The 115343-nt window shown below is 55.5% G+C and carries 102 protein-coding genes (1 of these 102 running past the window's edge); 53 read left to right on the top strand and 49 right to left on the bottom strand.

What is annotated here, in order from left to right:
- Together proS and ABLV75_RS21465 are read left to right on the top strand one after the other, a co-directional pair.
- On the top strand, nucleotides 1–26 hold the 3' end of the coding sequence (gene proS / locus ABLV75_RS21470; RefSeq protein ID WP_004107892.1) for a proline--tRNA ligase. Its footprint begins 1693 nt before the window's first position; only the last 26 of its 1719 coding nucleotides appear in the window; its start codon lies off the left edge, out of view; the stop codon is at nucleotides 24–26.
- Nucleotides 27–77: 51 nt separating this feature from the next.
- Nucleotides 78–899: a YaeF family permuted papain-like enzyme gene (locus ABLV75_RS21465; protein ID WP_004107894.1), complete on the top strand. Its 822-nt coding sequence runs from the start codon at nucleotides 78–80 to the stop codon at nucleotides 897–899.
- Here the strand turns inward: ABLV75_RS21465 and nlpE are convergent, their stop codons facing one another.
- From nlpE to ABLV75_RS21450, 3 genes are read right to left on the bottom strand one after another with little or no spacing between them, the layout of a single operon-like run.
- A complete protein-coding gene (gene nlpE, locus ABLV75_RS21460; protein WP_016807408.1) occupies nucleotides 900–1622 on the bottom strand; it encodes an envelope stress response activation lipoprotein NlpE in 723 nt (240 codons plus the stop codon).
- A 20-nt stretch (nucleotides 1623–1642) separates the two neighbouring features.
- Nucleotides 1643–2056, bottom strand: a complete 414-nt coding sequence (gene arfB / locus ABLV75_RS21455) for an alternative ribosome rescue aminoacyl-tRNA hydrolase ArfB (RefSeq protein ID WP_004107898.1) — start codon at nucleotides 2054–2056, stop codon at nucleotides 1643–1645.
- Nucleotides 2053–2598 (bottom strand): YaeQ family protein, encoded by a 546-nt coding sequence (locus ABLV75_RS21450; RefSeq protein WP_004107900.1) that lies wholly within the window; start codon nucleotides 2596–2598, stop codon nucleotides 2053–2055. Before ABLV75_RS21450 ends, arfB begins: the two co-directional genes overlap by 4 nt.
- A gap of 196 nt (nucleotides 2599–2794) precedes the next feature.
- Here ABLV75_RS21450 and ABLV75_RS21445 point away from each other — a divergent pair, with 196 nt between their 5' ends.
- Both ABLV75_RS21445 and rof read left to right on the top strand, forming a co-directional pair.
- Nucleotides 2795–2995 (top strand): YaeP family protein, encoded by a 201-nt coding sequence (locus tag ABLV75_RS21445; protein WP_004107902.1) that lies wholly within the window; start codon nucleotides 2795–2797, stop codon nucleotides 2993–2995.
- Nucleotides 2982–3242: a Rho-binding antiterminator gene (rof, locus tag ABLV75_RS21440; RefSeq protein ID WP_004107903.1), complete on the top strand. Its 261-nt coding sequence runs from the start codon at nucleotides 2982–2984 to the stop codon at nucleotides 3240–3242. Before ABLV75_RS21445 ends, rof begins: the two co-directional genes overlap by 14 nt.
- A gap of 15 nt (nucleotides 3243–3257) precedes the next feature.
- On the opposite strand, the gene tilS is transcribed toward rof, so the two are convergent.
- From tilS to rpsB, 21 genes are all read right to left on the bottom strand, one after another.
- A complete protein-coding gene (gene tilS / locus ABLV75_RS21435) occupies nucleotides 3258–4565 on the bottom strand; it encodes a tRNA lysidine(34) synthetase TilS (protein ID WP_004107905.1) in 1308 nt (435 codons plus the stop codon).
- 63 nt (nucleotides 4566–4628) lie between these two features.
- On the bottom strand, nucleotides 4629–5018 hold the full coding sequence (locus tag ABLV75_RS21430) for a VOC family protein (protein ID WP_004107908.1): 390 nt from the start codon (nucleotides 5016–5018) through the stop codon (nucleotides 4629–4631).
- Nucleotides 5019–5080: 62 nt separating this feature from the next.
- Nucleotides 5081–7219, bottom strand: a complete 2139-nt coding sequence (locus tag ABLV75_RS21425) for a lysine decarboxylase LdcC (RefSeq protein ID WP_024273750.1) — start codon at nucleotides 7217–7219, stop codon at nucleotides 5081–5083.
- Nucleotides 7220–7295: 76 nt separating this feature from the next.
- On the bottom strand, nucleotides 7296–9086 hold the full coding sequence (locus tag ABLV75_RS21420) for a chitinase (protein ID WP_004107911.1): 1791 nt from the start codon (nucleotides 9084–9086) through the stop codon (nucleotides 7296–7298).
- 189 nt (nucleotides 9087–9275) lie between these two features.
- On the bottom strand, nucleotides 9276–10235 hold the full coding sequence (gene accA, locus ABLV75_RS21415) for an acetyl-CoA carboxylase carboxyl transferase subunit alpha (protein ID WP_004107912.1): 960 nt from the start codon (nucleotides 10233–10235) through the stop codon (nucleotides 9276–9278).
- A gap of 12 nt (nucleotides 10236–10247) precedes the next feature.
- A complete protein-coding gene (gene dnaE, locus ABLV75_RS21410) occupies nucleotides 10248–13730 on the bottom strand; it encodes a DNA polymerase III subunit alpha (protein WP_004107913.1) in 3483 nt (1160 codons plus the stop codon).
- 38 nt (nucleotides 13731–13768) lie between these two features.
- Complete coding sequence (rnhB, locus tag ABLV75_RS21405) at nucleotides 13769–14365, bottom strand: ribonuclease HII (protein WP_004107914.1); 597 nt, start codon at nucleotides 14363–14365, stop codon at nucleotides 13769–13771.
- A complete protein-coding gene (lpxB, locus tag ABLV75_RS21400; RefSeq protein ID WP_004107922.1) occupies nucleotides 14362–15510 on the bottom strand; it encodes a lipid-A-disaccharide synthase in 1149 nt (382 codons plus the stop codon). Before lpxB ends, rnhB begins: the two co-directional genes overlap by 4 nt.
- On the bottom strand, nucleotides 15510–16298 hold the full coding sequence (gene lpxA / locus ABLV75_RS21395; RefSeq protein ID WP_004107924.1) for an acyl-ACP--UDP-N-acetylglucosamine O-acyltransferase: 789 nt from the start codon (nucleotides 16296–16298) through the stop codon (nucleotides 15510–15512). The genes lpxB and lpxA overlap by 1 nt, the downstream gene beginning before the upstream one ends.
- A gap of 3 nt (nucleotides 16299–16301) precedes the next feature.
- Complete coding sequence (gene fabZ, locus ABLV75_RS21390) at nucleotides 16302–16757, bottom strand: 3-hydroxyacyl-ACP dehydratase FabZ (protein WP_004098761.1); 456 nt, start codon at nucleotides 16755–16757, stop codon at nucleotides 16302–16304.
- A 102-nt stretch (nucleotides 16758–16859) separates the two neighbouring features.
- A complete protein-coding gene (gene lpxD, locus ABLV75_RS21385; protein WP_004107927.1) occupies nucleotides 16860–17885 on the bottom strand; it encodes a UDP-3-O-(3-hydroxymyristoyl)glucosamine N-acyltransferase in 1026 nt (341 codons plus the stop codon).
- A 3-nt stretch (nucleotides 17886–17888) separates the two neighbouring features.
- Nucleotides 17889–18374 (bottom strand): molecular chaperone Skp, encoded by a 486-nt coding sequence (gene skp, locus ABLV75_RS21380; RefSeq protein WP_004098757.1) that lies wholly within the window; start codon nucleotides 18372–18374, stop codon nucleotides 17889–17891.
- A 130-nt stretch (nucleotides 18375–18504) separates the two neighbouring features.
- Entirely contained in the window at nucleotides 18505–20943 is a 2439-nt protein-coding gene (bamA, locus tag ABLV75_RS21375; protein WP_004107929.1) for an outer membrane protein assembly factor BamA, read from the bottom strand.
- Between the two features lie 31 nt (nucleotides 20944–20974).
- The gene (rseP, locus tag ABLV75_RS21370) at nucleotides 20975–22327 is read right to left on the bottom strand and encodes a sigma E protease regulator RseP (protein ID WP_004107932.1); all 1353 of its coding nucleotides are present in this window, start codon (nucleotides 22325–22327) and stop codon (nucleotides 20975–20977) included.
- 11 nt (nucleotides 22328–22338) lie between these two features.
- Nucleotides 22339–23196, bottom strand: a complete 858-nt coding sequence (gene cdsA, locus ABLV75_RS21365) for a phosphatidate cytidylyltransferase (protein WP_004107933.1) — start codon at nucleotides 23194–23196, stop codon at nucleotides 22339–22341.
- 12 nt (nucleotides 23197–23208) lie between these two features.
- Nucleotides 23209–23967, bottom strand: coding sequence for a (2E,6E)-farnesyl-diphosphate-specific ditrans,polycis-undecaprenyl-diphosphate synthase (ispU, locus tag ABLV75_RS21360; RefSeq protein ID WP_004107935.1), 759 nt, complete (start codon nucleotides 23965–23967; stop codon nucleotides 23209–23211).
- 242 nt (nucleotides 23968–24209) lie between these two features.
- Nucleotides 24210–25409 (bottom strand): 1-deoxy-D-xylulose-5-phosphate reductoisomerase, encoded by a 1200-nt coding sequence (gene ispC / locus ABLV75_RS21355; protein ID WP_004107937.1) that lies wholly within the window; start codon nucleotides 25407–25409, stop codon nucleotides 24210–24212.
- A gap of 225 nt (nucleotides 25410–25634) precedes the next feature.
- Entirely contained in the window at nucleotides 25635–26192 is a 558-nt protein-coding gene (gene frr / locus ABLV75_RS21350) for a ribosome recycling factor (protein WP_004107940.1), read from the bottom strand.
- Nucleotides 26193–26398: 206 nt separating this feature from the next.
- On the bottom strand, nucleotides 26399–27124 hold the full coding sequence (pyrH, locus tag ABLV75_RS21345) for a UMP kinase (RefSeq protein WP_004098747.1): 726 nt from the start codon (nucleotides 27122–27124) through the stop codon (nucleotides 26399–26401).
- Nucleotides 27125–27270: 146 nt separating this feature from the next.
- On the bottom strand, nucleotides 27271–28122 hold the full coding sequence (gene tsf, locus ABLV75_RS21340; protein ID WP_004098746.1) for a translation elongation factor Ts: 852 nt from the start codon (nucleotides 28120–28122) through the stop codon (nucleotides 27271–27273).
- Between the two features lie 119 nt (nucleotides 28123–28241).
- Nucleotides 28242–28967 (bottom strand): 30S ribosomal protein S2, encoded by a 726-nt coding sequence (gene rpsB, locus ABLV75_RS21335; RefSeq protein WP_003856207.1) that lies wholly within the window; start codon nucleotides 28965–28967, stop codon nucleotides 28242–28244.
- Between the two features lie 323 nt (nucleotides 28968–29290).
- Here rpsB and map point away from each other — a divergent pair, with 323 nt between their 5' ends.
- The 5 genes from map to ABLV75_RS21310 all read left to right on the top strand — a co-directional run bounded on the left by map (nucleotide 29291) and on the right by ABLV75_RS21310 (nucleotide 37386).
- The gene (gene map, locus ABLV75_RS21330) at nucleotides 29291–30085 is read left to right on the top strand and encodes a type I methionyl aminopeptidase (RefSeq protein WP_004107944.1); all 795 of its coding nucleotides are present in this window, start codon (nucleotides 29291–29293) and stop codon (nucleotides 30083–30085) included.
- Between the two features lie 119 nt (nucleotides 30086–30204).
- Entirely contained in the window at nucleotides 30205–32868 is a 2664-nt protein-coding gene (glnD, locus tag ABLV75_RS21325; protein ID WP_004107946.1) for a bifunctional uridylyltransferase/uridylyl-removing protein GlnD, read from the top strand.
- A 33-nt stretch (nucleotides 32869–32901) separates the two neighbouring features.
- Nucleotides 32902–33726: a 2,3,4,5-tetrahydropyridine-2,6-dicarboxylate N-succinyltransferase gene (gene dapD, locus ABLV75_RS21320; RefSeq protein WP_004107948.1), complete on the top strand. Its 825-nt coding sequence runs from the start codon at nucleotides 32902–32904 to the stop codon at nucleotides 33724–33726.
- Between the two features lie 107 nt (nucleotides 33727–33833).
- Entirely contained in the window at nucleotides 33834–34223 is a 390-nt protein-coding gene (locus tag ABLV75_RS21315; RefSeq protein ID WP_004098742.1) for a DUF3461 family protein, read from the top strand.
- A 184-nt stretch (nucleotides 34224–34407) separates the two neighbouring features.
- Nucleotides 34408–37386: a putative mucin/carbohydrate-binding domain-containing protein gene (locus ABLV75_RS21310; protein WP_032704954.1), complete on the top strand. Its 2979-nt coding sequence runs from the start codon at nucleotides 34408–34410 to the stop codon at nucleotides 37384–37386.
- 37 nt (nucleotides 37387–37423) lie between these two features.
- Here the strand turns inward: ABLV75_RS21310 and cdaR are convergent, their stop codons facing one another.
- From cdaR to dgt, 3 genes are all read right to left on the bottom strand, one after another.
- Nucleotides 37424–38581, bottom strand: a complete 1158-nt coding sequence (cdaR, locus tag ABLV75_RS21305; protein WP_004098741.1) for a DNA-binding transcriptional regulator CdaR — start codon at nucleotides 38579–38581, stop codon at nucleotides 37424–37426.
- 190 nt (nucleotides 38582–38771) lie between these two features.
- On the bottom strand, nucleotides 38772–40211 hold the full coding sequence (gene degP, locus ABLV75_RS21300) for a serine endoprotease DegP (protein ID WP_004107952.1): 1440 nt from the start codon (nucleotides 40209–40211) through the stop codon (nucleotides 38772–38774).
- 134 nt (nucleotides 40212–40345) lie between these two features.
- The gene (dgt, locus tag ABLV75_RS21295; RefSeq protein WP_032704955.1) at nucleotides 40346–41860 is read right to left on the bottom strand and encodes a dGTPase; all 1515 of its coding nucleotides are present in this window, start codon (nucleotides 41858–41860) and stop codon (nucleotides 40346–40348) included.
- An 84-nt stretch (nucleotides 41861–41944) separates the two neighbouring features.
- On the opposite strand from dgt, the gene mtnN reads away from it, so the two are divergent.
- From mtnN to ABLV75_RS21280, 3 genes are all read left to right on the top strand, one after another.
- Nucleotides 41945–42643, top strand: coding sequence for a 5'-methylthioadenosine/S-adenosylhomocysteine nucleosidase (mtnN, locus tag ABLV75_RS21290; RefSeq protein WP_004107960.1), 699 nt, complete (start codon nucleotides 41945–41947; stop codon nucleotides 42641–42643).
- On the top strand, nucleotides 42636–43436 hold the full coding sequence (btuF, locus tag ABLV75_RS21285) for a vitamin B12 ABC transporter substrate-binding protein BtuF (protein WP_004107961.1): 801 nt from the start codon (nucleotides 42636–42638) through the stop codon (nucleotides 43434–43436). Before mtnN ends, btuF begins: the two co-directional genes overlap by 8 nt.
- A gap of 180 nt (nucleotides 43437–43616) precedes the next feature.
- Nucleotides 43617–44240, top strand: a complete 624-nt coding sequence (locus ABLV75_RS21280) for a TRIC cation channel family protein (protein ID WP_004107962.1) — start codon at nucleotides 43617–43619, stop codon at nucleotides 44238–44240.
- Between the two features lie 87 nt (nucleotides 44241–44327).
- Here ABLV75_RS21280 and erpA read toward each other — a convergent pair whose 3' ends face one another.
- Together erpA and clcA are read right to left on the bottom strand one after the other, a co-directional pair.
- The gene (gene erpA / locus ABLV75_RS21275) at nucleotides 44328–44672 is read right to left on the bottom strand and encodes an iron-sulfur cluster insertion protein ErpA (RefSeq protein ID WP_004098733.1); all 345 of its coding nucleotides are present in this window, start codon (nucleotides 44670–44672) and stop codon (nucleotides 44328–44330) included.
- An 81-nt stretch (nucleotides 44673–44753) separates the two neighbouring features.
- Entirely contained in the window at nucleotides 44754–46172 is a 1419-nt protein-coding gene (gene clcA / locus ABLV75_RS21270; protein ID WP_032692291.1) for a H(+)/Cl(-) exchange transporter ClcA, read from the bottom strand.
- Nucleotides 46173–46352: 180 nt separating this feature from the next.
- Here clcA and hemL point away from each other — a divergent pair, with 180 nt between their 5' ends.
- Complete coding sequence (gene hemL, locus ABLV75_RS21265; protein ID WP_004107964.1) at nucleotides 46353–47633, top strand: glutamate-1-semialdehyde 2,1-aminomutase; 1281 nt, start codon at nucleotides 46353–46355, stop codon at nucleotides 47631–47633.
- A gap of 211 nt (nucleotides 47634–47844) precedes the next feature.
- Nucleotides 47845–48774: an Rpn family recombination-promoting nuclease/putative transposase gene (locus tag ABLV75_RS21260; RefSeq protein ID WP_004107966.1), complete on the top strand. Its 930-nt coding sequence runs from the start codon at nucleotides 47845–47847 to the stop codon at nucleotides 48772–48774.
- Nucleotides 48775–48834: 60 nt separating this feature from the next.
- On the opposite strand, the gene fhuB is transcribed toward ABLV75_RS21260, so the two are convergent.
- From fhuB to mrcB, 5 genes are all read right to left on the bottom strand, one after another.
- Entirely contained in the window at nucleotides 48835–50817 is a 1983-nt protein-coding gene (fhuB, locus tag ABLV75_RS21255) for a Fe(3+)-hydroxamate ABC transporter permease FhuB (RefSeq protein ID WP_004107968.1), read from the bottom strand.
- Nucleotides 50814–51704 (bottom strand): Fe(3+)-hydroxamate ABC transporter substrate-binding protein FhuD, encoded by an 891-nt coding sequence (gene fhuD, locus ABLV75_RS21250; RefSeq protein WP_004107971.1) that lies wholly within the window; start codon nucleotides 51702–51704, stop codon nucleotides 50814–50816. The genes fhuB and fhuD overlap by 4 nt, the downstream gene beginning before the upstream one ends.
- Nucleotides 51704–52501, bottom strand: coding sequence for a Fe3+-hydroxamate ABC transporter ATP-binding protein FhuC (gene fhuC / locus ABLV75_RS21245; RefSeq protein ID WP_004107972.1), 798 nt, complete (start codon nucleotides 52499–52501; stop codon nucleotides 51704–51706). Before fhuC ends, fhuD begins: the two co-directional genes overlap by 1 nt.
- A gap of 45 nt (nucleotides 52502–52546) precedes the next feature.
- A complete protein-coding gene (fhuA, locus tag ABLV75_RS21240; protein WP_004107973.1) occupies nucleotides 52547–54751 on the bottom strand; it encodes a ferrichrome porin FhuA in 2205 nt (734 codons plus the stop codon).
- A 274-nt stretch (nucleotides 54752–55025) separates the two neighbouring features.
- Complete coding sequence (mrcB, locus tag ABLV75_RS21235; RefSeq protein ID WP_004107974.1) at nucleotides 55026–57578, bottom strand: bifunctional glycosyl transferase/transpeptidase; 2553 nt, start codon at nucleotides 57576–57578, stop codon at nucleotides 55026–55028.
- Nucleotides 57579–58150: 572 nt separating this feature from the next.
- Here mrcB and pulS point away from each other — a divergent pair.
- On the top strand, nucleotides 58151–58528 hold the full coding sequence (gene pulS / locus ABLV75_RS21230; RefSeq protein ID WP_017144953.1) for a GspS family T2SS pilot lipoprotein variant PulS: 378 nt from the start codon (nucleotides 58151–58153) through the stop codon (nucleotides 58526–58528).
- A 29-nt stretch (nucleotides 58529–58557) separates the two neighbouring features.
- Here pulS and gspB read toward each other — a convergent pair whose 3' ends face one another.
- Both gspB and pulA read right to left on the bottom strand, forming a co-directional pair.
- Nucleotides 58558–59082, bottom strand: a complete 525-nt coding sequence (gspB, locus tag ABLV75_RS21225) for a type II secretion system assembly factor GspB (RefSeq protein ID WP_004107977.1) — start codon at nucleotides 59080–59082, stop codon at nucleotides 58558–58560.
- A 71-nt stretch (nucleotides 59083–59153) separates the two neighbouring features.
- Entirely contained in the window at nucleotides 59154–62426 is a 3273-nt protein-coding gene (pulA, locus tag ABLV75_RS21220) for a pullulanase-type alpha-1,6-glucosidase (RefSeq protein ID WP_047720359.1), read from the bottom strand.
- Between the two features lie 352 nt (nucleotides 62427–62778).
- On the opposite strand from pulA, the gene gspC reads away from it, so the two are divergent.
- Genes gspC through ABLV75_RS21155 form a run of 13 tightly spaced genes read left to right on the top strand, consistent with a single transcriptional unit; the run spans nucleotide 62779 to nucleotide 74397 of the window.
- Nucleotides 62779–63618 (top strand): type II secretion system protein GspC, encoded by an 840-nt coding sequence (gene gspC / locus ABLV75_RS21215; RefSeq protein WP_047720360.1) that lies wholly within the window; start codon nucleotides 62779–62781, stop codon nucleotides 63616–63618.
- On the top strand, nucleotides 63619–65601 hold the full coding sequence (pulD, locus tag ABLV75_RS21210) for a GspD family T2SS secretin variant PulD (RefSeq protein ID WP_004107980.1): 1983 nt from the start codon (nucleotides 63619–63621) through the stop codon (nucleotides 65599–65601).
- Nucleotides 65598–67091, top strand: coding sequence for a type II secretion system ATPase GspE (gspE, locus tag ABLV75_RS21205; RefSeq protein ID WP_047720361.1), 1494 nt, complete (start codon nucleotides 65598–65600; stop codon nucleotides 67089–67091). The genes pulD and gspE overlap by 4 nt, the downstream gene beginning before the upstream one ends.
- A 1-nt stretch (nucleotide 67092) precedes the next feature.
- Nucleotides 67093–68295 (top strand): type II secretion system inner membrane protein GspF, encoded by a 1203-nt coding sequence (gene gspF, locus ABLV75_RS21200; RefSeq protein WP_017144958.1) that lies wholly within the window; start codon nucleotides 67093–67095, stop codon nucleotides 68293–68295.
- A 20-nt stretch (nucleotides 68296–68315) separates the two neighbouring features.
- Nucleotides 68316–68738, top strand: coding sequence for a type II secretion system major pseudopilin GspG (gene gspG / locus ABLV75_RS21195; RefSeq protein WP_004110681.1), 423 nt, complete (start codon nucleotides 68316–68318; stop codon nucleotides 68736–68738).
- The gene (gene gspH / locus ABLV75_RS21190) at nucleotides 68738–69250 is read left to right on the top strand and encodes a type II secretion system minor pseudopilin GspH (protein WP_047720362.1); all 513 of its coding nucleotides are present in this window, start codon (nucleotides 68738–68740) and stop codon (nucleotides 69248–69250) included. Before gspG ends, gspH begins: the two co-directional genes overlap by 1 nt.
- Nucleotides 69247–69612 carry a type II secretion system minor pseudopilin GspI gene (gspI, locus tag ABLV75_RS21185; RefSeq protein ID WP_004110668.1) on the top strand — a complete coding sequence of 122 codons (366 nt, stop codon included), beginning with the start codon at nucleotides 69247–69249 and terminating at the stop codon, nucleotides 69610–69612. Before gspH ends, gspI begins: the two co-directional genes overlap by 4 nt.
- On the top strand, nucleotides 69609–70205 hold the full coding sequence (gene gspJ / locus ABLV75_RS21180) for a type II secretion system minor pseudopilin GspJ (protein ID WP_004107987.1): 597 nt from the start codon (nucleotides 69609–69611) through the stop codon (nucleotides 70203–70205). The genes gspI and gspJ overlap by 4 nt, the downstream gene beginning before the upstream one ends.
- On the top strand, nucleotides 70202–71182 hold the full coding sequence (gene gspK, locus ABLV75_RS21175; protein WP_047720363.1) for a type II secretion system minor pseudopilin GspK: 981 nt from the start codon (nucleotides 70202–70204) through the stop codon (nucleotides 71180–71182). Before gspJ ends, gspK begins: the two co-directional genes overlap by 4 nt.
- On the top strand, nucleotides 71175–72371 hold the full coding sequence (gene gspL, locus ABLV75_RS21170) for a type II secretion system protein GspL (RefSeq protein WP_047720364.1): 1197 nt from the start codon (nucleotides 71175–71177) through the stop codon (nucleotides 72369–72371). The genes gspK and gspL overlap by 8 nt, the downstream gene beginning before the upstream one ends.
- The gene (locus ABLV75_RS21165) at nucleotides 72364–72849 is read left to right on the top strand and encodes a type II secretion system protein M (protein WP_016808874.1); all 486 of its coding nucleotides are present in this window, start codon (nucleotides 72364–72366) and stop codon (nucleotides 72847–72849) included. The genes gspL and ABLV75_RS21165 overlap by 8 nt, the downstream gene beginning before the upstream one ends.
- On the top strand, nucleotides 72839–73597 hold the full coding sequence (locus tag ABLV75_RS21160) for a type II secretion system protein N (RefSeq protein WP_047720365.1): 759 nt from the start codon (nucleotides 72839–72841) through the stop codon (nucleotides 73595–73597). Before ABLV75_RS21165 ends, ABLV75_RS21160 begins: the two co-directional genes overlap by 11 nt.
- Before the next feature lie 2 nt (nucleotides 73598–73599).
- Nucleotides 73600–74397: an A24 family peptidase gene (locus ABLV75_RS21155; RefSeq protein WP_047720367.1), complete on the top strand. Its 798-nt coding sequence runs from the start codon at nucleotides 73600–73602 to the stop codon at nucleotides 74395–74397.
- Between the two features lie 96 nt (nucleotides 74398–74493).
- Here ABLV75_RS21155 and hrpB read toward each other — a convergent pair whose 3' ends face one another.
- Nucleotides 74494–76923, bottom strand: coding sequence for an ATP-dependent helicase HrpB (gene hrpB / locus ABLV75_RS21150; protein ID WP_023329256.1), 2430 nt, complete (start codon nucleotides 76921–76923; stop codon nucleotides 74494–74496).
- Between the two features lie 72 nt (nucleotides 76924–76995).
- On the opposite strand from hrpB, the gene thpR reads away from it, so the two are divergent.
- The 16 genes from thpR to ABLV75_RS21070 all read left to right on the top strand — a co-directional run bounded on the left by thpR (nucleotide 76996) and on the right by ABLV75_RS21070 (nucleotide 91231).
- Nucleotides 76996–77532 carry an RNA 2',3'-cyclic phosphodiesterase gene (gene thpR, locus ABLV75_RS21145; RefSeq protein WP_004108002.1) on the top strand — a complete coding sequence of 179 codons (537 nt, stop codon included), beginning with the start codon at nucleotides 76996–76998 and terminating at the stop codon, nucleotides 77530–77532.
- On the top strand, nucleotides 77532–78248 hold the full coding sequence (gene sfsA, locus ABLV75_RS21140) for a DNA/RNA nuclease SfsA (RefSeq protein WP_004108004.1): 717 nt from the start codon (nucleotides 77532–77534) through the stop codon (nucleotides 78246–78248). Before thpR ends, sfsA begins: the two co-directional genes overlap by 1 nt.
- Nucleotides 78249–78412: 164 nt before the next feature.
- Nucleotides 78413–78868, top strand: coding sequence for an RNA polymerase-binding protein DksA (dksA, locus tag ABLV75_RS21135; protein WP_004098689.1), 456 nt, complete (start codon nucleotides 78413–78415; stop codon nucleotides 78866–78868).
- Nucleotides 78869–78928: 60 nt separating this feature from the next.
- Nucleotides 78929–79810 (top strand): tRNA glutamyl-Q(34) synthetase GluQRS, encoded by an 882-nt coding sequence (gene gluQRS / locus ABLV75_RS21130; protein ID WP_004108006.1) that lies wholly within the window; start codon nucleotides 78929–78931, stop codon nucleotides 79808–79810.
- A gap of 51 nt (nucleotides 79811–79861) precedes the next feature.
- Nucleotides 79862–81259, top strand: coding sequence for a polynucleotide adenylyltransferase PcnB (pcnB, locus tag ABLV75_RS21125; RefSeq protein WP_071787138.1), 1398 nt, complete (start codon nucleotides 79862–79864; stop codon nucleotides 81257–81259).
- Nucleotides 81256–81735 (top strand): 2-amino-4-hydroxy-6-hydroxymethyldihydropteridine diphosphokinase, encoded by a 480-nt coding sequence (gene folK, locus ABLV75_RS21120; RefSeq protein ID WP_049591274.1) that lies wholly within the window; start codon nucleotides 81256–81258, stop codon nucleotides 81733–81735. Before pcnB ends, folK begins: the two co-directional genes overlap by 4 nt.
- Before the next feature lie 119 nt (nucleotides 81736–81854).
- On the top strand, nucleotides 81855–82646 hold the full coding sequence (panB, locus tag ABLV75_RS21115; RefSeq protein ID WP_004108012.1) for a 3-methyl-2-oxobutanoate hydroxymethyltransferase: 792 nt from the start codon (nucleotides 81855–81857) through the stop codon (nucleotides 82644–82646).
- A gap of 11 nt (nucleotides 82647–82657) precedes the next feature.
- Entirely contained in the window at nucleotides 82658–83512 is an 855-nt protein-coding gene (gene panC / locus ABLV75_RS21110; RefSeq protein WP_224259402.1) for a pantoate--beta-alanine ligase, read from the top strand.
- Between the two features lie 93 nt (nucleotides 83513–83605).
- Nucleotides 83606–83986 (top strand): aspartate 1-decarboxylase, encoded by a 381-nt coding sequence (gene panD, locus ABLV75_RS21105; RefSeq protein WP_004108014.1) that lies wholly within the window; start codon nucleotides 83606–83608, stop codon nucleotides 83984–83986.
- Between the two features lie 317 nt (nucleotides 83987–84303).
- Nucleotides 84304–84909: a fimbrial protein gene (locus ABLV75_RS21100; protein WP_004108015.1), complete on the top strand. Its 606-nt coding sequence runs from the start codon at nucleotides 84304–84306 to the stop codon at nucleotides 84907–84909.
- Nucleotides 84910–84972: 63 nt separating this feature from the next.
- Nucleotides 84973–85695 (top strand): fimbrial chaperone, encoded by a 723-nt coding sequence (locus tag ABLV75_RS21095; protein ID WP_004110634.1) that lies wholly within the window; start codon nucleotides 84973–84975, stop codon nucleotides 85693–85695.
- A 47-nt stretch (nucleotides 85696–85742) separates the two neighbouring features.
- Nucleotides 85743–88298 carry an outer membrane usher protein gene (locus tag ABLV75_RS21090; RefSeq protein WP_348855137.1) on the top strand — a complete coding sequence of 852 codons (2556 nt, stop codon included), beginning with the start codon at nucleotides 85743–85745 and terminating at the stop codon, nucleotides 88296–88298.
- Between the two features lie 25 nt (nucleotides 88299–88323).
- Nucleotides 88324–88905 carry a fimbrial protein gene (locus ABLV75_RS21085; protein ID WP_004110627.1) on the top strand — a complete coding sequence of 194 codons (582 nt, stop codon included), beginning with the start codon at nucleotides 88324–88326 and terminating at the stop codon, nucleotides 88903–88905.
- Nucleotides 88906–88927: 22 nt separating this feature from the next.
- The gene (locus ABLV75_RS21080) at nucleotides 88928–89485 is read left to right on the top strand and encodes a fimbrial protein (protein ID WP_004108021.1); all 558 of its coding nucleotides are present in this window, start codon (nucleotides 88928–88930) and stop codon (nucleotides 89483–89485) included.
- 71 nt (nucleotides 89486–89556) lie between these two features.
- Complete coding sequence (locus tag ABLV75_RS21075) at nucleotides 89557–90123, top strand: fimbrial-like protein (RefSeq protein WP_016809931.1); 567 nt, start codon at nucleotides 89557–89559, stop codon at nucleotides 90121–90123.
- Between the two features lie 22 nt (nucleotides 90124–90145).
- Nucleotides 90146–91231, top strand: coding sequence for a fimbrial protein (locus ABLV75_RS21070; RefSeq protein ID WP_004108026.1), 1086 nt, complete (start codon nucleotides 90146–90148; stop codon nucleotides 91229–91231).
- A 2-nt stretch (nucleotides 91232–91233) separates the two neighbouring features.
- Here ABLV75_RS21070 and ABLV75_RS21065 read toward each other — a convergent pair whose 3' ends face one another.
- The 4 genes from ABLV75_RS21065 to ABLV75_RS21050 form a co-directional block, all read right to left on the bottom strand.
- On the bottom strand, nucleotides 91234–92487 hold the full coding sequence (locus ABLV75_RS21065; RefSeq protein WP_017144972.1) for a polysaccharide deacetylase family protein: 1254 nt from the start codon (nucleotides 92485–92487) through the stop codon (nucleotides 91234–91236).
- A 57-nt stretch (nucleotides 92488–92544) separates the two neighbouring features.
- A complete protein-coding gene (locus tag ABLV75_RS21060) occupies nucleotides 92545–92985 on the bottom strand; it encodes a PTS sugar transporter subunit IIA (protein ID WP_016809928.1) in 441 nt (146 codons plus the stop codon).
- A 120-nt stretch (nucleotides 92986–93105) separates the two neighbouring features.
- Nucleotides 93106–93876, bottom strand: a complete 771-nt coding sequence (locus ABLV75_RS21055; protein WP_348855136.1) for an ABC transporter permease — start codon at nucleotides 93874–93876, stop codon at nucleotides 93106–93108.
- Nucleotides 93873–94799: an ABC transporter ATP-binding protein gene (locus ABLV75_RS21050; protein ID WP_004108035.1), complete on the bottom strand. Its 927-nt coding sequence runs from the start codon at nucleotides 94797–94799 to the stop codon at nucleotides 93873–93875. Before ABLV75_RS21050 ends, ABLV75_RS21055 begins: the two co-directional genes overlap by 4 nt.
- A 107-nt stretch (nucleotides 94800–94906) precedes the next feature.
- Here ABLV75_RS21050 and can point away from each other — a divergent pair, with 107 nt between their 5' ends.
- On the top strand, nucleotides 94907–95569 hold the full coding sequence (can, locus tag ABLV75_RS21045) for a carbonate dehydratase (protein ID WP_004108036.1): 663 nt from the start codon (nucleotides 94907–94909) through the stop codon (nucleotides 95567–95569).
- Nucleotides 95570–95622: 53 nt separating this feature from the next.
- On the opposite strand, the gene hpt is transcribed toward can, so the two are convergent.
- The gene (gene hpt, locus ABLV75_RS21040; RefSeq protein ID WP_023322073.1) at nucleotides 95623–96159 is read right to left on the bottom strand and encodes a hypoxanthine phosphoribosyltransferase; all 537 of its coding nucleotides are present in this window, start codon (nucleotides 96157–96159) and stop codon (nucleotides 95623–95625) included.
- A 203-nt stretch (nucleotides 96160–96362) separates the two neighbouring features.
- Between hpt and ABLV75_RS21035 the strand changes: the two genes are divergently transcribed.
- Nucleotides 96363–98753, top strand: a complete 2391-nt coding sequence (locus ABLV75_RS21035; protein ID WP_017144973.1) for a glucose/quinate/shikimate family membrane-bound PQQ-dependent dehydrogenase — start codon at nucleotides 96363–96365, stop codon at nucleotides 98751–98753.
- Nucleotides 98754–98845: 92 nt separating this feature from the next.
- On the opposite strand, the gene ABLV75_RS21030 is transcribed toward ABLV75_RS21035, so the two are convergent.
- The gene (locus ABLV75_RS21030) at nucleotides 98846–99370 is read right to left on the bottom strand and encodes a hypothetical protein (RefSeq protein ID WP_017144974.1); all 525 of its coding nucleotides are present in this window, start codon (nucleotides 99368–99370) and stop codon (nucleotides 98846–98848) included.
- 125 nt (nucleotides 99371–99495) lie between these two features.
- Nucleotides 99496–101100, bottom strand: a complete 1605-nt coding sequence (cueO, locus tag ABLV75_RS21025; RefSeq protein ID WP_017144975.1) for a multicopper oxidase CueO — start codon at nucleotides 101098–101100, stop codon at nucleotides 99496–99498.
- Nucleotides 101101–101246: 146 nt separating this feature from the next.
- On the opposite strand from cueO, the gene ABLV75_RS21020 reads away from it, so the two are divergent.
- From ABLV75_RS21020 to speD, 5 genes are all read left to right on the top strand, one after another.
- Complete coding sequence (locus ABLV75_RS21020; protein WP_004872121.1) at nucleotides 101247–101594, top strand: YacC family pilotin-like protein; 348 nt, start codon at nucleotides 101247–101249, stop codon at nucleotides 101592–101594.
- Nucleotides 101595–101851: 257 nt separating this feature from the next.
- Nucleotides 101852–102271, top strand: coding sequence for a hypothetical protein (locus ABLV75_RS21015; RefSeq protein WP_024273732.1), 420 nt, complete (start codon nucleotides 101852–101854; stop codon nucleotides 102269–102271).
- Entirely contained in the window at nucleotides 102268–103962 is a 1695-nt protein-coding gene (locus tag ABLV75_RS21010; protein WP_017144976.1) for an FKBP-type peptidyl-prolyl cis-trans isomerase N-terminal domain-containing protein, read from the top strand. The genes ABLV75_RS21015 and ABLV75_RS21010 overlap by 4 nt, the downstream gene beginning before the upstream one ends.
- A gap of 164 nt (nucleotides 103963–104126) precedes the next feature.
- Nucleotides 104127–104990, top strand: coding sequence for a polyamine aminopropyltransferase (speE, locus tag ABLV75_RS21005; RefSeq protein WP_004108060.1), 864 nt, complete (start codon nucleotides 104127–104129; stop codon nucleotides 104988–104990).
- A gap of 14 nt (nucleotides 104991–105004) precedes the next feature.
- A complete protein-coding gene (gene speD / locus ABLV75_RS21000) occupies nucleotides 105005–105799 on the top strand; it encodes an adenosylmethionine decarboxylase (protein WP_004108061.1) in 795 nt (264 codons plus the stop codon).
- Between the two features lie 31 nt (nucleotides 105800–105830).
- On the opposite strand, the gene yacL is transcribed toward speD, so the two are convergent.
- Together yacL and acnB are read right to left on the bottom strand one after the other, a co-directional pair.
- Complete coding sequence (gene yacL / locus ABLV75_RS20995) at nucleotides 105831–106193, bottom strand: protein YacL (protein WP_004108063.1); 363 nt, start codon at nucleotides 106191–106193, stop codon at nucleotides 105831–105833.
- 175 nt (nucleotides 106194–106368) lie between these two features.
- Nucleotides 106369–108966, bottom strand: coding sequence for a bifunctional aconitate hydratase 2/2-methylisocitrate dehydratase (acnB, locus tag ABLV75_RS20990; protein WP_004108065.1), 2598 nt, complete (start codon nucleotides 108964–108966; stop codon nucleotides 106369–106371).
- Nucleotides 108967–109322: 356 nt separating this feature from the next.
- Between acnB and ABLV75_RS20985 the strand changes: the two genes are divergently transcribed.
- Both ABLV75_RS20985 and ABLV75_RS20980 read left to right on the top strand, forming a co-directional pair.
- Nucleotides 109323–110915, top strand: coding sequence for a DUF3300 domain-containing protein (locus ABLV75_RS20985; protein ID WP_195440221.1), 1593 nt, complete (start codon nucleotides 109323–109325; stop codon nucleotides 110913–110915).
- Between the two features lie 10 nt (nucleotides 110916–110925).
- Complete coding sequence (locus tag ABLV75_RS20980; protein ID WP_004108074.1) at nucleotides 110926–111726, top strand: DUF2950 family protein; 801 nt, start codon at nucleotides 110926–110928, stop codon at nucleotides 111724–111726.
- Nucleotides 111727–111774: 48 nt separating this feature from the next.
- Here the strand turns inward: ABLV75_RS20980 and ABLV75_RS20975 are convergent, their stop codons facing one another.
- From ABLV75_RS20975 to aceF, 3 genes are all read right to left on the bottom strand, one after another.
- A complete protein-coding gene (locus ABLV75_RS20975; RefSeq protein WP_004108075.1) occupies nucleotides 111775–112059 on the bottom strand; it encodes a hypothetical protein in 285 nt (94 codons plus the stop codon).
- Between the two features lie 162 nt (nucleotides 112060–112221).
- On the bottom strand, nucleotides 112222–113646 hold the full coding sequence (gene lpdA / locus ABLV75_RS20970; protein ID WP_004098637.1) for a dihydrolipoyl dehydrogenase: 1425 nt from the start codon (nucleotides 113644–113646) through the stop codon (nucleotides 112222–112224).
- A gap of 207 nt (nucleotides 113647–113853) precedes the next feature.
- Nucleotides 113854–115343 (bottom strand): pyruvate dehydrogenase complex dihydrolipoyllysine-residue acetyltransferase (aceF, locus tag ABLV75_RS20965; RefSeq protein ID WP_348855134.1); only part of this gene is annotated, 1490 nt, incomplete at its 5' end.

The raw sequence follows: 115343 nt of genomic DNA, 5'->3' as shown, positions 1-115343 counted from the left end.
ACCTGGTACAACAAATTAAAGGTTAACGCCAAAAGAGGCTCTGGTTTCAGAGCCTCTTTTTTACAAGGATTGTAATCATGGCTAAACGACGGGCTAATCATGTCCTGCTTTTTCCCGTATCGTTCTTACTTTCTGCCTGCACGGTAGACGTCAGCCGGTCCGTGCCTTCCGCTTCCACTATTAAGCAACCATCGCAGCAATGGGCGATTAAGCTTCAGCGCCAGAGCTCGGTGGCTAATAACACGCTGACTGAAATTAACGCACAAGATCTGCTCCCCGGCGATCTCCTTTTCTCTTCCAGCATTGGCGTGACGTCCCTGGGGATTCGTGCTCTTAGCACATCCTCCGTTAGCCATGTCGCTATCTATATCGGTGATAACCAGGTTGCAGAGGCAACCGGCGCTGGGGTGCAGGTTGTGCCTCTCCGGCAAGCGATGCAGCACAGCGATAAGCTGTTTGCCCTAAGAGCGCCTGACCTCACGCCGCAACAGGCCGCTGGCATTAAAAATTTCGCCTATAAAAACAGAAACAGCGCCTATAACTATCGCGGCATTATTGAATTTGTGCCCTTTATGGTCACCAAACAGCTATGCACCCTGAATCCCTTCTCAAAAGATTTCCGCCAGCAGTGCGTGAACGGTCTGGCCAAAGCCCAACTGAGCGATGCAGCATCCGGGGACAAAAAAATGTGGTTTTGTTCGGAGTTTGTCAGCGATGCCTTCGCGAAGGCCGGACACCCGCTGACCCTGGCTCAACCGGGCTGGATTAGCCCATCAGACTTGCTTCATATGCGTGAGGGGGATGTGGCAAACTTTAAGCCCGAAACACAATTGCAGTATATCGGGCATCTTAAATTGGGAATTTATATCAAGACAAGCCGCCTCGTAGGACTCAATTAATTAACGAGAATTGCAGTCTTCTTTTTGATAAAACTTGCCGGGTGAATCCACCGCCAGAACTTTAACCGGCGCTCCCGAATCCGGATTCGCTTCCAGCGTAAAGTGCCCCTCAACCACCAGCAGCACCGGTCGAGTATCCGTACCGCGCGCAGCGGCATAATCACGCTCGAGCTGAGCATTATTGGCGACAGCCACTCGCTTGCCGGTCGCGCAATCGGTAAAGGTCGCCGCATCCGCCATATAGAAGTACATTCCGCGCATCGCCATTGGCGTGATGGGCAGACTGGCTTTGACTGATTCAAGCGTATAGTTCAGCGTCGACTCGATGGGGTTACCGTCGCGATCGAGCATTTCCAGCTTATCGCCCTTCGCCCGATAATAAGACTTCTCGCCTTTGCTGTCGGTCAGCACCAGCTTATCAGCCGTGCGCGCCCAGGTACCATATGAAGCAAAAGAGGAAGGTTCGCGGCTAACGCCCTGATATCGTTCATTCATCACCCAGGTGCCGTCTTTCTCAAGAAAGAGCGAGGTTTCAATCCCTTCGCAGTCGGCGCACGGCAGCACGCCGCGCCAGCTCTGCTGCATCGGTTTTAGCTCTTCCATCGGCGCCGGCTGTAACGTTTCCATTTCCGTACGATGGTTACAGCCGAACAGGGCAAAGAGCGAACAGGCCGCCACGACTGAAAATACGATTTTCTTCACTGTAAATTCCTTATCATCCATTCCACCGGTTCGCCATATTCTTACTGGCGAACCTTTCCACGCAGCGCTTTAACTGAGGATTTTTGCGCCTTTGAAGCCAGTCGGCGCTCTTTTGAGGCCCTGGTTGGTCGCGTCTCCCGGCGGCTCTTCTGCACGGCGGTTAATTCTTGTATTAGGGCAACCAGACGCGCAATTGCCGCTTCACGATTCATTTCCTGGCTGCGATATTCCTGAGCCTTAATGATAACCACACCCTCGGCAGAAATTAAGTGGTGGCTGGCGGTAAGCAGACGTTCCTTATAATAGTCAGGCAGGCTCGAGGCTTTAATATCAAAGCGCAAATGAATAGCCGTTGAGGACTTATTCACGTGCTGACCGCCCGCGCCCTGCGCGCGTATGCCGGAAAGTGAAATCTCGTCCTCCGCAATCGCGACGCTGCGGCTAATCGTAATCATGCGGGTGTTTGCCAGGCCGTTAAATGAATTTCCAGATTATTCTTAGCGTCAGATAACCAGATAGCGCCGTCCTGGATGGTCGCCTGCAGCGACATGGTCCGATCGGCAAAAGCGCTGAGCTGCGCCAGCTGAGTATCATCCAAATACCACACCGACAGCTTCGAAAACTGAGCCATTTTGTTCTGGTTTTGCTGCCACCAGATTTCTGCCGCCCGACTATTATAGGCGAACAGCGCCACCTGCTGGGCCCGCGAGCAGGCTTTTTTAATTCGCCGCTCGTCCGGTAGCCCCAGTTCAATCCAAAGATCCACGCCCAGATGATCGTTAAGCAGCCAGAGTTCCGCTTCATCGTCGGAAGATAAACCGCGGGTAAACTGCAGACGCTCGTCGGCGTATTTAATCCACGCCAGCAGGCGCAGCATCATGCGCTCCTGGGTTTCCGACGGATGCTGGGCAAGCGTCAAACTGGCATCCAGAAACTGGTTGCGGTCCAGGTCGGCTACGTTCACCGTCGCTTTATAAATCGTCGCTTTCAGCGCCATGACTCTACTCCTGATAAAAATGGCGTACATTGTAGCGAAACTGACGGCAAAAGGCTGTCAGCAATCGACGGATCGCGTCTCATCCTGCTGATATTGCTTAAATGACTATGGTATAGTCACCTTGCTAAACAGAGTTTATCTTCGTAGGCTTAAACTTACATCCCACGGTTAAGTCAGAACGCTGACAGGAGGGCATGTGGAAAAATATTGTGAGTTAATACGCAAGCGGTATGCGGAAATAGCCAGCGGGGACCTTGGGTATATCCCGGATGCGCTAGGTTGCGTGTTGAAAGTATTGAATGAGGTTGCGGCGGATCAGGCCCTTGCTGAGTCAGTCAGGGAAAAGGCCGCATATGCGGCGGCAAACTTACTGGTGAGCGATTATGTCAATGAATGATACTTATCAACCCATCAATTGCGATGATTATGACAACCTCGAACTTGCCTGTCAGCACCATCTGGTCCTGGCGCTGGAGCTCAAAGATGGCGAACAGCTGCAAGCGAAGGCCAACGATCTTATCTCGCGCAAAAATATCGAGTATCTGGTCGTAGAGCTCGCCGGGAACGTCCGCGAACTGCGCCTGGATAAAATCGCCAGCTTCAGCCATCCGCAAATCGGTACGGTAGTCGTTAGCGAGTCCTGAATCAAAACGGGTGGCCTAGCCGCCCGTTTTCCTCCATCTCATCTGTAAGCCTTCACTTTCCTGAACTTTCCCATCGACGGTAATAAACAGACCATCGGCGGCGGCAATAAGCGTTTCGCCATAGAACAGTAGCGGAGTCGTATCGCGCCGCCAGGGCGCAACGCCCAGCTCCTGCCAGATTTTTTTCAGCTTGCGACCACCGTTGCGACCCACGATATGCAGATTACCGCTGGCACGAAAGCGAACAGTAACGGCTTCTCCCTCGCGCGGCCCGCGTAACGGCCCGCCGGACAGTAAACTCAGCTCGCCGAGACCGTCAGGCAACGGCAGCGGGCTGGCAGTATCGCGCCACTCCAGCATTGTCTCACTCTGGCCTGGAATATATCTCACCCAGTACAGACGCTGCTGGTAGCGGCGAACGGTAAACGGACCAAGGCGCAAACAGGGAAACGCATCCTCGCGCGCCATCGCCACTTCACGCCAGATACGCTCCGGCACCTCGCGCGAAGGCATTGGTGCATTGAGCCCAGCCAGCCAGCGGCGCAGCAGCGCGGCCCGCCGAGGTGCGCTCATAGTCGTCAACGGAGCGATAGTTAACGAACTGTCCTCAGCAACCAGCGTTGCCAGCTCGGCGGCCAGCATCTCATCCAGCAGCTGTTCCTGTTCGCCGCACAGGCTGGCGCTGCGCGCCACGGCCTCGGCAAAGTGCGGCCAGCGTGCATGAAGCAGCGGGAGAATCCGCAGGCGGAGAAAGTTGCGATCGTAAGCGTCATCCTGGTTGCTTTCGTCTTCAATCCAGCTGAGCTGACGGGCCATCGCCCACTGATGGAGGGAGTCACGGCTTTCGTGAAGCAGCGGGCGCAGCAGTTTCGTCCCGGCAAAATCGGACTCGCCGGCCATCGCCGAGAGCCCGGTAGGGCCGCTTCCCCGCTTAAGGGCTAACAGGAAGGTTTCGCACTGGTCGTCAAGATGCTGCGCGGTCACCAGCGCTTCGCCGGGCGCCAGCGCCGAACGAAATGCCTGGTAGCGCGCCTGCCGCGCATGAGCCTCAATTCCCAACCCCTCATCGGCGAGCGCGACCCGCTCTACCAGAAGCGGCACCTGCCACTGCTGGCACATTTGCTGGCAGTGCGCCACCCAGTCGTCGGCGTTGGCGCTGAGCCCGTGGTGAATATGTATCGCCCTCAGGCGAACGGTGGGATCCTGCTCGCGCCAGAGCACCAGGCGATACAAAAGCACGCTCGAATCCAGCCCGCCGCTAAAGGCCACTAAAAAATGGCGGTGCGGCTGAAGCGTGTGCGCAATGTCCGGGATCATCATCATGAGAGTACTAACTGAGGTAAGCGTGTTCGGCACGTTACCCGCCAGAACACGCGCTGACAAGAATTACTGCTGATAAATCTCCAGCGGCAGCCCGTCCGGATCGTTAAAAAAGGTGAAACGCTTACCGGTAAAAGGGTCGATACGAACCCCTTCACAAGGCACACCGTGCGCCTCAAGATGAGCCACAGCGGCATCGACATCATCGACGCTAAACGCCAGATGGCGTAACCCGCAGGCTTCGGGGCGACTCGGACGCGAGGGAGGAAACGGGAATGAAAACAGTTCAATGACATATTCACCATTCAGCGCCAGATCGCCTTTCCAGGAATCACGCTCTGCGCGATAAAACTCCCCCTGCAGGGTGAACCCCAGGATGTCGCAGTAAAACGCTTTACTCTTCGCATAATCCGTCGCAATGATAGCGATATGGTGAACCCGTTTTAAACCCAGCATGGTACCACTCCTCCTGTTGAAGCCAACAACGTTACTCGCTCAGTTCATTATTGCGCAAGCGCTTAGTCATTTTTTAAGACTCGAACCCAGTACACCCCATCTTCATCGCGTTTCGCGCCGTGGATATCGGTTTCGAAGCCCGGATAGTGGCGACCAATAGAGCACAGCATGAGCAGGAAATTGAGCACCGCGCGGCTCTCTTCGGCGATCATCTCACCGGGCATCAGCAGCGGCACGCCGGGCGGGTACGGTAGGATCATATTCGCTGAAATACGCCCGACCAGATTTTCCAGTTCGATAGTTTCCACTTCACCTTTGATCTGCCGCTGCCAGGCCTGATGCGGCGTCATTTTCATCTCCGGCAGGACGTCAAAGGCGCTAAGCATCAGCTGCGAGAGCTGGTGCTGGCGAATCAGACGATGAATACCCTGCGCCAGATCCTGAATGCGCATATTGCGGTAAAAATCCGGATCTTCAGCGTACAGATCCGGCAGCATATTTTTCACTCGCAAATTGAGATCGTAAGAGCGTTTGAACTCAGTCAATCCACGCAACAGTCCCATCGCTCGGGTTTTATCTATACCAATACTAAAAAGGAACAGCAGGTTGTACGGGCCCGTTTTCTCGACGACCACGCCGCGCTCATCAAGGAATTTCGCCACCAGCGCCGCCGGTATACCTTCATTATCCATATTACCCTGCTCATCCATGCCGGGCGTCAGAATCGTCACTTTCACCGGATCGAGGTACATATGGTCGCTATCGGCATCCTGAAAACCGTGCCACTGTTCACCGGGCGAAACCGGCCAGCACTGCGCTTCACCAATCTCTTCCGGCTGCCAGATATCAAAGAACCAACCGTCAGACTCCTCGCGTAATCGCTGCACCTCTTTACGAAAATCCAGCGCCCGCTCAATCGAACGCTGGATCAGTCGCCTGCCGGAATTACCCCGCAGCATGGCTGCCGCCGTTTCAATAGAGGCAACGATCGGGTAGCTCGGTGAGGTCGAGGTATGCATCATGAAGGCTTCATTGAAGGTATCTTCATCGTAGCTGCCTTTAATATGAATCAGCGAAGCCTGCGATAGCGCCGCCAGCATTTTGTGCGTCGACTGCGTTTCAAAGATCACTTTGCCCGGGATGCGATCGCCGCTCATCCCGCTTTTCCCCTGATAGATCGGATGGAAATGAGTGTAGGGTACCCAGGCGGAGTCAAAGTGGATTGACGACACGTCGAGGGTCTCTTTGATCCAGGTCGTGTTATACAGCAGCCCGTCATAGGTGGAGTTAGTGATCACCGCATGAACCGGCCACCCGGCGCCGCCGGTGGCGTTGACTTTTTGTTGAATACTATCGCGGGTAAATTCACGCTTGGGTATGCCGCCGAGGATCCCTAGCGCGTTGCGCGTCGGTTTCAGCCATAGCGGCACCACATCGCTCATCATCAGTAAATGGGCCAACGATTTATGGCAGTTGCGATCGATAAGCAGGGTACTGCCCGCCGGGGCAGAATACATACCAACAATTTTATTCGACGTCGAGGTTCCGTTGGTGACCATATAGCTCTGCTCGGCGCCGAAGGCGCGGGCAATATACTCCTCGGCCTCCAGATGCGGGCCGCTATGATCGAGCAGCGACCCCAGCTCCGTCACGGAAATAGAGACGTCGGCCTTTAAGGTATTACCGCCAAAGAAATCATAAAACAGACAACCCACCGGGCTTTTTTGATAGGCCGATCCGCCCATATGTCCAGGCGTACAGAAGGTATATTTTCCCTCCTGTACGTAGTTAAACAGCGCCCGGGTAAACGGCGGGGTGATGTTGTCGAGGTATTCGCGGGTGTATTGACCGATGCGGGTAGCGATCTCTTCCGAAAGCCCCAGCGCATATTCAAAGAACCATAGCGTCATACGCAGGTCCTGACTGCTGACGTCCATCGTCGAATGGGCGTTGATAAAGGCGTACAGCGGCAGATACTCATTTAAACGATTGATATCGCTGCACAGATCCACGCTGTACTCATCCCAATCGAAAATGACTCCGCAGATCCGCGGATTATGCTCAATAAACTGCAAAAGGTCGGCGCTATTTTGCGGCCAGATGGTCTGGAAACCTTGCCGTTGCAGGGCAGCTTCCAGTTCTTTCATCGGTTCGTCTTTATAATAGACGCCGTGGGGACCCATGATCGCAATAATATTCACGCTTTCCTCCAGGAATTGACCTAAGGAAAGCATAATAGCACCCCGCCAGCGCTTAGCGCTGGCGGATTTATCTCTATTACAACGCCTTCCACGCATCGCCCCAGGCAATGCCGGCGCCAGGCTCATAGTAAGTCGGCGCCACGTTGCACCATGCTCCTTCCGGAAGCGGTTTACACTGATACAGCGCGCCGTGGTTATTGACGATATCGCCCTCTTTCCATGTCTGGGTACTGCTCCAGGAAGGATAGCTAATGGTATCGCTATCTTTGCCATCCGTCGTTTCGTCCGCAGCAGCGGCTTTGGCCTTGACGTTCAGAGTGTAAGTTGCCGTACTGGACAACGAACCGTCGCTTACCGTCAGGCTAACCACATACTGGGCATCGCGATCTTTTTCCGGTGCGGTGAAGGTAATTACGGCTTTATCCTGTCCGCTAAGGGTCTGGCCGTCCTGAGACATCCAGGTGTAGCTTAGCTTGTCGCCGTTCGCATCGGTAGAACCTTCCGCGCTCAGAGAAACCCTGGCACCAGCTTCAATTGCGCCAATCGGACCGGCGATGCGAGCCACCGGCGCCACGTTCGTCTCCTGCGCAGGTGTGGTATCGTCGGGCTTGACCGGCGTAATATCCTCGGACTGGCCGCTGTCATCAACGATATTGACGTTGAAGTGGCTCTGCACACACTTCGCATAGTCGCCCTCTTTAAAAGCGGTATACGGCGTCTGATAGCCCACCAACTGACAGGCGTTAGTCTTGCCGTCAGCGGTGTCCGGACTCCATCCCCAATCCTCTTCCCAGTAAATCGGCAATGCGCCCGCGCCACCTTCATCGAACTGCTTCATATTCTTACAGCCGAGAACTTCGTCGTCGGCAATCGGCACTTTGAGGTAGTTTGCGAACTCTTTGTAGTAAGCAATACGGTTAAGAGACTGCGCGTTCTCTTCCGCCCCGCCGCACTCAACGCCGCCGTTGATAATCTGAATGGTTACCCCAAAGCCTTCGACCAGGCCATTTGCTTTATCATGATCGTTTGGAACCCAGGTTCCGTCGATGACGTGCAGCATAGAGGGCTTCGGCGGCTGCGGATAAACGAAGAAAAAGACGGCGCTCGCCAGGTTCATCCAGGTATCCGCCACCAGCTCCGGTTTATCCAGCAGAGGACGAACGTCGCCATCGTACATTGCATCGGAGAACGGACCATAGTTGTAGTTATAGGACAGCTGTTTCGCTCCGCGGCCGAAGTAGCTCAGGTAGTCGCCGTCTTTATCTTTACCGCATGGCCAGGTCTGCCCCTGCCAGATAGAGGGATCGCATTCGCCGTTATAGCCGCCCTTCTGACCTTCAACCCAGCCAACCTCACGCAGATAAACCAGCGCCTGACGCCATTCGGGAATATCACGCCAGCTTTCATGGCCGCCGGTCTCCTGAGCAAAGTGGGCAAACATGGTTGCCAGCGATTTACGGCAGATGGCATCGCTGTCGCGTCCGTCGGTATAGGTTCCGCACACGGCAGGGAATTTACCAATAGCTTTCAGAAAATTAGAGTAGGTATATTCTGCGGCGCGCATCGGGAACAGATATTCCCAATCCTGTTCTGAAAGGATGCTTTCAACACGCTTAACGTTCGCCGGGTTGCTCGCCAGGCCCGGTGCGATTTTCTCCACTTCGCTGTTAGGCAGGGTTTGAATTGATGATTTAACCGACTCCATCAGCGGAAAGTCGGTTAAGGCTTTTTCTTTAGCGGCCAGGTCGCTCGCCTTCATGGTTGTCGCTTCCGTTGCGCCCAGCAGCGGTGCAGCCTGTGCGGCCCCCAGGCTTAACATGATCCCTGCGGCCACGGCGCTTATCGCGACGGTTTTGTGCAATGCCATAGAACTTCTCCTTTATCCTTGTTAACGGCCTGCCGGGTTACAATACCAGGCAGTCGCTACTGTTTTAAGGGAGAGCGGCATCATCGGCTAATCACATTAGCTCTTGTTCTTCTCACGTCATCTCAATAAACAACACATAAAAAAGGGCCGGAAAATCCGACCCTTAGCGTTGAAAAATGAGATCAATAATCAGGCGTAGCCGTAGCTCATCAGGCGTTGGTAGCGGCGGTTCAGCAGTTCTTCCTCACCAAGCACGTCGAGGTCAGCCAGATCGGCCAACAGCTGTTCTTTCAGTGAGGCTGCCATCGCTTCCGGATTACGATGCGCACCGCCCAGCGGTTCAGGAATGATGGAGTCAATGAGCTTCAGCTCTTTCAGACGCGGAGCAACAATTCCCATTGCCTCAGCGGCCAGCGGCGCTTTGTCAGCGCTTTTCCATAGAATGGACGCACAGCCTTCCGGGGAGATAACGGAATAGGTGCTGTACTGCAGCATATTCACTTTATCACCGACGCCAATCGCCAGCGCGCCGCCGGAGCCGCCTTCACCGATAACGGTGCAGATAACCGGCACGCTCAGACGGGACATTTCACGCAGGTTGCGAGCAATCGCTTCAGACTGGCCGCGTTCTTCCGCCCCGACGCCTGGATAAGCACCAGGGGTGTCGATGAAGGTAATGATCGGCATTTTAAAGCGCTCGGCCATTTCCATCAGACGCAGCGCTTTACGATAGCCTTCCGGCGCCGGCATACCGAAGTTGCGGCGAATTTTCTCTTTGGTTTCACGCCCTTTCTGGTGGCCGATAATCATCACCGGACGCCCGTCCAGACGCGCAATCCCGCCAACGATAGCTTTATCATCGGCGTAGGCGCGATCGCCGGCCAGTTCGTCGAATTCGTCGAAAGCCAGGCGGACATAATCCAGGGTGTATGGGCGACGTGGATGGCGGGCCAGTTGGGCAACCTGCCATGCACCAAGATCGGCGAAGATCTTGCGCGTCAGCTCTACGCTCTTTTCACGCAGGCGATGCACTTCTTCATCGATATTAATATCCAGTTTCTCATCCTGACGGCTAACCGCAGTCAGAGAATCGATTTTCGCTTCCAGCTCTGCAATCGGCTGTTCAAAATCAAGGAAATTCAGACTCATAGTATTCCTGTATTAGTCAAACTCCAGTTCCACCTGCTCCGAGCCGATAAGGCCACGCAGATCGTTAAGTAAACGATCGCTCGGAGAGACGCGCCATGTTGCGCCAAAACGCAACCGCGCGCGTGCATCCGCCCTCTGATAATAGAGGTGTACTGGAATAGTTCCCGAACGGTGGGGTTCCAGAGACTGACGGAGTCGGTTTAAAAGCTGGTCATCAATTTGCCTGTCCGTCAGCGAGATAGCAAGCCCGCGAGCATATTTTTCCCGGGCTTCGTCAATGTCCATGACTTCACGAGCGGTCATTTTAAGCCCCCCGCTGAAGTCATCAAAGCTGACCTGTCCGCTGACGATAAGTATGCGGTCTTTTTCCAGCAGCTGCTGGTATTTATCCAGAGCGTCGGTGAATAGCATCACCTCCAGACGCCCGGAACGGTCATCCAGCGTACAGATGCCGATACGATTGCCGCGCTTGGTGACCATGACCCGCGCGGCAATAACGAGCCCCGCCGCCGTGGTCACTTTACCACGATCGGTCGGATGCATGTCTTTGAGTCGTACGCCGCCAACGTAGCGTTCGATCTCTTTCAAATACTGGTTAATCGGGTGCCCGGTCAGGTACAGCCCCAGGGTCTCCCTTTCGCCATCCAGCACCACCTGTTCCGGCCACGGCTGGCAGCTGGCGTAGGACTGCTCGATTTGCTCCGGCTCTTCCGCCAGCACGCCGAACATGTCCGCCTGACCGATAGCTTCGGCTTTCGCGTGCTGATCGGCAGCCTTCAGCGCGTCGCCCAGCGAATTCATTAACGCCGCGCGATGCGGCCCGAGGCGGTCAAAGGCCCCGGACATGATCAGTTTTTCCAGCACCCGACGGTTGAGTTTTTTAATATCTGTACGCGCGCAGAGATCGAACAGTTCGCGGAAATAGCCGCCCTGATTACGGGCTTCAATGATCGCTTCAATCGGACCTTCGCCGACGCCTTTAATCGCGCCGATACCATAAACGATTTCGCCATCGTCGTTAACGTGGAAATGGTACAGGCCGGAGTTAATATCCGGCGGCAGAATCTTCAGCCCCATCCGCCAGCACTCATCCACGAGGCCGACGACTTTTTCGGTGTTATCCATATCCGCGGTCATCACCGCCGCCATAAATTCAGCCGGATAGTGCGCCTTCAGCCACAGCGTCTGATAGGACACTAAAGCATAAGCGGCAGAGTGCGATTTGTTAAAGCCATAACCGGCGAATTTCTCCACCAGGTCAAAGATCTTCATCGCCAGCTCGCCGTCAACGCCATTTTTCTTCGCGCCTTCTTCGAAGACAGAACGCTGCTTGGCCATCTCTTCCGGTTTTTTCTTACCCATCGCACGACGCAGCATATCCGCGCCGCCGAGGGTATAGCCGGAAAGCTCCTGGGCGATCTGCATGACCTGTTCCTGGTACAGGATAATGCCATAGGTTGGCTCCAGTACCGGTTTCAGACATTCATGCTGCCACTGTACGTCCGGATACGATATCTCTTCACGGCCGTGTTTACGGTCGATAAAGTTATCCACCATCCCCGACTGCAGCGGCCCCGGACGGAACAGGGCCACCAGGGCGATCATATCTTCGAAGCAGTCGGGCTGCAGACGCTTAATCAGATCCTTCATGCCGCGCGATTCAAGCTGGAAGACGGCGGTGGTTTCCGAGCGCTGCAGCATATCGAAGCTTTTTTTATCGTCGAGCGGAATAGCGGCGATATCCAGTGGCCCCTCGCCGTTCTTCTCGCGGCGGGCGTTGATCATCTCCAGCGCCCAGTTAATGATGGTGAGCGTACGCAAACCGAGGAAGTCGAACTTTACCAGCCCGGCATATTCGACATCGTTTTTATCAAACTGGGTAACCGGATGCTGGCCCGCTTCATCGCAGTATAGCGGGGCAAAATCGGTAATTTTCGTCGGCGCGATCACCACCCCGCCTGCGTGTTTACCGGCGTTACGGGTGACCCCTTCGAGCTTACGCGCCATGTCGATCAGCGCTTTAACCTCTTCATCCGCCTCGTAAATTTCCGGCAGTTGCGGTTCGGCTTCAAACGCTTTCGCCAGCGTCATCCCCGGGTCTGGCGGCACCAGCTTGGAAATACGATCCACAAAACCGTACGGGTGACCAAGCACGCGGCCAACGTCGCGGATTACCGCCTTCGCCGCCATGGTACCAAAGGTAATAATCTGCGAAACCGCATCGCGACCGTACATGTCCGCAACGTGCTCAATCACCTGGTCGCGTTTCTCCATGCAGAAGTCAACGTCGAAGTCGGGCATGGAGACACGTTCCGGATTAAGGAAACGTTCGAACAGCAGGTCAAATTCCAGCGGGTCGAGGTCAGTAATTTTCAGCGCGTAAGCCACCAGCGACCCGGCACCGGAACCACGTCCTGGCCCCACCGGCACGCCGTTATCCTTCGACCACTGGATAAACTCCATCACGATCAGGAAGTAACCAGGGAACCCCATCTGGTTAATCACCTGCAGCTCAACATCCAGACGCTCATCATATTCAGGACGGCGTTTAATCCGCTCTTCCGGATCGGGGAACAGGAATTCCAGGCGCTCTTCCAGACCCTCTTTGGATTTCTTAACCAGATAATCTTCGGTGGTCATATCCCCGGTCGGGAACTGCGGCAGGAAGTATTCACCAAGGCGCACGGTCACGTTACAGCGTTTGGCGATCTCAACGCTGTTTTCCAGCGCTTCGGGTATATCGGAAAAGAGCTCGCACATCTCTTCTTCGCTGCGCATATACTGCTGCGGCGAGTAGTTGCGCGGACGCTTTGGATCGTCGAGGGTAAAGCCGTCGTGGATGGCCACGCGGATTTCATGAGCATCGAAGTCGCCCGGTTCAAGGAAGCGAACGTCGTTGGTTGCCACCACCGGTAAGCCGCGAGTTTCCGCCAGCTTCACCGCCGCATGCAGATAAGACTCTTCATCCTGGCGGCCGGTGCGAATGAGCTCAAGGAAATAGCAATCAGGGAAATGCTGCGCATAAAAATCAACGCACTGATCCACCAGTGCCATATTGCCGCGCAGCAGACTACGGCCCACGTCGCCCATACGCCCGCCGGAGAGCAGAATTAAGCCTTCTTTTAATTCGATCAACCAGTCGCGATCGATAATCGGGCCCGCTGCGCCGTAGCCGCGCTGATAGGCTTTGGAGATCAGCAGCGTCAGGTTTTGATAGCCAGTATTATTCGCAGCCAATACCGTAAGCTGGCTCAGTTCATCGCCGAGCAGATCGCTCTGGACGTGGAAATCGGCCCCGACTATGGGTTTAATTCCGGCGCCGTGTCCCGTTCCGTAGAACTTCACCAGCCCGCAGAGGTTGGTAAAATCAGTGATCGCCAGCGCAGGCATGCCGAGCGCGGCCGCCTTTTTTACTAACGGTCCGGTTTTCGCCAGACCATCGATCATGGAATAGTCGCTGTGCACCCGCAGGTGTACGAAACGTGGTTCAGCCATCTTCAGATTCCGCGTTACTTTAGTGCTTGCGTGTCAGTTCAGGACGCCAGGCCCAGCGCGCGTTTCACCGGGCCAAAACTGCGCCGGTATTGCTCGATAACGCCATGTTCCAGCAGCTTTTGCAGATGAAAAGCGGTGGGATAACCTTTATGTTGTGCAAAGCCGTACTGTGGAAATTGCCGATCCAGCGCGGCCATTTCCGCATCGCGCGTGACTTTCGCCAGAATCGACGCGGCGCTGATTTCCGCCACCCGGCTATCGCCTTTGACAACCGCCAGCGAAGGTACGGGCAGCGGCGGACAGCGGTTACCATCAATAAGAACAAATTCCGGGGAGACGCGCAAACCCGCGACGGCGCGCTGCATGGCCAGCATGGTCGCGTGTAAAATATTCAGTTCATCGATTTCATGCGGCTCCGCCCGACCCAGGCTCCAGCACAGCGCTTTTTCTTTGATCTCATCAAATAGCGCCAGGCGCCGTTTTTCGCTGAGCTTTTTCGAGTCATTAAGACCCACAATCGGTCTGGCCGGATCGAGTATCACCGCAGCCGTCACCACCGCGCCAACCAGCGGACCGCGTCCGACTTCATCGACTCCCGCAACCAGATGGGTATGCGGATACACGAATTCCATCATTTTGCTAACTCCAGAACTGCATCCGCCGCCTGCTCATCAGCGTTGCAGCGGATCTGCTGATGCAGCGCGCGGAAGGTTTCATGCATATCGTGGCTGGTTTTACCGTCGGCCAGCAGCGGCTTCAGCGCCTCCGCCAGCGCCTGCGGTCGGCATTCATCCTGCAGCAGCTCTTTAACCAGTTCACGCCCGGCCAGTAAGTTCGGTAACGACACGTAGTCGGTCTTCACCAGCCGTTTCGCCAGCCAGAAGGTAAAGGGCTTCATCCGATAACCAACTACCATCGGGCACTTAGCCAGCATACACTCCAGTGCAGCCGTGCCGGAGGCCAGCAGCGCAGCATCGCTGGCGATCATTGCATCGCGAGCCCGCCCATCCAGTAGATGAACGGCCAGCTCCGGCGCCGTTTCCGCCTTGATACGCTCAAACTGTTCCCGCCGCTTCGCGTTGACCAGCGGAACGACCACTTCCAGATCGGGATAATATTCTCGCAGGATTTGCGCCGTTTTCAGGAAGTCGGCGCTGAGCATCTCGACTTCTGCCCCACGGCTACCCGGCAGCAGCGCCAGGCAGTGTACGTCACGCGCGATCCCCAGACGGTCGCGCGCCGCGTCTTTGTCCGGGTCCAGCGGCATCGCATCCGCCATCGTGTGGCCGATAAACCGGCAGGGAACGTTAAATTTGTCATAAAACGCTTTTTCGAAAGGCAGGAATGCCAGAACCAGATCGGTGGATCTGCCAATTTTGAAAACGCGTTTTTGCCGCCATGCCCAAACCGATGGGCTGACGTAATGGATCGTTTTGATACCCTGCTTCTTCAGATTACCTTCGAGGGTGATATTGAAGTCAGGCGCATCAATACCGACGAACACGTCTGGTTTAAGCTCGGTAAAACGTCGGGTGAGATCGGCGCGAATGTGCAGCAGTCGACGCAGGCGTCCCAGCACTTCAACAATGCCCATCACCGCCAGCTCTTCCATCTCGTACCAGGCCTCGCAGCCTTCCGCCTGCATTAACGGCCCGGCAACGCCTACAAAACGAGCATCAGGCATACGGGCTTTGAGCGCGCGAATAAGACCGGCACCAAGAATATCGCCGGAGGTTTCTCCGGCGACCAGGGCAATCGTCAGGGGACGTGATTCAGCCATTAACGAATCAGGCCGCGCGTGGAGCGAGCAAAGAAGTCGGTAAATGTCTGCACTTCAGGATACTGTGTCGCCAGTTCGGCGATCTCGGCTTTCGCTTCATCCAGCGTTTTACCGCTGCGGTACAGTAGCTTATAGGCGTTACGAATCGCAGTGATCGCCTCACGGCTGAAGCCGCGACGCTTCAACCCTTCGATGTTAACGCCAAACGGCGTTGCGTGGTTGCCCTGAGCAATAACGAACGGCGGAACGTCTTGCGCTACGCCGGAGCAGCCGCCCACCATCACGTGCGCGCCAATAATGCAGAACTGATGCACGGCAGTCATGCCGCCGATGATAACAAAATCATCCAGCGAAACATGACCTGCGAGGGTGGCGTTATTAGCCAGAATACAGCGGTCGCCAAGCGTACAATCATGCGCCACGTGGGCGTTGATCATCAGCAGGTTATCGCTGCCCACCTTCGTTAATCCACCGCCCTGTACTGTGCCACGATGAATGGTGACGCTTTCGCGGATGCGGTTGCGATCGCCAATTTCCACGCGGGTCGGTTCGCCAGCATATTTCAGATCCTGGTTAACTTCACCGATGGAAGCGAACTGATAGATCTCGTTGTCGCGGCCAATTTTGGTATGACCGTTGATGACAACGTGAGATTTCAGTACGGTGCCTTCGCCGATTTCGACGTTAGCGCCAACAATACAAAACGGGCCAATGTGGACGTTAACGCCAATAACGGCGCCTTCTTCTACAATGGCGGTAGGATGAATAAAGGCGGTTTTATCAATCACGTATCAGGCCTCCCGGCTACGGGCACACATCATCGTTGCTTCGCAAACCACTTTCCCGTCCACCGTCGCAACGCCTTTGAAACGAGTCAGGCCGCGACGGGTTTTCTCAAAAGTGACTTCCATAATCATCTGATCGCCAGGCACGACCGGACGTTTGAAACGCGCTTCGTCAATCCCGGCAAAATAATACAGCTCGCCCGGTTCCAGTTTTCCAACGCTTTTGAATGCCAGAATGCCGGTAGCCTGGGCCATCGCTTCCAGAATCAGTACGCCCGGTAAAATCGGCTTACCAGGGAAGTGCCCCTGGAAAAACGGCTCATTTACAGAAACATTTTTTACTGCGCGTAGAAAACGACCTTCTTCAAAATCCAGCACGCGATCGACCAGCAGGAACGGGTAACGGTGAGGCAGCAGTTCCAGAATCTCTTCAATGTGCAGAGTATGAGTGTCAGTAGTCAAAATACTCTTCCTGTCTAAATATACTAAAAGGCAATAATAACACGGCCTGCGGCAATCTCATGAATGCAACAGGCCGAAAATTTAAATGTGGCTGGAGAAGCACTAATCTTGTTGATTAACCTTGCGCTCAATGGCTTTGAGACGCTTGCTCATATCATCAATATTCAGTACCAGCGCAGCGGTCTTGCGCCAGACCTTATTCGGCTGCAGCGGGATACCTGAAGAGTAAACGCCTGGCTCGGTGATCGGTCGCATAACCATCCCCATACCCGTGACGGTGACTTTATCGCAGATTTCCATGTGGCCGTTGATCACGCTGGCTCCGCCGATCATGCAGTAGCGGCCAATCTTGAGGCTGCCCGCCATAATCACGCCACCAGCAACTGCGGTGTTGTCGCCAATTACCACGTTGTGCGCAATCTGACACTGGTTATCAATAATCACGCCGTTACCAATGACGGTGTCGTCCAGCGCACCGCGATCGATGGTCGTACAAGCGCCTATCTCCACGCGATCGCCGATAATGACGCGACCCAGCTGCGGGATCTTAACCCAGTTGCCGCGATCGTTCGCGTAGCCGAAGCCATCTGCGCCAATCACCGTGCTGGACTGAATCAGGCAATTCTCGCCGATCTCAATGTCGTGGTAAACGGTGACGTTGGCCCATAAACGCGAGCCGGCACCTATTTTCGTATTTTTCCCAACGAAGCAACCGGCGCCGATAACCACGTTATCACCGAGGATAACACCCGACTCGATAACGGCATTCGGGCCAATCGCTACGTGAGTACCCAGCTTCGCCGTGGCATCGATGACCGCGCTCGGCGCGATATCCTGCGCCGGCTGCGGCGTGGTATCAAGAATTTGAGCCATGCGCGCGTAGGTCAGGTAGGGATTACGCACTACCAGCGCGGCGCTGTGGGCAAAAGGCAAATCATCCTGCGTCATCACGACGGCAGATGCCTGGCAAGCGGCCAGGTGTTCACGGTACTTAGGATTTACCATGAAAGTAATATGGCCCGCTTTCGCGGACTGCATGGACGCAACGCCGGTGATGACGATATCGCCATCACCGTGTAATTCTGCATCCAACTGCTGGGCTAAATCAGCCAGTCGAATTGAAGGCATTACTTATTTAACCTGTTTCAGCACATCAGCGGTGATGTCTTTTACATCGCTGCTGTTGTATGCAACGGCATTAGAGTCAACAACCAGATCGATGCTCTGATCTTTAGCGACGCTCTGCACAGCGCTCTGGATACGAGTCACCAGCTTGCCGCGCTCTTCGTTAGAACGACGTGCACGATCCTGTTCAAAAGACTGCGCTTTCTGGGAGAAAGTCTGGCGCTGAGCCATCACGTCTTTTTCCAGTTTGGTACGGTCAGAGCCCGCTTTCATGGACTGCAGACGCTGCATTTTAGACTGCAGGTCGCCTTCCATACGCTGCAGCTCGCTCGCGCGGCCTTTAAACTCGTTTTCCAGCGTGTTAGAAACGCCTGTTTTCTGGGCAACCTGCTGGAACAGGCTGTTCATGTTAACCATTGCAATCTTATCTGCCGCCTGAGCGGAAGTTACCATTGCTAAACCCAGACCTGCAGCTAATAACCACTTTTTCACAATTAACTCCTTACCATCCCATGAGTACCCAGGGGTACCGTTATTTGCGTGGCCAGGCGATAACCTCAGTTATCGCCAATAGTCAGCGCTATACTGCAACTGCACTTACATTCCATTGTAGCCAACACAATTACCATGTTTTACCGATGTTAAACTGGAACTGTTCAGCTTTGTCTCCATCGTACTTTTTAAACGGCTGAGCGTAGGAGAATACCAACGGTCCTAACGGCGACATCCACTGCACTGCGATACCCGCAGACATACGAATGTTGTTCGGATCGCTATAGTCAGGAACACCAGCGGCTCTCGTATCCGCCGTATTCTGCCAGTTTGTATCCCACACGGTGCCCATATCCCAGAAGAAGGAAGTACGGACCGAATTCGCATATTTATCGCTGATAAACGGCGTTGGAGTAATCAGCTCAAGGCTGGCCACCGCCATGGCGTTACCGCCCACCGCATCATCAGACTTACATAGACCTGCGGAGTTAGAATCGCATTCGTTATCGTATCCATCATCACCATCATGGCGGCTGCTGGCTGGTTTATAAACAGCCTTCGGACCGATAGTGTTGGACTGGAAGCCACGCACGGTACTTGAACCACCGGCATAGAAGTTCTCATAGAACGGCATTTCTTTACTACCAATACCGTCACCATAACCCCATCTGGTTCGACCTAATACCACCCACTTATGATCGTCGTCGATCGGTACATAGGTCGCGGTATCCAGCGTCGCTTTGTAGTATTCGTTATCCGAACCCGGAATCGTCACTTTACCGTTCAGGTTGACGCGTGAACCTTCGGTCGGGAAGAAGCCCCGGTCGAGCTTGTTATACGTCCAGCCGTAGTTGAAGGTGAAGTCGTCAGCGCTGAACGAGTTTCGGTCGTTCGTATCATTCGGCGTTTGGCCCATTGAGTTCAGATAACGCCACATAGCAACCTGAGGCTGCATATTGGACAGCTTGTTATGCACATAGCCGAGACCCGCGCGCAGCGAATTGTACTCGTTGACCGGGAAGCCCAGCGTAATATCTGTACCATAGCTCTTGTTGGTATAGTCAGACAGATCCGCATCGTTAGCATCGAAGTCGTTATAGAAAACACGACCGCCGAGGCTGACGCCATCCACGGTAAAGTACGGGTTCGTCACCGACAGTTCAGTATAGGTCTGGTAATCGTTTTTGGTGCCGTTAATTCCCACAGAATAGCCGGTACCGAGCCAGTTATCCTGCTGAACGCCGGCCTGGAAGCTTACGCCGCTTTCCGTACCGTAACCCACGCCAAAGTTAAAGCTACCGGTATTGCGTTCTTTAACTTTATAGACCACGTCAACCTGATCCGGGCTGCCCGGCACGCGCTGCGTATCGGTATCAACCGTTTCAAAGTAGCCCAGACGATTCAGACGATCTTTCCCCTGGTCGACCAGGTCGCTGCCCAGCCAGGCACCTTCCATCTGACGCATTTCGCGACGCAGAACGGCATCTTTCGAGGTATCGTTGCCTTCGAAGCGAATTTTACGCACGTAGTAGCGGTTACCCGCATCGACGTTTACGTGCAGCTTCACGGTCTTATCACTATCGTTGATTTCCGGCTGGGACTGAACGCGCGGATAGGCGTAACCGTAGCGACCGAGGAGTTTCTTAATGTCATTCTCCATTTTGGTCACTTTGGTGCCGTTATACAGCTCACCCGGTTCAACTTTAGTCAGCGCTTCGATTTCTGCCGAATGCCCTGCCAGGTCTCCCGTCACCTGCACGCCAGAAAGCTTGTACTGATCGCCTTCGGTAATGTTGATGGTGATGTAGATCCCTTTTTTATCCGGCGTCAGGCTAACCTGCGTGGAGTCAATGTTGAAACGAGCATAGCCGCGATCCAGATAGTAGCTGCGCAGCGTTTCGAGATCTCCCGCCAGCTTCTGTTTCTGATATTTGCGATCGCCGACCACGTTCCACCACGGCACTTCATCGCGCAGCTGGAAGGTAGAAATCAGTTCATCGGTGCTGAATGCATGATTGCCGACGATATTGATCTGCTGGATTTTCGCTGAGACGCCTTCCTGGAATACCAGTTTCAGGTCGACACGGTTACGCGGCAGCGGCGTCACGACAGCTTTAACGCTGGCGCTATACTTACCGACGCTATAGTAGAAATCCTCCAGCCCCTTTTCGATATCAGCAAGCGTGGTGCGATCGAGAGATTCCCCTACGCGTACGCCGGATGCCTCAAGGTTTTGCTTGAGCATGTCATCTTTAACCGACTTGTTGCCGGAGAAAGTGATGCTGGCAATCGTTGGACGCTCTTTCACCTGCACCAGCAGGGTATCACCATCGCGCAGAACGCGAACGTCCTCAAAGTTGCCGGTGGCAAACAGGGCACGGATGGTATTACTGATATCATCATCGGTTACGGTATCGCCAGGACGCACTGGCATACTGAGGAGGGCCGCACCAACAGCGACACGCTGAAGGCCTTCGAAATGAATGTCCTTCACCACGAACCCGTCAGCACCGTATACGGTTGCGCTGCTAAACAGCAGCGACGCTATGAGCAACTTTTTCATCGCCATCGTTATTATGCGTTCTTCCTAACAAACTCTCTTACAACCGAGAGAAATCATTGAAAAGTGCAAGCCCCATTAACAGCACCAGCAATATTGAGCCAATGCGATAACTAAAGTCTTGAACTCGCTCGGATACCGGTCCGCCTTTCAGCTTTTCAATCGCCAAAAACAGCAGATGTCCCCCGTCAAGAACGGGAAGCGGGAACAGGTTGATTATTCCGAGGTTCACGCTGATGAGCGCAAGAAACATCAGATAATAAATCAGCCCAAACTCCGCTGACATCCCAGCCCCCTGGGCGATAGAAATCGGCCCGCTGAGGTTGTTCAGTTTGACATCACCGGTTATCAATTTGCCCAGCATCTTGACCGTTAACGACATCAGCTGCCAGGTTTTATCCGTGGCTTCAGCGATGGCGGCAAACGGCCCGTACTGACGCACTGTCTTATATTCATCAGGCAGCGGGATGACCTTAGGTACGACCCCTGCAAACCCCTCAGCTTTACCTTTGGTAGACTTCGTATCCGGCGTCAAGGTTACCGACAGGGGGCTACCCTGCCGCTCGATGTCCAGAACTAACGCCTTACCCGGATTATCACGCACCAGATTAACAAACGTCATCCACTGCGTTAACGGTTGACCATCGACTTTAACGATCCTGTCGCCCGCTTGCAAACCCGCCTTCTGCGCCGCCGAGTTAGATTGTACTTCAGCCAGAACGGTATCAATCTGCGCGCTGCGGGGCTGAATGCCTAACGAAGCAACCGGATCTTGTTTATCCGGCTCAAACGCCCAACGCTGCAGATCGAGGATTTTATCCTGGCGTTGATTGGTCCCGAAAGGGGCGACGGTAACTATTGTTTGCCGATCGCCAATCTTTGCCACCAGCGCCATACGTACTGCATCCCAATCAGGCGTTTCGATGCCATCTATCGCTTTAAGTTCCATTCCTTTTGCAATTTGTGCTTGCGCGGCAATAGAGTCAGGAGCGATATCGGCAACGACTGGTCGCACGCCGGGAACACCGATGATAAAGACCAGCCACCAGGCAAAAATGGCAAAAAGGAAGTTGGCAATCGGCCCTGCGGCAATTACCGCGGCACGCTGACCCACGGTTTTGTTGTTGAACGCGCAGTGGCGCATCTCGGGCGCCACCGGCTCAACGCGCTCATCGAGCATTTTGACATAACCGCCCAATGGGATAAGGGCGATAATAAATTCCGTTCCCTGCTTATCAAAACGGCGCCACAGCGCTTTGCCAAAGCCAATAGAAAAACGCTCAACGCGGATACCGCAGCGGCGAGCTACCCAGAAATGGCCAAATTCATGGACGGTGATCAGCACGCCCAACGCAATAATAAAAGCAGCCAAATTCCAGAGAACGCTCAGCATAAAACCTTCCGTCAAATCGTCCTGAAAACCAACAAGAGTAGACAAGCAAACACAGGTACCGCAGCCGTCAGGCTATCGATACGATCGAGGATACCGCCGTGTCCGGGAATCAGATTTCCGCTATCTTTGATGCCAGCTTCGCGTTTAAACATGCTTTCGGTCAGATCGCCCAGTACCGAGGCCAGGGCCGCCACAACCGAACACACCAGCAGGACCGTCGGCGTCACGTCCAGATGGGCCCACCAGCCGTAAGCCCAGGAGATAACCGCAGCCGTTAACAGCCCGCCGAAAAAACCCTGCCAGGTTTTACCCGGAGAAACCTTCGGCGCCAGCTTATGCTTACCGAACATTTTCCCGAACATATAGGCGCCGGAATCAGCGCCCCAGACCAGAATCATCACGTAAAGTAACCACAGCGCACCGCTGTAATGATCGTCGGCGTAATGCCACGCTCGCAGCGCCAGCATGCCCCAAAAAAACGGGACAATGGTCAGGATGCCGAATATCAGACGGAGCGTTTTTGAATTGCGCCAGAAGGCCGCAGAAGCGGGGTAAGTCAGAACCAGAAGCAGCGCGACTATCCACCAGCCGAATGATGCCCACAGCGCTCCCTCAACCAGCGGTTGATGAACGTCATAATGGTATTCCGGCATCAGGAATAGCATCAGCGCCAGCAGCAGACCGCAAAGCACCGACAGCCAGACTCGCTGCGTCGTTGAAGTGAAACCGCTAAATTGCCCCCACTCCCACGCGGCGAGCATACAGACTACCAGCGTGACGATGGCAAAGCCCGCAGGCGGCAATAGAAAAAGCGCCGCAATAACGACGGGGATTAAGACGAAAGCAGAAATCAGGCGATACTTCAGCAAAAGTGACCCCCATCAGGCATTGCTGCCACCCGGCTCAGTGCCGCCGAAACGACGCTCTCGATTAACAAAGGCATGGAGTGCACCTTCAAAGTCCTGTTCAGCGAAATCGGGCCAAAGAACATCCGTAAAGTAAAGTTCGGCATAGGCAATTTGCCAAATCAAAAAGTTACTAATGCGGTGCTCTCCCCCGGTCCTAATAACTAAATCTACGGGAGCCAGTTCATGCATGCACACCTGCTGGCTCAGCATCTCTTCCGTGATTTGTTCGGGCTGGAGTAACCCGTCTTGTACCTGTTTGGCCAGATGACGAACGCCCTGAACGATATCCCAGCGGCCGCCGTAATTGGCGGCAATGTTCAGAGTCAAACCGGTGTTGTTCTCAGTAAGCGCTTCCGCTTTGCGAATACGTTCCTGTAAACGCGCATTGAATCGCGTGGTCTCGCCGATGATACGCAGGCGCACATTGTGCCTGTGCAGACTTTTTACTTCGCTATCCAGTGCCCAGACAAACAGCTCCATCAGCGCGCTGACTTCCTGCGCCGGGCGATTCCAGTTTTCACTGCTGAACGCGTATAACGTCAACGCTTCAATACCATTATTAGCCGCGAATGAGACGGCGCGACGAACAGACTTCGCGCCGGCTTTATGGCCAAAGGCGCGGATTTTTCCTTGCCGTTTAGCCCAGCGACCGTTGCCGTCCATAATAATGGCGACATGACGACAGCCATGCGCAGGCAACATTTCGCTGACAGTTTGATTAGCAGACAACATAACGCGTTTTAAGTCCATAATAAGGATTAGCTAAGCTACTAAACACGGGCCACCGGTCAGCGCTGGATACGCATTTTTATCCGGTGCCGGAGCTACGGCCAATCGCAGAGAACAACCAAAAGCTTTACGCAAAAAAGCCGTGTCTTGCCACGGCCACCGTAATCTTTCACACCAAAATGCAACGATCGGATGGCGCAGACTATATCACCGAAGCCATGCGCCCACAAATATCACAACGAGTATCAGAATTTGCGCTGCGCCGCTAGCAGCCGACCTGCGCTTGCTCGGGCCATAGCGTCAATAGCCAGTACTTCATCAATACTTTGCGGTTCATTTAGCGTCTGTTGATCCAAGACCGACTGATTGATTGCCGCAATATCGGTAAAGCGAATATCACCGTTGAGGAATGCCGCGACCGAGACTTCGTTTGCCGCATTCAGCGCGGTTGTCGCCGCCTGCCCCACATCAAACGCGTCCATTGCCAGCTTCAGGCAGGGATAACGCGCATAGTCCGGCGCGGAGAAGCTCAGGTTGCTCAGTTGACAAAAATCCAACGGTTTTGCTCCTGAGTTGAGACGCTTTGGCCAGCCCATCGTATGGGCAATCGGCGTCCGCATATCCGGCTCGCCGAGCTGCGCCAGCACGCTCCCATCCTGATAGCGCACCATCGAATGAATCACCGATTGCGGATGAATCAGAACTTCCATCTGCTGCGCAGATGCATTAAACAACCAGCGGGCTTCGATATACTCCAGCCCCTTGTTCATCATGGTGGCGGAGTCGACAGAAATCTTGCGCCCCATGGACCAGTTTGGATGCTTACATGCCCGATCGGGGGTCATCACCGCCAGTTCCGAAATCGCCGTTTCGCGGAAAGGACCACCGGAGCCCGTTAGCAGAATCGACGACACGCCGTTTTGGGTTAAATCAGCGTACCCCAGATCCTGTTGAACTGTTTCCGGCATACTCTGAAAAATCGCATTGTGCTCGCTATCTACCGGTAACAAACGCGCTCCGTATCTCTGCACGGCCTCCATAAACAGACGGCCGCAGGTCACCAGCGACTCTTTGTTCGCCAGCAACACCGTTTTACTCGCGCGAATAGCTGAAAGCGTCGGTACCAGGCCCGCTGCGCCGACAATCGCCGCCATGACCTGGTCAACGTCGTCGAGCGCTGCCACTTCCGCGGCAGCCTGCTGGCCGCTCATGACCTCAGTCCGGCTACCCTGCTCGCGCAGTTTTGACCGCAGCAGTTCAGCGCTGCGCGCATCATCCATTACCGCGTAACGAGGGGAGAATTCCAGACATTGTTCAACCATACGGTCGACATTTTTCCCGGCGACCAGCGCAGTGACAGAAAAACTATCTGGATTATGGCGCACCACGTCCAGCGTGCTGCAGCCGATAGAACCGGTCGAACCGAGAACGGTTAATTGCTTCATGAGGCGTCCAGAAAAGGTAGACAGGATTAAAAGCAAAACGCCGCCAGCAAACCCTTGTGCATCAATGATCGGATGGCAGAGCGGAGGCGCAGCGCCTTTGACATGGTGCCAAAGGCTACAAGGCCAGCCGTCTGAACGCAATCCCGAAAATTGAGCGTACGGTCTCCTGTACGGCGTTTCAGATTTTACGCAGGTCGATAGTCAGACCCGCGTGTCGGCAGAGAATCAGAACTGCATCAGTTCCGCTTCTTTATCCGCCAGCGCCGCATCGACTTTTTTGATAGCAGCATCAGTCATTTTCTGCACATCTTCCTGAGAACGGCGATCGTCATCTTCGCTGATCTCTTTCTCTTTCAGCAGTGCTTTTACTTTGTCGTTGGCATCGCGACGAACGTTACGTACGGCAACGCGCGCCTGTTCAGCTTCACCACGCACGATTTTGGTCAGATCTTTACGACGTTCTTCGGTCAGCGGCGGCAGCGGAACGCGGATATCGCTTCCCGCGGAGCTTGGGTTCAGACCGAGGTCGGAAGCCATAATCGCTTTTTCAACGGCCGGGCTCATGGAGCGATCGAAAACGTTGATCTTCAGCGTGCGGGAGTCTTCTACCGTTACGCTAGCCAGCTGGCGCAGCGGGGTCGGCGTGCCGTAGTATTCCACGATAATGCCATCCAGCAGGCTGGGAGAAGCACGACCCGTGCGTATTTTGCTGATTTGGGTTTTGAACGCTTCGACGCATTTCTCCATGCGTACTTCAGCATCTTTTCTGATATCGCTAATCACGTTACGAATCCTTGAAAACTTGTCTCAGACAGACCAGACGGTCGCCCACTGCAAAAGTGAGCTAAGTATAGTCATGTTTATGCTCAGCGTCCTTCAGGCTGAGGAATCAGCCGCAGCATTCCGTCCACCGAGCATGTTGAAAACCATCGGGTCAAAAACCCGAAAAAGTAAGGCCGAATATTACCCGTATTTGGCGCCGACGGGAATTACTCCGTAATTAATGTGCCTTCTTTTTCGCCCATCACCACGCGACGCAGCGCGCCAGGCTTATTCATATTGAATACGCGAATCGGCAATTTGTGGTCGCGGGCCAGGGTAAAGGCAGCAAGATCCATCACTTTCAGCTCTTTATCCAGCACTTCGCTGTAGGTCAGCTGATCGTACATGGTTGCAGAAGGATCCTTGGCCGGATCGGCGGTAAAGACCCCGTCGACTTTGGTCGCTTTCAGCACCACATCGGCTTCAATTTCAATACCGCGCAGGCAGGCAGCGGAATCGGTAGTAAAGAATGGGTTACCGGTACCCGCGGAAAGAATCACTACGCGGTTGTTACGCAGCAGGCTAATTGCTTCTGCCCAGCTGTAGTTATCACACACGCCGTTCAGCGGAATCGCTGACATCAGGCGGGCGTTCACATAGGCGCGATGAAGTGCATCACGCATTGCAAGGCCGTTCATGACCGTTGCCAGCATGCCCATGTGGTCGCCCACAACGCGGTTCATACCTGCTTTCGCCAGACCAGCACCACGGAAAAGGTTACCGCCACCAATCACTACGCCAACCTGAATACCCAGCTCAACCAGTTCTTTAATTTCCTGAGCCATGCGGTCAAGTATGCTCGCATCAATACCGAAGCCTTCTGAGCCTTGCAGAGCTTCGCCACTTAACTTAAGCAGAATACGTTTGTAGACGGGTTTTGCATTGGTAGCCATGTTTCTTTCCTGAGACTGTCAACGAATGAGATGAGTTAATTCCGGCGACATTGTACGTCGCTTTTCAGCGTGCCCACTATAGCGGTTGGCTGAATTTACACATTAGGCGCAAAAAGAAGCCGCCCTCAGGCGGCTCCTTTTGAAAATTAAGACTGCTTGGACATCGCAGCAACTTCTGCTGCAAAGTCAGTCTCAACTTTCTCAATGCCTTCGCCCACTTCAAAGCGGATGAAGCCAGTCACGTCAGCGTTATGCTCTTTCAGCAGCTGAGCAACAGATTTGCTCGGATCCATAACGAACGGCTGACCGGTCAGAGAAACTTCGCCGGTGAATTTCTTCATGCGGCCTTCAACCATTTTCTCTGCGATTTCTTTCGGCTTGCCAGACTGCATGGCGATATCCAGCTGAACCTGGTACTCTTTTTCTACCACTTCAGCGGAAACGTCTTCCGGCTTAACGAATTCAGGCTTGCTTGCAGCGATGTGCATAGCCAGCTGTTTAACCAGCTCTTCGCTCGCGCCTTTAGCAGCAACCAGAACACCGATACGCGCGCCGTGCTGGTAAGAACCCAGTACTTCGCCTTCCAGGGAAGACACGCGACGGATGTTGATGTTCTCACCGATTTTAGCAACCAGCGCAACGCGTTCTTCTTCGAACTGTGCTTTCAGAACTTCAACGTCGGTGATTTTGCCAGCAACTGCAGCATCCAGAACTTTGTTAGCAAATGCCTGGAAGCCACCATCTTTAGCAACGAAGTCAGTCTGGCAGTTAACTTCCAGAATGATGCCGTAGGTGCCATCGATTTTGGTAATGATGACGCCGTCAGCTGCAACGTTGCCTGCTTTTTTCGCTGCTTTAATAGCACCGGATTTACGCATGTTTTCGATTGCCAGCTCGATGTCGCCGTTCGCTTCAGTCAGCGCTTTTTTGCAATCCATCATGCCTGCGCCAGTACGCTCGCGCAGCTCTTTTACCAGGGATGCGGTAATTTCAGCCATTCTTTAATCCTCGGGAGATGTGATCTGCCCGGTTCCAGGAACCAGACAGATTTGAAAGTGAAAAAGGGGCCGCTAAGAGGCCCCTATTTATACACGGTACTAAATAAGGGTATGCCTTATTATTCAGCTTCTACGAAGCTTTCTTCCGCCTGAGAAGCCAGATCCTGAGAACGGCCTTCACGAACGGTAGCAGCAACAGCGCTCAGGTACAGGCTAACTGCACGGATTGCGTCGTCGTTACCCGGGATAACGAAGTCAACGCCGTCCGGATCGGAGTTAGTATCAACGATAGCAAATACCGGAATACCCAGGTTGTTTGCTTCTTTGATTGCGATGTGCTCGTGGTCAGCGTCGATAACGAACAGCGCGTCCGGCAGGCCGCCCATGTCTTTGATACCGCCCAGGCTGTTTTCCAGCTTGTCCAGCTCACGAGTGCGCATCAGCGCTTCTTTCTTGGTCAGCTTGTCGAAAGTACCGTCCTGGGACTGAGTTTCCAGGTCTTTCAGACGTTTGATAGACTGACGAACGGTTTTCCAGTTAGTCAGCATACCGCCCAGCCAGCGATGGTTCACGAAGAACTGGTCGCAGCTGTTAGCAGCGTCTTTTACCGCTTCGCTTGCAGCGCGCTTAGTACCAACGAAAAGGATTTTACCTTTGCGAGAAGAGATCTTGTTCAGTTCAGCCAGCGCTTCGTTGAACATCGGTACAGTTTTCTCAAGGTTGATGATGTGAACTTTGTTACGCGCGCCGAAGATGAAAGGCTTCATTTTCGGGTTCCAGTAACGGGTCTGGTGACCAAAGTGAACACCAGCCTTGAGCATGTCGCGCATGGAAACAGTTGCCATGTTTAAAACCTCTATAGATAAAAGTTGGGGTTATGCCTCCACGTATCCCATATTACCGACCCCAAAGGGCACCCCGGAATATGTGCCGATACGTGTGTGTTGTTACACAAAGTGAGATTTGTCGCTTCAGTCCATCTTGTGTATCTGAGAATGGAACAGAAGTCCGGCGCGCTTTATATCACAAAACAGGACCGGACACCAACTGTTGTTGACGTCGCGTGCTGTTAATGATTCTCAATTTGGCAGCAGGACGCCCGGACTGTTAACATTGCTCAGACATAATCTATTATTGTCGAAAAAATCGACACTGCTGGACACAATCCATGGCTATTTCTATCAAGACATCTGAAGACATCGAAAAAATGCGCGTTGCCGGCCGCCTGGCCGCTGAAGTGCTGGAAATGATCGAGCCTTACGTGAAACCGGGCGTCAGCACCGGCGAACTGGACCGCATCTGCAACGATTACATCGTTAACGAGCAAAAAGCCGTTTCTGCCTGCCTGGGCTATCACGGTTTTCCCAAATCCGTCTGCATCTCTATTAATGAAGTGGTGTGCCACGGGATCCCGGACGACGGCAAGCTGCTGAAAGATGGCGATATCGTCAACATTGACGTCACCGTCATTAAAGATGATTTCCACGGCGATACGTCAAAGATGTTTATCGTCGGCAAGCCGACTATTCTTGGCGAGCGCCTGTGCCGCATTACCCAGGAAAGCCTCTATCTGGCCCTCAAAATGGTCAAACCGGGAATCAATCTGCGCACCATCGGCGCAGCTATTCAGAAATACGTTGAAGCCGAAGGTTTCTCCGTGGTGCGCGAGTATTGCGGACACGGTATCGGCCGCGGTTTTCATGAAGAGCCGCAGGTGTTGCACTACGATTCTCCGGAAACCAACGTGGTGCTCAAGCCAGGCATGACCTTTACCATTGAGCCGATGGTCAACGCCGGCAAAAAAGAGATCCGCAGCATGAAAGACGGCTGGACGGTAAAAACCAAAGACCGGAGCTTGTCTGCGCAGTATGAGCATACTATTGTGGTGACAGACAACGGCTGTGAAATACTGACGTTACGCAAGGATGACACCATCCCGGCGATAATCTCGCACAACGATTGATGAAAAGCCGGCGCCAGCCGGCTTTTTTATGACGAGCACCCTGTGGGCCGCCGCAAGCGACGTTAAAAATCGCTCCCGGCGATTTTTTATGGGCGATAGTTTTTTCTTATGGTGGCGCGATGAGCAACTCTTTATCTGATACTGTCTCCCCTTCCCTGGCCGGACAGCCCGCTAATCCGGGCCGCTGGCCGCAGAGTGATTTCAACTGCGCGGCTATCAAGGCGCATATCGACGCTTTCCAGCGCTGGCTGGGCGAGGCTTTTGACCAGGGCATCGTCGCAGAGAAGTTGATTGAGGCGCGGACCGAATTTATCGATCAGCTGCTCCAGCGGCTGTGGATTGAGTACGGTTTCGGGTCAATTAACGACATCGCGCTGGTCGCCGTCGGCGGTTACGGTCGCGGCGAACTCCACCCGCTGTCAGATATCGATCTGCTTATCCTGAGTCGTAAAAAGCTGCCCGATGAGCAGGCCCAGAAGGTCGGCGAGCTGCTGACGCTGCTGTGGGATATTAAACTGGAAGTTGGCCACAGCGTGCGCACCCTCGAAGAGTGCCTGCTTGAGGGGCTATCAGACCTCAGCGTCGCCACCAACTTGATCGAATCGCGTCTGCTTATAGGCGACGTCGCGCTGTTCCTTGAACTGCAAAAACACATCTTCAGCGACGGCTTCTGGCCATCGGAAAAATTCTTTGCGGCAAAAGTTGAAGAACAGAATGTCCGCCATCAGCGCTATCACGGAACCAGCTATAACCTGGAGCCGGATGTGAAAAGCAGCCCCGGCGGCCTGCGCGATATTCATACTCTGCAGTGGATCGCGCGCCGCCATTTCGGCGCCACCTCGCTTGATGAAATGGTCGGTTTCGGCTTCCTGACCGAAGCCGAGCGCAACGAGCTTAATGAATGCCTGCATCAGCTGTGGCGGATTCGTTTTGCGCTTCATCTTGAGCTCAACCGCTACGATAACCGCCTGCTGTTCGACAGGCAATTCAGCGTCGCCCGTCGCCTGCGCTATGAAGGTGAAGGCAACCAGCCGATCGAACATATGATGAAGGATTTCTTCCGCGTCACTCGTCGGGTCAGCGAGCTGAACCAAATGCTGATCCAGCTGTTTGAAGAAGCGATTCTGGCGCTCACCGAAGATGAGAAACCGCGGCCGATTGATGATGATTTTCAGCTGCGCGGCACGCTTATCGATCTGCGCGACGACACGCTGTTTATCCGCGAACCGCAGGCGATTCTGCGCATGTTCTTTATGATGGTGCGCAACAGCAGCATCACCGGTATCTACTCCACCACGCTTCGCCATCTGCGCCACGCCCGGCGCCATCTGACGCAACCGCTTTGCTATATTCCCGAAGCGCGGACCCTGTTCCTCAGTATGCTGCGCCATCAGGGCGCGGTTAGCCGGGGACTGCTGCCGATGCACCGCCATAGCGTGCTGTGGGCCTATATGCCGCAATGGTCGCATATTGTTGGTCAGATGCAGTTTGACCTGTTTCACGCCTATACCGTCGATGAACACACTATCCGCGTACTGCTCAAGCTGGAGAGCTTCGCCAAAGAAGAGATCCGCAGCCGTCACCCGCTGTGCGTTGAGCTGTGGCCGCGCCTGACGCATCCGGAGCTGATCTTTATCGCCGCCCTCTTCCACGATATCGCCAAAGGGCGCGGCGGCGACCATTCAATTCTCGGCGCGCAGGATGTGTTGAAATTCGCCGAGCTCCACGGTCTTAACTCTCGCGAAACCCAGCTGGTCGCCTGGCTGGTGCGCCATCATCTGCTGATGTCGGTCACCGCCCAGCGCCGTGATATCCAGGATCCGGAAGTGATCAAGCAGTTTGCCGAAGAGGTACAGACGGAGAATCGTCTGCACTATCTGGTCTGCCTGACCGTTGCCGATATCTGCGCCACCAACGAAAACCTGTGGAATAGCTGGAAGCAAAGCCTGCTGCGCGAGCTCTATTTCGCCACCGAAAAGCAGCTGCGCCGGGGAATGCAAAATACGCCGGATATGCGCGAGCGGGTGCGTCATCACCAGCTACAGGCGCTGGCGCTGCTGCGAATGGAAAATATTAATGAACAGGCGCTGCATCAAATATGGAACCGCTGCCGCGCGAACTACTTCGTGCGCCATACGCCAAACCAGCTCGCCTGGCATGCGCGCAATCTGCTGCAGCACGATCTCAGTAAGCCGATGATCCTGCTCAGTTCCCACGCCTCGCGCGGCGGCACCGAGATTTTTATCTGGAGTCCGGACCGCCCTTATCTCTTTGCCGCCGTTTGCGGCGAGCTGGATCGACGTAATCTTAGCGTTCACGATGCGCAGATCTTTACTACCCGCGACGGTATGGCGATGGATACCTTTATTGTTCTTGAGCCGGACGGAAGTCCGCTTTCCGCCGACAGGCACGAAATGATCCGCGTGGGCCTGGAACAGACCATCACCCAGCGCAGCTGGCAACCGCCGGCTCCCCGCCGTCAGGCGGCAAAACTGAGGCATTTCTCCGTCCCAACGGAGGTTAATTTCCTGCCGACGCATACCGACCGCAAATCTTTTCTGGAACTGATTGCTCTCGATCAGCCGGGTCTGTTAGCGCGCGTTGGTCAGGTGTTTGCCGACCTCGGAATTTCGCTCCACGGCGCGCGAATTACGACAATTGGTGAGCGAGTAGAAGATTTATTTATAATCGCCACCGCAGACCGGCGTGCCCTTAATAATGAGCTGCAGCAAGAAGTGCAACAACGGTTGACAGAGGCCCTCAATCCAAACGATAAAGGGTAACGTATTTTTTTAAGTAAATGGAAAGAGTAAACAATGCAGCAATTACAGAACGTTATTGAGTCCGCCTTTGAGCGTCGCGCCGACATCACGCCGGCAAACGTGGATACCGTAACCCGCGAAGCGGTTAACCAGGTGATTTCTCTGCTTGATTCCGGCGCGCTGCGTGTCGCTGAAAAAGTCGACGGCCAGTGGGTCACCCATCAATGGCTGAAGAAAGCGGTTCTGCTCTCTTTCCGTATTAACGATAACCAGGTTATCGATGGTGCGGAGAGCCGCTACTTCGATAAAGTCCCAATGAAGTTCGCGGATTATGATGAAGCGCGCTTCCAGAAAGAAGGCTTCCGCGTCGTTCCGCCAGCGGCCGTTCGCCAGGGGGCGTTTATCGCTCGCAACACGGTTCTGATGCCGTCCTATGTGAACATCGGCGCATACGTTGACGAAGGTACCATGGTTGATACCTGGGCGACCGTCGGCTCCTGCGCGCAGATCGGTAAAAACGTTCACCTGTCCGGCGGCGTCGGCATCGGCGGCGTGCTGGAGCCGCTGCAGGCTAACCCTACTATTATCGAAGATAACTGCTTTATCGGCGCGCGTTCTGAAGTGGTTGAAGGCGTGATCGTTGAAGAGGGTTCCGTGATCTCCATGGGCGTCTATCTCGGCCAGAGCACCAAAATCTACGATCGCGAAACCGGTGAAGTGTTCTACGGCCGCGTGCCGGCAGGCTCCGTTGTCGTCTCCGGCAACCTGCCGTCGAAAGATGGCAAGTACAGCCTGTACTGCGCGGTCATCGTGAAGAAAGTTGATGCCAAAACCCGCGGCAAGGTCGGAATCAACGAACTTCTGCGTACTATCGACTAAGCAGTATAAAAAGCGGGAGGCATCCCGCTTTTTTTATATATTGAGCTGGCGAAGATGGATTTTTTCGTTAATTATTCAAAGATTACGATGATATCAAAGGTACCGTTATGTACGATAATCTGAAAAGTCTTGGTATTACCAATCCTGATGAAATCGATCGCTATAGCCTGCGGCAGGAAGCCAATAACGATATTCTGAAAATCTACTTTCAGAAGGATAAAGGCGAGTTCTTCGCCAAGAGCGTCAAGTTTAAATATCCGCGTCAGCGTAAAACCGTGGTCGCCGACGGCGTGGGCCAGGGCTATAAAGAAGTTCAGGAGATTAGCCCTAACCTACGCTATATCATCGACGAGCTGGATCAAATCTGTCAGCGCGATCGCACCGAAATCGATCTGAAACGTAAGATCCTGGACGACCTGCGTCACCTGGAAAGCGTTGTCACGAATAAGATCAGCGAAATTGAATCCGATCTGGAAAAACTGACGCGAAATAAATAAGCCTGATACGGGCCAGAGTCTGGCCCTGTTTCCCTCTCTTCTCTCACTCATGCCTCATCTGCAAACTCAGTGAACCTCAGATTTTCGTCTCTCATCTCATTTCATCTCATTTTGCTATCCACATGAATTACATAATAAAATAAGGACCTGTATGTTCAGTTTCCACCTGAAAGGAGGTCATACGATGACACTGGAAATTGAACAAACATGTTATACCCTGCAATCTGCACCCTGGCTGGATAATGCCGGTTTTGAAAAAGGACGCCGGCACGATCGTCAGCCGCTGGGCTTTATTCTGCCCGCCAATACGGTGCTGCAAATCCGCCAGCCGGATATGAGTAACGGTAATGCGACGCTGCGCCTGCTCTGCGATGATACCGCGGCAGAAAAAACCTGTACGCTGGCCACCGGCTGGAAAACGGTCAGCGCAGCCGTTGATACCGTCCCTTTTATCGATACGTTGTTTACCGACCAGCCCTGCGAGTTCACCGTCATCTATCAGCAACCCGCAGCCATAAAACCACTACCGTGCTGGAAAGCGGGCCAATCTGAGGATGAATTTTTCCTTAACTGGGAAAAAAATAGATCGTCATTCGCGCTGCTTGATTTGGATGTTATCAATCTGCTACTGCCCTATGCCGACCGCGATAATGCGATGAAAGCGGGCTTACCCGCGTTACACGCTTATTACACTCACCTTTTTAAATGCTATAACGACTGGGCTGGGTTAAGCGATAAGCCGGATTCTCCGTTGAATCAGGATATTGCCACCCGCTATTTTGTAAGAGCCGATAAACATGGCGTCGGTGCGGCTTATTACGATACCGAATGGTGCGGGCATACTTCCGCAACCATCGGCGAAGGCTGGCTGGATAACGTCACCACACAGTGGGTGATCCTGCACGAGATTGGCCACGGCTATCAGGGCAAATTTATGCAGGACACAACGCTGCCCGTCAACGAAGTGTGGAACAACATTTACGCTTCTTTCTACCAGCAGCTCACGCTGAGCCAGGACGATCATCTCTATATTGATGGCTGGCTCTATGACTATGGTCAGCAGGCCGTGCAGGAAGTTCAGCTGATGACCTGTATTAAAGACCAGACGCCCGTCGCCCGCTGGGGCCTGCGTCCGCGTCTGCAATTTCTGATGCTGATGCTGCTCAAAGCGGGAACTAAAGCCTTCCGCGCCTTCAACCAGAACTATCGTATACTAGCCAATAGCAATGGCTTCCAGCCATCGGATCACCAGCTTGCCGATATGCTGGCTACCGCTATTGCTACCGCCGCAGGGTATGATGTCACTCCGTTCATTGCGCTAGGCGGTCTCCCCCTGGAAAACGCCACTCGGGAATATATCGCTACGTTGGCGGCAAAACCGCTTTATCCGCTATATCTTCTTCTGCCACAAAATGAATGGGATAGCGCACGTCGTCAGCTGGGGCTGGACTCTTTCGTCTGGCTGGTGGATAACAGCGAACTGGCGGCTTTAGGCAAAACAGGTACGCTATCTCTGACGCTCAATATCGACCAGCCGGATCAAATCTATGGTCGGACGCTGACTATTAAGGATAATTGCGGCACGCGTTATTCACTGATAGTCGATGATAACACCTTGACCCTGAATGACCTTCCCATCGGCGTTTACCAGATCGATCCACCGAAAGGCCGTTCACAAAAATATCGTCCGGACATCAGCCATATCGTCGTCAAAGAAGGCATCAATACGGCTACCGTCAACTACACCCGACAAAGCGATACCAGCGTGCGTAACGTCACGATGAGCTTTTTAGGTCTTGGCGATGCGCCATTTGCGCGCCTTGATATCGACTATGAAAATCAGCAACTTATTCTAAACGTTATCAGCCCCACGCCGCATAGCTACTATCCCGATACGCTCTATGCTGGCGTATGCGTCCTTTCCGCCAGCGGCGAAAAGGTATTTGAGCGCAAAATGAACGGCACGAACTGCGCCACCGGTAAGGAGATTATTCCCTTCGGTCCTCACTATCACTTATATATTACTCACGTCGAGCCGGGACGGCTGAAAGCCTCTCCGGGATATTTAACGCTGGTCGCAGGTGAGAAATTCCAGCTGATGCGCATTGATGATAATGGGCTTTATAACTTTATCCTCGACAATAATCCGGCGGATGACTTACAGGCTATTTTCGAACACAACGCTCAGACGATACGTAGCCAGCCTTCACTGCTGGCGCAGGAAGAGAGCGTAAGTAAAAACGATCTCTTCCTTCTGCTCTCTCGTATGGAAGAGCCTCGGCGCAGCAAATTGCTCAAAGAGTATGCCGACGTCCTGCCTCAGGATAATAGCGAACCGGGCGAACTGACGGGCAAAAGCGTTACCCTCAATCTCAGAGGGCAAGGCAATAAAGATTTTTGCCAGATCGTTATCGATAATCAGCAGCACGCAATGACGGTCGCCACGCGTACCGGCGCGCCGCACCCGTATTATGTTTCCCATACCTATGCCAGCATTACGGTAACCGGAGCAGACGAAACGGTGGTTTATCACCGCAGCTATGCCGGAGCGACCAATAACCTGGTAAACAGCGAGACTATCGCGCTCGCTGAAAACATGATCATTGAGGTTTTCCATGATGAGCCATTCCGCTCCAGCGCCTGCAATGATACGACTCATCGCGCAGTTACGCTGAAGCAACACAACCGCTGGCGGGTTGTGAAGGATGGGCTGACGACCTGTTCGCTTATACCCGAAGAGCAGGAAGAGGAAACCCCTGATGCTGAGGAGGGGGCAACAGAGCTTTACGGCGATCTCTTCACCTGGCAGCTGCTCGGCGAAAATAATACCCGTTTCGCGACGATGGAGATGGATATTGGCGGCGGCGCGCTGACCTTTACCGCCAGCCCTGGGGTGCCGAATAAGCAATTTACGACGACCTATGCCACGGTAAATGTCTACAATACGCGCGGCTCGGTGGTTTATCGCCAGTCCATTAAAGGCTCATCGCAGCTTGGCGATTATATAGATACGGCAATACTCGATGAGGGCTATATCGTCGAAGTCTTTCATGCCGAAGCCGGAGATCGCTCCGTCATCATCAATCCGTTAAATGGTCATTCCTGGGCACAGCCTAATACCGTCTCCTGGCAAGTCACGACCCGCGGACTGCAGCGCCTGTAATCCGCCATCCCCACTCCCGCCTGCGGCGGGAGTGTTTTTAACGCTGCTCATCCAGCTGGAGCGCAATATACAGCAGCAGACGATCGTCAAAATTTCCTAAATCCAGCCCCGTCAGTTCAGAAATACGGTTCAAGCGATATTCCAGCGTATTACGATGGATAAATAGCGCTTTGGAGGTCGCCAACGGCTGCACGTTATGACGAAACCATGCCTGTAAAGTACGGCGCAGCAGGCCGTTGTTATCCATCGCCTTCAGGCGAACCAGCGGGCGCGCCAGCTCATTGGCCTGCCAGCCACCGCGCAGGCTATCCAGCAGGACCGGCAGCATCAAATCCTGGTAGAAATAGCTACGGCTTTCGGGCATCCGCTGCTTGCCGACCATCATCGTGGTTCGGGCGGTGCGGTACGAGCGAGCAATGCTGCCCGGCCCGGTAAAGAAATTGCCCAGCGCCACGCGAAAACGCAGCTGACCGTTCTCTTTCATCCGGCTAATTAGCTGCTCAACGCGTTTGCAGTGATCTTCTGCATCCCAGCGCCCAAAGGCATTCAGCGCGGGCTTCAGCACCACCATCTCGGTCAGCGAGACAATGGCCACCAGATTATTACGATCCGGCGTGGTCAGCGCGGTTTGCAGCTGCTGCAGTTCCGCCATCGCGCTATCGACGCCCAGCTGGCCGCTATCTACTTCAATCATCGCCACGACGCGCGGTTGATTGAGATCGATCCCCAGACGCTGCGCCCACTCAGTCAGCGCCGGCGTGTTCTCTTCCGCCTGAATCAGGTTCATGACCAGCTCTTCACGCAAACGGCTATCCTGGGCCAGGAGATGCATCAGCCGCGATTGTTCCAGCATCATCTCGGCGGTCATACAAACCAGTTCCCCGTATTTGCGCAGCGACTCCGGTTCTCCGGTCAGACCGATTACGCCAACGATCTCCCCTTCCAGACGCAGCGGCAGATTGATCCCCTGACGCACGCCGTGCAGGTGGCGGGCAACAGCATCATCAATGTCGACAACCCGTCCCTGAGAAAGCACCAGCAGCGCCCCTTCGTGCAATTCACCAATTCGCTCGCGGTCACCGCTGCCGATAATGCGCCCTCGGGCATCCATCACGTTAATATTGGTATCAATGATGCGCATCGTGCGCGCCACGATATCCTGCGCCATTTTGGTATCAAGATGCCAGCCAGCCATGTAACCCTCCCGTGAGCAGGCTACCAGCATAGAAGAGTTGGCAAAACGCCGCATTGTGCATTTGCCCAAAGCCGGGGAGAGAAGTATGGAGTTGTGGAAGATGTCACAGAACCAAAAATGGAACCCTCAGCAGAAAGAAAAAGCCCCTTCCCTCCGCAAGGAGAGAAGGGGCTTTGCAGACGGCGACGAATTACTGCATCAGCAGATAAATAGTCGCATCGCCGCGCTGAATGTTCAGCGCCAGAACAGAGGGCTTGGCATCAAAGATTTTGCGCAGGTCGGCAATATTTTTCACCGGTTGCTGGTTAGCGCCAACGATGATATCGCCTTTTTTCAGGCCAATCTGCGCCGCCGGAGTGCCCGCTTTCACGTTGCTCACCACGACGCCTTTGTCCTGGCCTTTGTTGCTCATTTCCGCACCTTCAATACCGTTGAAGATCGTGCTGGAATCAACCTGATTCTGGTTGCTCTGCTGCAGCTCAACGGTCACCGTCACCGGCTTACCGTCGCGCAGCAGGCCAAGCTCGACTTTGCTGCCGATCGGCATGGTACCCACCTGGGCACGCAGAGCGGCGAAGCTGCTGATCGATTTACCGTTCAGCGTGGTAATCACATCGCCGGCTTTAATGCCCGCCTTAGCGGCGGCCGAGTTTGGCATGACCTGGCTGACGAACGCGCCGCGCTGCGCATCAACTTTCATCGCTTTCGCCAGCTCGGAATTCAGCTCGGTACCCATGATACCCAGCTCACCGCGCTTCACCTGGCCAAACTTAACCATCTGATCGGTAAGGTTTTTCACCATGTTGCTCGGAATAGCGAAGCCGATACCAATGTTGCCGCCGTCCGGCGCCAGAATCGCGGTGTTGATACCGATCAGCTCGCCGTTCAGGTTAACCAACGCGCCGCCGGAGTTACCGCGGTTAATGGCCGCATCGGTCTGGATAAAGTTCTCATAGTTTTCAACGTTCAGGCCGCTACGACCTAACGCGGAGACGATCCCCGAGGTCACGGTTTCGCCCAGACCAAACGGGTTACCGATCGCTACGGTGTAATCGCCGACGCGCAGAGCGTCAGAGTCCGCCAGTTTAATCGCGCTCAGGTTTTTCGGATCCTGAATTTGAATCAGCGCAATATCAGAACGCGGGTCTTTGCCGACGACTTTCGCGTCGAACTTACGGCCATCGCTCAGCTGAACTTTAATGGTTGTCGCGTTATCCACGACGTGGTTGTTGGTGACGACATAGCCTTTAGCGGCATCAATGATGACCCCGGAACCGAGGGCCATAAATTTCTGCTGCTGTCCGCCGTTACCGCCCGGCGCGCCGCCTTGTCCGCCGCCCTGACAGAACGGAGAGCTCTGGAACGGTGAACCATCCTGGCAGAATGGTGAATTATCGCCAAAGAACTGCTGGAAGTTTCGCGGCATCCGCGGCGTATTAACGGTGGTGCTCCCCTCAACGTTAATGCTCACGACCGACGGCATCACTTTTTCCAGCATCGGCGCCAGGCTTGGCATCTGCTGCGCATTAGTTGCCGAAGAAGCTGTTTCCGCCGCGCTCGCAGAGAGAGGGGACAACGCCAGACCTAAACTCAGAGCCAGGGCACTCATTGCTAACGTGGTTTTTTTCATATGTTTCAATCTCGATTTCAGATAACGAATAGTTGCTGTGTAGGTGACTATCAGAGTCATTTTATAGCGCGAAGTTCCGGAATGAAGTTTTGGTAAAAGTAAAAATTTATTGTCCGTCTTTACAAAACTCAGCCTTATTCTACGGCCATCAGGCGACGATATTCATCCCATGCATACAAGTCGGTCATTCCGCTGATATAGTCCTGAATGAGACGACAGCGATAATAATATTCCATCACCGGAAATTCCGGATTACTGCGTGAAATCTTATTTACGGCCTCGACGTAAGCCAGCCGATGGCGAGTCGAAAGTTTCTGGAACAGACGCGAAGCAATCGGTAAACTCCGCACCCGCTCTTTTTCCACCAGCAGACTAAACTCATCGAGCGATAATTTTAGCAACGGCTGGTATATATCTAACAAACCACTAATCACTCGATAACCTTGCAGTTCCAGCTGCTCAACGTCAGGATGGCTAAACACATGTTTTACCGCAACATTTTTGTATAGCTCAAGCAGCTGACTGCAATCACTATCGTCTTCAAGCAGCGCGTGATTAAAATCGCCGCTGAAAATCTTCTCCAGGTTATCAATAAACCGACGCGCCGCGTACGGTACCAGCCTATTGAGCGTATTCACCCGTAAATACATAAAAAACTGATCTTCAGTGCTGCGACTCAGAGAATTCGCACGCGATTTCTCCCAGGCGTTTTCGACAACTTGATTAAACAAGGAGCCTTTTTCGTGACCCCCCCAGGCCTCATAGAGATGCTGATAAAGCTGCTCTACGCTGAAGATGCGTTTTTCTACCGCATCCTCAAGGTCGGCAACGCAATATGAGATATCATCCGCGGCTTCCATAATCCACGTTAATGGGAATCGATTGTAAGGAGCCAGATCCAGTTCTTTACGCAACCTCGCAACATAGCCTTCTTCGGCTAAATAATAACCAGGTTTCTTCATTAAATAATTGTGGCTGGCCGGCGGTTCCCCGCGCCACCATGCCGGACGGGTATATTTTAAAATACAGCCCACCTGCGCCCAGGTCAGATTCATTCGCATCAGCGTATGCACTAACCGAATGCCCTGCGCATTTCCCTCAAACCAGCACAAATCCTGGCGAACTTTACGGCGAAGCTCATTCAGTTGGCTATCGCCTTCCTGCAGGCGCAACGCCGCAACCACGCAGCGATCATCGGTTAACGGCTGGGTGGCCGCATCGCCGGGAAAAAGCCGCTGGCTGAACCAATCGTTAATTGCCGCCTCGCCAAAATGACCAAATGGCGGATTGCCGATATCGTGCATCAGGCAGGCCATTTCAACAATGCTCTCAAACGGCCCGGTGAGCTCATCCAGCCCGTAGCGTTCGAGCAGCTTCTGCTCTTTCAGCCGGCTCAGCACCTCTTTAGCGATATAGCGGCCCACCTGCTGAACTTCCAGGGAGTGGGTCAACCGCGTACGCACCGCAGCGTTGCGCTCCAGCGGGAAAACCTGAGTTTTTTGCTGCAGCCGGCGGATCGCCGGCGAGTTAATGATGCGCCCGCGATCGCTTTCGAAAATTCGCAGGATTTCTCGCTCCGTCTCAACGCCCTGCGGTGAACGGTAGCGGCGACGCCAGTTAATCTTGTTGCGAAAATCGATCTTAGCCATGATCTCCCCCGAGCGAGCAATAACGTTTCCTTCTAAGCGCATGATAGACTATGCCGCTAAAACCCACACATCGCGAGTAAATCTATGAAAATCGGCATTATTGGCGCAATGGAAGAGGAAGTTACCCTTCTGCGCGACAAAATCGACAACCGCCAGACTATCACTATCGGCGGCAGCGAAATCTACACCGGCCAGCTTCAGGGTATTGACGTCGCTCTGTTGAAATCGGGTATCGGCAAAGTTGCCGCCGCAATGGGCGCGACCCTGTTGATGGAACACTGTAAGCCGGATGTGATTATCAACACCGGTTCTGCGGGCGGTCTGGCATCAACCCTGAAGGTCGGCGACATCGTCGTTTCCGACGAAACGCGCTATCACGATGCGGATGTTACCGCGTTTGGCTATGAGTATGGTCAGCTGCCGGGCTGTCCGGCCGGTTTCAAAGCCGATGAGAAGCTGATTGCCGCCGCAGAGACCTGCATCAAAGCGCTCAACCTTAACGCGGTACGCGGGCTCATCGTCAGCGGCGATGCTTTCATCAATGGTTCCATTGGTCTCGCAAAAATCCGTCACAACTTCCCGCAGGCCGTCGCGGTAGAAATGGAAGCCACGGCCATCGCGCACGTCTGCCACAACTATGGCGTACCTTTTGTAGTCGTTCGCGCCATCTCCGATGTTGCCGATCAGCAGTCGCATCTCAGCTTCGACGAGTTTCTCGCCGTTGCCGCGAAACAATCCACCCTGATGGTGGAAAACCTGGTGCAGCACCTGGCCCGTGGCTAAGTCGTTTATAACGGAGCTTGCCGCCCTGCTGCTGCTCGCCCCGGCGTGGCTTTTCGCCGCGCCGCGGGTGGTGACGCTCTCTCCCGCCAATACAGAACTGGCGTTTGCCGCCGGCATTACGCCAGTTGGCGTCAGCAGTTATTCCGATTATCCCCCTGAAGCCGCAAAGATAGAGCAGGTCTCCAGCTGGCAGGGGATGAATCTGGAACGTATCGTCGCCCTCAAACCCGACCTGGTGCTGGCCTGGCGCGGCGGTAACGCTGAGCGGCAGGTCAATCAGCTAAGCTCGCTCGGGATAAAAGTCATCTGGGTCGAAACGTCGACCATTGAAGACATTATCGCGACGCTTCGCCAGCTGGCGCAGTGGAGCCCGCAGCCGGAAAAGGCGCAGCAGGCGGCGCAGAATATGCAAAGTGAGTACCAGAAGCTGAAAGCCCGCTATGCCAACGTGCCGAAAAAACGCGTTTTTTTACAGTTCGGCGCCAACCCTCTCTTTACGACCAGCAAAGGCTCGATTCAGGATCAGGTTCTGACGCTGTGCGGGGGAGAAAACATTTTTGCCGCCAGCCGGGTTCCCTGGCCGCAGGTTAGCCGTGAACAGGTGCTGGCAAGGCAGCCGCAGGCTATCGTTATCGCCGGCGATGCCAGTAAACTTCCCGCCGTTGAGCGCTATTGGCAGAATCAGCTAAAAATTTCTTTTATTGCGCTACATGGCGACTGGTTTGAACGCGCGAGCCCACGTATTATCCTCGCCGCAAAACAACTCTGTACTGCGCTCGAACAGGTAAAATAATCACCTGATAACCCAGGTGCTCAGAACCTATCCCACCAGGCGCAATTGTTGCAGACAGTCTGGAACACAGCGAGGAACAACCGCAGCGTACACGCAGTACGTGAGGTTCGTCAGCGCTGACCAGGGTCAAACTGGCAAATGAAATAGCCTGATGGGGTAGACTATAAGTGGGAACTGACGATGCTTGTCTATTGGCTGGATATTATTGGCACCGCCGTGTTTGCCATCTCTGGCGTCCTGCTGGCTGGAAAGCTGCGCATGGACCCTTTCGGCGTGCTGGTATTAGGCGTGGTGACCGCAGTGGGCGGCGGAACCATTCGTGATATGGCCCTTGCTAACGGCCCGGTATTTTGGGTTAAAGATCCTACCGATCTGGTAGTGGCGATGGTCACCAGTATGCTGACTATCCTGCTGGTGCGCCAGCCGCGTCGGTTACCGAAATGGGTGTTGCCGGTACTGGACGCCGTCGGCCTGGCTGTATTTGTCGGGATCGGCGTCAACAAAGCCTTCCTTGCCCATAGCGGACCGCTGGTGGCCATCTGCATGGGCGTCGTCACCGGCGTCGGTGGAGGGATTATTCGCGACGTGCTGGCGCGCGAAATCCCGATGATTCTGCGTACGGAAATCTACGCGACCGCCTGCATCGTTGGCGGTATCGTACACGCAACGGCGCACTACACCTTCCAGGTTCCGTTAGAAAACGCGGCGATGTCAGGGATGGTGGTTACGCTGGTGATTCGGCTGGCGGCAATCCGCTGGCACCTGAAGCTGCCAACGTTTGCGCTTGATGAGAATGGACGGTAATAAAAGCAAAACGGTAACCTTAACGTTACCGTTTTTAATGTTTGCTCCCTCTCCCTGTGGAAGAAGGGGCTCACGATCGCACTATCTTTAGACGCTGAATGAGGAGCCGCAGCCGCAGGTGCTTTTCGCATTCGGGTTGGTCACGATAAAACGCGAACCTTCCAGTCCCTCGGTATAATCGACGGCGCCGCCGACCAGATACTGCAGGCTCATTGGGTCAACCACCAGGCCGACGCCCTGCTTCTCGATAGTCATATCGCCTTCGTTAACCTGATCGTCAAAGGTGAAGCCGTACTGGAAACCGCTGCAGCCACCGCCGGTGATGTACACGCGCAGTTTCAGGTTCGGATTGTCTTCATCCGCAATCAGGTCTTTTACTTTAATCGCTGCGGCTTCGGTAAACTCCAGCGGCAACGCTACGTCATCACTCATTTTATGCTCCCATTGATACTTCTGACCGGTTAAAGAATAACCCGACCTTTTGAGCCATTATCTAATACCCGAGTAAATCGTTCAAGTATTCTCCCCGCCGACAGGCTGCGCCCTGGCTTCCTGTTCCGCTTTTTGTTTTGCGAGAGTACGCTGCAGAATAGTCGAGTATAAAGGCTTACCGCCGAGGAATTGTGCCAATAGTGTTGCGCCGAGGCAGGTAATAATCATTGGCAAAATGAGCTGATAATTATCGGTCATCTCCAGCACCAGCACGATACCGGTCAACGGCGCGCGGACCGAGGCGGCAAGCAGCGCCCCCATACCGGCAATGGCAAAGGTTCCCGCATCCAGATGATACGCCGGAAACAGCGGCGTCGCTGCCATACCAAACGCCGTACCCAGCAGCGTCCCCAGCGCCAGCATCGGGGCAAAAATTCCGCCCGGCGCGCCGGAAGAGAAGCAGAGCAGCGTGGTAATCACCCTCGCGATAAAAATAAATAGCAGCAGGCCAACGGAAAAATTGCCCGCCGCGGCGATGGGGATCAGGTTAAATCCGCCGCCGGACGCTGCCGGCTGAATCAGTCCCAGCACGCCGCAGCTACCGCCGATCAGGCCGCCAATCAGCACCCATTTCTTGATGTTGCCGCCGTGAATCCGCTGGAACATATCCTGGGTACGCAGCACCAGCGTATTAAATAACGGACCCACGCAGCCAAAAATCATCCCAAGGATCAAATACAGCCACAGCGTGTTGACCGGCGCATTGCTGAGCTTACCGACCTCGATAACCGCTTTATCGCCATTGAAGATACGGAAAACGATGGTTGCCATAATCACGCCGGTAAACACGGCTTTAATGGAGATCAGGTTGTAGCGAAACTGCGGGCGCATCTCTTCAATAATAAACAGAATCCCGGCCAGCGGCGCGTTAAAAGCGGCGGAGAGCCCCGCGGCGGCGCCGGTCGCCAGAAGCGTATGACGCGCTTCCGGACTGCGCATGCGGAAGACGTCCACCACCATGCGCCCAAGATTGCCCCCAAGCTGCACCATCGGCCCTTCGCGCCCCAGCACCATCCCCGCGCCCAACGTGCCCATGCCGCCGATAAACTTCACCGGCAGCACGCGCCACCAGCGAACGGGACGCAATTCCTCCAGCGCGCCTTCAATTTCCGGGATCCCGGAGCCGCCTGCTTCCGGCGCAAAACGACGGACGAGGAAATAGCCCACCATAGCCAGCAAAGCGGAGAGGATAAAAGCCAGCGGCCAGACCAGAAACCAGTGGTCTGCCACCTCTACCAGCGCGCCAATGCGCACGTTTTGCACCCAGTTGACGCTTTTCTCAAACGCGACGCCAACCAGCCCCGCCAGCGTTCCGACAACGGCCGCCATCAATAACACCGCCAGCGGCGTTTTATCACGCTGAATCAACCGACGCACGGCATCGCTGCGGCGAACGCGTACGAACTGATGTGCTGAAGAAGAGGGATTTTCTGCTTTCATGCCATTATCAATGATTAGTAATACAAATAGAAAGAAGGGCATTCTAGCCAACCGGACAGGCTCCGTCGTCAAAAAAATGCGCTGCGCCCCCATTGTTTCAATTGGGCAAAACTTTCATAACCTTCCTGGAATAACTTAGAATAGTCGACAAAACATTTTTCACGAACCAGGACTCCGGTAATGAGCAAATCTGAAAATCTGTATAATGCTGCGCGTGAACTTATCCCCGGCGGCGTGAACTCTCCGGTACGCGCCTTCACCGGCGTCGGCGGCACACCGCTGTTTATTGAGCGCGCCGACGGCGCATATCTCTACGACGTCGATGGTAAAGCGTATATCGATTATGTCGGCTCCTGGGGCCCAATGGTGCTGGGCCATAACCATCCGGCAATCCGCAATGCGGTTATTGAAGCTGCTGAGCGCGGCCTGAGCTTTGGCGCGCCAACGGAGATGGAAGTTAAAATGGCGGCGCTGGTCACCGAACTGGTCCCGACCATGGATATGGTCCGGATGGTGAACTCCGGTACCGAAGCCACTATGAGCGCCATCCGCCTGGCGCGTGGCTTTACCGGTCGCGACAAAATTATCAAGTTCGAAGGCTGCTACCACGGTCACGCCGACTGTCTGCTGGTGAAAGCCGGTTCAGGTGCGCTGACGCTTGGCCAGCCGAACTCGCCGGGCGTGCCGGCGGATTTCGCCAAACACACCCTGACCTGCACCTATAACGATCTGGCCTCGGTCCGCGCTGCGTTCGAACAGTATCCACAGGATATTGCCTGCATCATCGTTGAGCCGGTGGCCGGTAATATGAACTGTATTCCACCGCTGCCGGAGTTTCTGCCGGGCCTGCGCGCGCTGTGCGACGAATTCGGCGCGCTGCTGATTATTGATGAAGTCATGACCGGCTTCCGCGTGGCGCTGGCGGGCGCGCAGGATTACTACGGCGTGGTGCCGGATTTGACCTGCCTTGGCAAAATCATCGGCGGCGGTATGCCGGTTGGCGCATTCGGCGGTCGCCGCGAGGTGATGGATGCCCTTGCTCCGACCGGCCCGGTTTACCAGGCAGGTACCCTCTCCGGCAACCCCATCGCCATGGCGGCAGGTTTCGCCTGCTTAAGCGAAGTGGCGCAGCCCGGCGTACATGAGACGCTAACTGAACTCACCAACCAGCTGGCACAGGGCCTGCTGGACGCCGCTCGCGATGCCGGTATTCCGCTGGTGGTGAATAACGTCGGCGGCATGTTTGGCATTTTCTTTACCGATGCGCCAAGCGTGACCTGCTACCAGGACGTGGTGAAGTGCGATGTAGAACGGTTTAAACGCTTCTTCCACCTGATGCTGGAAGAGGGCGTCTACCTGGCGCCGTCGGCGTTTGAAGCGGGCTTTATGTCTATTGCTCATAGCGAAGAGGATATCGACAATACCGTCGCCGCAGCGCGTAACGCCTTCGCGAAGCTGTAACCCTGATTGCCGGGACTGCCCAGTCCCGGCAATATCTCTGTCATCTCGCCGCAAAGCCTCAATTTGCGTGGGTTCACGCATAACAATCTGCAAGCGCGATCGCTTCGAAAGATTGTCATCATCACGCCTCGTAGAAGTCAAAATCGTCAGCGGACAAAATGAAGCCCGAAGCCGATGCTGAGCGCAAAATTAGCCGCAGGGATCGCTCAGGATGACAACGCAATCTTCTCCCACCCCGCATGATGCTATCTTCAAACAGCTACTGGCGCATACCGACACAGCCAGAGACTTTATCGATATCCATCTTCCGGCAGATCTGCGCGCGCAGTGCGATCTCAATACGCTACAGCTGGAATCAGGTAATTTTATTGAGGAAGACCTGCGCGCCTACTATTCCGACGTGCTGTACTCTTTGAAAATCAATAATAAGACCGGCTATATCCACGTACTTATTGAGCATCAAAGCTCGCCGGACAAACAGATGGCGTTTCGCCTGATGCGCTATGCCGTCGCCGCAATGCAGCGCCATCTGGAAGCGGGAAATACGCATCTTCCACTGGTGGTTCCCATTCTTTTTTATCAGGGCAAAACCTCGCCCTATCCCTTCACGATGAACTGGTACAGCCTGTTCGACTCGCCGGAGTGGGCAAAAATAATCTATAACCGCCCTTTTCCGCTGGTCGATATCACGGTGATCCCTGACGACGCGATTATGCAGCACCGGCGCATTGCGATACTGGAGCTCCTGCAGAAACATATTCGGCAACGGGATCTCATGCTGCTGCTGGAGCAATTGGGGGCCCTGCTGAACACGGGATATACTACCGCCGAACAGCTAAAAGTGTTATTTAGCTACATGGGGCAGCGCGGTTATACCGCAAACCCTAAGGCTTTTTTCAATGGACTGGTAAGTCATATACCGCAGGAGGAGTCAATGGAAACGCTGAACGAATGGCTGGAAAAAAACGGCAAAGAGCTTTTTATTGAATGGGGCATTGAAAAAGGTGAAGCAAAGGCCCGACTAAAAATTGCTAACCGGATGCTGGAAAACGGAATGGAACAGTCGCTGGTCATCCAGCTCACCGAATTAACGGAAAGCGAAATCAAACAGCTGCAGGACGCCGCTATAAATCCGGCCTGAATACGTACAAAAGCGACTTATCACATCGCGATGCCCGCCGGGCATCGCGATGATGAAAAGCTACCGACTCTGCTTTCTCAACAGATAGATAAAGTACGGCGCGCCGATAAACGTCGACAGCAATCCCGCCGGGATCTGATACGGAAACATCAGCATCCGGCCGCACCAGTCGGCGAACACCAGCAGCACCCCGCCAATCAGGCCGGAGATCGCCATATGCGGCATCGTACGCCGGAATCCCATCATACGCGCAATATGCGGCGCCATTAATCCCACGAAGCTGAGGGGGCCAATCGTTAGCGTTGCGGCCGCGGTCAAACATGCCGCCAGCAGCAGTAGCCCGATACGTGACGGCGTCAGCGCCATGCCGACCGCCCTCGCCGCCTCGCCGCCCAGCGGCAGAATCGTCAGCCAGCGTCGGCAAAATGGCGTCAGCGTAAGCAGAACAAGCATCACCGCGCCGCTGCGCATCACGAGTTCCGGCGTGGCGCTGTAGGTTGAGCCGGAAATCCACGTCAGGATTTGCGCCATTCGCGGATCGCCGCTGGCCTGCAGCATCATCAGCAGCATGGTAAACGCCGTGCTCAGCGCCATCCCTGCCAGCAGCATGCGATGCGGCGAGAACCCGCCGCGTCCGGCGGCAATCAGGATGATCAGCAGCGTCGCCGCCGCTCCGAGGCTACCGGCGGGCAGCAGCCAGCCAAAGGCATTTCCCGGCACAAAGAACAGCATCACCACCACGCCAAACGCCGCGCCTGAGCTGATGCCGAGCACTTCCGGACTGGCCATCGGATTACCGGTCAAACGCTGGATAATGCAGCCCGCTACCGCCAGCATTACGCCAGCGAACAGCGCCGCCAGAATGCGCGGCCAGCGCCAGGGCATTAGCTCATCCAGTAGCGTACCACTGGCCCAGTGCCAGCCCTGCGCATCGCGGCCGAAAGCCAGCGCAGCGACGATGGCCAGTAGCAGCAGCGCCAGCCCGCCCAGCGCGAACCACAGCACATGTTGCCGTTCAGCCTGCACCCTGGCGCCACCGTTCATCACCGGCGCGCTAATGCTGCGCAGGCGCGGCAGCAGCCATAGCAGCAGCGGCGCGCCAATCAGGGCGGTTACCGAACCGGTGGAGACTTCCATCCACACCCGGGCCAGCCAGAGGATAACCTGATCGGAGAGCCACAGCAGCAGCGCGCCAATCAGCGCCGCCAGCAGCAAGCGCGATAGCAGACGACGAGCGCCCAGCATCTTCGCCAGCAGCGGCGCGAACAGGCCGATAAAGCCAATAATCCCCACCGCATTCACCAACAGGGCGCTGATGACAATCGCCAGGGTCAACGCCCCCAGCCGTGCCAGCGAGAGCGCCAGTCCGAGGTTGCGCGCCACGCCGTCGTCCAGCCCCATCAGGGTCAGCGGACGCAGCAGCAGCAGCGTTAAAATGGCTCCGCCCAGCAGCTGCGGCCACAGTCGCTGCGCCACGCTCCAGTCGGTCTGGGTCAGGGTTCCGGTGCTCCACAGGAACATACTTTGCAGCTGATCGTGATGGAAGATCGCCATCAGTTGATTAAGCGCGCCGCAGTACAGGCTGACTACCAGCCCAGCCAGAATCAACGTCACCGGCGAGAGGCGTTTGCCCCACGACACACCAAACACCAGCGCGCCGACAATGCACGCCCCGGCAAGCGCGGCGAACTGCGACGCCAGCACGCCAGGGATCGCCCACAGCGTGGTGACCGTCATGCCCAGTTGCGCCCCGGTCGCTACGCCGAGCGTCGTCGGTTCCGCCAACGGGTTACGTAGCACCTGCTGGAACAGCACACCCACCAGCCCCAGCCCGGCGCCGACGAGCAACGATATAACCAGCCGCGGCAGCAGGCTGTAGTGGAACAGCATCTGAGCGATATTATCGATATTAGGCTGCCACAGCGCCTGCCCCCATTCGCTTCGCGGCAGCACCACGTTGAGGTTGAACAGCGTCAGCGCAGCAGCGACGATAAGCAGAGTTAACAGCAGAGATGTCGCCAAAGGCGAAATACGCGATCTCACACCGGGCCCCCCTGAGCGTCGGCCAGCACGCGGGCAAAATGCATCGCCGATAGCGTCGCGCCATAGAACCACACCGCCGGGACGCGCTGAAAACGCCCTGCGCGAACAAACGGCATCGCTTGCCACAGCGGCGTCGCCGTGAGCTGCGCCATCTCCCGCGCATTGCCGTGATCGAAGCAGATAACGTCGGCATCTCTGTAGGCCGCCAGCCGGTCAATACCGACGGTGACGCTGCCCCAGAAGGTGGTCTCGCCCTGCCAGGCATTTTTGATGGCAAAGCGGTCGAGCACTTCCTGGAACAGACAGTTCTGCGCAAAGACCAGCACGTGGCGGGTATCAAGCAGGGTAATCATCAGCAGCGGGCGATCGCCGCGGCGGGCAAAGCGCGGACGCAGGCTCTCCATCAGCGCGTCAAATTCCGCCAGATGGCGCTTCGCTTCCTGCTGCCTGCCGATCAGGTCAGCCATTTCGCTAAGCGACTGCTGAGCCATCATCAGCGGACGCTTGCCGTCGCTGAAGGTGAATCCTCGTCCGGGCGCAATACGCGCCAGCTTTTCCGCCGCCGGGCCGTACCCTGCCGACCAGACCAGAAACGACGGCTTCATCTGCGTCAGCAGCTCCAGATTGGGTTCGGTGCGCAGCCCAACATCAATCACCGAATCAGGCAGCGCCGGTTCATTGACCCACAGCCTGTAGTTAGGGATATCGGCAACGCCGTAGGGCGTGACGCCCAGCGCCAGCAGCAGCTCTACCGGCAGCCATTCGAGCGCGACAATACGCTGCGGATCAACTTCCGCCGCCCGCGCGCCGCGCATCAGCCACAGCAGCGGCGACAGCGCCATCGCGGTCAGCAGGCGCCGCCGCGTGATGAGTGTGAGGTTTTCCATCAATAGACAAAACTTACCGGCGCTGCGCCAGCCGGATGCGGCAGGATCCCCATCGGGATACCGTAAATTTGTTCCAGAGTTTCGCTGCGCATCAGCTCCGCGGGCGTTCCCTGAGCGATCATTTCACCGCCGCGCAGCGCAACCAGATAGTCGCAGTAGCGCGCCGCCATATTGATATCATGCAGTACGGCGATCACCGTCAGCCCGCGCTGCTGGCTCAGGCGATGAACCAGCGCCAGCACATCCACCTGGTGGGCGATATCCAGCGCCGAGGTGGGTTCATCGAGCAGCAGGCAGCGGCTATCCTGGGCCACCAGCATGGCAATCCACGCGCGCTGGCGTTCGCCGCCGGAGAGACTGTCCACCAGCCGATGGGCCAGCGGTTTTAGCCCGACCAGCGCAATCGCCTCTTCCACTTTTTCCCGGTCCGCCGCGCCAAAACGCCCCAGCGCCCCATGCCACGGGTAGCGGCCGATAGCCACCAGTTCGCGCACCGTCATGCCTTCCGCCGGGGGCAACTGCTGCGGCAGATAAGCCACCTTGCGGGCAAAGGCTTTACTGCCCCAGCTATCGAGCGGCTGACCGTCAAGCAAAACCTCCCCGTCCGAAGGCGGCTGATGGCGGCCAAGCATTTTCAGCAGCGTCGATTTGCCGGAGCCGTTATGGCCAATCAGGCCCGTGACTTTTCCCGCCGGGAAGGTTAACGACAGAGGATGCAGCAGCGTTCGGCCGGGCACGCGGAAGGTCACGCGGTCCAGTGAAAACGTCGTATCGGAGTGCGGAATGTTTTCCTGCATAACGGAACCTGGTAAGAGGCGCGGCGAACCGCGCCCGTTAAGTGGTTAGAAACGGAAAGTCGCGGTCGCCACAACCTGACGCTCAGCGCCCCAGTAACATGCGTATTCGCTGTAGCAGCTGGAAACGTATTCACGATCGAACAGGTTATTGACGTTGACTCCGATCGACGAGCCCGGCAAACCAAAGCGCGCGAGATCGTATTTCACGGTGGCATCCATTAACGCGTAGCCCGCGACGTTGAAGGAGTCGTCTTTTTTCCCGGTCGAAGTATCGTTTTTGTAATAACTTACCGTTGAACCGACATAGCGAGCACCGGCGCCCACTGTCAGACCGCTCAGCGCGGTTTCGTGGAAAGTATAATCTGCCCACAGCGAGGCCATATTGCGCGGGACTTCTGCCGGACGCTTGCCGTTAAAGGTGGTGTCGTGCTGGTACTGAGCATCCGTATAGGTGTAAGAAGCCGTCACGTTAATATTGGCATTAACCGCCGCTTTCGCCTCCAGCTCAATCCCGCGAGAGCGGATTTCGCCCGTCTGGATACTGAATGAGGCGTTGTTCGGATCCGCCGTCAGGTTTTTATCTTTGGTCAGCTGATATACTGCGGCGGTCAGCACCAACGGCATATCCTTCGGTACGTACTTCACGCCGGCTTCATACTGCTCGCCGTGGGAAGCATCGAAAGGTTTGCCATCCCGCGACGATCCGGAAACCGGCTCAAAAGACTGGCTGTAGCTGAAGTATGGCGAGATACCATTATCAAACAGATAGTTAATGCCGCCGCGCCAGGTGAATTGCTGATCGTGATTTTTGGCGAGGGTATTCGCAGGGCGCGTCAGGGTTGAAGCCATCGCATAGTCGTAGCGGCCCCCCAGCGTCATCACCCACTTATCCCACGCCATCTGATCCTGGGCATAGAGACCGGTCTGCTCCATACGGTTCAGCACTGAATAGGGGAAGTTAACGCTCACGTTTGCATTGCCATACTGCGGGTTCTGCATATCAATCGCGGAAGCCGTCCCGTAATCCGCGTTCACATCATTGCGCATGCGCGAATAGTCTACGCCGGTTAACAGGGTGTGCCCTACCGCGCCGGTAGCGAAATCAGACTGCAACTGGGTATCAACGGTAAACGTATTAAGGTTCTCATCGGAGCGAACATACGCACGGTTGATTTTGCCTGTCGGCGTATATCCGTTGCCATAGACTGAACGATACAGAGTATGGACGTTGGCATAACGCAGGTTCTGACGCACGGTGAAAGTGTCATCGAACTGATGCGAGAAGCTGTAGCCAACCATCTGCTGACGGCGAGACATCTTATTGTTCGCTTCGCCTTCGTTAAAGTCCGTCGGCAGCTTATGCGCCTTACCGTTGGCGTCGTAATAGGGCACCACTGTCCCTTCACGCGGCAGCCAGCCGTAATACCCGGCATACGGATCGCTCTGGAAATTACTCAGGAAAGTGAAGTCCGTTTTGTCATCCGGACGCCAGCTAAAGGAAGGAGCGACCGCATAGCGGGTTGATTTCGCCATCTGCTGCTGAGCATCCTGGCTGCGGCCTAAACCGGTCAGACGATATGACCACACGCCGTCTTCATCAATGGCATCGCTGAAATCAAAGCCCGTCTGCCACAGGTTATCGGTACCCATTTTAAATTGGATTTCTTTCAGCGGTTCAGTCGTCGGACGCTTGCTGACCATGCTGACGATGCCGCCAGGGTTGCTGTTGCCGTACAGCACCGACGTTGGCCCGCGCATCACTTCCACGCGTTCGAGGAAATAAGGGTCCATTGAGACTTCAGAATAGTTATTACCCTGCAGCTTCATCCCATCCAGATACTGGTTGGTATTCACCGTTGTTGACGTGGTGAAACCACGAATCGTCACCACATCATAGGTGGTTGAACTGCCGCGGGTCGAGAATACGCCAGGGGTATAGGCCAGCGCTTCTTTGACCGTCGTCGGCTGCTTCATCTCCATTTCCTGGCGGGTCACCACGGAAATAGACTGCGGCGTTTTTTCGATGGGTGTATCGGTTTTTGTTGCGGTAGCCGAATGTTTCGCCGCGATAGTCGCTGCCGGTCCCCAGGCGCTCTCCTGCGGAGCCGGAGCGGCGGTTACGGTAATGGTTTCTTCTTTCGGTTCAACTGCCGCCTGTGCATAAACAGACATGCCGCTAACCGCCGTGGCTACTACAGCTGCGATTTTACGCAGCGAGTGATTTGGCTGAGCAGTTTTAAGACGCGCCATGGGTATATCTCTGATAGAAGTGAATGATAACGTAAACGAGAATTATTATTATAACGGCTGACATAATAGGCGAAACGAGCGCGGCAAGGCAAGAAATATGCCCCCTGCGGGCTATCAAAGGATGAATAAATAACCAGACGGTAATTGTGGGGTTATAAGGCTGTTAATTAATTTACAGATATAAAAAGGCCCTCTAATACTGAGGTATTAGAGGGCCACTATTCCTGCACCCACTCAACCAACAAGGCGCCGGCTTTCAGGATGCAACGACGGGTTAATTACCGCCGAACATATCTTTAATCCAGCCCGCTACGCCATCGCTCTTCTCCTGCTTCGGCGGTTGCTGCTGATTTTGCTGCTGTTGCGGCTGTTGCCCGGACTGATTGAACGGATTATTCGCCTGCTGCTGCTGGAGCTGCTGCTGTTGAATCAGTTCGCCCTGGCGACAAAGCGCGTCCGGCGAGGTCGTCCATACCGGAAGCGAACGCATGCCGCCGCTGCAGACAAAGTTACCGCTGCTATCGACGCCCATATCCACCACATCTTCCGGCGGAGTCAGGACCAGCGGAGTCGGCGTCTGGTTAGCCAGATAGCGCTGGTAAATCGACATTGCGCCGCTGGCGCCGTACAGCTTAGTCGGCTGGTTATTATCGCGTCCCACCCAGGTAATGGTCACCTGACCGCCGTCAATACCGGCAAACCAGGTATCAACGTTGTTGTTGGTGGTCCCGGTTTTACCCGCCAGATGCAGGCCCGGATACTTCGCGCCCAGCTGACGACCGGTACCGCGCTGCACCACCTGCTGCATAGTCCAGAGCGTCATATAAGCCGCCTGCGCCGGTACCGCCCGTTCCGCCTGCGGATAGCTTTGATAGAGTACGGTACCATCTTCAGCGATCACCGAACGCAGCGCTGACAGCGGCGCGCGGTTGCCACCGCTGGCAATGGTCTGGAACGCCTGCGCCACTTCAATCGGCGTCAGGTTCAGCGCCCCCAGCAGCATAGAAGGAACCGCATTCAGCTGATTCCTGGGCGCGCCCAGTTTAGTCCAGGTATCAACCACCGCCGGCAGGCCCAGCGCCATCCCGAGATTCACCGTCGGCACGTTCATTGAACGCGTCAGCGCGTCAACCAGCATCACCTTCCCGCTCTCGCTGTAGCGACGATCGTCGTTCTGCGGCGACCATGTCTGGCCGTTAGACAGACGAATCGAGATAGGCGCATCGGCGATCCAGGTATTGAGACGATACTGATTCGGCTGACTTAGCGCGGTCAGATAGGTCGCCGGTTTTGCCAGCGAGCCAATCGAACGGCGCGCCTGCATTGCGCGGTTATAGCCAGCAAACTGCGGCTCCGCCCCGCCGACCATCGCCCGTACTTCTCCGGTGAAGCGGTCGACAACCACCATCGCGGTTTCCAGATCCGGTAGCTTACGCTGTTTCTTCAGCGCCGGAATACCCTCTATCGCCGCTTTTTCCGCCGCATCCTGCGCCACGGAATCGAAGGTGGTAAAGATCTTCACGCCGGAGAGATCTTTGACTTTATCGCCCAGTTTCGCCTGCAGCTCCTGACGCACCATCTGCATAAACGCCGGCTGCGGAGAGATCACCCCACCGCGCGGCTGTACGCCCAGCGGACGCGCGCTGAGCATGTCATACAGCTCCTGATCGATAACCTGCTGCTGCTGCAGAAGACGCAGCACGAGGTTGCGTCGCTCCAGCGCCAGCTTCGGGTTACGCCACGGGTTGTAAACCGACGCGCCTTTTACCATCCCCACCAGCAGCGCCTGCTGATCGAGGCTGAGCTCTTCCACCGGACGACCAAAGTAATAGAGGCTCGCCAGCGGGAAGCCGCGGATCTCGTTATCGCCGCTCTGACCGAGGTACACCTCGTTCATGTACAGCTCAAGGATACGATCCTTGCTGTAGCGGGCATCGACGATCAGCGCCATATAGGCTTCGTTAATCTTGCGCCAGTACGAACGTTCGCTGGAGAGGAACAGGTTCTTCACCAGCTGCTGGGTCAGCGTACTCGCCCCCTGCACCGTACGACCGGCGGTCAGGTTAGCCAGCACCGCACGGCCAATGGAGTAAAGGCTGATGCCGTCGTGTTCGTAAAAATGGCGGTCTTCCGTCGCCAGCAGAGTATCCACCAGCAGATCCGGGAAGCCGTTGCGCTTCACAAACAGACGCTGTTCGCCGTTAGCCGATTGCAGCATAGTGATCAGGCGCGGATCGAGACGGAAGAAACCGAACTGGCGGTTATTATCCATGTTCTCGATGGTGTCGAGACGATCGCCATTAAAGGTCAGACGCGCGCGCACCTGGCCTTCTTTACTGTCCGGGAAATCGAACGGACGGCGGATCATCTCGATACTGTTGGCCTGTACCGTATATTCCCCCGGACGCGTCATCGCGCTCACCTGGCGATACTGCGTCGCGTTGAGCAGGCGCACCATTTCGTTTTTGCTGATCTGCATATCCGGCTCAAGGTTGACCATCCGGCCATAAACCGCCGCGGGCAGATCCCAGACTTTCCCGTCAATGCGGCTGCGGATTTTCTGGTCAAGGTAGACGCCATAGGCAGCAATCAATACCGCACAGACGACCCCAATTTTAATCAGCAGCCACAGCCAGGTGCGTTTACGACGAGGGGGTTTACCGCCTTTGCCTTTTCCTTTCCTCGGCATCGGTTTTTCATCCTCATAGTCATCATCGTAATCGTCGTCGTAGTCCTCTTCCCGAACCCGACGGCGAGTTACCTTTTGTTTTGCCGGGCGCGAGGGTCTCCCCTTACGTCCGATCGGCTCGCGGTCATCTCCCGCCATGCTTTTTCTCCGCAACTTACAGGCGTAAAGGCCTGATTCTCAATGTTTCCCCGGATGGGGGAAAGAAGAAATCTCTCAAATTGCCGCCCGAAGGTGTTGTTTTTCAGGCAACCATTTATGGACTGCGCGACGCATTATCATGTCGCTCGCATGATTTTCACTTTAAAAATTCACCATACAAATCACATTGTTACACGCTTCATCGACAGAATTATTCGGGACACGGAACGGATTGTCCAGGGAATACAGGATAGCACTAAACCGCGACATTCTTAACCAGCATTTTACATCCTCGCCGGACAACCTCAGGGAAATTGTGATGTTTTTTAACAACATAAAAATGTGCGCCCGTAACCTTCTGCTGGCCGCAGAAACAAACCGAAGCAGTAAGGCCGGAAAATATTATTTCCGCCGGAAAACAGAAACGACCCAGATGAAAGAAAATGAGATTTAAAAGAGCGCAATGATAAAAACGCGAGCCACTTAACATTTATAATTTGGCAGATTTTCTGATGACTGCCGAAAAATATTTGTTAAACTGTCAGCCAATTAATTTTTCTGCTTAATAGATTATGCGCAACTTTATTATATTTCCGCTTATGGCGGTTGCCCTGATCTCAGGCTGTCAGCAAAATCGTCAGACAACCCTGAGTCCTGCGGTTAGCGGTGAGGCTCAGCTTGAGCAGCTTGCCTCCGTCGCCGCCGGGGCGCGCTATCTGAAGAATAAATGCAACCGCAGCGATCTGCCTGCCGATGACGCAATTAACCGTGCGGCAATAAACGTCGGTAAAAAACGCGGATGGGCAAATATTGATGATAATCTGCTGAGCCAGCGCAGCGCGCAGCTATATCAACAGCTCCAGCAGGATAGTACCCCGGAAGCCACAAAATGCAGCCAGTTTAATCGCCAGCTGGCGCCATTTATTGATAGCCTGCGCGGCAATAAATAGCGGTTATTTTAATTCCGCTCGCGCTATTTTTATTCTCCCTGCGGACTCTCCTCAATCGTCCCGCCCGGCCAGTCATCCAGCGCCGCGAGGGTAAACGTTTTACCGTTAAAGCTAAAGACGGTGAGATCCTGCTGGATCTGCTCGATAACCAGATTCGCCAGCGGCGAGTCGCCCTCCTTCCAGGATTGTCCGTTTAATACAATGCTGCGTTTCTCCGCCAGGGTGGCGTAGACGTGCGCGCTGTAGCGCAGAGGCGGCAGATGATCTTCATCGATCGGCGCCTCCGCAACGGCCTGCGTTTCTGGCCCGGCTTTAACCGGCTTGACGGCAGTTTCGACCGCCGGTTGATTCAGCGGCACTAACGCCGCATGGGCTACCGGCTGCGTTATCGGCTGCGGGACGGGTTTATTCCGCCACTGCTCGCCGCCAAACCAGCCGAGCGCAATCAGCAGCGCGGCATACAGCGGTACGGTCACGCAGGGAATTTGCACCATTTTCCCGCCCCCCGCCGGGGGACTGGACGGCGGGTACGGTTCTTGCTCACGAACAAGCACGGATTTCTCCTTAATCAGGACACGCCATCCCGGCCCGCGGTTTGTACGCCGCGGGCCGGGAGGTTAAGGTCTTACTTGCTGCTGACCGGCAGCCCCGCACCCTGAGCATCGCCCTGCGGCATTTCCAGCACCGCCACCGACCATGCCGGCAGGGTGACCGCGCCGTCTGCGGCAATCTGCACGCCGTGAGCCAGCGAATTTTCGCCCGCCGCCTGCTGGATCGCGCTCAGCTGCAGCGTCTCACCGGCAAACTCATTCAGCGTACGGCTTTCCGGCGCAGCGTTGATCGCCACCACCAGGCCGTCAAGACGGCTATCCAGACTGGCGCCCGCTTTCACCCCGTCATCCACGGTCATAATCAGCAGACCGGCCTGCTGGTCTGAACCGGTATTACGGAAATCAACGCGCTTCATCACCGCGCTGCCCTCACCTAAGGTGAACAGCGGCGAGGATTTACGCAGCTCGGTCAGCTCCTGGTAGAAGGCGGTCATCTGCTTCAGCTCCGCTTCGCCCGGAGCGGCAACCATATCTTTGACGCGCGAAATCACGTCATAGTTACTGCCGTCATCGCTGATGCGCGGCATACCAACGTTGTAGTTATTGTCCTGCAGGGAATAATCCACACGGTTAAACCAGTCGCCGGAGTCGTAGGAGTCGCGGGTAAAGGATTTCGAGCGCAGCAGTTCAGAACCCTGCTGGTCGAAAGCGATCCCCTGCCCGAGCATCACCGTCGCCAGCGAAACGGCCTGCATGCGAACGCGGGTCGCCAGGTCGGCTTCCTGGGACGCTTTATAGCTGATCATATCCCACAGCGTCTGGTTGTCGTGCTTCGAAACATAGTTGACGACTTCCGTCGGATCTGCGGCATAGCCGCCAGGCGCGCCGTTATAGTCAATTTCGCTGCCTTTCTTCACCGCGCCGTCTTTGTCGATCATCACAAAGTCAGCAAGGTTACCGGCCATCCCCAGACGGGTCAGATCGGCCAGATGACGGACCTGATCATCGTTCAGGCTGGTGAGCTCGTTTGGTAATACGCCAGCGCCGCTGCCAACGCCCTGGTTTTGACGCAGCGCATCGCCGGAATCAAACGGGCCGCCGCCGCGCACGGAGTCGCGCAGACGATCGGAGAACGTCCCGATACCGGTGCCTTTCAGATTGATCTGCGAGGCGATTTCAAAGCGGTCGCTCTGGTTTGAATCCCAGCCTTCACCAAAGAAGTAGATGTCCGGATTCAGGGCTTTAATGCGCTCCCACGCCGAGAGAATTTGCGCTTTCGGGTGATAGCCCATCAGATCGAAGCGGAAACCATCGATTTTATAATCCTTGGTCCACACCGCCAGCGAGTCGGCGATCAGCCTGGCGAACATCCGATGCTCCGGCGCAGAGTCGGAACAGCAGGTGGCGGATTCAACGCTGCCGGTGGTTTCATTCAGACGCTGATAGTACCAGGGCACGATCTTATCCAGCACCGACGTGCGGTCGGTCGGACCCGCGGCATTGGTGTGGTTATATACCACGTCCATGATCACGTTCATCCCCAGATCCTGCTTGATCGCCTGAATCATGGTACGGAACTCTTTGATGCGCGTCGTGCCTTCCGGATCGGTCGCGTAGGATCCTTCCGGAACCGTGTAGTGGAACGGATCGTAGCCCCAGTTATAGGAGTCGGTCTGCGCCACCAGCGTATTCAGCGCCTGTACCTGCGGATTATCCTGGCTATCGCTCTGCCTGAGCTGGTTCAGCACCTCCTCCACGGTGGAGCCGCTGTCGCAGTATCCGGCGAACTCGCTGCTTTTCACCGCGCTGTTCACTTCGCACAGGCGGCTGAACGGCTGCTGAATATCGGCGACTTTGTCACTGAACTCGTTCACCGTCGCCAGATCGAAGACCGGCAGCAGCTCGATGTGCGTGACGCCTGAGGCGGAGAGCTTCTTCAGATGCTGTACCATATTGCTGTCGCCGGCGGTCAGCGCGAGATATTTACCGCGCAGTTCGGCCGGAACGGTCTGGTCCCAGGCGGAGAGATCGCGAATATGCGATTCATGGATCGTCATCTTCGCTAACTCCGCTTTTGTCTTCTGGGCATGCGGCATCGTCAGGCTATCCCAGCCGTCAGGCTTCAGGGCGCTGTCGTTGAGATCGACCACCTGGCTGTACTCCGAGTTGGTCGACAGGCTATGCGCATACGGGTCGGTGACTTCATACTGTTCAACCTTGCGCGACTGCGGGTGATAAACCGTCATCGCATAGCGGTAGAACGCGCCTTTCAGATCGCTGCCCCCCTGCCACGACCACGCGCCGGAAGCGCTGTCGCGGGTCATAGGATGGCTGCCAATCACTTTTTTGTCCGCGCTGTAGACCACCACATCCACCTGCTGAGCAGTCGGCGCCCAGACGCGGAATGTGACGCCGCCGTCGGTCAACTGCGCGCCGTAGCTCAGCGCTTCCGCCGCTTCGGCATAGGTGTCATCCAGGACGCCCGCCGTCTGCACCTGGGTGGCGGAAATCAGGATCCCGTCCTCTGCGGCGGCAATGGCGACCGTTTCGCCCTGCAGCAGCTCGTCAACGTTCGCATTGTCCGGCAGCTTAAAAGCCGCATAGCTGGAAAGATGCGGGAAACGCATGCTGACCTGCTGATTGACCGTAGTCGGCGTCAGTTTCAGGTAACGGTCGGTAAATTTGCCTTCGCCATCCGCCGCCACTTTACTGCTGTGGCTGTAGTAGAGGCGCACGATGGGCTTGTCCTGTCCGCCCGGCCACAGCAGCGTATTTTTATCGACCCAGTGGGCTTCGGCCAGCGCGACGCCAAAAGCGGCGCGGAAAGCGTCGGCGCGGGAGTCATAGACCGCGCTGTTACCGGCGATCACCGATACCGTACGATCGGTGAAGTCGCCAAACGCCACCCGCAGATCGCTATCGATCAGTTTATTGGTGCCGTCGCGAACGATGACGTTGATACAACCGCTCTCTTTGTTGAGCGGAATCACCCAGTACGGGCCATATTTATCGCTGCCACTCGGGGTGGTGCTGACGTCATTCCAGTCCGCTACCGGCGCGCTGAGCGCATCGCAGGTTTCGTTATTCCACAGATAGAGGTTTTTGCTGCTGTAGTCCGCCGCGTTGTTGCTGGTGATGCCGGCAATATCCACCAGGTGGATGACCGCCTGGTTTTCTGCCGCCGTGGCCGCTTCGCCGGGTACGGCAACGTCAGGTAAACGTACAACCACATCCTGATTACCAGGAGTGTCGGGATTTCCAGAGGAAGAAGAAGAGGATCCGTTATCGCAGCCGCTAAGTAAAACCAGCGATCCCAGAACCAGGGCATTACGGGTATATCTGAGCATTCGATAGTCCCTATACATGCTGATTAAATTATATGAAGTGATATATACACGAAACTATTCCTGGCGCATTTAAGCACCATAAAAAAATAACGAGCATATCTTTAAAGCGTCGATAATTAGATATTCTTGCTCTCTCCGGTTCAATCATCCGCTCGCTCATTGTGTGGGGGCGTAGGCGGCCGGAGGAGAAAAAATAAAAAGGGAATGACGACCGCAATAGCCAAACTCTTTATCATTCGCAGCGACCTACGCAGATTCCCGCAATAAGCACGCTCACCATAAAAAAATCCCCACCAATATCGGTAGGGCGTTACCTTTTACTGAGGGAAATAGAATGAGCAAAGGAATAAAAATGCCTAATTCCGTGATGAGATTAACAATATCAAATAAAAAAATAATTAATTACGTGCCTCATATTGTGACGTTCATCATATTATTTTTTATCTGCCAGCAGCTCGCCCAATTAACCTGGAAAATAATTCTCCCGGTAAACTTTACGGATAACGCATTAAACTCTGCCGATACGACGGTGCCCGCCGCGCCCTCCCTGGAAACGGCGCTGCCGCGCTTTACGCTATTTGGCGTGGCGGAGAAAACGCCCTCCTCCGCAAACGGCGACAACCTCGAGCAGGCGCCCGTTTCGGCGCTCAAACTGCGCGTAACCGGCCTGCTCGCCAGTACCGATCCCTCTCGCGCCATTGCTATCATGATGCAGGGGAATCAACAGGTTAGCCTCGGGATTGGCGATAATACGCCGGGCGGAGAGGCGAAAATTGTCGCCATTTTCCCCGACCGCCTGATTGTTAATTACCGCGGCACAAATGAGGCTATCCCGCTGTTTAACGACCCGCCCGCCGCCGGCAAAAATAGCGCCGCGCCGCCAGCCGGCCAATTGGCGCAGGAGCTCCGCGCGCAGCCGCAAAATATTCTTCATTACCTCAATATTTCGCCGGTCATGGTCAACGACAAGCTCAGCGGATATCGCCTGAATGCGGGAAAAAAACCGGCGTTATTTCGCCAGGCGGGTCTCAAGGAAAACGATCTGGCGATTGCCCTGAACGGCCTGGATCTCCGCGATAAAGAACAGTCTCGCCAGGCATTAGCTCAGCTACCGGAATTAACCGAAATAACCCTTACCGTTGAACGCGACGGCCAGAAACAAGATATTTCTCTAGATCTGAGGGATGAATAATTGATCATCACCAACGTTACCCGCCCATTTTTCCTGACGCTGCTGATATTCGCCGCGCTGATATTCAAACCGGCCGCGGCGGAAGAGTTTTCCGCCAGCTTTAAGGGCACCGATATTCAGGAATTTATCAATACGGTCAGTAAAAACCTGAATAAAACGGTCATTATCGATCCCAGCGTACGCGGCACCATTACCGTACGTAGCTACGATATGCTCAACGAAGAGCAATATTATCAATTTTTCCTCAGCGTCCTCGATGTCTATGGCTTCGCGGTGATTAATATGAATAACGGCGTCCTGAAAGTCGTTCGTTCGAAGGATGCGAAAACCGCCGCGGTGCCGGTGGCGAGCGATGCCGCACCGGGTACTGGCGATGAGGTCGTCACCCGCGTCGTGCCGCTGACTAACGTCGCCGCCCGCGATCTGGCGCCGCTGCTGCGCCAGCTTAACGATAACGCCGGCGCGGGCAGCGTGGTGCACTATGAACCCTCCAACGTCCTGCTGATGACCGGCCGCGCGGCGGTGATCAAGCGTCTGTTGACCATCGTCGAACGCGTCGATAACGCCGGAGACCGCAGCGTGGTGACCGTTCCCCTCTCATGGGCCTCCGCCGCCGATGTGGTCAAGCTGGTGACTGAACTCAACAAAGATACCAGCAAATCGGCCCTGCCCGGCTCGATGGTCGCCAACGTGGTGGCCGACGAGCGCACCAACGCGGTGCTGGTCAGCGGCGAGCCCAACTCTCGCCAGCGGATCGTCGCCATGATTAAGCAGCTCGACCGCCAGCAGGCGACGCAGGGCAACACCAAAGTGATCTATCTGAAATACGCCAAAGCCGCCGACCTGGTCGAAGTGCTGACTGGCATCAGCAGCACGATGCAGAGCGAAAAGCAGGCCGCGAAGCCGGTGGCGGCGCTGGATAAAAATATTATTATCAAAGCGCACGGACAGACCAACGCCCTGATTGTCACCGCCGCCCCTGACGTGATGAACGATCTTGAACGGGTAATCGATCAGTTGGATATCCGCCGTCCACAGGTGCTGGTGGAGGCGATCATCGCCGAAGTGCAGGACGCTGACGGTCTTAACCTCGGCATCCAGTGGGCCAATAAAAACGCCGGGATGACCCAGTTCACCAACAGCGGTCTGCCAATATCTACGGCCATCGCCGGGGCCAACCAGTACAACAAAGACGGCACCGTCAGCAGCTCCCTGGCCAGCGCCCTTAGCTCCTTCAACGGCATTGCCGCCGGCTTCTACCAGGGCAACTGGGCAATGCTGCTCACCGCACTCTCAAGCAGCACCAAGAACGATATTCTCGCCACGCCGAGCATTGTCACCCTCGACAACATGGAGGCCACCTTTAACGTCGGCCAGGAAGTCCCGGTGCTGACCGGCTCGCAAACCACCTCCGGCGATAACATCTTCAATACCGTCGAGCGTAAAACCGTCGGCATCAAGCTGAAGGTAAAGCCGCAAATTAACGAAGGCGATTCGGTCCTGCTGGAGATCGAACAGGAGGTATCGAGCGTGGCGGATGCCGCCTCCAGCACCAGTTCGGATCTCGGCGCGACCTTCAATACCCGTACGGTGAATAACGCCGTACTGGTCGGCAGCGGCGAAACGGTGGTCGTCGGCGGCCTGCTGGATAAAAGCGTCTCCGACACCGCCGATAAAGTCCCTCTGCTCGGCGATATCCCGGTGATTGGCGCGCTGTTCCGCTCCACCAGCAAAAAGGTCTCCAAGCGCAACCTGATGCTGTTCATTCGTCCAACGGTGATCCGCGACCGAGACGAGTACCGTCAGGCTTCATCCGGGCAGTACACCGCGTTTAACGACGCCCAGAGCAAACAGCGCGGCAAAGAGAACAACGACGCGATGCTGAGTAACGATCTGCTGGAGATCTACCCGCGCCAGGATACCGCCGCGTTCCGCCAGGTCAGCGCCGCCATCGACGCGTTCAATCTGGGAGGCAATCTATGATGCCCGCCGCTGAACGACGTCCGCTGCTCCCCTTCAGCTACGCCCGCGCGCACAACGTGATGCTCCTGAGCAACGGCGCAAGCTGCGAGGTTTTCTGCCTTGCCGCCACCGCGCCGCAGGCGCTGCTGGAAGCTCGCCGGGTGGCCGGGATGCCGTTCAGCCTGGAACGACTGGAAGCAGAGGCGTTCGAAAAGCTGCTGGTGCTGAGCTATCAGCGCGACTCCGCCGAGGCGCGGCGCATGATGGCGGATATCGGCAACGAGCTGGATCTGTACACCCTTGCCGAAGAGCTGCCGGACACCGACGATCTTCTGGATAGCGAAGACGACGCGCCGATCATCCGCCTGATTAACGCCATGCTCACCGAGGCTATCAAAGAGAAAGCGTCGGATATTCATATCGAAACCTATGAACGCCACCTGCAAATTCGCTTTCGCGTCGACGGCGTACTGCGCGAAATCCTGCGCCCCCAGCGCCGCCTCGCCGCGCTGCTGATCTCGCGCATTAAGGTGATGGCGAGCCTTGATATCGCCGAAAAACGCATTCCTCAGGATGGGCGCATGGCGCTGCGTATTGGCGGACGCGCCGTCGATGTCCGCGTCTCCACCCTGCCGTCGAGCTACGGCGAACGCGTGGTGCTGCGTCTGCTCGATAAAAACAGCGTTAATCTCGATCTGCTGACCCTCGGGATGCCGCCCGCGCTGCTTCAGCAGGTAGATGGACTGATCGCTCGCCCGCACGGCATCGTGCTGGTGACCGGGCCGACCGGCTCGGGAAAAAGCACCACCCTCTACGCCGCGCTAAGCCGCCTCGATGCCCGCGAGCGCAACATCATGACCATTGAAGATCCTATCGAATATGAGCTGGAGGGCATCGGTCAGACTCAGGTTAACGCGAAAGTCGATATGACCTTTGCCCGCGGGCTGCGCGCCATTTTGCGCCAGGACCCTGACGTGGTGCTGGTGGGCGAAATCCGCGACGGCGAAACGGTGCAAATCGCCGTTCAGGCCTCGCTAACCGGCCATCTGGTGCTCTCAACGCTGCATACCAATAGCGCGCTGGGCGCCATCTCGCGCCTGCAGGATATGGGCGTCGAGCCTTTTCTGCTCTCCACCTCGCTGCTGGCGGTGATGTCGCAGCGGCTGGTGCGACGGCTCTGCCCGCACTGCCGCCAGCAGGAGCCGGCCAATGCCGATACCGCCCGCCAGATGGAGATCGCCCCCGGCACGGCGCTCTGGCAGCCCCGGGGCTGCGCCGAGTGCGGCTTTACCGGCTATCGCGGACGTACCGGCATTCACGAACTATTGCTGGTGGACGATCGCGTGCGCATGGCTATCCACCGCGGCGAAAACGAGGTGACGCTGATCCAACAGCTGGGAGCGGACTATATCACCCTACGCCATGCCGGGCGGGAAAAGGCGCTGGCGGGGATCACCAGCTGGCAAGAGGTCCTGCGGGTCACCGAACAGCAGATCGCGGAGGCCTCCTGACATGGCGCTTTTTCGCTATCAGGCTGTTGATGAAAAGGGTAAAACCCGGCGCGGCATCCAGCAGGCGGACTCCGCCCGCCACGCGCGCCAGCTGCTGCGGGATAAGAACTGGCTGGCCCTGGATATTGCCCCGGCTGCCGGCGGCGGGCAACCGCGCTTTATCCGCCGGACTAACGCCCGCGATCTCGCCCTCGTCACCCGCCAGCTGGCGACGCTGGTCGCCGCCGCCATCCCGCTGGAAAAAGCGCTCGACGCGGTGGCCCAGCAGTGTGAGAAACCGCAGCTGAAAACCCTGATTGCCGGCGTGCGCGGCAAAGTGCTGGAAGGCCACGCGCTGGCGGAAGCGATGCGCGGCTACCCTGGCTGCTTCGACGCGCTCTACTGCGCGATGGTCGCCGCCGGCGAAGCTTCCGGCCATCTTGATGGCGTACTGAACCGGCTGGCGGACTATACCGAACAGCGCCAGCAGCTGCGCGCCCGGCTGCTGCAGGCGATGATTTACCCCATCGTGCTAACCCTGGTGGCGGTCAGCGTGATCGTCATTCTGCTGTCGACGGTGGTGCCGAAGGTTGTCGAGCAGTTTATCCACCTTAAGCAGGCGCTGCCGTTTTCTACCCGTCTGCTGATGGCGATGAGCGATATGCTGCGCGCCGCCGGTCCGTGGCTGCTGCTCGCCGCCATGCTCATGGCTCTGCTGCTGCGCTACCTGCTGCGGCAGCCGGCAAAGCGGCTGGCCTGGCACAGACTGCTGCTGCGCCTGCCGTTGATTGGCCGGGTCGCGCGCAGCGTTAACAGCGCCCGCTACGCCCGTACTCTGAGCATTCTCAACGCCAGCGCCGTTCCGCTGCTGCTGGCGATGCGCATCAGCGCGGAAGTATTAAGCAACGCCTGGGCTAAGCGCCAGCTCGAAGCCGCCAGCGACGCGGTACGCGAAGGCGTCAGCCTGCATCGCGCGCTCGAAATGACCCAGCTTTTCCCGCCGATGATGCGCTATATGGTCGCCAGCGGCGAACAGAGCGGCGAGCTCAACGACATGCTGGCGCGCGCGGCAGATAACCAGGACCGGGATCTGAGCGCGCAAATTCAGCTGGCCCTCAGCCTGTTTGAACCCCTGCTGGTAGTGGCGATGGCCGGCATGGTGCTGTTTATCGTCCTCGCCATTCTGCAACCGATACTGCAACTCAATACCCTGATGAGTATGTAATTGTTCTAATGGAGAAAAATATGCAACGACAGCGCGGCTTCACCTTACTGGAAATCATGGTGGTGATTGTTATCCTCGGCGTACTCGCCAGCCTCGTGGTGCCCAATCTGATGGGCAACAAAGAAAAGGCCGATCGGCAAAAAGTGGTCAGCGATCTTGTGGCGCTCGAGGGGGCGCTGGACATGTACAAACTGGACAACAGCCGCTATCCCACCACCGAGCAGGGGCTGCAGGCGCTGGTCAGCGCGCCATCGGCCGAGCCGCACGCGCGCAACTATCCCGAAGGCGGCTATATTCGCCGTCTGCCGCAGGATCCCTGGGGCAACGATTACCAGCTGCTAAGCCCCGGCCAGCATGGACAGGTCGATATTTTCAGCCTCGGGCCGGACGGCGTGCCGGAGAGCAATGACGATATCGGTAACTGGACGATTGGGAAAAAATAGTGCGACAGCGCGGCTTTACGTTGCTGGAGATGATGCTCATTTTGCTGCTGATGGGGGTCAGCGCAGGCATGGTGCTGCTGGCCTTCCCCTCCTCGCGCGATGATAGCGCGGCGCAGACCCTGGCGCGCTTTGAGGCGCAGCTGCGCTTTGTCCAGCAGCGAGGTCTACAAACCGGTCAGTTTTTTGGCGTCTCGGTGCATCCCGATAGATGGCAGTTTCTGGTCCTGCAAGCCCGCGAAAGCCATGAGCCCCCCTCTGTCGGCAACGACTGGAACGGCTATCGTTGGCTGCCGCTAAGCGCCGGACGCGCCGCCACTTCGGGTAACGTCGTCGGGGACAAGCTACGCCTCGCTTTTCCGCAGGGCGAGGCCTGGACGCCGGGCGACAACCCCGATGTGCTGATCTTTCCCGGCGGGGAGATGACCCCCTTTCGGCTGACCGTCGGCGAAGCCACGGGTATCGCGTTTAATGCGCGCGGCGAAAGCCAGCCTCAACCGCAGGAGGCGCCATGAAAAAGCAGGCCGGCATGACGCTAATAGAAGTGATGGTCGCGCTGGTGGTCTTCGCCCTTGCCGGGCTGGCGGTGGTGCAGGCCACGCTCCAGCAAACCCGCCAGCTGGGGCGAATGGAGGAGAAAATTCTGGCCGGCTGGCTGGCGGATAATCAGCTGGTGCAGCTACGGCTGGAAAATCGCTGGCCCGCGCTGAGCTGGTCGGAAACCACGGTGCAGACGGCGGGCGTCAGCTGGCACATTCGCTGGCAGGGCGTGGAAACCGACCTCCCGCAGCTGCGGGCGCTGGACGTCGAGGTCCGCCATGCCAAAAGCGAAAAGATGCCCGTCTCTTCGCTGCGCACCTACGTGACGCCGCCATGATCCAGCGAGCTCGCGGATTTACCCTCGTTGAAATGCTGCTGGCGTTGGCCATCCTCGCCGCGCTCAGCGTCGCTGCGGTCACGGTGCTGCAAAATGTGATGCGCGCCGATACGCTCACCCGCGATAAAGGCGAGCGCATCCAGATGCTGCAGCAAACGTTCAGCCAGATGGCGGCGGACTTTAGCCAAATCATTCCCCGCCGCAGCCGCGACAGCGCGAGCCTGTTTTTTGCCGGACGCTTTCAGCTCGGCAGCGACGACTGGGCGATCGCTTTTAGCCGCAACGGTTGGCCCAACCCTCTGGGGCTTCTGCCGCGTTCGGAAATTCAGAACGTCAGCTACCGCCTGCGCGGCAGCCACCTGGAGCGCCTGAGCTACGACCAGCAGGACCCGCTGCCCGGTAGTCTGCCCACGGTGACCGTTATGCAGCGCAACGTGCAGGCGTTTCGTCTGCGCTTTTACGCCAGCGGCCGCTGGCTGGATGAATGGCAGCAGCCGCAGAGGCTGCCCCAGGGGCTGGAGGTCACCCTGACGCTGGAGCCATACGGCGAGATCCGAAGGCTGTTTCTGCTTACGCCGGGAGGCAGCCAATGAATACCCGCCAGCGCGGCGTCGCCCTGCTTATGGTGCTGCTGATCCTCGCTCTGATGATGGTGCTGGCGAGCGCCATGACCGATCGCAGCGTGCGGATGTATCAGCAAACCGCGACGACCCTCGATAACCTGCAGGCCAAATGGTACGCGCTGGGGGCGGAAACCCTGGCGGCGGCGTTGCTACAACGCGACGCGCTCGACTCGCCGAACCAAACCCATCTGGCGCAGAACTGGGCCCAGCAGGGGCGACGTTTTACGCTCAATGACGGCGAGATCTACGCCACCCTAAGCGACGCGCAGGCCTGCTTCAACCTCAACGCCATTAACCAGCTCAGCGGCGACGAAAGCGTTGAAATCCCTTATCCCGCACAGGTTTTTACCCGACTGCTGGAGAACCTCGGCAGCGAGCCGCTGCGCGCCTTACAGCTGACCGCCGCCCTGCGCGACTGGGTGGACAGCGATCGCCAGCCGCTGCTGAACGGCGCGGAAGATGAAGTCTATATGGCGCAATCCCCCGGCTATCTGAGCGGCAATCAGCCGCTGCAGGATGTCAGCGAACTGCGCCTGCTGGCCGGGATGGACGCGACGCTCTATCAGCGTCTGCTGCCCTACGTCTGCGCGCCTCCGGACGATGCGCTGCAGGTGAACGTCAATACCCTGCAGCCCGCTCAGGCCGCGCTACTGTCGGCGCTCTTCCCGGCTGAACTCACCCTTGCCGAAGCCCGGCAGCTGCTGCAGGCGCGCGCGGCCACCGGCTGGAGCAGCGTCGCCGCTTTCCTGTCGCAGCCGATACTACAAAAAACCGATACCGCCGCCGCGCGTCCGTGGCTGACGGTGCGCAGCGAGCGTTTTATCGCCACCTTCAGCGTAGTGATGGGCAGCGCCCGCTATCAGCAACGTAGCCTCCTGCAAAAGCAGGGGCGAACCTTCGGCGTCGTCCAGCGGCGCTATGGAATCTCTTGGGTAGCCGATGAATAACCACCATACCTCTTCCGCCACCGTGCTGATTATTCGCCTCAATCCTGATGCCGCGACGGCGATATGGCGGCTGGCCGCGCCGGGCGACGAGGCGCAGAGCGGAGAATGGCATCCTGACGCTGGCGATCCGACGCTCAACCTGCTGGCGCAACATTATCCGGCCTGGGTGCTGGTGCCCGCCAGCGACTGCGCGTTTCATCGCGTTACTCTGCCCGCCGGCGTGCGCCGAAATGCGCAGCAGGCCCTGGCGTTTTTACTCGAAGAACAGCTGGCAACAGAGGTCGAGGAGAGCCATTTTGCCCTGCTCCACCGGGATAAAAGCGATTGTGCCGTGGCGGTGGTCGGGCGGGAGAAGATGCGCGCCTGGCAGGCCTGGTGCGAACAACTCGGACTCAACGTGCTGGCACTGACGCCGGATGCCCTAACCCTGCCGCACAACCCAACCGGCTGGAGCGCCGTACGCTGCGGCGAGCAGTGGCTGTTTCGCCACGATTCGGAGAGCGGTATGGCGGTGGAAACCTCATGGCTCGGCGAACTGCTGGTTCACTGGCCTGACCTCGCGCCCATCGCCTGCTACTCGCCGCCGCCGGATATTGCCGCACCGTGGCAGCCTCTGCCGAGGCAGGATTTGCTGGAGCTGGCGGCGAGCAACCCGCAGGCGCGTAAAATCTGCTTATGCCAGGGCGATTTTGCCCCTGAACGCCGCCGGGCGCCGACGCCCCGACGCTGGCGCCCGGCTCTCGCCGCTGCGCTGGCGCTACTGCTGCTGTGGAGCGGGAATCGCCTCTACGACCATCTCGCGCTGGCGCGCCAGGCCGACGCCGCGGTACAGGCCAGCCGTGACTTTTACCGCCAGTGGTTCAAAAGCGAAAAAAACCTCGTCAATCCACGTCTGCAAATGCAGCAGCATCTGCGTCGGCTGGCAAGCGCAAGCGCCCGGCCGGCGCTCATCTCGCGGCTCGGCGCTCTGCAGCAAATCATTGCTGAAACGCCGGGCATTCGCCTGCGAACCCTGAGCTATGATGCCGGGCGCAACGCGCTGCAGCTGGAGATATCCGCCGTCTCATCGCAGGCTCTGGAGCAGTTCAGCCAGCGGGCGCGGGCCGGCTTCCGCGTGCAGAGCGGGGAAATGAAACCGCACGCCGACGGTATTGAAGGGCGTCTGACGCTGGAGGATAACGATGCATAACCTGATGACCTTATGGCAACAGCGTACGCGCCGCGAACGGCATCTGCTGCTGGGCATGGGCGTGATGCTGATTATCGGCCTGGTCTATTACGCTTTATGGCAGCCCTGGCAAAGTCGCGAGACGCAGTGGCGGCAAACGCTGACCCGGGAGCAGGCCAGTCTGCAGTGGATGCGCCAGCAGACTCCCCTTCTGCAGCAGCTTCGCCAGCAGAAATCGCCTGCCGCGCCGCAAGAGCCATCAACGGTGATTATGCGCGAAGCCGCCCGCCACGGGATCGCCATCGTTCGCCTGCAGCCGCAGGGAGCTCGCCTGGGCCTTAGCGTGCAGCCCGCCGATTTTCAGGCGCTGATGGCATGGCTCGACGCGCTGGGGCAGGCGGGGATGACCACCGTTACGCTGACGGTGGCCGCCGTGGCGCAGCAGCCCGGCCGGGTCACCGTCACTACGCTGGTGCTGGAGCGCAGCGATGAAAAATAAAATCACTATCGGCCTGCTGCTGGCGGCGGTCTATCTCTTCTGGCTGCTGCTTAGCGCGCCGGCGAGACTGCTGGCCCTGGCGCTGCCGGAAGGCGCGCGGCTCGGCGAAACCACGGGCACCCTGTGGCAAGGAGAAGCCCGTCAGGCCAGCTGGCGCGGTTTTGACATCGTCCATTTACGCTGGGAGTTTGGCTTTTCGTCGTGGCTTCCCGGCTGGCATATCGCGTTTAGCGCCCCCTCCGGCCTGCGCGGCCAGGCCTGGCTGCACGGCCTGAACGAGTTTGTGGTGCGCGAGGGCCGACTCGTGATTCCGGCCCGGACGATCGGCCAGCGGCTGGCGCTCGGGATACCGCTGGAAGCTCGTGGCCAGGTGATGCTGACGCTACCGGAAGCCCGTTTTAACGCTGGCGGCTGCCGACAGATAAGCGCGGGCGCCGTGCAGTGGCAGGATGCGGCGCTCACCTCCCCCGCCGGTTCGCTCGAACTGGCCCAGGTTAGCGGCAAACTAAGCTGCACCCCGGCGGGCGCGCTGGCTATCGCCCTGATCCAGGATTCCCATCAGCTTAGCCTCACCGGACAGGGCGTTCTGACGCCCGACGGGCGCTATACGTTTAACGGCATGCTGCAAACCCGTCAGGCGGCTCCGGCGCTGCTGACGCTGCTGGTTGCGCAAACCGGCCGTAAAGATAAGCAGGGGCGCACGCCGTGGCAGTGGCAGGGACAGTGGCTATCCGAGGAGAAAAAATAGCCGTGGAAAACATCGCATTGTTACCCGAGTTCGCCGCGCAATTCCCGTTAATCTGGAGCGGTTTTTTATTCTTGTCCGGACTGGCGTTCGGCAGCTTTTTTAACGTCGTTATCCATCGTTTACCGCTGATGATGGAGTACGCAGGGGGAGTGAATCTCTGCTTCCCCGCATCGTTCTGTCCGCAGTGCCGTCAGCCCATCGCCTGGCGGGACAATATCCCGCTGCTGAGCTTTTTATGGCTCAAGGGGCGTTCGCGCTGCTGCGGGCGACCGATTTCACGTCGCTATCCGCTGATGGAGCTGGCGACCGGCGCGCTGTTTATGCTGGTCGGGTACCTGATCCCTGCGGGCATGACGCTGCTGGGCGGGTTAATTTTATTGTCGCTGCTGCTAATCCTCGCCGCCATCGACGCGCAAACGCAGCTGCTGCCTGACAGGCTGACTCTGCCGCTGCTGTGGGCCGGGCTGCTGTTCAATCTTACCGATCTCTTCGCGCCGCTGGCGGAGGCGGTCGTTGGCGCGATGGCCGGGTATCTATCGCTGTGGTCAGTGTACTGGGTGTTCCGTCTGCTGACCGGTAAAGAGGCGCTGGGCTACGGTGATTTCAAGCTGCTGGCGGCGCTCGGCGCGTGGCTCGGCTGGCAGGCGCTGCCGCATACGCTGCTGCTGGCTTCCGCCAGCGGCCTGATCTGGACGCTGCTGCAGCGCCTGGTAACCCGTCGTTCGCTCGAACAGCCTCTGGCCTTCGGCCCCTGGCTGGCGCTGGCGGGCGGCGGCATCTTTTTGTGGGGCCAGGTATAAAATATCCCCTGCTCGCGCTGCGCTTAGCAGGGCTACGGGCGGTGCTGGTCGGGTAGCCGGGTAAGGCGTTTCCGCCGCAACCCGGGAACTCTCCGGCTACGAATACTTTTTGGTGCGGCGGGTCGGGGCGGTATTGGCCGGATCGTCGGGCCAGACGTGCTTCGGATAGCGCCCTTTCATCTCTTTTTGTACCTCGCGGTAGCTCCCCTGCCAGAACGCGCCTAAATCACGGGTGATCTGCAGCGGGCGCTGCGCCGGCGAAAGTAGCTCCAGCACCAGCGGCACCCGCCCCTGGGCGATAGTCGGAGTGGTCGCCTCGCCAAACATCTCCTGCATTCGCACCGCCAGCGCCGGCGGGTTTTCATCGTGATAGCGAATCGCAATGCGGCTACCGGTCGGCACCGTATAATGCGTGGGCAGCTCGCTGTCCAGCTTCTGACGCAGCGGCCACGGCAGCCAGTTTTGCAGCGCCTGACGCACGTCCAGCGCCTTCAGAGCCCGCAGCGAATGGACGCCCGCCATCTGCGGCAGCAGCCACTGTTCAAGCGAGGCCAGCAGCGACGCCTCATCAACGGCCGGCCACGCCTCCTCCGGCAGCCACTGCGCCGCGCAGTGCAGCCGCAGACGCAGCTGCTCCGCCTCCGGCGTCCAGTTGAGCACGTTCAGTCCCTTCTCGCGGATCCCATTAAGCATCGCCTGATGCAACTCCTCTTCCGCCGGCTTCGCCAGCGGCTGGGTCTTGATGACCAGGCGTCCGATACAGGTGCGCCGCCAGGCCTTCAGCGTGCCTGGCGCCTCATCCCACTCGACGATATCGGAACGCCGGACCAGCGCCGGACACTGCTCAATCAGCGCGTGAATATCGACCGGCAGCGCCAGCAGGATCCGCGCATCTGGCGATGCGCTCCCCTGCAGCAGCAGCGGCGCAATCAGCCATTCGTGGCGGCTCAGGGCATCATCGGCGTCAAGCATCGCCCCCATCCCGTTAGCCAGCTGGTAGCGCCCCTCCTGACCGCGACGATGGGCGATACGGTCGGCAAAAGCGGAGGCCAGCAGCGCCGCGATGCTGTCGGCGTCGGGCTGACCGCCGCGAACCGCCAGCCTTTTCATCAGCTGCTGCGCCCGCTGCTGCCAGTTGCCCTGCTGACGGGCAAACGCCGCGCTGAGATCGCTATTGCCGCCGCGCGGCGGCTCTTCAAGGATCGCCGCCAGCTTAGCCGCCGTGGCGGCGCCATCGGCATCCTCCGCGGCCGTCAGCATTGCCGCCAGACGCGGATCGTTACCTAACGCCGCCATTTTGCGCCCGTGCGCCGACAGCCGGTCACCTTCCAGCGCAGAAAGGTCAGTGAGCAGACGCCGGGCCGCCGCCAGGTTGGTCGCAGGCGGCAGATCCAGCCAGCTGAGCTGGGCCGGGTCCTGACATCCCCACTGCAATAGCTCCAGCAGCAGCGACGACAAATCGCTTTGCAGGATTTCCGGGTCGCCCTGCGCCGCCGCGCGCTCGGCCTGCTCCTTTGCCAGCAGATGCAGGCAGATACCCGGCTCCAGACGCCCGGCTCGACCGGCGCGCTGGGTCATTGAGGCCTGGCTGATGCGCTGCGTCACCAGGCGAGTGAGCCCGGTCCGGGCGTCAAAGCGCGCGACTCGCTCCTGAGCGCTATCCACCACCAGCCGAATCCCCTCGATGGTCAGACTGGTTTCGGCGATGTTGGTTGCCAGCACCACTTTGCGCATCCCGGCTGGCGCAGGCAGTATCGCCTTACGCTGCTCGCTCAGGGGCAACGCGCCGTACAGCGGGCACAGCACAACATCGCTCGCCACCCGCTCCGCCAGCCGCTCCTGCACGCGCTGAATTTCTCCTACCCCGGGCAGAAACAGCAGCATTGAGCCGTTCTCGCTACGCAGCAGCTCTGCGGCGGCTATCGCCACCGCCTCGTCAAAACGCTGATGAGTCGGCAACGGCAAAAAACGCCGTTCAACCGGAAACGCGCGCCCTTCGGAAACGATAACCGGCGCCTCCGGCAGCAGCTTCTGCAGGCGTTCATTGTCCAGCGTCGCCGACATAATCAGCAGCTTAAGATCGTCGCGCAGTCCCTGCTGGACGTCGAGCAGCAGCGCCAGCGCCAGATCCGCCTGCAGGCTGCGTTCGTGGAATTCATCAAGGATCGCCAGCCCCACGCCGCTCAGCTCAGGATCGCGCTGGATCATCTGCGTTAAAATACCTTCGGTCACCACTTCGAGGCGCGTGTTCGGCCCGACGCAGCTCTCCGCGCGCATGCGATAGCCCACCGTCTCGCCGGGCTTTTCTCCCAGCAGTTCCGCCAGCCGCTGCGCCACGTTACGCGCGGCCAGCCGCCGCGGCTCCAGCAGGATTATACGTCCGTTGATTTTACCTTCGGCGAGAATTTGCAGCGGCAGCCAGGTGGATTTCCCGGCGCCGGTTGGCGCGTTAAGCAAAACCTGCGGCGCATGCTGCAGGGCAGAGAGAAGTTCAGGGAGGACGGCGGCAACCGGCAATGAGGACACGAAGCGCTCCGGGGGTTAACATGTGAGGGCAAGCATTGTAGCATCCCGATAATTCATTACCGAGTCTCTATCATGTCCGAGCCGAAAAGGCTGTTTTTCGCCATTGAACTTCCTGGAGAAGTTCAGCAGCAGATCGTTCACTGGCGCGCCGCCAGCTTTCCCGAGGATGCGGGTCGACCGGTGGCGGCGGCTAACCTCCATCTGACGCTGGCCTTTCTTGGCGAAGTGAGCGCGGACAAGCAGCGGGCGCTGTCTGCAATGGCCGGACGGATCCGCCAGCCGGGCTTTACCCTGACGCTTGACGATGCCGGGCAGTGGCTACGTTCGCGGGTGGTGTGGCTGGGTACTCGTCAGCCGCCGCGCGGGGTTTTGCAATTAGCGAATATGCTGCGCGCCCAGGCCGCCCGCAGCGGCTGCTATCAAAGCCCGCAGCCGTTTCATCCGCACATCACCCTGCTGCGCGACGCGCGCCACGCGGTGCCTATTCCGCCGCCCGGATTTAGCTGGGCGTTTGCGGTCAACGAATTTGTTCTCTACCAATCCAGCTTTAGCCGCGGACGCACCCGCTATCAGGCGCTGGAACGTTACCCTTTCGACAAGGAAAGCTGATGCTGTTCACTCCTCCCCTGCAGTCCGCCATCCTGATTAAACGTTACAAACGGTTTCTCGCCGACGTCATGACCCCGGATGGACGCGAGCTGACCCTGCACTGCCCCAATACCGGCGCCATGACCGGCTGCGCCGCGCCGGGCGACACCGTCTGGTATTCCACCTCAGATAATCCTAAACGCAAATATGCTCACACATGGGAATTAACTGAAACCGTCGAAGGCGCGACAATTTGTGTTAATACTCTACGTGCTAATACGTTGGCGAAAGAGGCGATTCTGGCAGGTAAAATTCCCGAGCTTGTAGGCTACAACACGCTGAAAAGCGAAGTGAAGTATGGTGATGAAAGCAGCCGTATTGATATTCTGTTACAAGCAGATGACCGACAAAACTGCTATATTGAAGTGAAATCGGTTACGTTGGCGGAAAAGGAATACGGTTATTTCCCCGATGCGGTCACCGAGCGCGGCCAGAAGCACCTGCGGGAGCTGATGAGCGTGGCGGCGGCGGGCGATCGGGCGGTGATACTGTTCGCGGTGCTTCATTCCGCGATCGACCGTTTCTCTCCCGCGCATCATATTGATGCCAGATACGCACAGCTATTGATTGAGGCGCAAAACAAGGGGGTGGAAATTCTCGCGTACAAGGCGGAACTTTCTACCGAGATGATGACTCTGAATAAGCCAATTACCGTGGTGTTAACCCCCGGTAAATAAACGGCTAAATAGTATTCGGGTCGCGAGCGCAAATACGCTTTTCCTCACAGGGTTGTCAAGTGTAACGTTTAGATAATTGCTATCCGGAAAAGCATCTGCTATTTATAGCGGCCTGATTTTTCCCCCAACACGGGGATCGATAGTGCGTGTTAAGGAGAAGCAACATGCAAGAAGGGCAAAACCGTAAAACATCGTCCCTGAGTATTCTCTCCATCGCTGGGGTGGAGCCGTACCAAGTGAAGCCGGGCGAAGAGTATATGAACGAAGCCCAGCTGGCGCACTTCAAGCGCATTCTTGAAGCGTGGCGTAATCAACTTAGGGATGAAGTGGATCGCACCGTAACGCATATGCAGGATGAAGCTGCTAACTTCCCGGACCCGGTAGACCGTGCCGCTCAGGAAGAAGAGTTCAGCCTGGAGCTGCGTAACCGCGACCGCGAACGTAAACTGATCAAAAAGATCGAGAAAACGCTGAAAAAAGTCGAAGACGAAGATTTCGGCTTCTGTGAATCTTGTGGCGTCGAGATTGGTATCCGTCGTCTGGAAGCGCGCCCGACCGCCGACCTGTGCATTGATTGCAAAACGCTGGCGGAAATTCGCGAAAAACAGATGGCAGGCTAATCACTTCGCTGATGCATCTCTGGCGGGAGCTTTCTCCCGCCCTGATGCTTTAGTCATATCATGAAAGATTCACACTATATCGGGCGCTTTGCCCCCTCACCCTCCGGTGAACTCCACTTTGGCTCATTAATTGCCGCGCTTGGCAGCTATCTGCAGGCTCGGGCGCAGAACGGTATCTGGCGCGTGCGCATTGAAGATATCGATCCGCCGCGTGAAGTCCCCGGCGCCGCTGAAACTATCCTTCGTCAATTAGACCACTACGGCCTGCACTGGGACGGAGAGGTACTCTGGCAGTCAAAACGTCATGAAGCCTATCGCGAGCGCCTGGCCTGGCTGCGCGAGCAGGGCCTCTGCTACTACTGCACCTGCACCCGCGCGCGTATCCACGGTATGGGCGGCATCTACGACGGCCACTGCCGGGATTTACGCCTCGGCGCGGAAAACGCCGCTCTGCGTCTGCGGCAAACTCGTCCAGTCCTTGAATTTTATGACCAGCTGCGCGGCACCATCGTTGCCGACGAGCCGCTGGCGCGCGAAGATTTTATTATCCATCGCCGCGATGGGCTGTTCGCCTATAATCTGGCGGTGGTGGTGGACGATCATTTTCAGGGCGTCAGCGAAATCGTCCGCGGCGCCGATCTTATCGAACCAACGGTACGGCAGATTTCTCTCTATCAGCATTTTGGCTGGCAGGCGCCGGATTATATCCATTTGCCGCTGGCCCTCAACGCGCAGGGCAATAAACTGTCGAAGCAAAACCACGCTCCGGCACTGTCTGAGGGCGACCCGCGGCCAGAAATTGTGCGGGCGCTAACGTTTCTTAATCAGGATGTCATTCAGGAATGGCAGACGCTGAGCATTGAGGATTTACTCAAGTACGCGATAGCGAACTGGCGGCCGGAGCAAATCCAGCATTCTCAAATGCGTTCCGCTGAGCTATGATTAGCCGCTATTTTTTTGTCCTGAAGTCCGTCTGACACTACGAGGTGTACCATTTTTACCCGAGTCGCTAATTTTTGCCGTAAGGTGCTAAGCCGTGAAGAGCGCGAGGCAGAAGCCGCCGTCGAACAACTACATATGACGGTTATCCCGCGTGAGCAGCATGCAATTTCCCGCAAAGATATCAGTGAAAATGCCCTCAAGGTCATGTACAGACTCAACAAGGCGGGCTACGAATCATGGCTGGTCGGCGGCGGCGTACGCGACCTGCTGCTGGGCAAAAAACCCAAAGATTTTGACGTCACCACCAACGCGACCCCGGAACAGGTGCGTAAGCTGTTCCGCAACTGCCGTCTGGTCGGCCGTCGCTTCCGCCTGGCGCACGTGATGTTCGGGCCGGAAATTATCGAAGTCGCGACCTTCCGCGGCCATCATGAAGGCCACACCACCGATCGCATCACCTCCCAGCGCGGCCAGAACGGCATGCTGCTGCGCGACAACATCTTCGGTTCGATTGAAGAAGACGCCCAGCGTCGCGACTTTACCATCAACAGCCTCTATTACAGCGTGGCGGATTTTACCGTCCGCGACTACGTCGGCGGCATGAAAGATCTGCAGGATGGCGTTATCCGCCTGATCGGCGATCCGGAGACCCGCTATCGTGAAGATCCGGTGCGGATGCTGCGCGCGGTACGGTTTGCGGCGAAGCTCGGCATGAGCATCAGCGAAGAGACCGCCGAGCCGATCCCACGCCTGGCGACGCTGCTGCACGATGTGCCGCCGGCGCGTCTGTTTGAAGAAGTCCTGAAGCTGCTGCAGGCCGGCGACGGATATCAAACCTATATCCTGCTGCGCGAATATAATCTGTTCCAGCCGCTGTTCCCGACCATTACCCGCTACTTCACCGAGCGCGGCGATAGTCCAATGGAGCGTATCATCAGCCAGGTGCTGAAGAATACCGATAACCGTATTCGCAACGACATGCGCGTTAATCCGGCGTTCCTGTTCGCGGTGATGTTCTGGTACCCGCTGCTGGAAACCGCGCAGAAAATCGCTCAGGAGAGCGGGCTGGCCTACTACGATGCCTTCGCGCTGGCGATGAACGACGTGCTGGACGAAGCCTGCCGTACGCTGGCGATCCCGAAACGCATCACCACTCTGGTGCGCGATATCTGGCAGCTTCAGCTGCGGATGTCCCGCCGTCAGGGCAAACGCGCGTGGAAGCTGATGGAGCATCCAAAATTCCGCGCCGCCTACGATCTGCTGGAGCTGCGCGCCGGCGCCGAGAACAATGGCGAACTGCAGCGCCTGACCAAATGGTGGGGCGAGTTCCAGGTCGCTGCGCCGCCGGCTCAGAAAAATATGCTGGATGATTTGGGTGACGATCCGGCTCCACGTCGTCGCAACCGCCGTCCGCGTAAACGCGCGCCGCGTCGCGAAGGTAGCGCATGACGCTTGCTTATATCGCTATCGGCAGCAATCTGGCCTCTCCGCTGGAGCAGGTTAACGCTGCCGTCAACGCGCTGGCGGAGATTCCTGACAGCCGGGTGATAAGCGTTTCCTCTTTCTACCGTACACCGCCGCTGGGGCCGCAGGATCAGCCTGACTACCTCAACGCCGCCGTGGCGCTGGAGACCTCTCTCGCCCCAGAGGCGCTGCTCGACCACACTCAGCGCATCGAGCTGCAGCAGGGCCGTACCCGTAAAGCTGAACGCTGGGGCCCCCGCACGCTGGATCTCGATATCATGCTGTTCGGCGAGCAAGTGTTGAATACTCCGCGCCTGACCGTGCCGCACTACGATATGAAAAACCGCGGCTTTATGCTGTGGCCGCTGTTTGAAATTGCGCCTGAGCTACGTTTCCCCGACGGTTTGGCATTGCGCGATGTTCTGGCCACCCTCGGCGCAGAAAAACCCGCTAGCTGGTAATACCCCTTCATTTTTTAGCAATTACGGCGATCGTGGTAATCGGTTGCCTAAAACCATTGCCCCCCTGAATGCGGCTGCTAGAATGCCGGTTAAAATGACTTTCATCATCAGGAAACGTTATGAAACCGACCACTATCGCCCTGCTGCAGAAATGCAAACAGGAGAAGAAACGCTTCGCCACTATCACCGCCTATGACTACAGCTTTGCAAAGCTGTTTGCCGATGAGGGTATCAACGTGATGCTGGTCGGCGATTCGCTGGGCATGACGGTACAGGGCCACGACTCCACCCTGCCGGTGACCGTAGAAGATATCGCCTACCATACCCGCGCGGTGCGCCGGGGCGCGCCAAACTGCCTGCTGCTCGCCGATCTGCCGTTTATGGCTTACGCCACGCCGGAACAAACCTTCGAGAACGCCGCCATCGTGATGCGCGCGGGGGCCAATATGGTCAAAATCGAGGGCGGCGCATGGCTGGCGGATACGGTGAAAATGCTCGCCGAGCGCGCGGTACCCGTATGCGGACACCTCGGGCTGACTCCCCAGTCGGTGAACGTCTTCGGCGGTTATAAAATTCAGGGGCGCGGCGATGCCGGGCAAGTTCTGCTGGATGATGCGCTGGCGTTAGAAGCGGCGGGCGCACAGCTGCTGGTCCTGGAGTGCGTGCCGGTCGAGCTGGCGAAACGCGTCACCGAGGCGCTCACCATCCCGGTAATCGGCATCGGCGCGGGCAACGTCACCGATGGACAGATCCTCGTGATGCATGACGCCTTTGGTATCACCGGTGGTCACATTCCCAAATTTGCCAAAAATTTCCTGAGCACAGCGGGCGACATGCGCGCCGCGGTACGGCAATATGTTGCCGAAGTGGAGTCCGGTGAATATCCGGGCGAAGAACACAGTTTCCATTAAGGAGTATTGTTGTGCTGATTATTGAAACCCTGCCGCTGCTGCGCCAGCATATCCGCCGTTTACGTCAGGAAGGCAAGCGCATTGCGCTGGTTCCCACCATGGGCAACCTGCACGATGGTCATATGAAGCTGGTCGATGCGGCAAAAGCCAGTTCGGATGTGGTGGTAGCCAGTATTTTCGTCAATCCGATGCAGTTTGACCGCCCGGACGATCTGGCGCGCTATCCGCGAACCCTGCAGGACGATTGCGAGAAGCTGAACAAACGCAAAGTCGATTTAGTTTTTGCCCCTGCAGCGGCGGAAATTTATCCGCACGGCATCGAAAATCAGACTTACGTCGATGTTCCAGGATTGTCGACGATGCTCGAAGGCGCCAGCCGTCCTGGTCACTTCCGCGGCGTTTCGACCATCGTCAGCAAGCTGTTTAACCTGGTACAGCCGGATGTCGCCTGCTTCGGCGAAAAAGATTTCCAGCAGCTGGCGCTCATCCGCAAGATGGTGGCCGATATGGGCTATGACATCGAGATTATCGGCGTGCCGATTATGCGCGCTAAAGATGGGCTGGCGCTGAGCTCGCGCAACGGTTATCTCAGCGCTGAGCAGCGCAAAATTGCGCCGGGACTGCATAAGGTGATGAATAGCGTGGCGGAGAAACTGGCGGCCGGCGAACGTAATCTTGACGAGGTTATCGCGATTGCCGCTCAGGAGCTGAACGAAAAAGGCTTCCGCGCCGATGATATTCAGATCCGCGATGCCGATACGCTGCTCGACCTGACGGAAACCAGTAAGCGAGCGGTGATCCTGATGGCGGCCTGGCTCGGCGAAGCGCGTTTGATCGACAATCAGATCGTCGCACTCGCTGGCTAGACACGGGTTAAAAATCAGGCAATACTGCCAGGAATTTCCTCAAGGCGGACGTCATGTCCGCTTTGTTATCGTTAAGCTTTAAAGGTAGACGTTATGATTCGTAATATGCTGCAGGGCAAACTCCACCGCGTTAAAGTCACGCAGGCCGACCTGCACTATGAAGGCTCCTGCGCTATTGATCAGGATTTCCTCGATGCGTCCGGCATCCTTGAAAACGAGGCTATTCATATCTGGAACGTGACCAACGGTAATCGTTTCACCACCTACGCCATCGCCGCAGAGCGCGGGTCGCGAATTATCTCCGTTAACGGCGCGGCGGCACACTGCGCCAACGTCGGCGATATTTTGATTATCGCCAGTTTCGTCACTATGCCTGACGAAGAAGCCCGCACCTGGCAGCCGAAAGTCGCCTATTTCGAGGGCGAAAACGAAATGAAGCGCCAGGCAAAAGCCATTCCGGTACAGGTTGCCTGATATTTTCTATAGCTCCGGTAATCCGGAGCTATTATTTTGCAAATGCATAGCATTAAATAAATCAATATTATTAACCCAGGCAATATCATTCACCACCCAAAATACAAATAGCCAACCTGAAATATATTATTTCAGGCAAAGAAAGTCTTTATTTACCATATTCCGCCATGAATTAGCAACCGACGTTTTCTTACATTATTTTGTAAAAAGACTCAGTATTACGCCTCATCTAAAAGATTAGAATCTCTATACCCTGAAATTATTCAGGCCACTCCCATAATTTATGGGATAGTTTAATTTTATATGGATGTATATATATGAATAAGTTAACCATTGCGGCTGCATCAATTATTCTGGCTTTAGGCTCAGCCTCCGCATTTGCTGATGATACGGTAACCACGCCGGGCACCGATGTTGGCCTCATTACGTTTGATGGCGCCGTTTCCGACACCACTTGCACCATCACCACCAACAACGGCGTTGACGCCAGAAACGTCACCATCAGCATGCCGGTGGTGAAAAAAGCCGATGTCGAAGGCACCACCGTCGACGCAGGCGTTGGCTCGAAAGAGTTTGAACTTCACCTGAGCAACTGCCCGGACACGCTGACCAAAGCATCCGCGACCTTTACTTCCCAGCAGTTTGCCGAACTCTCTAACGGCACGCTGAAAACTGACCCGAGCGTTACCGGTCATGCCGATAACGTTAGCCTGGCGCTGTTTAACAACAGCACCACCGATACCGATCGTATTCAGGTTGGCCTGCCGAATAACAACACCCAGGTCGCTACCCTGACCAGCGGCGAAGGCGTACTGGCTTACCGCGTGGCTTACGTTCCAAGCGCCGATTGGGTTAAAGGCACCAACGATATCACCGCGGGTAAAGTGACCAGCAACGCGACTTTTACTATGTCTTACGAGTAATCGTAACGTAATGGATTATGCGTCTGCGGCGTAAAGCAGGCGCATTGCAGGGAGCAGATTGTTATGCATCGTTTTACCCAACTTACGCTGACATCGCTGGTGTGCGCCAGCGCGGCGTTCAGTACATTTAATGCCTGCGCGGATATTGTAATTTCCGGCACCCGTGTGATCTACCCGCAATCATCCAAAGACGTGACCGTTAAAATGGAAAACCGCGGCACTAAACCGCTGCTGGTTCAGTCGTGGCTTGATGACGGTCGCGATACCGTTAATCCGCAGGAACTAAAGCTGCCGTTTATCGTCACGCCGCCGGTATCACGTATCGACCCGTCGAAGGGGCAAACCGTACGTATTACCTGGACTCAGCAGCCTCTGGCGCAGGATCGGGAATCGCTGTTCTGGTTTAACGTCCTTGAAGTCCCGCCAAAAGCGAAAGACGGAGACAGCCAAAACGTATTGCAGCTGGCGTTTCGTACCCGCATTAAGATGTTTTTTCGCCCGGATGGTTTGCCGGGAGATCCGGCTATTGCCGCCGGTAATCTTAAATGGTCTCAGCAAGGCACCGCGCTCATTGCCAATAATAGCAGCCCTTATTATGTATCAATGGCTAAGGCGACCATTACCGTCAACGGTAAAAAAATAGAGGTCGATTCCCACACTATTCCACCGCTCTCGAATGAAACCATTCCGGTAAAAAATGCGCCAGCGCTGCGAGGCGGAAAAATTGAATACACCGCGATCAATGATTTTGGCGGTACCGAAAAACATCAGGCCGCCATCAATTAATTGTCACCGCTGAAGGATCTCAGCCTTTACAAAGAAATAGGGAACGCATGTTTTTTCGTCGATCATTATTGTGTACAACTATCTATATTGCACTCCAGTCCTCAGTAATGGCGGAAGAAGCTCCTTCAGTTCCAGCAGATGACATTGAATTTAACGATCAGTTTTTATTTAGTACCGGCGACAATATTGACGTCAGCCGCTTTTCTAAAGGTAACCCGGTACCGCCGGGCACCTATAAAACGCAAATCTTGCTAAACAGCAAGCCAAAGATGCTGGTGGATTTTACCTTTAACGATAATGGTACACCCCGGGCTACGCCCTGTTTTACCAGTAAGCTGCTGGCGCAAACAGGCATTAACACAGAAGGACTGGATCTCGAATCCGCCGCCTGCATCGATATTGCACAACAGTATCCGCAATCCTCATGGAATTATGATATTGGCACCCAGGAGCTGGCGATCTCCATGCCGCAAATCTATGTCCTTAAACGCCCTGATGGCTACGTCGATCCCTCGCTCTGGCAGGACGGAATTACCGCTGCAATGGTCTCTTACGATCTTAACGCCTGGCACTCTGAAAGCGATGGCAGCGGTTCGGATTCGGTTTATGCCGGACTGAAGTACGGGGTCAACATCGGTGCCTGGCACCTGCGCGCCAGGGGAAACGCCAACTGGGATCAGGACAGCGGCAGCGATTACGCAAGCCAGGATATCTATCTGCAGCGTGATATCACCTCATTGCGCTCACAGTTTCTGGTGGGAGATTCTTATACCCGCGGCGATGGCTTCGATTCATTTAGCATGCGGGGCGTGCGCTTTTACAACGACGATCGCATGCTGCCCGGCGGCGCTTCCACTTACGCGCCTGAGATTCGCGGCGTGGCAAAGAGCAATGCGAAGGTTGTGATTAAGCAAAGCGGCAATAAAATCTATGAAACTACCGTGCCGCCAGGTCCATTTGCCATTACCGATCTTAGCACCACCGGCTATGGTAGCGACCTGAACGTATCGATTGAAGAGGCCGATGGCAGCGTGCGCGTCTTCTCGGTGCCCTACTCTTCGGTTACGCAAATGCTGCGCCCGGGCTATGGTCGCTGGGACATCGGCGCCGGCGAACTGCGCGACAAGAGTTTAAAAGAGAAACCAGGGCTGGGTTACGCCACCGGTTATTACGGTCTGAACAACACCTTCACTGGCTATGTCGGCGTGCAGTATATGGATGTCGGCTATTACGCCGGGTTAGTGGGTATCGCCACCAATACGCCCGTCGGCGCATTCGCATTTGACATTACACACTCCGCAACCGCCATTGATGACCTGGATACTCTGACGGGCCAAAGCTATCGCGTGACCTGGAGCAAGCTGATTGAAGAATCCCGCACCTCATTCAATATTGCTGCCTACCGGTTTTCCACTGAAAACTATATGTCGTTACGGGATGCGGCCACGTTAAATGACAACCTCAGGCACAACAACGACGATACGCCGCAAGAATTTTCCCGTTTTCAACGGATGAAAAACCAGTTCCAGGTCAACATTAGTCAGCCGGTCTCTCTCTGGAGCAACAGTAACGGCAACCTGTATGTCAGCGGCAGCTGGGAAGATTACTGGAATAAATCCTCCTCGACCTCTCAGTACTCGGTTGGCTATAACGACTCATTTTCATGGGCCAGCTATAGCATTTCAGTCCAGCGTTCCTATAACGAATATGGCGATAAGGACGACAGCGTCTATCTCAACCTGAGCATTCCGCTGGAAAACCTGCTGGGGCGCAATAAGCGGCCGCTCGGTTTTTCTACCGTCAATATGAGCGTCAACAGCGATCTGAAGTCGAACAATAATTTCTCTACCAGCGCCAACGGCAATACCGACGACTATCGCTTCAGCTACAGCCTTAACACCAGCGCCAGCCGGTCAGATGGCTCGTCAATCAACCAGGTTGGCGGTTACGGCAGCTACAGCAGCCCGTGGGGGCCCTTAAGCCTGTCGGCTTCAGCTTCCGATGATGCCAGCCGCCAGTACTCCATGAGCTACAGCGGCGGCATGCTGCTGCATTCCGGCGGCCTGACTCTGGCCCCCAACAGCATCGGCGATACCGATACCCTGGCGCTGGTGCACGCTGCGGGAGCCAAAGGCGCTCGTTTAACCAATGGAGACGGGCAAATCAACGGTTCGGGATACGCCATCCAGCCCTATTTATCGGCTTACCGTGAGAACAACGTCGGCCTCAATATCGACACCATGGAAGAGGATGTGGAGGTAAAAAACACCAGCACGGTCGTTGTTCCCCGCAGCGGTGCCGTTGTTCGGGTCGATTTTGAGACCGATGAAGGGCGCTCGCTGTTACTTGAACTACAGCGTTCCGACAACGGATTTATCCCGCTCGGCGCGGATGTGCAAAATGAACGGGGCAAATCTATCGGTACCGTCGGACAGGCGGGAATGGCCTATATCCGCGGCGTCACCGAGAGCGGAAAGCTGCGGGTTATCTGGGGAAGCGGAAGCGGGAACCGTTGCACCGTGAACTACCGGCTCTCTGACGGTGGGGAGGATAAGAAAATTGGCCTTACCCGTCTGCTAAATAACCAACGTTGCCAGATGTAATGGCATTATTTTTACAGGGAATAGAATGAAGATAATGAGTCTGAAACAACTTTATCTGGTGGGCTGTAGCGGCATTTTGTTCGCCACTGCGATACCGGGGCAGGCAGCCTCGCTGGATGTCACCTTTACCGCCAACCTGCGCGAAACTACCTGCGATATGGCCATTGAGGGCGGCAGCGGTGATGGCAAAAACAACACCATCCCTATCGGTACGAATGGCGTTGTGAGCCTGGATAAAATCATCAGCGGCGACAGCGCAGCGCAGGCAACCTTTAAGTTGAAAATCACCGAATGCCCCGAAAGCCTGCAATCGCTAAAAACCACCATCAGCGGGACGAAATCAGGGTACAAAGATACCGTGATAATAAATGGCGCGACAACGGCGGATGCCGCTGACTCTCTTGGGATCGCCATCGCCAGAGCGTCAGCAACCGATGCGCCTTTCATTATTAATGCCGGTGCGGACGATGGGCGTCTGATATGGACCAGCCAGGAGATAAAAAATAAAGAAGTGCCGCTAGTCGCGACGCTGGTTGAAACTCAAGCAGGCCAGGGCGCTACGGGGACTTTTAGCGCGCTGGCTACTTTCAATTTCACCTATGAATAATCATCAGAAAAGGAACCTCTTGATGAAAAAAATCTCTTTTCTGGGCGGTGCTATCGTCACATTACTCTTTTCTGCGCCCTCTTTCGCCGCGATAACCGGAACCAGTAGCGTTTCGGCTACTTTTACATCCACTATTGAAGCCGGTACCTGTACGGCGCAGATCCAGAACGCCAGCGGTCAGCCCGTAAGTACGCTCGATTTCGGCGATGTCTTTAAATCTGACCTGGTCAAACAAAGTCGCAGCGAACCGTTCAAAGTGGCCTTCACCGATTGTGCAGGCGTAAAGTCTGCTAAATATCAGGTTATTCCCGGAAGCGGCGGCGGCTGCTCGGGCCCCAGTTCTAACGGCGACTCGTTTGCCGGAGGCAACTCTACGGGTTTTGAAGTGTGGCAAGGAGAATCAGGAACCGGAACGTTACTGAGCTGCAATACCAAACCTTCGCAAACGCTCGCCATCAGCGGCAGTTCGCTCAACGTCGATTTTTCTTCACGCATCGTTATCGCAAAAGACAGAAAAATCGCCAACGTGACAGCGGGTAGCGTCAGCTCGCCTGTGACGTTTGTTATCACCTATCAGTAAGTAAGAGGAACAGAACCGCTATGTCATTCTGTATCCGTATTATTGCCCCAATAGGGAAGGCATTGTTGGCTATGGGAATGACTGGCGGTCTGTGCATAGCTTCTTGTTTTGCTGATGGAAATAACGAAGGACTGGACGTCACTCTGCAGGCCAATATTGTGGAGAATACCTGCCAGATTTCACTTTCCGATAATGGGACAGTGCATTTACCCATTGTTTCCCGCAGTTGGTTTTATAACAACGACGGCACCCCTCGTTTGCAGCCTGACGACGCCGCCAGCGGTACGCTCTTTAGCGTAAATGTTGAAAGCTGCTCAGGCGATGGCGCGACGGTCAATACCATGACCTTTAGTTTCCAACCGCAAAACGGGATCTGGCCTGCGGAAAGCCAGCAGGTATTTATTAATGAAACACCGGCGACGGCAGGCGGAGCGGAAAACGTGGGAATTGTTATTTTTTCTTCCCGCGATAACCGTAACGTTGTGAATAGCGACGGCAGCTCCGCTGTCGCTTTCGATGTCTCAAAAGCGGAAAGCTATTTAACCAGCTACGATTTTTATGCCCGCTATCAGAGCACCGGTACGGTAAGCGCTGGAAAAGTGACCAGCCACGTTTTAGTGGATGCGATATACAATTAATATGCTACAGGATGTAGACAAAATGCTGAAAAAAACAAAGCCAGGAACCCTATGTATATCCACCCTCACTACAGTAATAGCTTTATGCATCTTATTCTGTAGCCAGCCCGCCCAGGCGGCTATAGAGTGCCGTTTTAACAGCGGCAAAGGTGGTAGCACAACGCTGGTTAACGGAAGTTATAAAGAAATCAGGCTACCCACGCCAACCAGTGGCCAATCTCATATGATCGCCCAATTTGACACAAAGCTAACCCCGACAATTACAGGAGATTGTAGCGCAGGTAATGATGGCGAAGACTTGTGGGCTAAAACCTCGCCAAATATAACAGGACAGGGACTGTATAATTTTGCCTCTTTTCTCACTAATATTCCAGGCATTGAGTACCAGGTGCGAATAAATACAACTACCGGCTCCGGAAACATGTTTGCGCAAAACACACAAGACTTTCAAATAATTTCTTATAACGATGGGTATGAAGATAACTGGGATGAAAAAACATTTAAAGCTACAATTTACGTCTACCTAAAAGAGTCATTTAATGGCAATCCGCAAAAATTAACCTATTTAAAACCCCAGGCGGGCTTACTAGGCTGGGCGAGTCTCGGCGTTCCCTCGGATAGCAACAATCAGCCTTATGCCTTTTATGTCACGGAAGATACCTTCTCCATTCCTCTGGTTTTACCAACCTGCAGTGTGATGGCGCTTGGCGACGGAGGTACTAATGTTGCCATGGGGGATTATTTCATATCAGACTTAAAAAATGGCAATACTACTAAAGATGTGCCTTTTAACATTGATGTCAGCGACTGTACCAGCGTGGCAAAATTCACGACAAAAATGACCACCCTCAAGACAACGGGAAGTGGAGCGGATCTGCTGGGTAATACCCTGAATACAAACGCGGCTACCGGTATTGGCGTAAAAATTCTTTACAATAAAACGACTCAACTTATTCCCAACAACGCCAATTCTAATTACGTGGTAAGCGACAACACCATTCCAGGCAGCAAAACTTTCAACTTTATCGCCCGTATGGAAAGAGATGGTAACCCGCTTGTTGTTGGTCAATTTAAAGCAACTGCCGTTTTTAACATGACCTATGACTGAGATTACCCCTGCGGCTGATTGCTAATCAGCCGCGACATCGTCTCCAGCGAATCCGTTCTGAGAATATATAGCCTTTTCAATAAGAACGGATTGTCGCCCGGCTTTACCTTACCTCTCACGGTAGTCACCGCCAGATGAAAACCGGCGTCGTTCGCCGCCTGAACCGCCTTAGCGTTATAGCCGCCAAACGGATAAGAAAGATACAGCACGTGGGGATTAAACTGCGCCAGCGCCCGCCGCGAGTGTTCAAAATCAAACAGAATATTGTGATAGCTGCGGCTGAGCAGAATCGGATGACGCCGGGCATCAACCCGATGCAGGAAATGGGTATGCGACTGCACGTCGAAGACATCCTGAATCTGTTTTAACTCGGAAATGCTCATAAACTGCAGCGAGTTCGGCGCCCATTTCTGCGGATGGCGCTTGATGCGCGATGAAATAATAAAAGCCGTAGCGTGAAAGCCATATTGCTTAAGAATCGGGTACGCATAGCGGTTGACCGATTTCAGACCATCGTCAAAAGTGATCACCACCGAACGCGCCGGAAGATTCACTTTATTACGCAGATAACCTTCCAGTTGATACATGCTCAGCGTGGCATAGCCCTGGTCGCGTAGCCAGGTCATCTGGTTGCTGAAGGCGCGAACGGAAGTCGTGGTCGAGGTATGACGAAACCGGGTGTTTTCTTCGTCACGCAGAATATGGTGATAAGTGAGTATGGGGATGCCGTTATCTTCCTGCGCATCCAGACTGCTCACCCACGCCAGGCGGTTACCGATGCGTATCTGAAACCAGGTTTGATTCAACCGATCCCGGAGCTTGCTGATAATCGGATAGCGCAAATTATTCGCCAGGGTGCCGAACGGCGCGCTGCCAGCGGAGGGGCCATCATAGACGGGCGTATCTTTCCAGGTAATGAGATTCTGGTTGCTCAGAGGCTTATGCAGGTCGCCGAGGCTATCCTCAACCCGCTGCTTGCCCTGCACTGGCCCTAGGTGGCCTTTATCGATAAAGCCGGTCGCAAAGCCAAAATTAAACTCGTAGTAATCGGCTGCGGTCGGCACTACCGCCAGTATTTGCCCTGCCCGTACGTTGCCGACGCTCACTACCTGGCTGCCAACCTGCGCCCAGATATCCGCATCTTCGGTCGTTTGCATATAGCGCGCGGGGGTGCCCTGCTGGCTTAACAGGCTGGCGGAAGCGCTGCACGCCGTAAGCAGAAGGAGTAAAACAAACATTCGGGCAAGCATGCGCATCGAACCGGTAGATAAAAACTGCCGTCATTGTAACAAAAGCGCGATCAATACCAATGCTTAATTCCCGTACGGCTCATGCAGCAGCCGGAAGGGTGGATTCTTTTGCTGCTGATGCCAGAGACTGCTCACCGCCGGGCCTCCGGCGCTGACAATGGCGTGTCGGAAGGCTTCGCTGCTCAGGCTCTGGCGCAGCAAATACATACTTTCCAGTAATGAATAGTCGATCCCGGAAATCACTTCACAGTGGGTGTGCTTATGGCTCATCAGCGCCGCCACGCGATAAGGCGCCGCGCCGGATTTATCGGTCAGGAAAATAACGCCTTCGCCGCTGTCCGTCTCATGTAGCGCATCGCACATCATACGGCTCAGCATGTTGCTGCTGAGATTGCGCCAGTAGTTGACCGCCCGGCACTGCGTCAACGGCCCAAACTTTTTCTCCAGACGATCCAGCATCTCCTGCGCCAGTTCATCATGGCAGGTAATCACCCAACCTAACATCGCCTACCTCCTTAGCAGGCAAACAATTTAGCAAGGCAAGTGATGAATATCGGTGATGGCAATCAAATTGTTGGCTGGCGCTTTGCCTCAGTGAGCAGCAAAGCGCCATCGGTGGTTAAATTAGCTGCGCAGCCCGCGTCCGCGCTGGATCAGATACCAGCACAGGAGATAAAACGCGACGATAAACACGACCAGCACGCCGAAGGTCGTCGCCAGCGGAACATCGTTAATTCCGAGGAAGCCGTAGCGGAAGCCGCTGATCATATAGACGATCGGATTGAGATGCGACAGCCCTTGCCAGAAGGGCGGCAGCAGGGTCAGGGAATAAAAAATCCCGCCAAGGTAGGTCAACGGCGTCAGCACGAAGGTCGGAATAAGGCTGATATCGTCAAAGGTTTTAGCAAACACCGCGTTCAGCAGGCCGGCCAGCGAGAATAGCACGGCGGTCAGTATCAGGGTCAGAGCGACAAATACCCACGAGTGGACCTGGAACGGAACGAAAAATAGCGAAATCGCCGTCACCAGAATCCCGACGCACAGACCGCGGGCAACTCCGCCGCCCACATAGCCGGCGATCACCACGTGCGTGGGGACCGGCGCGACCAGCAGTTCTTCAATATTGCGCTGGAATTTGGCGCTGAAGAAAGAGGACGCCACGTTGGCATAGGCGTTGGTGATCACCGCCATCATGATCAGACCCGGCACGATAAACTGCATATAGGTAAAACCGTGCATCTCACCGATGCGCGAACCGATCAGATTGCCAAAAATGACAAAGTAGAGGGTCATGGTTATCACCGGCGGCACCAGCGTCTGGACCCAGATACGCATAAACCGATGGATCTCTTTGGTCCAGATGCTTTTCAGCGCGACCCAATAAAGCTGCATCATGCTGATTCTCCTTTCCGGTCATGCACCAGCGTGACAAACAGCTCTTCAAGCCGGTTTGCTTTGTTACGCATACTTAATACCTGTATTCCCTGCGCGCTCAGCTGAGTGAACACGCTGTTAATCCCCTGCTCGCGCAGCACTTCTACCTCCAGAGTCGACGTATCGACCAGACGATACTGATAGCCTTCCAGCACCGGCAGCGGGCTTTTGGGAGCCAGGTCGAGAATAAAAGTTTCTGATTTCAGCTTGGCCAGCAGCGCTTTCATCGATGTGTTTTCCACCAGCTCGCCGCGCTGAATAATGCCGATATTGCGGCACAGCATTTCGGCCTCTTCCAGATAGTGGGTGGTCAGGATAATCGTCGTGCCTTTATCGTTGAGATCTTTCAAAAATCCCCACATCGAGCGACGAAGCTCAATATCCACTCCCGCCGTGGGCTCATCGAGGATCAGCAGCTTCGGTTCATGCATCAACGCGCGGGCGATCATCAGGCGGCGCTTCATGCCGCCGGAGAGCATCCGCGCGCGCTCGTTGCGCTTTTCCCATAGGTCGAGCTGTTTGAGGTACTTTTCACTGCGGACAATCGCTTCTTTGCGCTCAACGCCATAGTAGCCCGCCTGGTTGACCACAATCTGCTGCACGGTTTCAAACGGGTTGAAGTTGAACTCCTGCGGCACCAGACCGAGCTGGCGTTTGGCGTTCACCACATCCTTTTGCAGATCGTAGCCAAAAACATTCACCTCGCCGGAGGTTTTATTTACCAGCGAACTGATGATGCCGATAGTGGTCGATTTCCCCGCGCCGTTAGGCCCCAGGAGCGCGTAAAAATCGCCCGCTTCGACCTGCAGATCGATTCCGCGCAGCGCCTGAACTCCACCGGGGTAGGTTTTCTTGAGCTGTTTTAGTTCCAGAGCAATGGTCATTAAAGGTCTCTTCTCGTGTCGCGACACGCGATGGGTTGTTTTAAAAAATGTGAGGTTACCCTATATTAGCGCAACGCACTTACTTGGTTACAGGCCCGTAAACATCCATGAACGATATAGATACACTCATCAGCAACAATGCACTATGGTCAAAAATGCTGGTGGAGGAAGACCCCGGTTTCTTTGAGAAGCTGGCACAGGCGCAGAAACCGCGCTTTCTGTGGATTGGATGTTCCGATAGCCGCGTCCCCGCCGAACGTTTGACCGGCCTGGAACCCGGCGAGCTGTTTGTACACCGTAACGTTGCAAACCTGGTGATTCATACCGACCTGAACTGTCTTTCCGTGGTGCAGTACGCGGTTGATGTACTGGAAGTCGAGCACATCATCATCTGCGGCCACTACGGCTGCGGCGGCGTGCAGGCGGCAATTGAAAATACCGAGCTTGGCCTGATCGACAACTGGCTGCTGCATATCCGCGATATCTGGTTTAAGCACAGCTCATTACTGGGTGAGATGCCCGAAGAGCGTCGCCTTGATACGCTGTGTGAATTGAATGTGATGGAGCAGGTTTACAACCTGGGTCACTCAACGATTATGCAGTCGGCGTGGAAGCGCGGACAGAAAGTGACCATCCACGGCTGGGCCTACGGCATTCACGACGGCATGTTACGCGATCTTGACGTGACCGCCGTCAGCCGCGAAACGCTGGAACAGCGCTATCGTCAGGGTATTTCCAACCTTAAAAGCAAGCACGTCAATCACAAGTAATTCACGCGCTCCTCTTAATTATTATCCCGGGCCGCCGGGATAGATAATCCGCTTTATTCGTCGAGCAGGGTCACTTTGCCGATATAGGGCAGGTGACGGTAGCGCTGAGCATAGTCAATGCCGTAGCCCACGACGAATTCATCCGGGATCGCAAAACCGACGAACTCTACCGGCACGTTAACTTCACGGCGGCTTGGCTTATCGAGCAGGGTACAAATCGCCAGGGATTTAGGTTCACGCAGGCTAAGAATTTCACGCACTTTTGACAGCGTGTTGCCGGAGTCAATGATGTCTTCCACGATCAGCACATCTTTACCGCGGATGTCTTCATCCAGATCTTTGAGGATTTTGACGTCGCGGGTGGTGGACATGCCGCTGCCGTAGCTGGATGCGGTCATAAAATCGACTTCATGGGGTACCTGAACTTCACGGCACAGGTCGGCCATAAACATAAATGAACCGCGTAATAGCCCCACCAGCACCATTTCGCTGCCGCTATCCTGGTAATGTTCATTAATTTGACGACCGAGCTCAGCAATACGGGCTTTGATCTCAGTTTCCGGGATCATCACTTCTACAGTATGTTTCATAAAACTAACCATTTGATTCTTAATGTAAATCATCAATGCCGCTGCGATTGCACCGACGTTGACCGGCAAGCCACGCAGTATACCAGCAAAAAGAAATATGCGATGCAGTGATTAATAAAGCCCATTTTGTGATTCCGATCACACTTGTTAAATCCTATAATTAATTGCAGGTAAAAAATTAACAATCAAACGAGTGTCTTTCTATGGCAGAAACAAAATCTCAACAATCACGGCTACTCGTGACGCTGACGGCTCTTTTTGCAGCGTTCTGTGGCCTCTATCTTTTAGCGGGCGGAGCCTGGCTGGTCGCCCTCGGCGGCTCCTGGTACTACCCTATCGCAGGTCTGGTGATGCTGGGCGTCACCGTCCTCCTGTTCCGCGGTAAGCGCTCTGCGCTTTGGCTCTACGCCGCGCTGCTGCTTGCCACGATGATTTGGGGCGTCTGGGAGGTTGGCTTTGACTTCTGGGCGCTGACCCCACGCAGCGACATTCTGGTCTTCTTCGGCATCTGGCTGATTCTTCCTTTTGTCTGGCGTCGCCTGCCGACTCCTTCCGCTGGCGCCGTTGCCGGGCTGGTCGTCGCCCTGCTGATTAGCGGCGGCATTCTCACCTGGGCCGGCTTCAACGACCCGCAGGAAGTCAACGGTACGCTGAGAGCGGATGCAACGCCAGCAGCGCCTATTTCCGACGTTGCCGATGGCGACTGGTCAGCGTATGGCCGTAATCAGGAAGGACAGCGTTACTCGCCGCTGAAGCAGATCAACGCCGATAACGTGAAGAATCTGAAAGAAGCCTGGGTCTTCCGTACGGGCGATCTCAAGCAGCCTAACGATCCGGGCGAAATTACCAACGAAGTTACGCCGATTAAAGTGGGCGACACGCTCTATCTGTGTACTGCCCACCAGCGCCTGTTCGCGCTTAATGCGGCCACCGGTAAAGAAAAATGGCATTTCGATCCGCAGCTCAACGCCGATCCCTCTTTCCAGCACGTGACCTGCCGCGGCGTTTCATATCATGAAGCCAGAGCGGACAATGCGCCGGCAGATGTGGTTGCCGACTGCCCGCGCCGTATTATTCTACCGGTCAACGATGGCCGCCTGTTCGCCATCAATGCCGAAACCGGTAAGCTGTGTGAATCCTTTGCTAATAAAGGCATTCTCAATCTGCAAACCAACATGCCTGTCACTACGCCGGGTATGTATGAACCGACTTCACCGCCGATTATTACTGATAAAACGATCGTTATCGCCGGCGCCGTGACCGATAACTTCTCGACCCGCGAGCCTTCTGGCGTTATCCGCGGCTTTGATGTGAATACCGGTAAGCTGCTGTGGGCCTTTGATCCGGGTGCGAAAGATCCCAACGCGATTCCGAGTGATGAACATCATTTCACACTGAATTCACCTAACTCCTGGGCGCCAGCCGCCTATGATGCGAAGCTGGATTTGGTCTACCTGCCTATGGGCGTGACCACCCCGGATATCTGGGGCGGCAACCGTACGCCAGAACAGGAACGCTATGCCAGCTCCATCGTGGCGCTAAACGCCACCACCGGTAAACTGGCGTGGAGCTACCAGACCGTGCACCACGATCTGTGGGATATGGATATGCCGTCGCAGCCGACGCTGGCGGACATCGACGTCAACGGTAAAACCGTACCGGTAATTTACGCTCCGGCAAAAACCGGTAATATTTTTGTCCTCGATCGCCGTAACGGTGAGCTGGTTGTCCCGGCACCGGAAAAACCGGTTCCGCAAGGGGCGGCGAAAGGTGACTACGTCTCAAAAACTCAGCCGTTCTCCGATCTGAGCTTCCGCCCGAAAAAAGACCTGAGCGGCGCGGATATGTGGGGCGCCACCATGTTTGACCAGCTGGTGTGCCGGGTTATCTTCCATCAGCTGCGCTATGAAGGCATCTTCACCCCGCCGTCAGAACAAGGAACTCTGGTGTTCCCGGGTAATCTGGGGATGTTCGAATGGGGCGGTATCTCCGTCGATCCGAACCGCCAGGTGGCGATTGCTAACCCAATGGCGCTGCCGTTTGTGTCAAAACTGATCCCGCGCGGCCCCGGCAACCCGATGGAGCAGCCGAAAGACGCCAAAGGTTCCGGTACTGAAGCAGGTATTCAGCCACAGTACGGCGTTCCCTACGGCGTTACGCTAAACCCGTTCCTGTCACCGTTTGGTCTGCCTTGCAAACAGCCGGCCTGGGGCTATATCTCCGCGCTGGATTTAAAAACCAACGAAGTGGTGTGGAAAAAACGTATCGGTACCCCGCAGGATAGCCTGCCGTTCCCGATGCCGATTAAACTTCCGTTCACCATGGGTATGCCGATGCTGGGCGGCCCTATTTCTACGGCAGGCAATGTGCTGTTTATCGGCGCGACCGCAGATAACTACCTGCGCGCGTACAATATGAGCAACGGTGAAAAATTATGGCAGGCCCGTCTGCCGGCGGGCGGCCAGGCGACGCCGATGACCTATGAAGTGAATGGCAAGCAGTACGTTGTCATCTCTGCGGGCGGTCACGGTTCGTTTGGCACGAAGATGGGCGACTATATCGTCGCTTACGCTCTGCCGGACGACGCGAAGTAATTCCGCTTTGCCTTCTGAGGCCCTTCCCTTGTCTTAGAGACAGGAAATAAAAAAACGCCCTTTACGGGCGTTTTTTTCAGTCGAGACCAGAGTTACTTCGCGAACTGCAGGGAAAGCAAAGAGGCTTTTGCCGCTTCCTGATACTGTTCAACTAAATCTTTGGTCATATTAAACGTCATCTGCACCGCCTTATTATCCTGCGATGTGATTAACATCATATTGAGAATTTCAATATCCGCAGCCTGCGAATAGAAGGTGAGTAACCACCCCTTATGACCATCAACGGTAACGGCCTCGGCCTGCGGTTTTAAACTCTCCAGCATCTTAAGCATCATCTCTTTAAATGCATCGAGCTTCTCCGCTGGTAACGGATTGCGCCCTGCGGTAACCCCCAGCGATGCTTTGCCTTTCTCATCGCCATAAATGACCTGTGGACGGTTTTCGGAAGGGTATTTGAGCTTTGCCATCTCTTCAGACATTGGCGTCAGCCCCTCGGGGATTTCAACACTAAGCTTTAAATCGGGTATGTCCTTACGTTCCATCGTCATCCCGGCATGTGCGGAAAGCGTAACAAATAGCGCCAGCGATGCGGCAATCACTTTGCGGTAAATATCCATTTCAACCTCGTTGATTATTAAGCAATCGCGACAGTATATGCGTGATTTTATAAATCAACACCCTCGGTAAGGACTTTAAGAAAAGTGCCCGCCCGCCGCGCAGGGCGAACGAGCAGGAAACGTCCTCAGGCAGTCGTAAAGGCCAACATCATTCCCGTATCTTCATGTTCCAGCAGATGGCAGTGCGCCATATAGGCAAACTCCTTCGGGGCATCATGGTCAAATTTCACCAGTACTTCACTCACTGCGCCTTCCACCCGAACGGTGTCTTTCCAGCCGCTGCGATGCGCTGCAGGCGCCTTGCCGTTTTCAGATAAAATACGGAACTGGGTACCGTGGATATGAAACGGATGCAGCATCATGTCGCCCTTACCGGAAATCACCCACCGCTCATACTGCCCTTTCGCCGCCGCAAATATGGGGACATTCATATCAAATGCTTTCCCGTTGATGCGGTTAGCGTTATGGAAATCAAAATCCTTATTACCGTGCTTCATCTGCGTCATGCCGCCATGATTCATATGTTCCATGTCGCCGTGGTTCATAGTGTTCATATTCCCCATCTCGCCATGGTTCATCATCGCGCCGTGGTCCATTCCGGACATCGCCTGATCGCCGTATTTTTGCATCAGCGCCTGCATGCCCATCATATCAAGCATCGGATCCATAGAGAGCTGCAGCGTACGCTGGGTTAGCCCTTGTAAGGAAGGTAGCGCTGGCATGGCGGCAAGGACATCCGGCAGCTTACCGGAAGCCGGAATCGTCAGCGGCTGAACGCGTAATACTGGCTGCGGTTTATCGAATGGCGTAATAGCCATACCCATCTGACTCACCGGCAGCGTTATCAGATCAAAGGGTTTACCGTCCGTCGTATCCACCAGCACTTCAAACCGTTCCCCCATCAGCACCGGCAGCTCGTTAACTTTTACCGGCTCAGCAAGCAGACCGCCATCGCTTGCCACGACGTACATGGGCCGCTTATCGCTGGTAGAGAAATTTAAAGAACGCGCGTTGCAGCCGTTAAGCAGACGCAAACGCAGCCAGCCGCGAGGAGCGGCATGCTCCGGATAAAGCGCGCCGTTGGTCAGCAGCGTATCGCCAAACCAGCCAACGGCGGCGCTCATGATATCGAGCTGGTAGTCAATCTGGCCTTCCGGGGTGAATTTCTTATCCTGCACGATCACCGGCACATCATCGATTCCCCACTGCTTTGGCAAGAGCAGCTTTTCACTTTCTGCATCAGAAATGAGCACCAGACCGGCCAGCCCCATCGCCACCTGTCTGCCGGTTTTACCGTGTTGATGAGGGTGGAACCAACAGGTCGCCGCCCGCTGCGTTGGCGTAAACGTCACGGTACGGGAACCTCCTGCGGGAATCACCCCCTGAGGGCCACCGTCAACGACGCCGGAAACCTCCAGACCGTGCCAGTGCACGGTAGTCTCCTCCGCCAGACGATTATGAATATCGATGGTTGCCGCCTCGCCTTGCTTAAGCTGCAGGGCCGGCCCCAGCAGGCTACCGTTGTAGCCCCAGGTCGTCGCCAGGTGAGAGCCGAACTGCGTTTTTCCGGCCTGAATGATTAAGGAGATGCGATTGCGCGCGTCAGCCATCAGCAGTTCCGGCACGGGCAAAGAGGGACGACCGGCAGCCAAAACCGCGCGGCTCCAGAGCGGCAATGCGCTGGCTACGCTGACCGCAGCGGTTAATTTAAGAAATTCACGACGTTGCATTTTTCACATCCTTTTATTCTGCAGGTGAATAAATGAGCTTAAACCCTCCACCAACGGGAAGGTCAAGCGGAAGAGTAAGAATAAAGCTCAGCGTAGTGTAAAGAAGTATGCTAACTTTGTTTGTCAGTGATTCAATGGTAGAAAAAATGAAGACGCTTTTCAGAACAATAGTGCTTGGCAGCCTGCTTACTCTCTCCGCCAATAGCTATGCATTAAGCGAGTCCGAAGCGGAAGATATGGCTGATTTGACGGCGGTATTCGTCTTTCTGAAGAACGATTGCGGTTATCAAAATCTGCCTAACACGCAGATTCGTCGCGCTCTGGTGTTCTTTGCTCAGCAGAACCAGTGGGATTTAAGCAACTACGACAGCTTCAATATGAAAGCCCTGGGCGAGGATAGCTATCGGGATCTCAGCGGAATCAAAATTCCTACCACCAAAAAATGTAAAGCGCTGGCTCGCGACTCGCTAAGCCTGCTCGCCTACGTGAAATAATCACGCTTCTGATTTAACAAGTTTAATAGCCGTTTAAATACGGCTATTGCGTTATTAGTAATAGCAATTCACTTTACAGCGACGACTAATTCATATCTCAATTCAAAAACCTCACCGATAATTCATTAAGTGTTTAACTAATTAATAAAATTAATACTAATAAACCATAAAAAAAACAGCAGCCATATTATTGCAATCTCCTTTTTTGCACATTATTATCGCCCGATAACGACCCTTTTTATCAATGGAATGAAACCTTGAACATATCCTTATTTACCCGCATAGCACCTCTGGCCGTCATTTTATTAGTAGGTTGTCAATCAACACAATCCCGACAATCCGCCAGATTAATGAAACCTTTACCTGACGCGACATTAAATCAACAGCAAACTGAACAGCAGAGAATTGCCGAGGAGCAAGCGCGCATTGAGACTTGCCGTAAAGCGCTGGAGTCACTGAAAGAGGTGAATCCAAAGCAGGCAGCTAAATTAGGGAATGATTTCACCGCCCTGCTCAACGCCGCATCTCAATATAATTCTGTGCGCAGCAAAGTTGCAGAGCCAACTAAACAGGGTATCGACTCCATGTACCAGTTCAAATCAATCAAGCTATGCGCGGATATTGAAAAGGAACTGATCGATAGTCTGGTTAAACGCGGTGAAAATGTTCAGCCATGAACGGAAAAATAGCTATTAACTTCAATTCGATATCGCTGGCAGCAGCGCTTGTGCTGGCGCTGTCGCCATCACCCGACGCTCGCGCGGAAAAAGAGGCGCTGATACATGTTACGGCAAATTCGAATAGTGACGCGTCAGGGCCGGCATTCTTAAATTACGCTAAAGAGCAGCAGGCTCAGAAAGATCGCGCGCCTGCGAAGTCCGTTGAAGAAAAAAACGCTATTACGCAAACAACGAATAAAAAAAACGAACAGAAAATCACTGAACTTTCACGCCAGGCTGCAATAATTGCTCAAAAAGATAAAATCATCCGGCAACTTCGACAACAGCTTTCAGCAAAGCCAGCTACGGTTTATGCCGTACAGGACAATCAAAAAGATCTGACGGATAAAATTCGCCAGCTTGAGAAAGCATTAACGGTTGCCGTAGCAGAAAAACAACGCTTAATAGACAAAGAGCTCTCCGCCGCCGCTGAAATGAAACAGAAACTGGGGCAGCTCAATGCCACGGAAAATAAAATTCTGCTACAGGAAAAAAAGCTAGCTTCTGCGGAATCAGCGAAACAAAAGCTTGAATCACTGCTAACGGAAGCCGCCGCTGAAAAGCAAACGCTGTTAAAGAAGCTCGCGGCTGAGGAAAAACAACAGCAAGATATCGCCTCTAAGCTTGCTGCCGCTGCATCAGACAAGCAAGCGCTCGCTGCAAAGCTCGTCGCCGCAGAAACCGCACAGCGGGAACTCAAAACAAAACTGGATGCGGGAGAAACCGGCCGGCAAGCGCTGGCGGCGAAACTTGCTGCCGCAGTAGCGGAAAAGCAGGATTTGGCGGTAAAACTGGCGGCCACGGGGGTAGAAAACCGGGCGCTCACGGCAAAACTGGACTCCTTCACCATCAGCAGGCAGCAGTCAGCGCCTCAGGAAAATGCGGTCAGCCCGCAGGCAGATGAAAACAACGCCCTGCTGCAGGCCAGCGCTGATGAGATAAGCCAGCTAAAGGCCCGGCTTGCTGATGCCGAGACGAAATCAGGTAAAAACCCGGCGGCTATCGATCTTACCAGAGAGCCTCAGCAGCAGGCTTACTCTGTCGGCGTATCGATGGGCGAGGAGGCGCTAAAAGTGTTGTCCACCCGCAGTTCACAGGGCATAAAAATCAGTAAAGATACCGTTCTGCAGGGCATTCTGGATTCCTTTTCAGGGAAAATCGCCCTCGACGAGAAAGCGCGCAATAAGGCTCTGTTCGATGTGTCGAAAAAGGTCTTTCAGCATCTGCATAAGATAGAACAGCAGATGGTTAACGAAGGGAAAAAATACCAACAAAAATTCGCGAAACAAAAAGGTGTGGTATTTAAAGATGGGGTATACAGCCGTATCGACTATGCCGGCGAAGGTAAGATCCTCGACAGCGATACCGTCACCGTAACCATCAAGGAGACGCTAATCGATGGAACCGTTATTAACGACATGGAAGCGGAAGGCAAAGTCTGGTCTCAGACCCTAAAATCCTATCCTCCTGTCTTCCTCGGGCCAATAAAGCGCCTGGGGAACCACGGTTCTATTACGGTGGTTATCCCTCCTGAACTCGCCTATGGTAGCGAAGGCCGGCCACCCAAAATCCCGCCCGGAGCGACCATGGTGTATTCAGTCAGAATCGTAGACGCCACGGCGGCACAACCCCAGGCTAAAAACCCCTGATCCTCACGCCTCCTGACAGGGAGGCGTGTTTCCCTTTTCTTGAAAGGTTATGCCCCACGCTTCATTTGCTGAAATATCCACCGTGCATCATCTTCTATAGTTGGCTATGATGTTGCGCTCATTTTTAATGGGTGTAACAGGTGTTAACAAAGGAGGATCTGCCCGTGGCCGATAGCAATCTGTGGCATGAAACGCTGCACGACCATTTTGGTCAGTATTTCAGCGTTGATAACGTACTGTATCATGAGAAAACCGATCATCAGGATTTAATCATATTCGAAAACGCTGCCTTTGGCCGCGTGATGGCGCTGGATGGCGTAGTGCAAACCACCGAACGTGATGAGTTTATCTATCATGAAATGATGACCCATGTTCCTTTGATGGCCCACGGCCAGGCGAAACATGTATTAATCATCGGCGGCGGCGATGGCGCAATGCTGCGCGAAGTCTCCCGTCATCGCAACATCGAAACCATCACCATGGTTGAAATTGACGCGGGCGTAGTTTCATTCTGCCGCCAGTATCTCCCTAATCATAATGCTGGCGCGTACGATGACCCGCGCTTTACGCTGGTTATTGACGATGGCGTCAATTTTGTTAATCAAACCGCGCAAACGTTTGACGTCATTATCTCCGACTGCACCGATCCTATCGGTCCCGGCGAGAGCCTGTTCACTTCCGCCTTTTACGAAGGCTGCAAACGCTGCCTCAATCCAGGAGGAATCTTCGTTGCTCAGAACGGCGTTAGTTTCCTGCAGCAGGATGAAGCCGTCGATAGCCATCGTAAGCTCAGCCATTACTTTGGTGATGTAAGCTTCTATCAGGCGGCGATCCCAACCTATTACGGCGGCATCATGACCTTCGCGTGGGCCACGGACAATGAAGCCCTGCGCCATCTTTCCAGTGAAATCATCCAGGCCCGTTTTCACAAGTCAAACCTGAAGTGTCGCTATTACAACCCGGCAATTCACGCGGCGGCATTTGCTTTACCGCAATATTTACTGGATGCGCTATCCACCGTTAAGTAAGGGGGTGATCTAAATTGAAAAAATTGAAGCTGCACGGCTTTAACAATCTGACCAAAAGCCTGAGTTTTTGCATTTATGATATCTGCTACGCAAAAACGGCAGAGGAGCGCGATGGCTACATCGCCTATATTGATGAACTCTATAACGCCAACCGCCTGACGGAAATTTTGTCGGAGACCTGTTCGATTATCGGCGCCAATATTCTTAACATTGCCCGTCAGGATTATGAACCTCAGGGCGCCAGCGTGACTATTCTGGTCAGCGAAGAGCCGATCGACCCGCAGCTCATCGATCAGACGGAACACCCGGGCCCGCTACCGGAAACCGTCGTGGCGCATCTCGATAAAAGCCATATTTGCGTTCACACTTACCCGGAAAGCCATCCTGAAGGCGGGCTGTGCACCTTCCGCGCCGATATTGAAGTCTCAACCTGCGGAGTCATTTCGCCGCTGAAAGCCCTGAACTATCTGATTCACCAGCTTGAATCCGATATCGTCACCATCGATTACCGCGTTCGCGGCTTCACCCGTGATGTGAACGGTATGAAGCACTTCATCGATCATGAAATCAACTCCATTCAAAACTTCATGTCCGAGGATATTAAATCTTTGTATGACATGGTGGACGTGAACGTTTATCAGGAAAATATTTTCCATACCAAGATGTTGCTGAAGGAGTTCGACCTTAAGCACTACATGTTTCACACCAGGCCGGAAGATTTAACGGAAGAAGAGCGCAGGGTCATCACCGATCGGCTCTGGAAAGAGATGCGCGAAATTTACTACGCAAGAAATATTCCGGCGGTGTAACGCCCGGCGGAGCACGGAGGCTCCGCCAGACTTAGCGCTGCTGCATAAACTCCCGGTAGGCAGCAACGACCTGCAAAAAATCTTCAACGCCGCAGAGCGAGAGGCTTTCTTCGTCATAGTAGCTCATCCCCTCTTCTATCTCATCGCCGGAAAAATCCAGCTGATTAGCGCGGATCATCACTTCTTCGCCATCCAGCCATAGCGTGTATTCATGGCCGGCACGTTGCCAGGAACGTTCGCTGCCTTTAATGGTACGCGCAGCCTGCTCTACTTCATCCAGCAGGGCAAGGTTGCCTTTAACCTCCTCGTTGAACCAGTGGCCGAGCGCCTCATGGTCCATCGACATTCGCACCTTTACCACTCCGGTAATATCGCGCAGAAATTCGTAATCCATAGTCTTTTCCTCTGCAAGGGCAGTACGTCACCGCTGCACTGTACCCATAACGTCATTATCGCAGCAGTCAGAGAGAAAAAAAGCGTCGCGGACGGAGGGATTGGAAATAAAAATGCCCGGTGATGCAATGTTCACCGGGCATTGAAGGGATTATGTACAACGCTGACTTATTGCGTTATACCGCGGTCTGGAAAATCACCCCATCAGCCTTCTCAGTATACTGACCCAGCTGATCGAAGTTCAGGTAGCGGTAGGTATCCGCCGCGGTTTTATCCACCTGAGCAACGTAGGTCTGATACTCTTCCGGTGTCGGTAGCTTACCAATCAGCGCCGCAACGGCCGCCAGCTCCGCAGAAGCCAGGAAGACGTTAGCGCCGGTACCTAAACGGTTCGGGAAGTTACGGGTTGAGGTTGAAACCACCGTCGCACCGTCGGCAACGCGCGCCTGGTTACCCATACACAGGGAGCAGCCAGGAATTTCAATACGCGCACCGCTCTTACCGAACACGCTGTAGTAGCCTTCTTCAGTCAGCTGCGCAGCATCCATACGGGTTGGCGGCGCCACCCACAGGCGAGTCGGCAGTTGGCCTTTGTGGCTGTCCAGCAGCTTACCGGCCGCGCGGAAGTGGCCAATGTTGGTCATGCAGGAACCGATAAAGACTTCATCGATCTTCTCACCCTGCACGTCGGACAGCAGACGCGCATCGTCCGGATCGTTCGGCGCGCAGAGGATAGGCTCTTTGATATCGGCCAGATCGATCTCGATCACCGCCGCATATTCTGCATCCGCATCGCCTTCCAGCAGCTGCGGATCGGCCAGCCATTTTTCCATGCCCTGAACGCGACGCTCCAGCGTACGACGATCGCCGTAACCTTCGGCGATCATCCACTTCAGCAGGACGATATTGGAGGTCAGATATTCAACAATCGGCTCTTTGTTCAGCTTGATGGTACAGCCGGCAGCAGAACGCTCGGCGGAGGCATCGGTCAGCTCAAACGCCTGCTCGACCTTCAGATCCGGCAGACCTTCAATTTCCAGAATGCGGCCAGAGAAGATGTTTTTCTTCCCTTTCTTCTCAACGGTCAGCAGACCTTGTTTGATTGCGTACAGCGGGATCGCATGCACCAGATCGCGCAGAGTGATACCCGGCTGCATTTTGCCTTTAAAGCGAACCAGTACTGATTCCGGCATATCCAGCGGCATAACGCCAGTTGCTGCGGCAAACGCCACCAGACCGGAGCCCGCCGGGAAAGAGATACCAATCGGGAAACGGGTATGCGAGTCACCGCCGGTGCCCACGGTATCCGGCAGCAGCATACGGTTCAGCCAGGAGTGGATAACGCCATCGCCCGGACGCAGCGATACGCCGCCGCGGTTCATAATGAAGTCCGGCAGCGTATGGTGCGTTGTCACGTCAACCGGCTTCGGATACGCAGCGGTGTGGCAGAAGGACTGCATCACCAGGTCGGCAGAGAAGCCCAGGCATGCCAGGTCTTTCAGCTCATCACGGGTCATTGGCCCAGTGGTGTCCTGAGAGCCTACGGAGGTCATCTTCGGTTCGCAATAAGCGCCCGGACGGACGCCGGCAACGCCGCAGGCGCGGCCAACCATTTTCTGCGCCAGCGAGTATCCGCGGCTGCTTTCCGCTACATCTTTCGCCTGACGGAAAACATCGCTGTGCGGCAGACCCAGCGCTTCACGCGCTTTGGTGGTCAGGCCGCGACCGATAATCAGCGGAATACGGCCACCGGCGCGGACTTCGTCGATCAGCACGTCGGTTTTCAGCTCGAAGTTCGCCAGCAGCTCGCCGGTTTCGTGGTTACGCACTTCGCCTTTGAACGGATAAACGTCGATGACGTCGCCCATATTCAGACGGTTTACGTCAACTTCAATCGGCAGCGCGCCAGCATCTTCCATGGTGTTGAAGAAGATAGGCGCAATTTTGCCGCCGAGAACCAGACCGCCGCCGCGTTTGTTCGGCACGTTCGGAATATCGTCGCCCATAAACCACAGCACCGAGTTGGTGGCGGATTTACGCGATGAGCCGGTACCGACGACATCACCAACGTAGGCCAGCGGGAAGCCTTTTTGCTGCAGGGCTTCAATTTGCTTAATCGGGCCAACGACGCCAGGCTGATCCGGGTCGATACCTTCACGGGCGTTTTTCAGCATCGCCAGCGCGTGCAGCGGGATATCCGGACGGGACCAGGCATCAGGAGCCGGGGACAGGTCATCAGTATTGGTTTCACCGGTCACTTTAAAAACGGTCACGGTGATTTTATCGGCCAGCTGAGGACGGCTCAGGAACCACTCAGCGTCTGCCCAGGATTGCATCACCTGTTTGGCATATGCGTTGCCCGCTTTGGCTTTCTCTTCTACGTCGTAGAAATTATCAAACATCAGCAGGGTGTGGGACAGCGCTTTGGCGGCAATCGGCGCCAGCTTTGCGTCGTCGAGCGCGTCAATCAGGGGATGAATATTGTAACCGCCCTGCATGGTGCCCAGCAGTTCGATAGCTTTTTCAGGGGTAACCAGTGGGGAGGTCGCTTCGCCTTTAGCGATCGCGGCAAGGAATCCGGCTTTAACATAGGCGGCTTCGTCGACGCCTGGCGGTACGCGGTTAATTAACAGGTCTAACAGGAATTCTTCTTCACCCGCAGGCGGGTTTTTCAGCAGTTCTACCAGCGCGGCCATTTGGGTTGCATCTAAGGGTTTGGCAACAATCCCCTCGGCGGCACGCTCAGCTACGTGCTTACGGTATTCTTCTAGCACGACGGTTCTCCTCGCTCTCATTGTAAAATGCGGTAGGCGATTCTCTTCACGCTCCTGTGAGACAGCAGTTTGTAGGGTAAATGCCCGATACCGCGTCGGCAGCATAGCAGGATTTTGGCGGGGTGTTAATCTGTTTACAAAAAAGCAACATTAAAAATTAGCTGAATCGTTAAGGGCAGAATATTGCAGGTTTTATGTCAGTTTAGCGGAAGATAAAATTAATTCTGTTACACATAACTGACCACAATCCCAACAAAAATCAAAAACGCAAATGCGCCCTCCTTAATACTCAGGCACTTCTCCGTCGTTCGACAATAGCCAGTCGAAACGGGCCAACTTTTGTGTCGGGAGTACTCATGACGCTGCCTTTCAAACCCCACGTGCTCGCCCTGCTTTGCAGCGCCGGGCTACTCGCCGCCGCGGGTACGCTGTATGTAAAAAGCCGGGAACCGCAAACCGCTGCCGAGCCCCCTGCCGTTACGCAGACGGCTCAGGCAACCGCCGCCGCTCAGCCGGTGACTACCGCCTTGACTCCCGCGCAGATAGATCAGTGGGTCGCGCCGATTGCGCTCTATCCCGACAATCTACTGTCACAGGTGCTAATGGCTTCGACTTATCCGGGCAACGTCGTGCAGGCGGTGCAGTGGTCGCAGGATCATCCGACGATGAAAGGCGATTCGGCGGTACAGGCGGTGGCAAATCAGCCCTGGGATCCCAGCGTAAAATCGCTGGTCGCCTTCCCCGCTCTGCTGGCGTTAATGGGGGAAAACCCGCCATGGGTGGAAAACCTGGGGAACGCATTTCTTGCCCAACCTCAGGACGTAATGGACTCGGTGCAGCGCTTACGCGCCATTGCCCGGCAAACCGGAACGTTAAAATCCACGCCGCAGCAGAAAATCATTACCGCCACCAGCTCCGCGGTTCCGTCAACGTCAACGACCACCGCTTCCCGCAGTAGCAGCGCCGTCACCTCCTCCGCCCCGGCGCCAGTGATTATTAAGATCGAATCCACCGATCCGAATGTCGTGTATGTGCCGGCCTATAATCCCTCGGTGGTTTATGGCGCCTGGCCTGACGCGGCCTATCCACCGGTCTACCTGCCGCCGCCTCCCGGCGAGCAGTTCACCAATAGCTTTGTAAAAGGTTTTGGTTTTAGCCTCGGCGTCGCCACCACCTACGCCTTATTCAGCAATATCGACTGGGATGACAATGACCATCATCATGATGACGATCATCACCATCACGATGATGATCATCACGACGGCTACTCGCACAACGGCGATAGCATCCATATCAACGTGAATAATTTCAACCATATCACCGGGCAAAACCTGCCGGGGAATCATGCCAGCTGGCAGCATAATCCCACCTGGCGCGGTAATATTCCGTACCCAAACGACAACATTGCGCAGCAATTCCATCAGACCACTGTTCCCGGTGGGCTGAGCGCGACCCGACATCAGCCAGTCGATCGCAACGCACAGCGTCAGGCTGCAATGACTCAGCTGCAGCAGCGTACCGGCCCGGCGTCAGCAGCAGGTCACTCGAACGCACATGCGCCTTACCGCGATGCCCAGCGTCAGGCCGCATCGCAGCAGCTGCATCAGCTGACCCAGCGCAATAACTATCGCGGCTATGACCAGGCGCAGGCGGTTAATCATAGCGCCGTACAACCGCAACATCGGGAAGCGCTAAAAACGCAAATCCAGACTTCCACAGGGCAGCAGCAGCGCCGCGAACAGTTGCGGACCGCAACGCCCGAGCAACGCCAGCAGAAGCTAAATGACCTCCACGTCAATGCACTCAGCGGTAACGACATCCGCTCTCCCGACTGGCAGTTGCAGCGGGAACGCGGCCTGCAGAGCCGTCATATCTCAGGTTTAAACAGCGAGCAGCGCAGCGCGGTCAGAGAGCACTTATCCGCCCATCGTGAACTGCGCCATCGCTGAGGATACGCAAATGAAAAAATTATTAAAAATGACGCTGCTGGCCCTGGCCCTGACGCCCGGCATGGCGCTAGCTCAGCAGCAGTTTTCCTCCCCTGATGAGGCCGCAAGCGCGCTGGCTGAGGCAATCGGCAGGCATGATGAATCTGCTCTCAACGAGCTGCTCGGCGATAGCTGGCAGCAATTTTTACCGCCGGATGGCATCGACCCTGACGCCGTCGCTCGCTTTCAGCGTGACTGGAAGGTTGGCCACCGTATCGTTCTGCAGGAAAATACCGCCTGGCTGGAGGTAGGCCGGACAGAGTGGCGTCTGCCGATACCCATCATCAAAGATAACGATGGCTGGCATTTTGATATGGCCGCGGCTGAAGATGAGATTCTCACGCGCGCAATTGGTCGTAATGAACTGTCAGCCATTCAGGCTATGCACGCTTACGTTGACGCTCAGCAGGATTTTTATCAGTTAAACCACGCCTGGGCGCAGAAGATTATCAGCAGCGACGGCAAGAAGGATGGGCTCTACTGGCCCGTCGCGCCGGGAGAGGCAGCCAGCCCGTTAGGGCCGGCCTTCAGCCCCGTTGAACCCGGGGAGGGCTATCATGGCTATCGTTTCCGTATTATCAAAGATGGGGGCAATCATGGCGTCGCCCTGCTGGCATGGCCCGCGACATGGGGGAAAACCGGCATCATGAGCTTTATGGTCAACCAGGATGATCGCGTTTATCAGACTAATTTAGGTGAAGAAACGCCGAACAAGGCGCAGGCCATTTCTCAGTTTTCACCTGATAATGGCTGGCAGGCCATCGATCAGTAAAAAAGCCCGGCGCGCGATAACGCCGCCGGGCCATATCGCCGTGATGAGTTAGCCCTGATGAGGCATCAGAGACGGGTCGCCCGCAAAAGCCGGTTTAGTGCTGCTCAACGCCGCTTCGTCAGCGCTGATGCTACCGGAATTCGCCGCCCACACGCCTTCGCGAGTCTTCGTAATCTGCTGATGCTGCATATTTAAATCCTGGCCCATAGCCGCAATATGCGTACTTTCAGTACCGCCGCTGTTATCAGCCCAGGGGATAACGGCATCAGCTGCGCAGGCCATGCCCGAAACTAAGGTTGCTGCCAACAGCGTCGTCGTTAAAAATCTTTTCATCACACACCTCACATATAGTTAATTAGCTATAAGTTTATAGAGTTACTATTTTTCAAGTATTAATAAGGTATGCAATTTTATTAACAGCGACACAGTTCTAAACATCAGGCATAAAAAAAGCGGCTCACTGAGCCGCTTCTTCATTTTGCCTGAAAGAAAAACTTACTTTTTCTTCGCTTTCGCGTTCGGCAGGTCGGTGATGCTACCTTCGAAGACTTCCGCAGCCAGGCCAACGGACTCGTGCAGAGTCGGGTGAGCATGGATAGTCAGCGCGATGTCTTCAGCGTCACAGCCCATTTCAATCGCCAGACCGATTTCACCCAGCAGCTCGCCGCCGTTGGTGCCGACAATCGCCCCGCCGATAACGCGATGAGATTCTTTGTCGAAAATCAGTTTGGTCATACCGTCAGCGCAGTCAGAAGCGATAGCGCGGCCAGAAGCCGCCCACGGGAAGGTGGCGGTTTCATAGCTGATACCTTTCTCTTTCGCTTCTTTCTCTGTCAGACCAACCCATGCAACTTCTGGTTCGGTATAAGCGATAGACGGGATAACTTTCGGGTCGAAGTAGTGCTTCATACCGGCGATAACTTCTGCGGCAACGTGGCCTTCGTGAACGCCTTTGTGCGCCAGCATCGGCTGACCAACGATATCGCCGATCGCGAAGATGTGCGGCACGTTAGTGCGCAGCTGTTTGTCGACGCGGATAAAGCCACGCTCGTCAACTTCAACGCCTGCTTTACCGGCATCGAGGTTTTTACCGTTCGGCACGCGGCCGATAGCGACCAGAACGGCATCGTAGCGCTGCGCTTCCGCCGGGGCTTTTTTGCCTTCCATGGAAACGTAGATACCGTCTTCTTTCGCTTCAACGGCGGTCACTTTAGTTTCCAGCATCAGGTTGAATTTCTTGCTGATACGCTTGGTGAAGACTTTCACCACGTCTTTATCGGCAGCCGGGATAACCTGGTCGAACATTTCAACCACGTCAATCTCTGAACCCAGCGCGTGATATACGGTGCCCATTTCCAGACCGATGATACCGCCGCCCATAACCAGCAGACGTTTTGGTACGGTTTTCAGCTCCAGCGCATCGGTGGAGTCCCATACGCGCGGATCTTCATGCGGAATGAACGGCAGTTCAATCGGACGGGAACCCGCCGCGATGATAGCGTTGTCGAAGTTGATCACGGTTTTGCCGTTTTCGCCTTCCACTTCCAGGGTGTTAGCGCCGGTAAATTTACCCAGGCCGTTAACCACCTTCACTTTACGACCTTTGGCCATGCCAGCCAGACCACCGGTCAGCTGAGTGATGACTTTTTCTTTCCAGGTGCGAATCTTGTCAATGTCGGTTTTCGGCTCACCGAAAACGATGCCGTGTTCGGCCAGCGCTTTCGCTTCTTCGATAACTTTTGCAACGTGCAGCAGTGCTTTAGAAGGGATACAGCCGACGTTCAGGCATACACCGCCGAGGGTGCTGTAACGTTCTACGATGACGGTTTCCAGACCTAAATCAGCGCAACGGAAGGCAGCAGAATAACCTGCGGGACCTGCCCCAAGTACCACGACCTGAGTTTTGATTTCAGTACTCATCATGACCTCTGTAATTTGTATCCGGCGGGTCTGACGCTATAGTTTTTACGCCCATGTCCACCGGGACGTTCTATCCGCAAGCATTTTACAAAATTGTTAACAATTTTGAAACAACAAACGGCAAACGATTTTGTCCTTTATTGCTGGTAACTTCAAAACGCAGAAGAGATTACCAGAAAAAAGCCGGCCGTCAGGCCGGCTTTTCGCTTACATCACCAGGCGGCGAATGTCGCTCAGCATATTGTTGATGATGGTGATAAAGCGCGCACCATCAGCACCGTCGATCACGCGGTGGTCGAAGGACAGAGAGATCGGCATCATCAGACGCGGAACAAACTCTTTACCATTCCACACCGGCTCCATCGCGGACTTGGACACGCCGAGGATAGCCACTTCCGGCGCGTTAACGATCGGCGCGAAGTGGGTGGTACCCAGGCCGCCGATGCTGGAGATAGTGAAGCAACCGCCCTGCATTTCGCCAGCGGTCAGCTTACCATCACGCGCTTTCTTAGAAATCACGGTCAGTTCACGAGACAGCTCGGTTACGCTCTTCTTGTTCACATCTTTAAAGACCGGAACCACCAGGCCATTCGGGGTATCAACCGCCACACCGATGTTGATGTATTTCTTCAGCGTCAGACGCTGGCCATCTTCAGACAGCGAGCTGTTGAAGCGCGGCATTTGCTCAAGCGCAGCGGCAACGGCTTTCATGATGAAGACAACCGGAGTGAATTTCACGTCCAGTTTACGCTTCTCAGCTTCGGCGTTCTGCTGTTTACGGAACGCTTCCAGATCGGTGATATCGGTTTTGTCGAAGTGAGTAACGTGCGGGATCATCACCCAGTTACGGCTCAGGTTAGCACCAGAGATTTTCTGAATGCGGCCCAGTTCAACTTCTTCCACTTCACCAAACTTGCTGAAGTCCACTTTCGGCCACGGCAGCATGCCCGGGATACCGCCACCGGTTGCCGCAGGCGCAGCTTCAGCGCGTTTAACCGCTTCTTTCACGTAAGCCTGAACGTCTTCGCGCAGGATACGGCCTTTGCGACCCGTACCTTTCACTTTCGCCAGGTTGACGCCGAACTCGCGCGCCAGGCGACGAATCAGCGGCGTTGCATGAACGTACGCGTCGTTTTCAGCGAACTCAGATTTGCCTTCCGCTTTAGCAGCAGGAGCTGCAGCAGGTTTCGCCGCCTGAGCCGGAGCTGCCGCAGGTGCAGCGGCTTCTTGCTTAGCCGGAGCCGCTGCAGGCGCTGCGCCTTCCACTTCGAAGACCATAATCAGGGAGCCGGTTGAGACTTTGTCGCCGGTGCTGATTTTGATCTCTTTCACGGTGCCCGCAAACGGCGCCGGAACTTCCATAGAGGCTTTATCGCCTTCTACGGTGATCAGCGACTGTTCAGCGGCAATCTTATCGCCCACTTTAACCATCACTTCAGTGACTTCAACTTCATCACCGCCGATATCCGGAACGTGAACTTCTTTAGAACCCGAAGCTGCCGGTGCAGCAGCAGCCGGAGCGGCTTCCGCTTTTGCCGGAGCTGCGGCAGGCGCTGCGCCCGCTACTTCGAAGATCATGATCAGAGAGCCGGTTGAGACTTTATCGCCGGTGTTAATCTTGATCTCTTTCACGGTACCCGCGAACGGCGCCGGAACTTCCATAGAGGCTTTATCGCCTTCTACGGTGATCAGCGACT

The organism is Klebsiella sp. CN_Kp066 (genome assembly GCF_040065135.1).
Classification (GTDB): domain Bacteria; phylum Pseudomonadota; class Gammaproteobacteria; order Enterobacterales; family Enterobacteriaceae; genus Klebsiella; species Klebsiella oxytoca.
The sequence above is the reverse complement of the archived record's forward strand: the minus strand, read 5'-3'. Positions and strand labels throughout refer to the sequence as shown.

Excerpts from the sequence above, each read along its gene's own strand:
- ABLV75_RS21465 (WP_004107894.1), top strand. The coding sequence starts at position 78 with ATGGCTAAACGACGGGCTAATCATGTCCTGCTTTTTCCCGTATCGTTC.
- nlpE (WP_016807408.1), bottom strand. The coding sequence starts at position 1,622 with ATGGATGATAAGGAATTTACAGTGAAGAAAATCGTATTTTCAGTCGTG.
- arfB (WP_004107898.1), bottom strand. The coding sequence starts at position 2,056 with ATGATTACGATTAGCCGCAGCGTCGCGATTGCGGAGGACGAGATTTCA.
- ABLV75_RS21450 (WP_004107900.1), bottom strand. The coding sequence starts at position 2,598 with ATGGCGCTGAAAGCGACGATTTATAAAGCGACGGTGAACGTAGCCGAC.
- rof (WP_004107903.1), top strand. The coding sequence starts at position 2,982 with ATGTCAATGAATGATACTTATCAACCCATCAATTGCGATGATTATGAC.
- tilS (WP_004107905.1), bottom strand. The coding sequence starts at position 4,565 with ATGATGATGATCCCGGACATTGCGCACACGCTTCAGCCGCACCGCCAT.
- ABLV75_RS21430 (WP_004107908.1), bottom strand. The coding sequence starts at position 5,018 with ATGCTGGGTTTAAAACGGGTTCACCATATCGCTATCATTGCGACGGAT.
- ABLV75_RS21420 (WP_004107911.1), bottom strand. The coding sequence starts at position 9,086 with ATGGCATTGCACAAAACCGTCGCGATAAGCGCCGTGGCCGCAGGGATC.
- accA (WP_004107912.1), bottom strand. The coding sequence starts at position 10,235 with ATGAGTCTGAATTTCCTTGATTTTGAACAGCCGATTGCAGAGCTGGAA.
- dnaE (WP_004107913.1), bottom strand. The coding sequence starts at position 13,730 with ATGGCTGAACCACGTTTCGTACACCTGCGGGTGCACAGCGACTATTCC.
- rnhB (WP_004107914.1), bottom strand. The coding sequence starts at position 14,365 with ATGATGGAATTCGTGTATCCGCATACCCATCTGGTTGCGGGAGTCGAT.
- lpxB (WP_004107922.1), bottom strand. The coding sequence starts at position 15,510 with ATGGCTGAATCACGTCCCCTGACGATTGCCCTGGTCGCCGGAGAAACC.
- lpxD (WP_004107927.1), bottom strand. The coding sequence starts at position 17,885 with ATGCCTTCAATTCGACTGGCTGATTTAGCCCAGCAGTTGGATGCAGAA.
- bamA (WP_004107929.1), bottom strand. The coding sequence starts at position 20,943 with ATGGCGATGAAAAAGTTGCTCATAGCGTCGCTGCTGTTTAGCAGCGCA.
- rseP (WP_004107932.1), bottom strand. The coding sequence starts at position 22,327 with ATGCTGAGCGTTCTCTGGAATTTGGCTGCTTTTATTATTGCGTTGGGC.
- ispU (WP_004107935.1), bottom strand. The coding sequence starts at position 23,967 with ATGTTGTCTGCTAATCAAACTGTCAGCGAAATGTTGCCTGCGCATGGC.
- ispC (WP_004107937.1), bottom strand. The coding sequence starts at position 25,409 with ATGAAGCAATTAACCGTTCTCGGTTCGACCGGTTCTATCGGCTGCAGC.
- pyrH (WP_004098747.1), bottom strand. The coding sequence starts at position 27,124 with ATGGCTACCAATGCAAAACCCGTCTACAAACGTATTCTGCTTAAGTTA.
- tsf (WP_004098746.1), bottom strand. The coding sequence starts at position 28,122 with ATGGCTGAAATTACCGCATCCCTGGTAAAAGAGCTGCGCGAGCGTACT.
- rpsB (WP_003856207.1), bottom strand. The coding sequence starts at position 28,967 with ATGGCAACTGTTTCCATGCGCGACATGCTCAAGGCTGGTGTTCACTTT.
- map (WP_004107944.1), top strand. The coding sequence starts at position 29,291 with ATGGCTATTTCTATCAAGACATCTGAAGACATCGAAAAAATGCGCGTT.
- glnD (WP_004107946.1), top strand. The coding sequence starts at position 30,205 with ATGAGCAACTCTTTATCTGATACTGTCTCCCCTTCCCTGGCCGGACAG.
- dapD (WP_004107948.1), top strand. The coding sequence starts at position 32,902 with ATGCAGCAATTACAGAACGTTATTGAGTCCGCCTTTGAGCGTCGCGCC.
- ABLV75_RS21315 (WP_004098742.1), top strand. The coding sequence starts at position 33,834 with ATGTACGATAATCTGAAAAGTCTTGGTATTACCAATCCTGATGAAATC.
- ABLV75_RS21310 (WP_032704954.1), top strand. The coding sequence starts at position 34,408 with ATGACACTGGAAATTGAACAAACATGTTATACCCTGCAATCTGCACCC.
- cdaR (WP_004098741.1), bottom strand. The coding sequence starts at position 38,581 with ATGGCTGGCTGGCATCTTGATACCAAAATGGCGCAGGATATCGTGGCG.
- degP (WP_004107952.1), bottom strand. The coding sequence starts at position 40,211 with ATGAAAAAAACCACGTTAGCAATGAGTGCCCTGGCTCTGAGTTTAGGT.
- dgt (WP_032704955.1), bottom strand. The coding sequence starts at position 41,860 with ATGGCTAAGATCGATTTTCGCAACAAGATTAACTGGCGTCGCCGCTAC.
- mtnN (WP_004107960.1), top strand. The coding sequence starts at position 41,945 with ATGAAAATCGGCATTATTGGCGCAATGGAAGAGGAAGTTACCCTTCTG.
- ABLV75_RS21280 (WP_004107962.1), top strand. The coding sequence starts at position 43,617 with ATGCTTGTCTATTGGCTGGATATTATTGGCACCGCCGTGTTTGCCATC.
- erpA (WP_004098733.1), bottom strand. The coding sequence starts at position 44,672 with ATGAGTGATGACGTAGCGTTGCCGCTGGAGTTTACCGAAGCCGCAGCG.
- clcA (WP_032692291.1), bottom strand. The coding sequence starts at position 46,172 with ATGAAAGCAGAAAATCCCTCTTCTTCAGCACATCAGTTCGTACGCGTT.
- hemL (WP_004107964.1), top strand. The coding sequence starts at position 46,353 with ATGAGCAAATCTGAAAATCTGTATAATGCTGCGCGTGAACTTATCCCC.
- ABLV75_RS21260 (WP_004107966.1), top strand. The coding sequence starts at position 47,845 with ATGACAACGCAATCTTCTCCCACCCCGCATGATGCTATCTTCAAACAG.
- fhuD (WP_004107971.1), bottom strand. The coding sequence starts at position 51,704 with ATGGAAAACCTCACACTCATCACGCGGCGGCGCCTGCTGACCGCGATG.
- fhuC (WP_004107972.1), bottom strand. The coding sequence starts at position 52,501 with ATGCAGGAAAACATTCCGCACTCCGATACGACGTTTTCACTGGACCGC.
- fhuA (WP_004107973.1), bottom strand. The coding sequence starts at position 54,751 with ATGGCGCGTCTTAAAACTGCTCAGCCAAATCACTCGCTGCGTAAAATC.
- mrcB (WP_004107974.1), bottom strand. The coding sequence starts at position 57,578 with ATGGCGGGAGATGACCGCGAGCCGATCGGACGTAAGGGGAGACCCTCG.
- pulS (WP_017144953.1), top strand. The coding sequence starts at position 58,151 with ATGCGCAACTTTATTATATTTCCGCTTATGGCGGTTGCCCTGATCTCA.
- pulA (WP_047720359.1), bottom strand. The coding sequence starts at position 62,426 with ATGCTCAGATATACCCGTAATGCCCTGGTTCTGGGATCGCTGGTTTTA.
- gspC (WP_047720360.1), top strand. The coding sequence starts at position 62,779 with ATGCCTAATTCCGTGATGAGATTAACAATATCAAATAAAAAAATAATT.
- gspE (WP_047720361.1), top strand. The coding sequence starts at position 65,598 with ATGATGCCCGCCGCTGAACGACGTCCGCTGCTCCCCTTCAGCTACGCC.
- gspF (WP_017144958.1), top strand. The coding sequence starts at position 67,093 with ATGGCGCTTTTTCGCTATCAGGCTGTTGATGAAAAGGGTAAAACCCGG.
- gspG (WP_004110681.1), top strand. The coding sequence starts at position 68,316 with ATGCAACGACAGCGCGGCTTCACCTTACTGGAAATCATGGTGGTGATT.
- gspI (WP_004110668.1), top strand. The coding sequence starts at position 69,247 with ATGAAAAAGCAGGCCGGCATGACGCTAATAGAAGTGATGGTCGCGCTG.
- gspJ (WP_004107987.1), top strand. The coding sequence starts at position 69,609 with ATGATCCAGCGAGCTCGCGGATTTACCCTCGTTGAAATGCTGCTGGCG.
- gspK (WP_047720363.1), top strand. The coding sequence starts at position 70,202 with ATGAATACCCGCCAGCGCGGCGTCGCCCTGCTTATGGTGCTGCTGATC.
- gspL (WP_047720364.1), top strand. The coding sequence starts at position 71,175 with ATGAATAACCACCATACCTCTTCCGCCACCGTGCTGATTATTCGCCTC.
- ABLV75_RS21165 (WP_016808874.1), top strand. The coding sequence starts at position 72,364 with ATGCATAACCTGATGACCTTATGGCAACAGCGTACGCGCCGCGAACGG.
- ABLV75_RS21160 (WP_047720365.1), top strand. The coding sequence starts at position 72,839 with ATGAAAAATAAAATCACTATCGGCCTGCTGCTGGCGGCGGTCTATCTC.
- thpR (WP_004108002.1), top strand. The coding sequence starts at position 76,996 with ATGTCCGAGCCGAAAAGGCTGTTTTTCGCCATTGAACTTCCTGGAGAA.
- sfsA (WP_004108004.1), top strand. The coding sequence starts at position 77,532 with ATGCTGTTCACTCCTCCCCTGCAGTCCGCCATCCTGATTAAACGTTAC.
- dksA (WP_004098689.1), top strand. The coding sequence starts at position 78,413 with ATGCAAGAAGGGCAAAACCGTAAAACATCGTCCCTGAGTATTCTCTCC.
- gluQRS (WP_004108006.1), top strand. The coding sequence starts at position 78,929 with ATGAAAGATTCACACTATATCGGGCGCTTTGCCCCCTCACCCTCCGGT.
- folK (WP_049591274.1), top strand. The coding sequence starts at position 81,256 with ATGACGCTTGCTTATATCGCTATCGGCAGCAATCTGGCCTCTCCGCTG.
- panB (WP_004108012.1), top strand. The coding sequence starts at position 81,855 with ATGAAACCGACCACTATCGCCCTGCTGCAGAAATGCAAACAGGAGAAG.
- panD (WP_004108014.1), top strand. The coding sequence starts at position 83,606 with ATGATTCGTAATATGCTGCAGGGCAAACTCCACCGCGTTAAAGTCACG.
- ABLV75_RS21100 (WP_004108015.1), top strand. The coding sequence starts at position 84,304 with ATGAATAAGTTAACCATTGCGGCTGCATCAATTATTCTGGCTTTAGGC.
- ABLV75_RS21095 (WP_004110634.1), top strand. The coding sequence starts at position 84,973 with ATGCATCGTTTTACCCAACTTACGCTGACATCGCTGGTGTGCGCCAGC.
- ABLV75_RS21090 (WP_348855137.1), top strand. The coding sequence starts at position 85,743 with ATGTTTTTTCGTCGATCATTATTGTGTACAACTATCTATATTGCACTC.
- ABLV75_RS21085 (WP_004110627.1), top strand. The coding sequence starts at position 88,324 with ATGAAGATAATGAGTCTGAAACAACTTTATCTGGTGGGCTGTAGCGGC.
- ABLV75_RS21080 (WP_004108021.1), top strand. The coding sequence starts at position 88,928 with ATGAAAAAAATCTCTTTTCTGGGCGGTGCTATCGTCACATTACTCTTT.
- ABLV75_RS21075 (WP_016809931.1), top strand. The coding sequence starts at position 89,557 with ATGGGAATGACTGGCGGTCTGTGCATAGCTTCTTGTTTTGCTGATGGA.
- ABLV75_RS21070 (WP_004108026.1), top strand. The coding sequence starts at position 90,146 with ATGCTGAAAAAAACAAAGCCAGGAACCCTATGTATATCCACCCTCACT.
- ABLV75_RS21065 (WP_017144972.1), bottom strand. The coding sequence starts at position 92,487 with ATGCGCATGCTTGCCCGAATGTTTGTTTTACTCCTTCTGCTTACGGCG.
- ABLV75_RS21060 (WP_016809928.1), bottom strand. The coding sequence starts at position 92,985 with ATGTTAGGTTGGGTGATTACCTGCCATGATGAACTGGCGCAGGAGATG.
- ABLV75_RS21055 (WP_348855136.1), bottom strand. The coding sequence starts at position 93,876 with ATGATGCAGCTTTATTGGGTCGCGCTGAAAAGCATCTGGACCAAAGAG.
- ABLV75_RS21050 (WP_004108035.1), bottom strand. The coding sequence starts at position 94,799 with ATGACCATTGCTCTGGAACTAAAACAGCTCAAGAAAACCTACCCCGGT.
- can (WP_004108036.1), top strand. The coding sequence starts at position 94,907 with ATGAACGATATAGATACACTCATCAGCAACAATGCACTATGGTCAAAA.
- hpt (WP_023322073.1), bottom strand. The coding sequence starts at position 96,159 with ATGAAACATACTGTAGAAGTGATGATCCCGGAAACTGAGATCAAAGCC.
- ABLV75_RS21035 (WP_017144973.1), top strand. The coding sequence starts at position 96,363 with ATGGCAGAAACAAAATCTCAACAATCACGGCTACTCGTGACGCTGACG.
- ABLV75_RS21030 (WP_017144974.1), bottom strand. The coding sequence starts at position 99,370 with ATGGATATTTACCGCAAAGTGATTGCCGCATCGCTGGCGCTATTTGTT.
- cueO (WP_017144975.1), bottom strand. The coding sequence starts at position 101,100 with ATGCAACGTCGTGAATTTCTTAAATTAACCGCTGCGGTCAGCGTAGCC.
- ABLV75_RS21020 (WP_004872121.1), top strand. The coding sequence starts at position 101,247 with ATGAAGACGCTTTTCAGAACAATAGTGCTTGGCAGCCTGCTTACTCTC.
- ABLV75_RS21010 (WP_017144976.1), top strand. The coding sequence starts at position 102,268 with ATGAACGGAAAAATAGCTATTAACTTCAATTCGATATCGCTGGCAGCA.
- yacL (WP_004108063.1), bottom strand. The coding sequence starts at position 106,193 with ATGGATTACGAATTTCTGCGCGATATTACCGGAGTGGTAAAGGTGCGA.
- ABLV75_RS20985 (WP_195440221.1), top strand. The coding sequence starts at position 109,323 with ATGACGCTGCCTTTCAAACCCCACGTGCTCGCCCTGCTTTGCAGCGCC.
- ABLV75_RS20980 (WP_004108074.1), top strand. The coding sequence starts at position 110,926 with ATGAAAAAATTATTAAAAATGACGCTGCTGGCCCTGGCCCTGACGCCC.
- ABLV75_RS20975 (WP_004108075.1), bottom strand. The coding sequence starts at position 112,059 with ATGAAAAGATTTTTAACGACGACGCTGTTGGCAGCAACCTTAGTTTCG.
- lpdA (WP_004098637.1), bottom strand. The coding sequence starts at position 113,646 with ATGAGTACTGAAATCAAAACTCAGGTCGTGGTACTTGGGGCAGGTCCC.